The organism is Paenibacillus sp. 01T431 (assembly GCF_056398625.1).
Genome location: NZ_JBFTPT010000011.1, coordinates 115343 through 230685 on the forward strand (window position 1 = coordinate 115343; position 115343 = coordinate 230685).

General features: G+C 45.1%; 94 protein-coding genes (2 of these 94 running past the window's edge). 20 read left to right on the forward strand and 74 right to left on the reverse strand.

Features of this window, described 5'->3' with window-relative positions; all coding sequences use genetic code 11:
* Positions 1–382: the 5' portion of a cache domain-containing sensor histidine kinase gene (locus AC1DM9_RS20395; RefSeq protein ID WP_441877088.1), read on the reverse strand. It extends 1391 nt beyond the left edge of the window; 382 of the gene's 1773 nt are visible here — the first part of the coding sequence; the start codon lies at positions 380–382; its stop codon lies beyond the left edge, outside the window.
* 156 nt (positions 383–538) lie between these two features.
* On the opposite strand from AC1DM9_RS20395, the gene AC1DM9_RS20400 reads away from it, so the two are divergent.
* Genes AC1DM9_RS20400 through AC1DM9_RS20415 form a run of 4 tightly spaced genes read left to right on the forward strand, consistent with a single transcriptional unit; the run spans position 539 to position 4469 of the window.
* A complete protein-coding gene (locus AC1DM9_RS20400; protein ID WP_076269800.1) occupies positions 539–1198 on the forward strand; it encodes a helix-turn-helix transcriptional regulator in 660 nt (219 codons plus the stop codon).
* A complete protein-coding gene (locus AC1DM9_RS20405; protein ID WP_477581879.1) occupies positions 1195–2334 on the forward strand; it encodes an alanine racemase in 1140 nt (379 codons plus the stop codon). Before AC1DM9_RS20400 ends, AC1DM9_RS20405 begins: the two co-directional genes overlap by 4 nt.
* A gap of 22 nt (positions 2335–2356) precedes the next feature.
* Positions 2357–3961 (forward strand): N-acyl-D-amino-acid deacylase family protein, encoded by a 1605-nt coding sequence (locus AC1DM9_RS20410; protein WP_339207371.1) that lies wholly within the window; start codon positions 2357–2359, stop codon positions 3959–3961.
* A 43-nt stretch (positions 3962–4004) separates the two neighbouring features.
* Positions 4005–4469 (forward strand): RidA family protein, encoded by a 465-nt coding sequence (locus tag AC1DM9_RS20415; protein ID WP_076269751.1) that lies wholly within the window; start codon positions 4005–4007, stop codon positions 4467–4469.
* 102 nt (positions 4470–4571) lie between these two features.
* On the opposite strand, the gene AC1DM9_RS20420 is transcribed toward AC1DM9_RS20415, so the two are convergent.
* The 9 genes from AC1DM9_RS20420 to AC1DM9_RS20460 form a co-directional block, all read right to left on the reverse strand.
* On the reverse strand, positions 4572–4739 hold the full coding sequence (locus AC1DM9_RS20420) for a hypothetical protein (RefSeq protein ID WP_441877098.1): 168 nt from the start codon (positions 4737–4739) through the stop codon (positions 4572–4574).
* Between the two features lie 150 nt (positions 4740–4889).
* Positions 4890–5951 carry an S-layer homology domain-containing protein gene (locus AC1DM9_RS20425; RefSeq protein ID WP_477581882.1) on the reverse strand — a complete coding sequence of 354 codons (1062 nt, stop codon included), beginning with the start codon at positions 5949–5951 and terminating at the stop codon, positions 4890–4892.
* Positions 5952–6063: 112 nt separating this feature from the next.
* Complete coding sequence (locus AC1DM9_RS20430; RefSeq protein ID WP_477551168.1) at positions 6064–7176, reverse strand: putative 2-aminoethylphosphonate ABC transporter substrate-binding protein; 1113 nt, start codon at positions 7174–7176, stop codon at positions 6064–6066.
* A 209-nt stretch (positions 7177–7385) separates the two neighbouring features.
* On the reverse strand, positions 7386–8171 hold the full coding sequence (locus AC1DM9_RS20435; protein WP_076269749.1) for a DeoR/GlpR family DNA-binding transcription regulator: 786 nt from the start codon (positions 8169–8171) through the stop codon (positions 7386–7388).
* 55 nt (positions 8172–8226) lie between these two features.
* Positions 8227–9414 (reverse strand): saccharopine dehydrogenase family protein, encoded by a 1188-nt coding sequence (locus AC1DM9_RS20440; RefSeq protein WP_477581884.1) that lies wholly within the window; start codon positions 9412–9414, stop codon positions 8227–8229.
* Between the two features lie 13 nt (positions 9415–9427).
* The gene (gene phnW, locus AC1DM9_RS20445) at positions 9428–10570 is read right to left on the reverse strand and encodes a 2-aminoethylphosphonate--pyruvate transaminase (protein WP_477581886.1); all 1143 of its coding nucleotides are present in this window, start codon (positions 10568–10570) and stop codon (positions 9428–9430) included.
* The gene (phnX, locus tag AC1DM9_RS20450) at positions 10567–11364 is read right to left on the reverse strand and encodes a phosphonoacetaldehyde hydrolase (RefSeq protein WP_477512072.1); all 798 of its coding nucleotides are present in this window, start codon (positions 11362–11364) and stop codon (positions 10567–10569) included. Before phnX ends, phnW begins: the two co-directional genes overlap by 4 nt.
* 63 nt (positions 11365–11427) lie before the next feature.
* Positions 11428–13164 (reverse strand): putative 2-aminoethylphosphonate ABC transporter permease subunit, encoded by a 1737-nt coding sequence (locus AC1DM9_RS20455; RefSeq protein ID WP_441959478.1) that lies wholly within the window; start codon positions 13162–13164, stop codon positions 11428–11430.
* A 3-nt stretch (positions 13165–13167) separates the two neighbouring features.
* On the reverse strand, positions 13168–14235 hold the full coding sequence (locus tag AC1DM9_RS20460) for an ABC transporter ATP-binding protein (protein WP_477581889.1): 1068 nt from the start codon (positions 14233–14235) through the stop codon (positions 13168–13170).
* Between the two features lie 260 nt (positions 14236–14495).
* On the opposite strand from AC1DM9_RS20460, the gene AC1DM9_RS20465 reads away from it, so the two are divergent.
* A complete protein-coding gene (locus AC1DM9_RS20465) occupies positions 14496–15281 on the forward strand; it encodes an HAD family hydrolase (protein ID WP_477581891.1) in 786 nt (261 codons plus the stop codon).
* A 297-nt stretch (positions 15282–15578) separates the two neighbouring features.
* A complete protein-coding gene (locus AC1DM9_RS20470) occupies positions 15579–18824 on the forward strand; it encodes a LamG-like jellyroll fold domain-containing protein (protein ID WP_477581893.1) in 3246 nt (1081 codons plus the stop codon).
* Between the two features lie 137 nt (positions 18825–18961).
* Here AC1DM9_RS20470 and AC1DM9_RS20475 read toward each other — a convergent pair whose 3' ends face one another.
* Positions 18962–19123, reverse strand: a complete 162-nt coding sequence (locus AC1DM9_RS20475) for a sporulation protein YjcZ (protein WP_179089868.1) — start codon at positions 19121–19123, stop codon at positions 18962–18964.
* 178 nt (positions 19124–19301) lie between these two features.
* Between AC1DM9_RS20475 and AC1DM9_RS20480 the strand changes: the two genes are divergently transcribed.
* The gene (locus AC1DM9_RS20480; RefSeq protein ID WP_076269741.1) at positions 19302–19679 is read left to right on the forward strand and encodes a PH domain-containing protein; all 378 of its coding nucleotides are present in this window, start codon (positions 19302–19304) and stop codon (positions 19677–19679) included.
* A 40-nt stretch (positions 19680–19719) separates the two neighbouring features.
* On the opposite strand, the gene AC1DM9_RS20485 is transcribed toward AC1DM9_RS20480, so the two are convergent.
* The 20 genes from AC1DM9_RS20485 to AC1DM9_RS20580 all read right to left on the reverse strand — a co-directional run bounded on the left by AC1DM9_RS20485 (position 19720) and on the right by AC1DM9_RS20580 (position 35027).
* Positions 19720–20406 (reverse strand): peptidoglycan recognition protein family protein, encoded by a 687-nt coding sequence (locus tag AC1DM9_RS20485; protein WP_477581895.1) that lies wholly within the window; start codon positions 20404–20406, stop codon positions 19720–19722.
* Entirely contained in the window at positions 20399–20944 is a 546-nt protein-coding gene (locus AC1DM9_RS20490) for a phage holin family protein (RefSeq protein ID WP_477581897.1), read from the reverse strand. Before AC1DM9_RS20490 ends, AC1DM9_RS20485 begins: the two co-directional genes overlap by 8 nt.
* Positions 20945–21459: 515 nt before the next feature.
* The gene (locus tag AC1DM9_RS20495) at positions 21460–21618 is read right to left on the reverse strand and encodes a CD1375 family protein (RefSeq protein WP_477581899.1); all 159 of its coding nucleotides are present in this window, start codon (positions 21616–21618) and stop codon (positions 21460–21462) included.
* A 60-nt stretch (positions 21619–21678) separates the two neighbouring features.
* On the reverse strand, positions 21679–22086 hold the full coding sequence (locus AC1DM9_RS20500) for a hypothetical protein (protein ID WP_475446782.1): 408 nt from the start codon (positions 22084–22086) through the stop codon (positions 21679–21681).
* Positions 22087–22104: 18 nt separating this feature from the next.
* Complete coding sequence (locus AC1DM9_RS20505; protein WP_477581901.1) at positions 22105–23493, reverse strand: hypothetical protein; 1389 nt, start codon at positions 23491–23493, stop codon at positions 22105–22107.
* A 4-nt stretch (positions 23494–23497) separates the two neighbouring features.
* On the reverse strand, positions 23498–24115 hold the full coding sequence (locus AC1DM9_RS20510; RefSeq protein WP_477581903.1) for a putative phage tail protein: 618 nt from the start codon (positions 24113–24115) through the stop codon (positions 23498–23500).
* Positions 24116–24118: 3 nt separating this feature from the next.
* Positions 24119–24613, reverse strand: a complete 495-nt coding sequence (locus AC1DM9_RS20515) for a tail fiber protein (protein ID WP_477510236.1) — start codon at positions 24611–24613, stop codon at positions 24119–24121.
* 12 nt (positions 24614–24625) lie between these two features.
* Positions 24626–25648, reverse strand: a complete 1023-nt coding sequence (locus AC1DM9_RS20520) for a DUF2793 domain-containing protein (protein WP_477581905.1) — start codon at positions 25646–25648, stop codon at positions 24626–24628.
* A complete protein-coding gene (locus AC1DM9_RS20525) occupies positions 25649–26062 on the reverse strand; it encodes a phosphoglucomutase (protein ID WP_477581907.1) in 414 nt (137 codons plus the stop codon).
* 3 nt (positions 26063–26065) lie between these two features.
* Positions 26066–27103, reverse strand: coding sequence for a baseplate J/gp47 family protein (locus tag AC1DM9_RS20530; RefSeq protein ID WP_477551161.1), 1038 nt, complete (start codon positions 27101–27103; stop codon positions 26066–26068).
* Complete coding sequence (locus tag AC1DM9_RS20535) at positions 27096–27497, reverse strand: DUF2634 domain-containing protein (RefSeq protein ID WP_477551160.1); 402 nt, start codon at positions 27495–27497, stop codon at positions 27096–27098. The genes AC1DM9_RS20530 and AC1DM9_RS20535 overlap by 8 nt, the downstream gene beginning before the upstream one ends.
* Positions 27494–27796: a DUF2577 domain-containing protein gene (locus AC1DM9_RS20540; protein ID WP_477510241.1), complete on the reverse strand. Its 303-nt coding sequence runs from the start codon at positions 27794–27796 to the stop codon at positions 27494–27496. The genes AC1DM9_RS20535 and AC1DM9_RS20540 overlap by 4 nt, the downstream gene beginning before the upstream one ends.
* Complete coding sequence (locus AC1DM9_RS20545; protein WP_477510242.1) at positions 27796–28764, reverse strand: XkdQ/YqbQ family protein; 969 nt, start codon at positions 28762–28764, stop codon at positions 27796–27798. The genes AC1DM9_RS20540 and AC1DM9_RS20545 overlap by 1 nt, the downstream gene beginning before the upstream one ends.
* Positions 28765–28768: 4 nt before the next feature.
* A complete protein-coding gene (locus AC1DM9_RS20550; protein ID WP_477510243.1) occupies positions 28769–29434 on the reverse strand; it encodes a LysM peptidoglycan-binding domain-containing protein in 666 nt (221 codons plus the stop codon).
* Entirely contained in the window at positions 29431–31575 is a 2145-nt protein-coding gene (locus tag AC1DM9_RS20555; protein ID WP_477551159.1) for a hypothetical protein, read from the reverse strand. The genes AC1DM9_RS20550 and AC1DM9_RS20555 overlap by 4 nt, the downstream gene beginning before the upstream one ends.
* Before the next feature lie 229 nt (positions 31576–31804).
* Entirely contained in the window at positions 31805–32227 is a 423-nt protein-coding gene (locus AC1DM9_RS20560) for a phage tail assembly chaperone (protein WP_076269726.1), read from the reverse strand.
* Between the two features lie 32 nt (positions 32228–32259).
* A complete protein-coding gene (locus AC1DM9_RS20565) occupies positions 32260–32718 on the reverse strand; it encodes a phage tail tube protein (protein ID WP_076269725.1) in 459 nt (152 codons plus the stop codon).
* 1 nt (position 32719) lies between these two features.
* Positions 32720–34036 (reverse strand): phage tail sheath family protein, encoded by a 1317-nt coding sequence (locus AC1DM9_RS20570; RefSeq protein ID WP_477581909.1) that lies wholly within the window; start codon positions 34034–34036, stop codon positions 32720–32722.
* Positions 34037–34039: 3 nt separating this feature from the next.
* A complete protein-coding gene (locus tag AC1DM9_RS20575) occupies positions 34040–34228 on the reverse strand; it encodes a hypothetical protein (RefSeq protein WP_477581911.1) in 189 nt (62 codons plus the stop codon).
* A gap of 178 nt (positions 34229–34406) precedes the next feature.
* Entirely contained in the window at positions 34407–35027 is a 621-nt protein-coding gene (locus tag AC1DM9_RS20580; protein ID WP_477581913.1) for an ECF-type sigma factor, read from the reverse strand.
* 256 nt (positions 35028–35283) lie between these two features.
* Here AC1DM9_RS20580 and AC1DM9_RS20585 point away from each other — a divergent pair, with 256 nt between their 5' ends.
* Both AC1DM9_RS20585 and AC1DM9_RS20590 read left to right on the forward strand, forming a co-directional pair.
* Entirely contained in the window at positions 35284–35709 is a 426-nt protein-coding gene (locus AC1DM9_RS20585) for a helix-turn-helix domain-containing protein (protein ID WP_076269721.1), read from the forward strand.
* An 8-nt stretch (positions 35710–35717) separates the two neighbouring features.
* Positions 35718–36128: an ImmA/IrrE family metallo-endopeptidase gene (locus AC1DM9_RS20590; protein ID WP_339207322.1), complete on the forward strand. Its 411-nt coding sequence runs from the start codon at positions 35718–35720 to the stop codon at positions 36126–36128.
* Positions 36129–36485: 357 nt separating this feature from the next.
* Here AC1DM9_RS20590 and AC1DM9_RS20595 read toward each other — a convergent pair whose 3' ends face one another.
* From AC1DM9_RS20595 to AC1DM9_RS20640, 10 genes are all read right to left on the reverse strand, one after another.
* Positions 36486–37718, reverse strand: coding sequence for an aminopeptidase (locus AC1DM9_RS20595; protein ID WP_477581916.1), 1233 nt, complete (start codon positions 37716–37718; stop codon positions 36486–36488).
* Positions 37719–37933: 215 nt separating this feature from the next.
* A complete protein-coding gene (locus tag AC1DM9_RS20600; RefSeq protein WP_076269718.1) occupies positions 37934–38173 on the reverse strand; it encodes a YolD-like family protein in 240 nt (79 codons plus the stop codon).
* 252 nt (positions 38174–38425) lie between these two features.
* Positions 38426–41164 (reverse strand): alpha-mannosidase, encoded by a 2739-nt coding sequence (locus AC1DM9_RS20605; protein ID WP_477582061.1) that lies wholly within the window; start codon positions 41162–41164, stop codon positions 38426–38428.
* A gap of 20 nt (positions 41165–41184) precedes the next feature.
* Positions 41185–44316, reverse strand: a complete 3132-nt coding sequence (locus AC1DM9_RS20610; RefSeq protein WP_477581918.1) for a beta-galactosidase — start codon at positions 44314–44316, stop codon at positions 41185–41187.
* The gene (locus AC1DM9_RS20615; protein ID WP_477581920.1) at positions 44313–45632 is read right to left on the reverse strand and encodes a glycoside hydrolase family 125 protein; all 1320 of its coding nucleotides are present in this window, start codon (positions 45630–45632) and stop codon (positions 44313–44315) included. Before AC1DM9_RS20615 ends, AC1DM9_RS20610 begins: the two co-directional genes overlap by 4 nt.
* 32 nt (positions 45633–45664) lie before the next feature.
* On the reverse strand, positions 45665–46579 hold the full coding sequence (locus AC1DM9_RS20620) for a carbohydrate ABC transporter permease (protein ID WP_076269714.1): 915 nt from the start codon (positions 46577–46579) through the stop codon (positions 45665–45667).
* Positions 46580–46629: 50 nt separating this feature from the next.
* Positions 46630–47568 (reverse strand): ABC transporter permease, encoded by a 939-nt coding sequence (locus AC1DM9_RS20625; RefSeq protein WP_179089866.1) that lies wholly within the window; start codon positions 47566–47568, stop codon positions 46630–46632.
* A gap of 80 nt (positions 47569–47648) precedes the next feature.
* Positions 47649–49115 carry an ABC transporter substrate-binding protein gene (locus AC1DM9_RS20630; protein WP_076269713.1) on the reverse strand — a complete coding sequence of 489 codons (1467 nt, stop codon included), beginning with the start codon at positions 49113–49115 and terminating at the stop codon, positions 47649–47651.
* Between the two features lie 195 nt (positions 49116–49310).
* Complete coding sequence (locus tag AC1DM9_RS20635; protein WP_477581922.1) at positions 49311–50831, reverse strand: response regulator; 1521 nt, start codon at positions 50829–50831, stop codon at positions 49311–49313.
* Positions 50824–52743, reverse strand: coding sequence for a sensor histidine kinase (locus tag AC1DM9_RS20640; protein WP_477581924.1), 1920 nt, complete (start codon positions 52741–52743; stop codon positions 50824–50826). The genes AC1DM9_RS20635 and AC1DM9_RS20640 overlap by 8 nt, the downstream gene beginning before the upstream one ends.
* Before the next feature lie 106 nt (positions 52744–52849).
* On the opposite strand from AC1DM9_RS20640, the gene AC1DM9_RS20645 reads away from it, so the two are divergent.
* From AC1DM9_RS20645 to AC1DM9_RS20660, 4 genes are all read left to right on the forward strand, one after another.
* Positions 52850–53092: a hypothetical protein gene (locus AC1DM9_RS20645; protein ID WP_339207313.1), complete on the forward strand. Its 243-nt coding sequence runs from the start codon at positions 52850–52852 to the stop codon at positions 53090–53092.
* A gap of 150 nt (positions 53093–53242) precedes the next feature.
* The gene (locus tag AC1DM9_RS20650; RefSeq protein ID WP_441877200.1) at positions 53243–53551 is read left to right on the forward strand and encodes a hypothetical protein; all 309 of its coding nucleotides are present in this window, start codon (positions 53243–53245) and stop codon (positions 53549–53551) included.
* A 144-nt stretch (positions 53552–53695) separates the two neighbouring features.
* Complete coding sequence (gene ku / locus AC1DM9_RS20655) at positions 53696–54529, forward strand: non-homologous end joining protein Ku (RefSeq protein WP_441877203.1); 834 nt, start codon at positions 53696–53698, stop codon at positions 54527–54529.
* Complete coding sequence (locus AC1DM9_RS20660; RefSeq protein ID WP_475446736.1) at positions 54529–55434, forward strand: ATP-dependent DNA ligase; 906 nt, start codon at positions 54529–54531, stop codon at positions 55432–55434. Before ku ends, AC1DM9_RS20660 begins: the two co-directional genes overlap by 1 nt.
* A 276-nt stretch (positions 55435–55710) precedes the next feature.
* Here the strand turns inward: AC1DM9_RS20660 and AC1DM9_RS20665 are convergent, their stop codons facing one another.
* Genes AC1DM9_RS20665 through AC1DM9_RS20690 form a run of 6 tightly spaced genes read right to left on the reverse strand, consistent with a single transcriptional unit; the run spans position 55711 to position 64080 of the window.
* Positions 55711–56748, reverse strand: a complete 1038-nt coding sequence (locus tag AC1DM9_RS20665; protein ID WP_441877209.1) for a glycoside hydrolase family 18 protein — start codon at positions 56746–56748, stop codon at positions 55711–55713.
* Positions 56748–59393, reverse strand: coding sequence for a transglutaminase-like domain-containing protein (locus AC1DM9_RS20670; protein WP_477551152.1), 2646 nt, complete (start codon positions 59391–59393; stop codon positions 56748–56750). Before AC1DM9_RS20670 ends, AC1DM9_RS20665 begins: the two co-directional genes overlap by 1 nt.
* Before the next feature lie 6 nt (positions 59394–59399).
* On the reverse strand, positions 59400–60425 hold the full coding sequence (locus AC1DM9_RS20675; protein ID WP_441877214.1) for a carbohydrate-binding family 9-like protein: 1026 nt from the start codon (positions 60423–60425) through the stop codon (positions 59400–59402).
* Positions 60426–60476: 51 nt separating this feature from the next.
* Positions 60477–61355, reverse strand: coding sequence for a sugar phosphate isomerase/epimerase family protein (locus AC1DM9_RS20680; protein ID WP_477551151.1), 879 nt, complete (start codon positions 61353–61355; stop codon positions 60477–60479).
* Between the two features lie 33 nt (positions 61356–61388).
* Entirely contained in the window at positions 61389–62675 is a 1287-nt protein-coding gene (locus AC1DM9_RS20685; protein WP_477551150.1) for an alpha-L-fucosidase, read from the reverse strand.
* A gap of 19 nt (positions 62676–62694) precedes the next feature.
* Positions 62695–64080 carry an alpha-L-fucosidase gene (locus AC1DM9_RS20690; RefSeq protein ID WP_477581926.1) on the reverse strand — a complete coding sequence of 462 codons (1386 nt, stop codon included), beginning with the start codon at positions 64078–64080 and terminating at the stop codon, positions 62695–62697.
* A gap of 135 nt (positions 64081–64215) precedes the next feature.
* On the opposite strand from AC1DM9_RS20690, the gene AC1DM9_RS20695 reads away from it, so the two are divergent.
* On the forward strand, positions 64216–66516 hold the full coding sequence (locus AC1DM9_RS20695) for a helix-turn-helix domain-containing protein (protein ID WP_477581927.1): 2301 nt from the start codon (positions 64216–64218) through the stop codon (positions 66514–66516).
* A gap of 84 nt (positions 66517–66600) precedes the next feature.
* Here AC1DM9_RS20695 and AC1DM9_RS20700 read toward each other — a convergent pair whose 3' ends face one another.
* The 13 genes from AC1DM9_RS20700 to AC1DM9_RS20760 all read right to left on the reverse strand — a co-directional run bounded on the left by AC1DM9_RS20700 (position 66601) and on the right by AC1DM9_RS20760 (position 86266).
* On the reverse strand, positions 66601–68214 hold the full coding sequence (locus tag AC1DM9_RS20700; RefSeq protein WP_477510260.1) for an extracellular solute-binding protein: 1614 nt from the start codon (positions 68212–68214) through the stop codon (positions 66601–66603).
* 41 nt (positions 68215–68255) lie between these two features.
* Positions 68256–69164, reverse strand: coding sequence for a carbohydrate ABC transporter permease (locus AC1DM9_RS20705; RefSeq protein WP_477510261.1), 909 nt, complete (start codon positions 69162–69164; stop codon positions 68256–68258).
* 18 nt (positions 69165–69182) lie between these two features.
* The gene (locus AC1DM9_RS20710) at positions 69183–70127 is read right to left on the reverse strand and encodes an ABC transporter permease (RefSeq protein ID WP_256710988.1); all 945 of its coding nucleotides are present in this window, start codon (positions 70125–70127) and stop codon (positions 69183–69185) included.
* 485 nt (positions 70128–70612) lie between these two features.
* Positions 70613–72043: a glycosyltransferase family 2 protein gene (locus AC1DM9_RS20715; protein WP_477581930.1), complete on the reverse strand. Its 1431-nt coding sequence runs from the start codon at positions 72041–72043 to the stop codon at positions 70613–70615.
* A gap of 36 nt (positions 72044–72079) precedes the next feature.
* Positions 72080–73123, reverse strand: a complete 1044-nt coding sequence (locus tag AC1DM9_RS20720) for a HEAT repeat domain-containing protein (RefSeq protein ID WP_477581932.1) — start codon at positions 73121–73123, stop codon at positions 72080–72082.
* Positions 73120–76278 carry a hypothetical protein gene (locus AC1DM9_RS20725; RefSeq protein WP_477581934.1) on the reverse strand — a complete coding sequence of 1053 codons (3159 nt, stop codon included), beginning with the start codon at positions 76276–76278 and terminating at the stop codon, positions 73120–73122. The genes AC1DM9_RS20720 and AC1DM9_RS20725 overlap by 4 nt, the downstream gene beginning before the upstream one ends.
* A gap of 25 nt (positions 76279–76303) precedes the next feature.
* Positions 76304–78496 (reverse strand): family 2 glycosyl transferase, encoded by a 2193-nt coding sequence (locus AC1DM9_RS20730; protein ID WP_477581936.1) that lies wholly within the window; start codon positions 78494–78496, stop codon positions 76304–76306.
* Positions 78497–78689: 193 nt separating this feature from the next.
* Positions 78690–79805, reverse strand: coding sequence for a glycoside hydrolase family 88 protein (locus AC1DM9_RS20735; protein WP_477581937.1), 1116 nt, complete (start codon positions 79803–79805; stop codon positions 78690–78692).
* Positions 79798–81402, reverse strand: coding sequence for a type 2 periplasmic-binding domain-containing protein (locus tag AC1DM9_RS20740; protein WP_477581939.1), 1605 nt, complete (start codon positions 81400–81402; stop codon positions 79798–79800). Before AC1DM9_RS20740 ends, AC1DM9_RS20735 begins: the two co-directional genes overlap by 8 nt.
* A gap of 117 nt (positions 81403–81519) precedes the next feature.
* On the reverse strand, positions 81520–82389 hold the full coding sequence (locus tag AC1DM9_RS20745; protein WP_441910687.1) for a carbohydrate ABC transporter permease: 870 nt from the start codon (positions 82387–82389) through the stop codon (positions 81520–81522).
* Positions 82390–82402: 13 nt separating this feature from the next.
* Complete coding sequence (locus tag AC1DM9_RS20750; RefSeq protein WP_477551207.1) at positions 82403–83323, reverse strand: ABC transporter permease; 921 nt, start codon at positions 83321–83323, stop codon at positions 82403–82405.
* A 129-nt stretch (positions 83324–83452) separates the two neighbouring features.
* The gene (locus AC1DM9_RS20755; RefSeq protein WP_477581941.1) at positions 83453–85246 is read right to left on the reverse strand and encodes a cache domain-containing sensor histidine kinase; all 1794 of its coding nucleotides are present in this window, start codon (positions 85244–85246) and stop codon (positions 83453–83455) included.
* Positions 85247–86266 (reverse strand): response regulator transcription factor, encoded by a 1020-nt coding sequence (locus tag AC1DM9_RS20760; protein WP_477581943.1) that lies wholly within the window; start codon positions 86264–86266, stop codon positions 85247–85249.
* Between the two features lie 249 nt (positions 86267–86515).
* Here AC1DM9_RS20760 and AC1DM9_RS20765 point away from each other — a divergent pair, with 249 nt between their 5' ends.
* Entirely contained in the window at positions 86516–88648 is a 2133-nt protein-coding gene (locus AC1DM9_RS20765) for a heavy metal translocating P-type ATPase (protein ID WP_477581945.1), read from the forward strand.
* A gap of 60 nt (positions 88649–88708) precedes the next feature.
* Here the strand turns inward: AC1DM9_RS20765 and AC1DM9_RS20770 are convergent, their stop codons facing one another.
* From AC1DM9_RS20770 to AC1DM9_RS20780, 3 genes are read right to left on the reverse strand one after another with little or no spacing between them, the layout of a single operon-like run.
* Entirely contained in the window at positions 88709–88891 is a 183-nt protein-coding gene (locus tag AC1DM9_RS20770) for a twin-arginine translocase TatA/TatE family subunit (protein WP_477581947.1), read from the reverse strand.
* Positions 88892–88917: 26 nt separating this feature from the next.
* Positions 88918–90117, reverse strand: a complete 1200-nt coding sequence (locus AC1DM9_RS20775; RefSeq protein ID WP_475446715.1) for a ZIP family metal transporter — start codon at positions 90115–90117, stop codon at positions 88918–88920.
* Positions 90118–90135: 18 nt separating this feature from the next.
* Positions 90136–91179, reverse strand: a complete 1044-nt coding sequence (locus tag AC1DM9_RS20780) for a multicopper oxidase domain-containing protein (protein ID WP_477581950.1) — start codon at positions 91177–91179, stop codon at positions 90136–90138.
* Positions 91180–91547: 368 nt separating this feature from the next.
* Here AC1DM9_RS20780 and AC1DM9_RS20785 point away from each other — a divergent pair, with 368 nt between their 5' ends.
* Entirely contained in the window at positions 91548–92273 is a 726-nt protein-coding gene (locus AC1DM9_RS20785; RefSeq protein ID WP_477581952.1) for a hypothetical protein, read from the forward strand.
* A gap of 14 nt (positions 92274–92287) precedes the next feature.
* Here AC1DM9_RS20785 and AC1DM9_RS20790 read toward each other — a convergent pair whose 3' ends face one another.
* Both AC1DM9_RS20790 and AC1DM9_RS20795 read right to left on the reverse strand, forming a co-directional pair.
* Positions 92288–94606: a glycoside hydrolase gene (locus AC1DM9_RS20790; RefSeq protein ID WP_477581954.1), complete on the reverse strand. Its 2319-nt coding sequence runs from the start codon at positions 94604–94606 to the stop codon at positions 92288–92290.
* An 86-nt stretch (positions 94607–94692) separates the two neighbouring features.
* A complete protein-coding gene (locus tag AC1DM9_RS20795; protein ID WP_477581956.1) occupies positions 94693–96105 on the reverse strand; it encodes an aminotransferase-like domain-containing protein in 1413 nt (470 codons plus the stop codon).
* Between the two features lie 151 nt (positions 96106–96256).
* Between AC1DM9_RS20795 and AC1DM9_RS20800 the strand changes: the two genes are divergently transcribed.
* Complete coding sequence (locus tag AC1DM9_RS20800) at positions 96257–97162, forward strand: DMT family transporter (protein WP_477581958.1); 906 nt, start codon at positions 96257–96259, stop codon at positions 97160–97162.
* Positions 97163–97271: 109 nt separating this feature from the next.
* On the opposite strand, the gene AC1DM9_RS20805 is transcribed toward AC1DM9_RS20800, so the two are convergent.
* The 3 genes from AC1DM9_RS20805 to AC1DM9_RS20815 all read right to left on the reverse strand — a co-directional run bounded on the left by AC1DM9_RS20805 (position 97272) and on the right by AC1DM9_RS20815 (position 101404).
* Positions 97272–98726 (reverse strand): DHA2 family efflux MFS transporter permease subunit, encoded by a 1455-nt coding sequence (locus AC1DM9_RS20805; protein WP_477582063.1) that lies wholly within the window; start codon positions 98724–98726, stop codon positions 97272–97274.
* Positions 98727–98990: 264 nt separating this feature from the next.
* Positions 98991–100076, reverse strand: coding sequence for a ribosome small subunit-dependent GTPase A (gene rsgA / locus AC1DM9_RS20810; protein WP_477581960.1), 1086 nt, complete (start codon positions 100074–100076; stop codon positions 98991–98993).
* 329 nt (positions 100077–100405) lie between these two features.
* Positions 100406–101404, reverse strand: coding sequence for a glycoside hydrolase family 53 protein (locus AC1DM9_RS20815; protein ID WP_477582065.1), 999 nt, complete (start codon positions 101402–101404; stop codon positions 100406–100408).
* Positions 101405–101761: 357 nt separating this feature from the next.
* Between AC1DM9_RS20815 and AC1DM9_RS20820 the strand changes: the two genes are divergently transcribed.
* Positions 101762–102157, forward strand: a complete 396-nt coding sequence (locus tag AC1DM9_RS20820; RefSeq protein WP_477581962.1) for a hypothetical protein — start codon at positions 101762–101764, stop codon at positions 102155–102157.
* A gap of 477 nt (positions 102158–102634) precedes the next feature.
* Here AC1DM9_RS20820 and AC1DM9_RS20825 read toward each other — a convergent pair whose 3' ends face one another.
* The 6 genes from AC1DM9_RS20825 to AC1DM9_RS20850 all read right to left on the reverse strand — a co-directional run bounded on the left by AC1DM9_RS20825 (position 102635) and on the right by AC1DM9_RS20850 (position 113590).
* Positions 102635–109156 carry an endo-1,4-beta-xylanase gene (locus AC1DM9_RS20825; protein ID WP_477581964.1) on the reverse strand — a complete coding sequence of 2174 codons (6522 nt, stop codon included), beginning with the start codon at positions 109154–109156 and terminating at the stop codon, positions 102635–102637.
* Positions 109157–110438: 1282 nt separating this feature from the next.
* A complete protein-coding gene (locus AC1DM9_RS20830) occupies positions 110439–111632 on the reverse strand; it encodes a winged helix-turn-helix domain-containing protein (RefSeq protein ID WP_477551670.1) in 1194 nt (397 codons plus the stop codon).
* Positions 111629–111826, reverse strand: coding sequence for a hypothetical protein (locus AC1DM9_RS20835; protein ID WP_076269681.1), 198 nt, complete (start codon positions 111824–111826; stop codon positions 111629–111631). Before AC1DM9_RS20835 ends, AC1DM9_RS20830 begins: the two co-directional genes overlap by 4 nt.
* A gap of 490 nt (positions 111827–112316) precedes the next feature.
* On the reverse strand, positions 112317–112763 hold the full coding sequence (locus AC1DM9_RS20840; RefSeq protein WP_144376824.1) for a cupin domain-containing protein: 447 nt from the start codon (positions 112761–112763) through the stop codon (positions 112317–112319).
* 49 nt (positions 112764–112812) lie between these two features.
* A complete protein-coding gene (locus AC1DM9_RS20845) occupies positions 112813–113256 on the reverse strand; it encodes an SRPBCC family protein (RefSeq protein ID WP_076269679.1) in 444 nt (147 codons plus the stop codon).
* Positions 113249–113590 (reverse strand): ArsR/SmtB family transcription factor, encoded by a 342-nt coding sequence (locus AC1DM9_RS20850; protein ID WP_208629897.1) that lies wholly within the window; start codon positions 113588–113590, stop codon positions 113249–113251. Before AC1DM9_RS20850 ends, AC1DM9_RS20845 begins: the two co-directional genes overlap by 8 nt.
* A 510-nt stretch (positions 113591–114100) precedes the next feature.
* On the opposite strand from AC1DM9_RS20850, the gene AC1DM9_RS20855 reads away from it, so the two are divergent.
* A complete protein-coding gene (locus AC1DM9_RS20855) occupies positions 114101–115078 on the forward strand; it encodes a tRNA dihydrouridine synthase (protein WP_430057220.1) in 978 nt (325 codons plus the stop codon).
* Between the two features lie 262 nt (positions 115079–115340).
* On the forward strand, positions 115341–115343 hold the beginning of the coding sequence (locus AC1DM9_RS20860; protein WP_477581967.1) for a GNAT family N-acetyltransferase. The gene runs 1206 nt beyond the window's last position; only the first 3 of its 1209 coding nucleotides appear in the window; it begins with the start codon at positions 115341–115343; its stop codon lies beyond the right edge, outside the window.

Below are 115343 nucleotides of genomic sequence, written 5' to 3' on the forward strand. Positions count from 1 at the left end.
TCGTTGTATTTGAAACGGGATGGGACTGGCTTTGCGGATAAATCGTGATGTCCGAAATATACGATTTGGAGAACACCAGATTAGATAGAAACTCAATCATTTGCGTTTGTTTAACCGCATTTTCTCCTGAACTGCTCAAATATTGCTGTACATCCTTTTGCCCAATCAAAAATAATGACATATTCTCGATATCTTGAACGATAAATTCGAGATTCGTACCCGTCTGACGCAATAGGCTCTTGCCCGATTGCTTTGCCTTCTCTTCCGTAGCTGTCGCTGCCATGTTGTAGGCAAATAAGCCCAGTGCGAGCAGCGGAATGAGAACCGATAGCAGCAGCAAAAAGGATAACTTACGCTTTAATGAGCTACTAATCCAGCGCATCTCTCATCCCCACTCTCCTTTTCTCGTAGCAATAAAAAGTTTAAAAACATCCTATCACACTTTTTTTTAGGTTAACAGATTTTTTGTTTGATTTTTCGAGTAAGTCGTAGTACCATGTGGGCAATGAGGCTTTAAGAAAGTGGAGAGTGAATGCAAGTGGAATCAATATCTCAAGAATTACTATTTTTGACGGAGATGGCCAAAGGTATAACCGCGCAGTTTGGAGACAATTGCGAGGTCGTTGTGCATGACTGGTCAAAGCCCGTAGACAGCACCATTGTTGTCATCGAGAACGGCCACGTCACCGGAAGAAATGTAGGAGATCCCGGCACGAATCTTGGACTGGAAATTATGAGAGGCACCTCCGAGGGTGATAACCGCCATAATTATGTTACCCAGACGAAGGATGGACGTATTCTCCGTTCGACCTCCATGTATGTAAAAAATAACGCTGGCACCATCATTGGAGCGCTCTGCATCAACTTCGACATTACCGATCTGATGGTTGCTGAGAAAACGCTTCAATCGCTGACAGCGAGCGGACTACAGCCAGTTCGGGAATCGTTTGTCAGCAACGTGAACGACCTGCTCGATACGCTCATACAGGAAGCGCAGGTCACGATTGGCAAGCCGCCAGCTGCCATGACCAAAGAAGATAAAATTAAAATCATTCAATTGCTTGATCAAAAGGGTGCTTTTCTCATTAAAAAGTCAGGCGAGAAGGTTTGCAGCTATTTGAGCATTTCAAAATTTACGTTATACAGCTATTTGGAGGAATCCAAAGGCGTAGATAGCGATGAAGGAGCAAGCGAATGAGCGAGATAATGAACGTACGCAAAGATGAGGAAGCCTTGCTTAAGCTAGAGACACCATGCGTTGTCATCGATAGTGATGCTGTCGATAACAACATTGCTGCAATGGCAGAAGCTATCGCGAAACGCGGCGTAAAGCTTCGTCCCCATGCCAAAACACATAAGCTGCCGGAAATGGCATCAAGGCAGCTCGCAGCTGGTGCCATCGGCATCACCGTAGCCAAAATTTCCGAAGCAGAGGTCATGGCAAGCGGCGGCATTCGAGATATTTTTGTCGCTTATCCGTTAGTGGCCAAATCCAAGCTTGAGCGTGCAGCTCGGCTCAGTCTATCCGGCGTTCGTTTAATTATCGGAGTCGATAGCTTAGAGGGTGCGAAGCGCATATCTGAGACAGCCGTGCGTGAAGGCTCAGTGCTGGAAGTACGCCTTGAACTGGAAACGGGACTTCGCCGTACAGGAGTTGCGATCGACAAAGCCGTGGAGCTTGCGAAGCAAATCAATGATCTTGATGGCATAAAGCTTAGCGGTATTTTCACCTATCGAGGGGCTATGGTCGGCGGAGCATCGACGCTCGATTTGCAAGCAGCCGGCCATGAAGAGGGTCGCTTGATGGTTGAGGCTGCTGCAGCTCTACGGAGCGCAGGCATCGCCATTGAGGATGTAAGTGTAGGCTCTTCGCCTACGGCGCTGTTCGCTGCAGAAGTTGACGGCATCACTGAAGTTCGTCCCGGAACTTACATTTATCAAGACCGGATGCAGGCAGCTTTCGGAACATGTGCGCTTGAGGATTGTGCCGGCGTGGTGCTTGCTACTATTGTCAGCAGGCCCTATGAAGATTTAATCATCATTGACGGCGGCAGCAAAACATTCGCAACGGACGTACAACCGGGCAATTCACCTTTATTCCTTAAAGGCTTCGGCCATATCATCGGAGATCCTGAAGCGATTTTGGAGCGAATGAATGAGGAGCATGGCATGATTCGTGTACAGCCGGATTCCTCCTATCAGGTTGGCGACTTGGTGCGTATCATCCCCAATCATATTTGCAGCACCGTTAATTTGCACAGCTTTGTCTACATCAAGGATTCCACTGGGCAGCTTCACAAAACGACTGTAGCGGCTCGCGGAATGCTCGAATAACGAGAAGGAGGAGGCTTATAACATGCTCGATCTTATTTTGAAAAACGGAAAAATCGTCGATGGCAGCGGCAATCCCTGGTATGGCGGCGATGTTGGAGTCAAAGATGGCATCATTGTTTCTATCGGCCAAATTGATCAAGAGGCAAGCCAAATTATTGATGTGGGACGCAAAGTGATTTCTCCTGGCTTCATCGATGGGCATTGCCACTCGGATCTGATGATTATTGATCATCCTTACAGTGAAATCAAGCTGCAGCAAGGGGTAACAACTGAGGTTGTCGGCAACTGCGGCCTCGCCCCTGCTCCATTTATTCGGAGTAAAGGCGCACTGCTGCAGTCGTATGTGCAGCCCGTACTCGGGAGCACAAGCTGGGAGTGGCCGTGGGAAACGGTTGGTCAATATATGGATTTTGTCAGCAAATCCAATCCTTCGGAACACATCGCCACCTATGTAGCACACGGTGCACTGCGTATCGCAGTCATGGGCTTCGAGAACCGTCCTGCGACGAAAGACGAAATCGAGCGGATGAAGACATTGCTTGAAGAAGGGCTGCGAGCAGGCGCAATCGGATTATCAATTGGTTTGTTGTATGCACCTGGCAGCTATACTTCACGCGAAGAGCTGGTTGAGCTTTGCAGCGTTTTGCCTAAATACAACGGTCTGCTTTCCACACATATTCGCGGTGAGGGCAATAACTTGCTGCCATCCGTTGCAGAGGTCATATGGATCGCTGAACGTGTCGGCATCTCGCTGCATATCAGTCATTTGAAAGCAGCAGGCCGCGCCAATTGGGGTAAAGCGCTTGATGCGCTGGAGCTTGTAGAAGCGGCAAGAGCACGTGGTATGGACGTCACAGTTGACGTTTATCCCTACGCGGCAGGCTCCACCACCTTAACAACCGTCCTCCCTCCTTGGGTACTAGAGGGCGGCATTCACGCAACACTTGAAGCGTTCCGCGATAAGGCGCTGCGCCTGCGGATCAAAGAAGAGCTAAGCCGCGAGCAGGACACTTGGGATAATCTTGTATGTTCAACTGGCTGGTCCAGCATCATTATTTCTTCGATTCAGACCGAAGCGAACAAGGCGCTCGAAGGCAAATCAATCGCCGAGGTTGCCGAGCTTCGAGGAGAACATCCCGTCGATTGCATGATGGATCTTCTGCTTGAGGAGAATGGTCAAATCGCGATTGTCTACTTCCATATGTCCGACGACGATGTGAAGCAGGTCATCGGTTATGAGAAATCATTGATTGCATCCGACAGCTTGAACTGCGAGATCGGCAAGCCTCATCCGCGCACGTACGGCACCTTTCCACGCGTTTTTGCCAAATATGTGCGTGAAGATAAGGTACTGTCGCTTGAGCAAGCGGTTCGCAAGCTAACCTCATTTCCCGTACAGCGCTTTAAACTTGGCAAAAGAGGACTGCTTGTGCCAGGATATGCTGCTGACATCACGGTATTCGACCCAGCTGTCATTCAAGACACAGCAACGTTCGAGGACCCGCGTCAATATCCGTCCGGCATCTCGCATGTTATCGTTGCCGGCCAGCTCACGCTTTCACATGGTGAACACACGCATAAGCGCGAAGGTAATCTTATTCGCGCGCAGCACTGCTGCACGCATTAGTTAACCCGCAATACACAATTGATAAACAAGGAGCTGTTTTATAATGTCTATTATTGAAAAACGTCTTGCTGAGCTAGGAATTGTTTTGCCTGAAACGACTAAACCTAAGTTCTCCTACATTCCGGTCAACCAAACGGGCAATCTCATCTATACTTCCGGCTTCGACTGCCGTATCGATGGTGTTCTCATGTATGAAGGTAAAATCGGCTCTGATCTAACGATCGAGCAAGGACAAGAAGCAGCGCGCCAAGTCGTTATCAACCTGCTTGCGGCGATGAAAGCTCACCTAGGCGACCTTGACCGTGTCGTAAAAATCGTAAAAATTCTTGGTTTCATCAACAGCGCTCCCGGTTTCGGCGATCAGCCTTATGTGCTGAACGGCGCATCGGATCTGCTCATTGAAGTATTCGGAGAAAATGGACGCCATGCAAGGTCCGCGATCGGTACAAGCGATCTTCCATTCCATACGCCAGTTGAAATCGAACTCATTGCAGAGGTTCGAGAATAGCATAAACAGGCAAAACCCCCAAGGCTCAGGCACTTGGGGGTTTAATACTATTTCAATTAGTGGAAAACGCATTGATTCCGATTTACAAGCAAGCTTTGTTGACTACCAGCATACAGCGCGGGAAATAATAACAAGCAAAATGAAAAGTACCAATATAATACCGATACCAGTTCCCCAGCCGCCAACTCCAGCTCCACAATTGCTAACACCTGCAACTGGATAAGAAGGTCCGCAATTTCCTGCGCCAACCCCTGCTACTCCATAGCCCATTTGTTCATCTCCTTTTTACTAAGGTACAGTATCCTATGATTTTTAGTAAAAAGGGTATAGGCTATTTCGTAAAATGTGCTCCTGCTCATTTTTTATGCCCGCCCACACTTTCTTGCAATGACTAAACGCCTCTGCTCTGGGTGAACAAGTCTATTTATTCTGGCTATCGATGAGCGTCAAAATAAACGTCAATGCTTCTGCACGAGTAGCCTTTGCCTGCGGTTCAAAGCGATTGCCGCTTCTCCCCTTAAGCAGATTGCGAGAAACAGCAGCCGCTACAGCCGGCTTAGCCCAAGCTGGTATTTGCGAGGCATCCGCAAAACGAATTGACGGGTTCTCGTCGAGCGGAAAACCAGATGTACGCATCGTCATTGCCACCATTTCCGCTCTTGTAATATGGCGGTTTGGCCGGAAAGTACCATCGTCATAACCGCTAATTACCTCAGCATTCACAGCCTCCGCTATGAACGCCTCTGCCCAAGCTGGAAATTGTCCCTTGTCTTTAAAATTAACTTCCTTCGCTTGCTTAGCATTCAACTCGAATGCACGGCCGATCATAGCAACAAATTGCGAACGCGTTACCCAGCCATTAGGTTGAAAAGCACCGTTCTCAAAGCCTGTTACGATGCCAAGCGAAGCCGCTCTTGTAATATTTGCCTCAGCCCAGTGGCCTTTGATGTCACTGAAGGATACTAGCGTCGAAGAGCTTAAGAGCAAAGCCAGCTTCGCCGCATTTTTCAGCTGAACCGCCTTGACCTGACTATCGACCAGCTTTGCTTCTACCAGCTCAACGTTCGCCTTTCCACTCGCAACTCCCTCAAAAGTAAACGTGGCAATAGCTGCCGATCCGCTCACTCCGCTATCCTTCCCAATCTTCGTATGAGCGAATGTTATAACCCCATCCTTATCAATCGGTGAAATGGGCATTCCTTTCCACGCTGCTGTTGCCTGTTTGAATTTAAGTTTTGCTGTGTTGTACTTCAGTTTAATCTCGAAGCCATATAAATCATTTAATTGCTCCCCTTTTACAACGACCTCAACTGGTTGTCCGACTGCCGCATTTTTCGGATTGACGGTAAGCGACAACGTTGCAGCCGCAGCATGTGCAGAAGGCAGCAAGGCTGAGCGGCCAACGCCCGTTAGCGTAGAGACGCCAGAAAACAACGTCATCACTATTAACAAAATTGCTATTTTTTTCACTCTCAACAACATGTCCATTCTCCTTCCAAATCGTGTTTTTCGTTATGTTCAATAGGGAGCGTGCTAGTGAAAAGGCTGACAGCAGCTTAACTAGCGCTTGTCAGCCTTTTTCTTTATACAACTATTATGATTTCGGCTCGCTCTTGCTGTCGTAGCGGTTGCTCCACTCTTTTAAAATAGTATCTCTTTGTTTAGCCGCTTCTTGCAGATCGTATTTGATTAATTGCTCAATCGGGTTTTTAGTATAACCTTCTGGAATGACGCTAGTGTCACTCTTCACAGCTACGATCGGATAGTTTTTGCTATATTCAGCCATTGCATCGTCTGTAATTGCCCAGTCCAAAAACGTCTGTGCTGCTTTTTTCATTTTCGATTTCTTAATCATTGCATTTGCCTCAACATCCCAGCCTGAGCCTTCTGCCGGGAACACTACTTCAACGGGAGATCCGCCGCTTTTTTCTTTAATACCGCGGTATCCGAAGGAGATCCCGATTGGATATTCGCCAGTACCAGCCATTTTTGCCGGCTTCGAACCTGAGTGCGTGTAGATGCCAATGTTCTCATGCAGTTTGTCCAAGTATTCCCATGCTTTATCTGCTCCAAGCAGCTGCGCCAAGCCCGATACCGTAAGGAAACCCGTACCAGATGATGCAGGGTTAGGCATCGTGATTAGACCCTTATATTCTGGCTTGAGCAGATCCTCGTAAGTTTTCGGTACGGCCAAACCTTTTTTCTCCAGCTCAACCGTATTAGCAATAAAAGCAGTCTCCCATGCATCAATGCCTACCCAATGCTCCGGACTTCTAGTATCTTTAAACTCAGCAAGAATCCGATCTACGCCAGCAGGAGAATAAGGCTCCAGCATGCTGTTTTGATCCAGTACTAGCAAGCTTGTTGCTGCAACGCCCCACACGACATCCGCTTGCGGATTATCCTTTTCAGCAAGCAGCTTAGCCGTAATGATACCTGTTGAATCACGAACAATATTCAATTTGATGTCGGGGTATTTTTCATAAAAAGTTTTCAAATACTCTTTAATAAGATCATCCTCAAGCGCAGTGTATACGGTAAGCTCTTTGCTATCCGTATCAAGCGACGATTCTGTTGATTCTGTTGCTTCTGAAGTATTGCCCATTTTGTTATTTCCTTTATTGCTCGATCCTCCGTTACCTCCGCAAGCGGATAAAACCGTAACAATAACTATCATGCTCACAAGCAGAAACCAGCTTCTTTTCATTTTTTTCTCTCCCTTTGTTTGTTCTTCTTCTCTATTACTACTATATGCTTGTTTGTTTAACGCACTGTAAAATACAAGTAAATAAATTGTTTTGTTTTTGATTTCCACTAATTATATGTGTTTTTACTTTGAGTAATTTGCATTTGGTTGGTATAAAAAAAAGAACCTCCAAGTCCTATTAGACTCGAAGATTCCTTTGCCATAAACAGCTATTCTGCTACAATCCAGTGCACATCCTGATCATCAAGCTTGGAACGCCAAGCCTGCGGAGGCGCCACATCGCTAATAATCATATCAATCTCTTTAAAATCGGCAATCTTATAAAAATGGTTCGTCCCAATCTTCGTATAATCAGCTAACACGATCGTTTGCTTGGCTTGTTTCATGAAAGTTCTAGCCAACACGCCGCGCTCATCCTCATAGCTTGTTACACCGCTATCAATCTGTAGGCCGTCAGCAACGATAAAAGCCTTGTCCACATTAAAATTGGACATAAACTCCATCGCAAGCGTACCGGATGTCCGGTAATGCTTCGGGTTAATGCGACCGCCAATAAGCACGATTTCACCATCAAATATATTGCGATTTTTGTAGCCAATCAACAAGTTTAAGGTATAAACAGATGTAACAAGAACGGTAAGTTGTTTTTTGTAAGCAAGTGAATCGATCATTTGCAGCGTGGTTGTTCCATCGTCGATGACAACAACGTCTTTATCCTGAATGAGAGAGGAGGCAGCTCGTCCGATCCTTCTTTTCTCTTCAGCCTGCTGCACCTCGCGCCGAACATAAGCGGGCTCTTCCCGCTCCACATTAATCTTAACGGCGCCGCCGTAAACTCGCTTGAGCTTAAGCTCATCCTCCAGCTCCTCCAAATAGCGGCGGATCGTTTCCGATGATACATCAAGCGCCTGCACAAGCTCCGGCGTTCGAACCTTTCCTTTTAGCTGCAGCATATTAATGATGATCTGCTTCCGCTCTTCTCCGGCTAGCGACATCTCTATTTCCCCTTCGTCTTCAGCTTAGTCTACTGTTTTGATTATTAATCGTATTCTAGCCTACTTCAACTAAACTCTCAATCTTTTCATGAATGAGAATGCCGCGCTTGCTTAGCTGCTCAAATATAATGCTCGGTTCAAAAGCTTCTTCCGGTGTTATGATTCCTGTTTGATCTTTGCATAACGTCTGACCGCTCGCAATAAGATCGGTCGCTATGGCAAGTGGAATGCCGACGTTTCTAGTGTACGCACGGAGTTTCTCCCAGCCCTCTACTGAACCATCCGATGCAGGATGTGTATGGGTAAGTGTATGTTTGCAAGCTTCGCCAGTCTGTGCCGATATCCCCGTTACTTCAATATGAAGAGAATAACCGTATAATTCCGTTTCGTGGCCTTCCTGCGATTCGAATAAGTATTGCCCAATCGCATCCATAATGCCAATTTCCTGACCTGCAATGTTTATACGATCGTTGCGCATAAACCCATAGTCATATAACGCACGGACGAGTCTCATATTTTGCTGAGGCCATGTACCGCGTACTTCAATTAACTGAACATCCTTGCTCTCAAGCGCTTTTGCCAGCGTTCGTGTCTCTGCGTGCGGAATAATGTATTGAATCGATTTGCCGTAAGGCTCTGGCAGCTCAATTTCACGTGGACGAGCAAACGGCTCCACCTGAATGAATTGCCCCTTTTCATAAACTACGCGTCCCGGCAGCTTCGGATCATACTCATAAACCGTCGTTTCCGCTATCGATTTGGAGAATGCAATCGGCCGGTATGAGCCATGACTAACCCGTACCTCATGCACTTCCTTCAACTGATTAGCAGCATGCATCGCCATCATTTGCGTTACACCGGGCGTCATCCCGAAGCCAGGCAAACACATTTTTCCGTTGCGGACAAATACATCGTGGCTTGCATCTTCTTCGCCAAAGCCGTTCAAATTAATGCCGTGGCAGCCAGCCTCTGCAATACATGCCGTCGACAAGCCGTTTAATGTAATTGTAGTTCCATCCATTACAATATCGTAGCCGCGAAGCTGTTCTACCGTTGCCGCATGATCATGCACATTCACTCTGACTGCATTGACTCGTTTATCGTTCAGTGAGGCAGCAAGCTGCTGCGCCGCTTCCAGATTGAAATCACCGATCGTAATGACCTCAAATGAGGAGTACTGAACAAGGTCCAGCACCGCTTCCATACAAATTCGACCTGCACCGCCAAGACAAAATACTTTCATCGTCTTCACTCTCCTACTGTTCCTTGTCAAAGGATGAATAAATGCTTTTGATCACATGAACCAATCGTTCCATATCTGCTGGATTAACATCACCGATGCTGCCAATTCGGAAAGTCGGCTCCGAGGTCAGCTTCCCTGGATACAGAACAAAACCTTCCTTCTTCAAGCTTCCGTAAAATGATTCAAATGAAAAGTTAGCGCTTGGGTAACGAAATGCTGTAATAATAGGAGATTGCCACTCACGAGGCAGCAGCGCACTGAAACCAGCAGCCTCCATTCCCTCAGTTATTACTTGTTGATTGCTGCTGTATCGAGCTTCACGAGCCGCGATTCCGCCTTCAAGCTCCAGCTCCTTCAGCGCCTGATCGAATGCGCGAACGACATGTGTCGGCGAGGTATAACGCCATTTGCTATTCGAGCGCTCCATCATGTCCCATTGGTCATACAAATCAAGCGATAAAGAGCGCGCATGGCCCTTGCATTTGGCAATGGCATCACGGCGGGCAACTACAAAACCAAAACCCGGTACCCCTTGGATACATTTGTTGCTGCTGCTAATGAGGAAATCAATGCCCAGCTCATCTATGTCCATAGCTACACCGCCAAAGCTGCTCATAGCGTCAACAATAAACGTGATATTATGGCGCTTAACAACTTGAGATATTTCATTCAAAGGGTTAAGGATGCCTGTTGTCGTTTCGCAATGTACGATGGCAACATGTGTAATCTGCGGATCATCCTGAAGTGCTTTCTCGATGACTTCCGGATTGATAGGGCTGCGCTCGTCAAAACGGATTGGCGTAACTGAAATACCAAGCACGTCGGCAATTTGAACCATTCGCTCGCCATAAGCTCCATTCACGGCAATAGCCAATTTTCCGCCTTGCTTCGGCATCGCCGTGCCTATTGTGGCTTCCACGCTAAACGTCCCGCTGCCCTGCATCAATATAGAAGTATAGTCTTCTGCCGCCGCTTGTACAGCAAGCTTCACGAGCCGCTCTCTTATTGAAGATACCAGCTGATTGTATTGATCATCCCACGTACACCAATCCTTCATCATCGCTTCCTTCACGGTTCGAGTCGTCGTTAGCGGTCCTGGCGTAAGAAGTAGATATGGATTTTCTGTTAGCAATAATGCATCATTATGTGATTTCATGGACGATCCCCCGCTTGTAGTCTTTCGTTGATGTGTGAAATAACGCCATCCAGCTCGCCAATCTCACGAATGATAAAGTGTGCTCCCGCTTGCATCAAGCGATCCGAGACTTCAACAAACAGCTTCTCCTTCTCGCCCTCAGACAGGGCTTCCGTTTCCGCTTGTGTCAAACCCACTTCATTCCCGCCGAAAATAACGCCTACTGACCATACGCCTGCATGACGGCCTTCTCTCATATCCGCTTCGGTATCGCCGCATTTGACAATATGGCTCATCGGATACGTACCGAGCAGTTCCGCATTGCGGAAAATCATCCATGGATGCGGGCGGCCTTCGGCTGCTTCATCTGGCGTTACTGTACTATCTGGCGAATATCCTTGCTTCGCAGCTTCCGGCGCAATAATGTCCATCATGGGACGCGTATATCCTGTCGTCGTTCCAATCTTGATGCCCTGCTCACGCAGTCTCTCAATAAGTGCTAGCGCTCCGGGCACTGGTGTTGCATATTGATGAAGAATGGAGAACAACATCGGTTCAAACTTTTCATACATTTCATCAATATCATTTTCATTTGGCATGCTGCCAAACTTCGCTTGCCATGCAGCAGACACATCAGGATCGGAGCAAATATCGCGCAAATGATCCTTTTTCATGCGACCCATCGGCTTCCGAATCGCTTTGAACGACGCCTCAATGCCTCTTTCTTCGAATAAGCGGCGAAACGCTTCAACCGGTGCAAAGCTTCCATAATCAACCACTGTACCTGCCCAATCCAATATGACTGTTTTAATCATGAGTAAAAACCTCCATCGTATAATGTGTATTTGTTTTTTTGAAAAATTGTTTTTGGCATCGCCTTATCGCTTCTGCCAAGCTGACATTTTGCGTCTCAGCCTTGCGGTGCCCGCTTCATACAGAAAGCGAACGACAACATTGAGGAGCACAACGAGCACTGACATCGCTGCCGCTGCTGCCGTATCGCCCGCATCGTCCATACTGACGATGGAAACCGAGGCAATTCGCAAGTCCGACGCATACAGAAAGACCAGTGCAGATACCGTCACCATTGCATTTACGAAAAAGTAAACTGCCATTTCTAATATGGCCGGCAAGGACAATGGCACCGTAATGCGCGAAAATGTTCGCAGCTTCGAGACATTCATGGACTCCGAGACGTTGTCGAACTCCTTGTCCAGCATTTTTAAAGTTGCGGTTGCCGTCATGAATGGAACGGAGTAAAAATGTACAACATTAGCCAAAACAAGAATGATCATCGTTCCATAAATAAAGTGAAACGGGTTGGCCGGATGATTAAAGAAATAAATAAAAGATAATCCGATGACCAGCCCTGGAAGCGCCAGTGGCAAAATCGACAAGAAATAAGCAGCTTGCCGAATCGGACGATAGACACGTCCATTTTCGATCAAATAAGCAAACAAGAACGTAATGATCGTTCCGATTACCGCTGTCCAAGCTGCCATCTCAATGCTGTTCCAGAACGGATCGAAGCCACCTGCCGCTGCATTGGAGAAGTCGAAGTTGCTCCACGTTAGTGACATGTCATACGGCCACTTCTTCACGACCGAAGCAAGCAGAACAGCTCCCATTAACAGCAAAATCATAGCTGATAAAACAATCGCATACGTATATGCCCAAACATTGCGCAGCCGATTGTTCTTCACGGAATAAGGAACAGACTTTGATGTGACGTACGCCTGCTGCTTCCGCGTGACGATTCGATCCACGATAAACGCGAGAATGGCGGGAATGGTCAGCACGATGCCGACTACAGCTCCCATAGACATATTTTGCTGGCCGACAACCTGTTTAAAAATATCAGTGGCCAGCACGTTATACTGTCCGCCTACGACCTTCGGTGCGCCAAAATCGGTGAAGCTGAGCGTAAAACAAATGACGACTGCGCTGAGCAGCGCATATTTTACAGACGGCAGCGTTACGGTAAACATTTTTCGCAAGCTGCTCGCGCCCATCGACTCGGCTGCCTCATATAAGCGATAATCGCTGACGGCAAGCCCCGCGCACAAAATAAGAAACGCCTGCGGAAACGTATAGATGACCTCAGAAATGATGATGCCTACTTTTCCATAGAGCGGAATTCGCCATTCGAACGGCAGCAGTCCGAACAGCCCCGTAGAGATGAGACCTTGATGACCAAATAAATAAGTAAGCGCGAGCCCGTGCATCATGGTTGGTGCGAATAAGGGCAGCATGGCAAGAGCTTTGAAGAAGGACTTGCCTTTAATATTTGTGCGAGTCAATACGAATGCCAGCCCAAAGGCAAGCGGCACAGCAATCGCGGTTGTAGCTGTGGATACGGTAATCGTGTTCAGCATCGATTGAATGAGTGATCTTGACTGCAGATACGATGAAAAATGAGTGAAGCCAACCAGATTTCCATCTGAATCCATGAACGCCTGCTTAAACATCGCGAACAGCGGCAGGACAATAACAGTAATAAGTGTGAGCAGGACTAGGACTAGCAGGAGCTTAATAACGCCATTGCTCTCACGTAACTTTTGATTGCTTTTTCTCACCCACTGCGAGGGCAGAGCTTGATCTATTTTCCCTTTCATTCTCTACCTCCCCACGTTCCCAGCGATTGCCGCAGGATAATGAAGCATACGCTCTTGCGGCATTTGAAGATGAAACAGCTTATTGCGCGACCATTCAAATCGATTAGCTATTTGCGCGGATATATCTACCGTTACGCTTATGTCCGAGTGATTCCCGTGTTCATTCGCAAGCTGCAAGCTTACACGATAGAATGCGCCACGAAACTCCACATGCTGAACAAATCCGCTAATTCCGCTATCATTAGATAGGCCGCCCGTATGCTTTTCCTCATCAATCTGGATATGTTCCGGCCTTATAGCTAACAAATCATTTGGGCTTGCCCCCATCCATCTTTCTGTTCCTACAGGGAAGAAATTAATAGCCCCAATGAAATCAGCGACAAAAGGCGTATTCGGCTTGTCATATACCTCCTGCGGCGTACCTATTTGGACAACCCGTCCTTGATCCATGACGACAATCTGATCCGCCATCGTCAGCGCTTCCTCTTGGTCATGCGTAACCATAACCGTCGTAATGCCAAGCCGCTCTTGCAGCTCGCATAGCTGTTCGCGCAGCTTCTCCCGCACCTTCGCATCAAGCGCAGAAAGCGGCTCATCCAGCAATAAAATATCAGGCGATAAGGCGATTGCTCTTGCGAGCGCCACCCGCTGCTGCTGGCCTCCGGAGAGCTGTGCTGGATACCGATCCCTCACTTCAGTCAGTCCAATGAGCTCCAGCATCTCCCGCACGCGTTCTTCAATCTGACGCTTCGGCTGTTTCCCTTTGAGACCATAGCCAATGTTGTCGCTCACACTTAGATTTGGAAATAGCGCATACGATTGAAAAACGATGCCAAAGTTGCGTTTGGATGTATGCTGCGTCGTAATATCATTTCCATCAAGGATAACGGTGCCGGCATCAGTCTGCTCAAGACCCGCAATAATACGCAGCAATGTCGTCTTGCCGCAGCCGCTTGGGCCGAGCAGACATGTGAATTTCCCTTTCGGAATATGAACGCTGACATCATGGAGTGCTTGAAAGCTGCCAAATGCCTTGCGAATACCATTAATCGCTAATCCTTCATTTTTCATTCTCATTCTCCTTGTGTTCTCGTAATAATCGTTCAAGAACGGTATTATGAAGTTAAAGCATTTGCATTGTTGATCTATTAGCAGTTTAAAATAGATTTGTTAAGTGAGTGTCAAACACRAGTAAAGATTGTGTGTTTAATTGCTTTTATTATGGTTTTAAGTTGTTTTAAAGATCCGAATGCTGTATTTTATGTGCAACAACCTTTTTTTCATTTCTTTAGCAAAGACAACAAACTAAAAAAAGGACGGGTTCAACACTTATGACAACGATTATTTTCGACTTAGACAACACGCTGATTTGGGATGAGAAAAGTACAGACGAGGCACTCGATGCAACATGCGAAGCAGCCGAGCAAGCATTGGGTTTAAAAATAGGACTTTTAAATCAATCTATCATTCAATCTGCTCATTCTGTTTTTCGTGAATTGGAATGTTACGCTTACTTAACGAATATCGAAGTAACTGCAATGGAAGCGATGTGGGCTCGGTTTGATGATGGAGAAGCAGCAGAGCTGCAATTAATGAAAGAGGCAGCACCTGCTTTCCGTAAAAACGTTTGGGAGAGAGGACTACTAGAGCTCGGCATCCACGATGAAGACCTTGCAGTCAAGCTTGCTGAACAGTTTCCAGCCGAGCGGCGCAAGCGCCCCTTTGTATATGAAGAAACATTTGAGGTGCTCGAAGCATTATCTGCAAAATACCCGCTTATGCTGCTGACCAATGGTACACCTGATTTACAGAAAGAGAAGCTCTACGGCATCAACGGATTATCCGATTATTTTCCCCATATCGTTATTTCGGGAGAGGTCGGCTGCGGCAAGCCGGCTCCGCAAATTTTCGAGCACACTATGAATCTCGCGGGGCTAAAACCAGAGCAATGTCTAATGGTAGGAGATAATTTGTTTACCGACATTTTGGGGGCTAGCCGAACCGGTATAGCAAGCGCCTGGCTAAATAGATCGAGACAGCAGCTGCCAGAAGGTGCCGCACGTCCAACTTTTGAAATTCAATCCTTGAGAGATATTGAAGCGCTGCTTCCTCTATAAGTTGTTCTTACTACTATAAAAAGAGGCTCCACCTTGTCGTTTCGACGAGGTGGAGCCTCTTTTTAGTAATTTCTTCATATTGCGATTACACCTGTTTAACAACACAACCTTATGATAAAGAAGAATCAAAAACACACAAAAACAATTAATCACATTATTTAATGACATTATTTGTTTTGTTTTTAATCTATGTGTGGGAAGGATGTTGGATTATGGCCCATATGCCATAAAAGTAATTCTACTGTCCCCTAATCGATTTCACGAGACACCTATTCAAAAAATTGGAGGTTATTATTCATGAATAAGACGATAAAAAAAGCATTTGTATCCACGCTTGCTGCCGTTACATTAATTACCGCATCAGGGGGATTTGTACCGCTCAGCCAAACCGCTTTTGCAGCTGTTGTGAATGCCGACCTGCATGCAAAATTCAGCTTTGAGAACAATGCCGCTGATAGTTCCACAAACAATCTCTCGGCTGACATCGTCGGCACTCCTACTTACGTTCCCGGAAGAATCGGACAAGCCCTTTCTTTAAGTTCAACTAGCGCCAATAAACAATACGTAAATCTAGGCAAGCCATCACAGCTCCAATTCGGAGTCGATAAAAGCTTCAGCTTCTCCTTCTGGGTAAAGTCCTCCGGCGTAGATTCCGATCCTTCCATTTTATCCAACAAAGACTGGAACAGCGGAGCTAATGTTGGCTACAACCTTTCTCTTCAATCCGATAAAAGGCTAAGATGGAATTTCAACACGGCAGGCGGAACACGCATAGATGCTGATATACCAAACGTCGCTAATGGGAGCTGGCACCATATCGTCATCTCGCATGACCGTACCGTCGGACGCGTAGATTTTTATAAAGATGGCGTGCCTGTTGCAGTCTCTACTTCGAACGGGACCAAATTCAATAATATAGCAAGTGCAATTAGTATTGCTGGCCGCACAGGAACGATCGATTCTGGTCTTTCCACAATGCTCGGCAATGATGGCACTGGCAAATATTCTGCAGCTTTGGAAGCGCAGCTCGATGAGGTTCTCATTTTGAATCGTGCGATCACCCCTGAAGAGGTTACAGAAATTTTCAATAGTGCTCCGCCTATTGTAGTCAGCGATAAATTCAATGGCACGCTAAAATTCGTAGGTGCAACAGCCACAGCTCCTGGCACAGAATTTAGGCAGATGCTCGACCTGCGCACCCCTTCCATGACAACCGCGATCGACAGCGCGAGCGTAGAAATTGCCTATGACAGCAGCAAATTCACATTCTCGCGTGCAACGAAAGCAACGAAAGTAGACACTTCAACACCAGGCATCGTTAAGCTGGAGCTCCCAGCTGGAAGTGTATATAACAAAACCAACCCTTTAGAATTCGCGTCATCTACACTGTCTGATGTTTACTTTTTTGCGAAGGATGCAAGTGGACAAGGCACGATTCAAGTGACCTCTGCTGAGTTTTTCGTAGGCGGTAATAAATATGTGAAGGAAACGTTGAACACGCCTGCGCAAACTGTTCAGATTAATACAAAAGCATCTGAGGATATTAACAAAGACAGTCATATTACGATTGGTGATGTTGCCTTGGCTCAAGGGAAGTCCGTTCAAGAACTAACCAATATTGCTGATAAAGTAAAATATATGCCTTACAAACGAGTTGTCGTTATCGGCATTGACGGTGCCGGCATGTCGGTATCAAAGGATGCGCCGTACTGGGAAACGCCAAACTCTGTGAAGGAAAAGGTAGGCGACCGATTAAATCTGCCTGCACTGCGCGGTATTATCGAGAAAGGTGCTGCTAGTTATTCCGTCACAACCACGCTGCCTACCGTTTCATCTCCTAACTGGGGTGCCATGTTAAATGGTGTGGATTACAGCAAGCATCAAATTGACAATACGATTAGCGCAAATAATACCTATAGTGAAACATCGCCTTACCCGTCCGTCTTCAAAAAATTGCGTGAACAATTCCCGGAGACTAAGCTTGCTGCCTTTACAACTTGGTCCAACATCATTAATGGACATATTGAACCGTCCCTTGGTGCCGAAGGATATTCTGCGGGCGATAAAGCAAACGTAAATGCTTTTGCAAAATATGCGGCAGACGGCAGAGCATACGATGCCTCCCTTATTTTCTTCCAATTGGATGATGTGGACGGTGTCGGACACTCGCTCGGTTTCTATACAAAGGATTATTACGCAAAGCTTATGGAAACAGATAATCTCGTAAAAACAATCTATGACTCATTAAGCAGCAAAAACCTGCTGGACGATACGCTTATTCTAATGACAGCCGATCATGGCGGCGGCACAGAAAACGCAGATCATACGCTCGGCAGCGCTACTGCTCATGGACAAGATTCGCCGCTTGCCAAAACGGTATTTATCGCAGCAAACGGAAGAACAATTGCAACCGATGTAGGCAAGGAGAAGCTTTTGCAAGGAGGAACAACGAAGGATATTGCTGCAACGATATTAGCTGCACTGGAGGTCGATTCGCCGATTGGCGATTCCAAGACGATTGACGGCATGTTCGTCCCTCAGAAGGATCAGAACAAACCAGATGCTCCGAATCTCCAGTTAACGAAAATTGTTGACACCACTTCTAAACAATTAAAAGGTTATGAGTTCGCCGTTAGTCATCTGAACACAGATGCTAAAGCCTTGGATATCGAATTAGAGACTGGCGATCTGACTGTCCAATCGATTAAGCCGCTTCAAGCTGGCGTTACCGTATTACGAAATGAAAGTGCCAATGGAAAAACAAGAATCGTCCTCGCAGCAGATTCCGCCATCTCGCCGGATCAGCCTATTGTACGGTTAGTAACGCAATCCCAAAATAACGGTGCATCTGCGGTGCTTCATCAAGCGATGATCGCAAGTGGACAAGGAACAGAGTCATTGCCTAATTTCACCGCTTCCGTTAAAGAAGAAGAGACAGAAACATCCGGTCCAACTGCTGTATTGGAAGGAAAGACGTCTGTCGTATCCGGTTCAACCTTTACGATTAAGCTAGGCTTGAATGATGTTTCGGACAACGTCTATGCACAAGATATCTCATTTAACTATGACCCGAATGCATTTGAATATGTAGCTAGCCGTTCACTTCTTGAAAAGGTTCAAATTGTGAATACCATCCATGATGAGAAAGGCAAAATCCGACTCATTCTTGCTAGCGAAGGGGTAGAAAACGCGGTTACCGGCAGTAAACAGGTTGTGGAGCTTTCTTTTAAAGCAAAAGAAACACAAACGGCTATTACCGGTAAAGTGACTGCGGATTCAATCTTAATTTCAAATGGCGAAACTGAAGTTAATGCTGCTCCATTCACCTTGAATATCCAAGTAACGCCAAAAGAAACGACAAACCCTGCCGATCAAAACCAAGATGGCAAAGTCAGCATTTCGGATTTGGCCCTCATCGTTATTCATTACAGCAAACGCGAAGGCTCAGCGGATTGGGAACAAATTAAACAAGCTGACGTTAACAAAGACGGTGTCATCGATCTATTAGATCTTATTCTCGTCGCTCGCTCCATAGTAGAATAATAATATCATTAGCAACTTGTCCCATATGATAAACTATAACATCCCCATGGCTCAGGGCTATGGGGATGTTATTATACTTTCATTTAGTTAGAAAGCGTTTGGAAAGCCTTGCGTTTACGCTTTGGCTTAATTATTGCTTACAGCCAAGAACGAGAAATGATGACAAGAAGGATAAAAAGGACAAGAATAAATCCAATACTTGAGAATCCGCCACCGCCGCAGCCTACGCCTACTCCTGCAACTGGGTAAGGTGCGCAGTTTCCAGGACCTACATTAGCACCTGCTACTCCATAGCTCATTTGTTCATCTCCTTTTTGTTAACTTACACAGTATCCTATGATTCTGGGGCAAAAGTGTATGGGCTTTTGCAGGAAATGAGCAGATGCCTAAAAAAGCCATCTATTATTGCTTGTCTGCGCATAAAGTAAACGAAGGAACTTTTTTAGGTACATATGGAATTAGAGGGATGGTGTTAAAATGGGTTTTTTGGACGCATTAATGGGGAACGCCTCTGAAGTAAATCCTGACGAGGCGCAAAGGGAATTTGGCAACTTGCTCAGTAGATCGGAGAATGTAGAAAGAGCGTACAAGCTGATTCGCGACATGTTTATTTTTACGAACAAACGCCTCATCATCATTGATAAACAAGGAATAACCGGCAAAAAAATCGATTTCCATTCTTATCCTTACAAAAGCATTACTCATTTCAGCATCGAAACAGCCGGAAACTATGATCTGGATGCTGAGCTGAAGATTTGGATATCAGGAAGCGTCGCGCCCATCCAAAAAACATTCAATAAAAACCTGAACATCTACGATCTCCAGAAGGTTTTGGCTGAATATGTCTTAAAATAAATGATGAACCCCGCAGACCGTAGAGGTCGGCGGGGTTCATTTATTTTCGCGAGAGTATCATTGTATTCAGCCATGCCAGCTCCGAGAGCGTTAACGTACCTTGCTCCGCTTTCTCCCTCCATTTGGTGTCTTGTAGAAGCTTTTGATCCGTAAATTGTCCGAGGGTGTTAATTAAAAGCCTTTGTTCTGCTTCTGATAGATTCAGATCTGACTTTCGATTGTCGGTTGGCCGTTTCATTTTCTCCAGTACCTTCTTTTTGAAATGGTCCCAGCCTGTCCACTTGCCATTATCGTACATCAATCTTGGACAAATCTTCCCGCTCCAATCGTAATGGCGACGCAGGCGATCGATTCCCCAGCCGTACTGCTTCAGTAGCTTTGCTGCTAATTCGCAAGTATTGGATAGTGTTTTTTCATAGTCTCCACTCTCGCAAATCTCAATGCTTATCGATGTTCGATTCCCGCTTGCAGCCCCGCTCCCGTCACCCGCATGCCACGCATTCTCATTCAGCGGCAAACACTCAATGACCTCGTGCTCGTCCACAACAAGATGATAGGATGCGGTGCGATTATTAGTCGGGTTCGTGAGCCACGCCCTTTCGTTTCTCGCTGAGCTGGTAGGGTTGCCTGTGTTGTGAATGGTAATAGATTGCGGAAGAAGTAAATGGCCTGGGCGGCGATTGTTGGGGGTGGATGGGGGGATGTGGTTGATTGTATAATTAGCCATTGTTGGACTTCCTTTTATTCGTAGTAGATTCGTTATCGGTAGATAGATCAGTATGATCAGAATTGTTAATAGTATCTGGGCTGCTGCCTCGCTTTGTCGCTCGCTCTACCTTCGCTTTCAGCTCACTATCAATATGCTCGATGACCGATTTAGGAATCCACTTCTCCCAGCCCGCTCTGTAGGCGTTAGCGGTCAAAGACTGCCATGTGTGATAAATAATGCCTAGTGTAATGGCGTAAAAGAACAGCCCCGGCATGCTGAGCATAGAGTCCAGCAGCTTGGCTAGGACGGGTAATGCTAAAAGAAAAAGGGTACGAAGTACCCCAAACATCCCATACTCGGAGGAGTATGTCTTGTCTTTATGTGAAGCGGCAATGCCTGTTATCCAATCCAGCATGATAACTGCTATTAGAAGCGCAATTGGAATTAATCGACCTCCTCCATAGATAGAATCAATCACAGGGGCAAAAAAAGCGCCCACCGCGGCTGCGGTGAGCTTTCCTTCTGATAGATATTGGGATAGGATTTGTTTGTACATGGGAAGCTCCTTTCTGGTTGATAGTTATTTTTATATATTTTCTTATTTAATAAAATTACAGTATTGAAGACCTTTAGCTGCCGATTGCAGTATAGTTGTACAAGTCAATTTCATTTTCGATACAGTAGCGCAGATTTGCAACCAGTCCGCCTCTTCTAATACACCTTGACGTCAGATGTTGTCAGAAGTAACGTATCGACTACATTTTGATCCGTATCCATATTATCTCTAAATTATCCCCCTATTATCACTATCTCTGTGTAAACAAAAAGCCCCGCCTAAGCGGAGCCATGTTCATACTTAAAGCAACTTACCGTCTGTGTCAAACCCTAAAGAGAACAAATCAACTTCAACGTCACTGCGAATAGCCAGTGAATTGTACCCCGAAAGGCTCCAACACCTTACCGCCCCAACGTGCAAGGTTTTTTACAAGCGCTAGCGGCAACCTATGCACAGCTATCTTTATGCCTTTACCTTTATTGTCGGCTGCATGCCATTGGGTGAAACCTGTATCATTACACCGCTGTTTGTAGTGGTTGACCCTCAATCCCTAATCCTAGAGCTTCAAGGGTAGCTTTTACATTGGGCTGTATTACAGCTGGTACCTGTGCAAATGTACGTTTGCCAACAATGATAAGTGAAACGGATACGTCGATTAGTGCTTGCGAAAACATAGAATCGCCTCCTCTCGCGAAATAAAAAAGGAGCCATAGCAACATGTTAAAAATCATGCTCTAAGCTCCTTGCTGGACTGCTACCATTGCAAATAGATCAAATACGGCTTCCATTAGCATAAGATTGTCGGCTTTAATTTGGTCCTTTTCTAACTTGAGTTCTGCAATTTCCTGTTCTAGTGTTGCTCGCTTTTCTTCCTCAACAGGATTATGCGGTGTCCAAACAATTTTTTTCGTCTCTGCATTAATGGAAGTTGGATTACCGCGTGAAAATTCCTGTGAATGTTCTCCGTATGAAAGCTGAATATGTGAGTAACTATCAACTGTCCGTTCTGATAGAGCGGTGTATACCTCACGATCCTCTTCAATGGTGAGTTGCTTTATTCCTTCACCCATCATTTCGTTCGTGACGAGAAACACATTACCTGACGTGTTATCGTAATAAATGCGTTTACCAAATGATTGCATCGTTGTTTCCTCCTTTTTTTACGCTTCAATGAGAATATATTTATACTCAGTGGTTCCGTAGGGAACTGGCATCGTTAAGCGTCCATTGTTAACCATATCACCGCCAACACTACGATAGTAAGACGGGGTATGAGTGCCGTTATTGCCGTATGCAAACATGAATATGTCAGCAAAACTAATATCCTCATTAGATAAGCCAAGGAATGGCGTATCAATAGACATGATGGAGCATGAAGAAAGCATATCATTATTTTTAGTTGAGCAAATCGCCCTCCCAACAACGAAACCGTGTCCATTTAAGTCTAAATACGTACGATTATCTGTTCCGCTTGTTCGAAAAGAACGCTGAAATGCAAGGGTATTAGAAGAGGAATTAACAGTACCAACTACCATACGCTTTCCACTTGAAGCAGTACCCACTATACCGAACATATTCACGCCAGCTTTGATATTCCCTGAGGTGAAATCGGGTTCATATAACTTAATCCATGAATCGCCTGTATAAGCCGTTGTGCCAAGTGGATCGTGTGGTCTTACAAATAACGCTTGTCCATCCCATGGAGAGACTTCAAATGGAGTGTGATGCCCGGGAGCGCCAGCATTACCATTCAAAGCGGTGCGTAATGGCAACGTACCTGTACGCTTCACTCCACCTTGATAAAACGTTTTGCCCGTAATAACCTCGCCAACAGGTGCGTTCGCATCCTTACTAATGTTGCTTATCTTAGTTGCTAACTGTGCATGTGTGTCGCTTCCTGAAGCTGCCTGACCCATGCCAGTAATGGCAGCCGCGATAGCTGTTTTCCCATTACTGGCAGACGTAAAAAGCTCGTTAATTGCTGCTACTGTAGTACCCTTTGCAGTAGTTAGTAAGGCAGCCCGATCCCCAACTTCATTATTTACAAACGCAGTACTCGCTTTCGCATTCCAAGTCGCTTTCTCAGCATCCGATGCGAAGCGGTTACTTGCGTCTTGCACAATGATGCTCGCGGGGTGCGTGGCAGGATGCGTATAGTTATTCGCCCCAGCAGCAATCCCATCCAGCTTCACCTTATCGGCCGCAGACTGAAGACCAGCTGCGGAAGTGGTAGCTGCAGCCGTGCTCGCCTTAGCATTCCAAGCCGTTTTCTCAGCGTCAGTCACAAATCGATTGCTCGCATCCTGAGTAATAACAGAGGCAGGGTGATTAGCCGGATGCACATATGCATTAGCCCCAGCAGCAACGCCTGCCAGCTTCGTCTTCTCCGCTGTCGTATAGTCCTCTGTAGATAGCTGCTTCCCAGCTACTTTATCTACTTTGTTGCTAACCGCAGTATCCAAAATATCCGCATTCCCATTCAAATCCGCAATATCGACAACATCTGTTCCTTCCGGTTTTTTCAATCCTAAATTCCCTGTCGTTTGCATATTTTCACACTCCCTCGTAAACTCTTAATTCACTCCATGTCTTGTTTCGCGCCTGATTCCAAGTCATCGTTCCTATCTGATTCCACACTGTATAGGTGTATTTCAAAGAAAAAGCTAAATGAGCGGGCTTAATATCCTCTAGCATTTGAATAAATCCAGCCATATTGGGCGGAATCCCCTTCGTCCCGACAAATACAACCTCGAAACGGCTCTCTGCCGGATATTCAACTACATTCACCTCACCGCCAGAGAAAGCAATAGCTGTTTGAATAATTTTAACTTTAGTCGTCGTACCAGCTCCGCGCAGCTTGGCAAAAATACTCTCGCGTCTTCGAGCATCCGGCATAGAGGAGTCGCTTTTCAGTCCAAGCACATTTTCCCAGCGCGTCAGTCCCCATGTAGCCGAATGTACAAAATATTGGTCAAATGCTGTTTCTATCGCCTCAGCTTGCTCCCCAAGTTCACCGCCAAGCTTTGATTGAATAGCTAACATTTCTACGATTTCATAATAATAGGGAGGCAAATATTTCATGAGATCTATTTCCGTATGGAGAGTCTCCTCCCCGTCGCCCCTATCTTCCCCATACGTCTGTTCGCCAAATAAAGCTAGACTATAGGACAATACCTACACCCCCTTTAGCTGATTCCAGGTTACTCCCGGTCCAAGCTTTCCGCTGGCTAGATCATAAGCGAGTTTCACCGCATTGGCCGTCGCCGCTTGTACAACACTCGTGCTGTTAACCGCATTGTTTAATTGAACAACACCAGCAGCAGTTACCGACGCAGCAGGCAATCTGGCCACGGCAACGGTACCAGAGGTAATATCTGCAGCCGCGTGAGCATGCGCAGCCGGGGCAAAACTTACAGGTTTGCCGCTAATACCAGCCCAAGGCGCGCTGTCCGCTGCTTCCGCACTATCGATCTTTCCGTTGTTGTTCGTATCGTAAATGCTTTTCAGCATGTCGCCCGTCGCCTGCGCTGCAGCAAGCACAATATTCCCGCCTGCTGTACCGATGTACAGCTTCTGGGTATCTGTGCAGTACCCTAGTTCACCGACTTCAAGCAGCCCAATGCTCGTTTCCAAACCTCGCCTCAATTGAATGAGTACTTTTCTTGGCATCTGCTCGCCTCCTTAGAACGTACCGCCATCAATGACGGCAACCCTTAAGCGATTTCCGTTCGCAGCATCATAAACGATGCTGTCTGCATCAATATTTGCTTCTATGCCTGTCGCATTAACGAGCACGCCTTTGCCAGCTTTTGCGCTAACTGCTGCACCTGCAACCGCAATCCCGTTCCCCGCTCCAACGCTAAGGGTGACGGTATCGGCCTGCCCTCCGCCTGTAAGTCCGCTGCCAGCTGTAATCGTCTGAAGCGCACCGCCAGTTCGCACCCATGCGGTACCGTTCCAGCTAAAAATCTTCTGCTCATCATCGATGTAGCATGTCCATCCTACTTGCGGCGTATATAAATCCCAAGCTGTACCGTTCCACTCGGCAATTTTGTTGACTTGTGAAGCCCACACGCCCGTTGCGCCTGCAGGAATCATGTAACGATCCGCTAAGACTGGCGAAGCTGGCGGGGTCACTAAGTCCTTATCCTTAACTGAAGCTTGCGGCTCGATGTTATGCTTTGCCAGCTCAATTTCATTTCTAATCTTTTGCGCTGACCACAAATCGGTTATAGCCAAGCCCGCATCATTAATAAGCCTGTGCTTGGTTGGATCGTCCAGATGCGTCTTGATCTCAGCAGCTGTTTTCACGTTCACACCATCGGACACCTTGTTTACATTGCCGCTGGTAACGTTAGCTTTTAGTACCTTTGCATAGGTTGCACCTTCTGAAATGTCATCCAGCGTTCCCGTCAAATCGGTAACCTTCTGCGCATTGATTCTTCTCCATGCGGTTCCATCATCAGCATACAAATAACCATTGTTTGTACCGCTGCTCACGTAATACAACCTACCCATGGCTGCTGCGGCTGGTCTAGCTGCTTCTGTGCCGGATAACGCGCGACCTACCATGCTATTTGTTGTCCCATCACCGACATAAACTTCCTTCGTATCTGTGCAAAATCCCATTTCGCCAGCCAATAAAGCACCGAATGCAGATAGCTCTGCTTTTGTTCCACGCTTGATCTGAATCGTCTGTGACATTTAATTCCTCCTCAAAAATGATCCGCCATCGATACTTCCGCTTTTCTTGTATCTTTCCACTTCTAATTGTGTTGCAGAAATACTAACCTGCAAATCATTAATATCTGCTGCTTCCACCCGATCGCCGGGCGTCTCGTAGGTAACAAAGACAGCTTCAGCTTGAGCAAAAAGCTTAATTCGGAGCCTCCAAGGCGTCTCAGCCGGTACAGTTAGAAAATAATTCTGTATCTTCTCACCCGATAAGCCGGGTCCTGTATAGACCTGAATGCTTTCCTTGCGTATGTCGTCATGTGCAAGTTCTCCCTCAAATACCCCTCCAAGAACGGCAAGCTGCTCTTCTATAACGTACAGCTCGCTGCCTTCCTTTTTGTTCAGCTTCACCGTAAATTGATCTACCTCCGCAGGATATCGCATAGGCTACACCTCCAATTCAACAAGCCCCGCAATAGGTACTTCATCAATTTCAAGTCCGATATTATCGCTTCCGCCATTCAGTAAAAGTCGATCGTAGTCTAAGACCCCGGGTACTCCTAAGAGCAAAGTACCGAGCTTAGCGATACTCACATAATTAATGCGGAACGCCGTTTCATCTAAATAAGCAGTGAGTGCTTTAGCAAAAGCCGCGCTCACAAGTTGAATCGTATATCCTACTGCAAGTGTAACCTTAGCCTTGATGCGAATAGGCACACTCGAAGCCGAAACGATTGAAACCTCTGCACCGATTGGCCTGTTCTCATTGATAAAATCAAGCACCGCATGCTGCAGCACCTCGCTCGCTGGCTGCTTATCCGAATTGACGATAACAACCTTCACGGTCCCCGGACCATCCCATAAGGGCATCACTCTTGCACCGCCAACACCGGGAACCGACAACGCCCATCTCATATAATCGGATACATTGCCGCTCGTCCCTGGATTTTGAACCTCGGCAAAGAAACGGCTGCGCAGCTGTGTATCCGACTCCTCGTCCTCACCGGGCACCAGCACATCGACTAGCTCTGCACGAGCAAGCGAGCTAATATAATCGATAGGCAGCATATCGCCAAACTGTTGATTGCCAGCTGCTCCCTCTGTTTCACTTTCAAGAACAAAAGAGCCCACTTTCAATCTCTCTCTTACGATGTAATTAACCGATTCTGCCGAAAAACGACTTCCAATCGTCACGTCCATTGCCGCTCCGCTGGAGCCATAAAATTTACCGAGCCGCTTCGCTCTCGTAGCCGCTTGCCTATTGACGCCAAAATCTGCTGTACGCCTAGACAAATATTCCCCGCTCGATGTATCTGCAAAAGCTAAATCAATATTGACGTCCAGCTGAGCATACAGCTCAGAAAGCTCTGCAGCCGCCGGAGCCAGCGCATCATAAATAATGCTGCCTTCCCGCTTATCTACATTCCCTTGTACACGATCCAGCATTCGCTGGAGCAAATAGCTAAAGGTCATGTTTTCATACATTTTGGCTTACCTCCTCTCCAAAGCTTCCAAACTCCGTTACGACAGTAAACTGGACAACGATAGCTTCATCTTTAACGTCGTACTGAAAATCAATGACATCACTCACCCGCTCATCTTGCAAAAGCGCCTCTTGAATGCTGCGTTTTAGCTCTGATTGAACATAAGATGGCGATCCTCCAAGTAAACTTTCCAGCTCAGTACCATAATTGGTGCTGTAGCAAAAATAGCGGTACCGCTCTGTTTGCAATATTTTAAATACAGCCTGCTTTACCGCTTCTAACCCGTCAGTCCTGCCTACGATCCGTTTGCTTCCTAAATCAAGCTTATAGGTCTTGCTCGTTTCGAGCTCCTCTACTGTCGTGACCTCCGCAACATTTGCTCCCTGTGGAATCATGGCTTAGCCACCTTATCGAGTACTACAAATTGTTGACCGCCTTGTACGCGGAGCATTAACACCGCATCTCCCGCTTCCAAGCCTGTTCGGATGACCAGCTTTTCAGATGTTTGCAGCTCAATTTCATACTTAACGAGGCTTTCCGGTATAATTAAAAAATCCTCTGATAAAGTAAAACGTTGATCGACGTTTACTTCCAGAGGATTGATTTGAATGACTTTTCCTACCATGACGGCTAGCGGATTCCCTGCAGCGTAGGCTGCGGCTCCCGCTTTCTTGATCGACTCCAATAATGCCATTAAATCACCCTCAATTCCAGCTTCATCGTATGCGAATCCGCTTCGAATTTATGCGAGCATTCATCTACGAGAAAATAGTGGTGAATGCCGAGCTCATCAATCACTACGGGTACATAACATCCCGCTCTAACTCGCAAATCACCAATGGCATCAATACTGATGCTCTTTTGCTCACGATTTTTCAGCTTCATCAGCTGATTAAGCTGTTCATTTATTTGTGCCACATTCATTTTCTCATCCGCCTGCTGATAAAGCAGAAGCCGTCCCCATTTCGCGATTGAAGCGTCATCCTTCTTGGGATGATGCTTACGTATGCCTGCTTCTTTATTATCCTCAAAAATAATAATGTGGTTATAGGTATCGCCGTCAATCGATCGCTTCATTCCATAATCAAACATAAGGCTGTAATCGCCAATTACAAAATCAACCTTCATCTCCTCCACATTGCGCAAGGAAAGCTTTCCGAAATCATCCAAAAGTATAAAATTTCCTCCTGAATGAATGAGTGTTAGATCAAGTGCCTTACAAATAATATCAAGCAGCTTTTTATTATCCTCCAGCATGGATGGAATTTTGTACTTGGTATCCACGAGCACGCCTGTCTCCAAGCCAAAATCATCGGCAATTTTCTTTACAATTTGAGAGGCGGTAACCCCTTGAAATTTATAAAAATAATTGCTTAATAAATAGCGAATCTGATCATAGGCTTTTATCGAGATTCTCTCATCCATACCGGTACTCACTTCAAATACATATCCGTAAAATACATTGATATTATCTTTGAGGACACGAATGACATCGCCATTGTTCACCTCAAATGAAGCACTTTGAAATGGACTTCCTTTAAGCACCGTCATATCCAAACTAGACGCCGCTCCAATTCGTTTCGTCTTGTAGGTCAGCGAAGGAACAAGACTCGTAATATTCCACACTTTACCATTGCGGTTATCAATTAATATTTCCAGCATATTATCACCTCGGCAGCTTTAGCGTCATCCCGATGGGCAGCTTTTTGAGCTGTGCATCCTTAATACCGTTCAGCTTCTGAATTTCCCGCCAACGCTCTTCTTTGTGAAGCTGAACGCGAGCTACTTTAATAAGCGTATCCCCGGCAACCAGCTTATAGGTGCTTGGAGCTTGCTTATCCGATGGCCGTGAGTTAGGCTTCACGCTTGCCGCTCCCTTTTTAATCACTACGGGCCTAGCACCATAAAAAGCAAATTCTTTCAGTGAAATACTGTACTCAATATCCCCAGAGCCCGCCGCTTCCTTCCATTCGAATTTTTCAATGCTCATCGCCAAATTAATATCGAAGGTTGCCCCGGTATAAACAAAACGGATCGGCCACTTTTTCTCCATCCAATCGAGGATAACCATGACATAAAAAGCAGGGTCTATCCATGTTTTGCTGACGACAAACGGATAGTTCGTCTTTGGGAAAAAGCTTTCAAAGGAGATCGTCGTGAGCTTCGAGCTTTGAATGAGATTGATTTCGCCTAAACCGGACACCTCGTAGGTCTTGCCCCCAGCACCATCATTAATTTTAATTTCTGGAGGATTGACCGGGAGCTGGAAGCCCTGCTTTTGATCATTGTAGCTAAGCCAGATTTCATAATCATAATGCGCATTTGAAATCATCTGTTGTACACCCCTTCCGCAGATGAGGCAATTTCATCGTTCAATGAACGCTCGATACGCCCGATAATCGTATCGATATCATAGCCATTGTTAATATCACCAGTTTGCACGCTGACCGTAGGCTGCAGCGACACGAAGTTCTGAATGTTCTTCATCTCCGCAAGCTCCCGCATCGTCTTCAAATCCTCGCTGGAAATCTCGACGCTATCGTTGATTTTACCAACCTCGCCGACTCGGTCGATGTTAGAAGCTGTCCCACCATTAGGTATTGCAAACGCTGTAGAATCCTTAGATGCGGTCATTTTATCTTTGTCCCCGGCCATTTTCGTTAAATTATCTAGACCAATGGATTTCTTAATAAAATCCACATCAAAGTTTTCTGTAAAATCTCCTACTGCATTAAAAGTGTTTTTAATACCATCCTGAATACCCGCCTTAAACTTGCTGCTGTCTACACTGTCAAGTTGTAGTTTGACACCTACTTCAATCCCAACAAATTTTCCGATAGTGCCAACAACCTGATCAACACCTTCTAAAAATAGGTTGATTATCTCAATGAACCCGTTAATAAAACCTGTCCATAAATCGATATAAAACCCAACAGCTTTTGCCATCACATCTCCTAGCGTACGAAAAACATCTGCAACAAAGTCTCGAACTGGTTTTAAAGCAACTATTAGGCCTAGGAAAGCAACGATTAAACCAACGACCAATCCAATAATTACAGATATCGGATTAGCCCACATAGCTGCTGATAATCCGAGCTGCACTACTGTGGCTACCATAACTATGAATCTATAGGCCGTCATTAATCCACTATAAATAGCTGTTGCAATAGAAACTGCTTTAAGTACCGCATTATACGCCCAAAAGGCTGCAACTATCCCTAGCACAATTGGACCTACAACTGGTAGTGAAGCAACTAACAAATCCCCTAAACCACCAGCAATTTGCATGACAACAATCAACCCTTGGGCAAGTGCTGCCAATCCAATACTCACTGCCTCGAAGAAGATCAGAAACCCTTCTGATTTAAATGCAGCATTTAACTGCTGTAACATTGGAACGAGTAAAGTTATTGCTCCTGTTCCCGCACCCGCGAATGCGGCGTTAATATTTTGGCTTAATATTTCTGCTTGCTTAGCGGGACTCGAAAGCATTCTATTAATTGCCTCTTCACCCATTGCCGATTGTTCTAGAATTTCATCAAATGCTGCGATGAAACCATCCATTTTTTCTGGGGATGCTGAAGTCTTTAAATCCATTGAATCAATGGTGGATTGTTTTACATTAAACTGTTTTGTTAATGTACTCGTGTCTCCCATATATGCTGATTTCACGGCATTAGCAGCATATTCTGTCCCTCTTCCTCCAGGATCAAGTGCGGCCATACGAAGCGATAGTTCAGATAATTTATCAAGCTGATCATGATTTTCAGTCATAGATCTCATTGACATTACACCTCGGACTGCTCCTCCTTGATCCATGCCATAATTTACAGCATTACTTTTAATACTTGCAAAAAGAGCTTCAACTTCCGCACCATTTCCCATTTTATTAGTAATAATGCTTTTGATCACATCTTCATTTAATGCTCCCTCAATGGACATTTGCAAGATCGTTTTAAAAGGTTTGTCGTATAAACTATTCAACTGTCCTGTTAGTCTACCGAGTATATCTTTCCCTGCATTAGCCAAGGAACTGCCTGTTCCAGCTGAAACTTGCGGGCTAGACGGAGCTGTCGCAGAAAATTTAGAAGCATCATTCGTTTTTCCTTCAATCGAAGACATTCTAGCCAACATCATACTCATGAATGCTGGCTTTTCACTTCCTAATGTATTAGATTTAGGTTCATTTTGGATTTGTATAACTGTACGAATTTTATTAGATAAGCTATCTAGATGTTTTTCAAGATCTTGAAACCTATCTATATTGCTAGTTAGTATTGAATTCATGCTAGTAAAAGCGGAATTCACTTTTAATACTTGCTCTCTAGTTCTGTTGATTGCTTTTGTGGAGTTAACACTTTTATTCAATTGTTTGTCGAATTTATTAAGTGTCAGCAACGATTTCTTCAAGTAATTGGTCATGCTATTAATAACTTTTATAGAGCTATTAACGGTCATTAAATTACTCGCCATCCTTCCACCCCCTTCACACGGGCAAAAGCGCTCCCTCATGGGAGCGCGGCCCGTCCTTATTTTCGTTTTGCTTTGGCGCGCTGTTTCTTCTCGTTCTCGATACGAACGTCGATCATGGCATAGATCGCCGCTTTCTCCCGCCGAGTCATGGTCATGAGCTCATGCGGAAGTATACGAAGCTCGTGGAGGGCGTAATAAGCGTAATTCGCTTCTCCGTCGCCCTCTTTTATTAGTTTTTTACTTCATCTGCCAAATCGTTTAGGCTTTGGTTAAAGCCGTTGATTTCCTGCACTCGTTGTACGAGTGAGGCATATTCGCCAGGGAGAAGCATTTTGCGCAAAAGGTTCTCCGCACCGATGATGCCGTACGATTTTTGCAAATCTGCATCCTTTAGGTTCGGGAATTGAATGCTGCTGACGACAAGCTTAGCCAAATACTCGTCTGTATTGGTTTCTGGAGTGAATGCGCCATTTTTCCCCTTGACCTTGCGGGTAGATGACTTGCGGCACTCCTCGTTCTCCGCTTCCGTCATGCTGCGCAGCTCCCAAGCGACAGCCTGTCCTTCTGCATCCTTAAACCGATCCGATACGATAAACGGCTGCGTTGACTCCACAGCCGCATTTTGTGCAAAAAATACACTTAAATCACTCATTGTCTCTTGCCTCCATCATATTTAATTTCGCCTTAAGAAAGAGCTGAAAATTGCTCCGCAATATCCAATCCTTCAAAAGTGAATTCCAGCTCTTCTTCAAGAGCTTCGCTTTCCGTATCCAGCTTACCGATAATGACCTTATTTAGATTCACCTTATGAAGGAAAACCGTCTGCTTGCCCGTAGCCGAGGACGGATCTTCATTAATAATGGAAATATCAAAATAAGCATCCACGCCGGTATTCACATAATCCAGCATCATCTGGCGGAATTTTGACGTTACATAATAGATGGTCATCGTACCTGTACCCGACCATCCCGTCGCTTTATGCTGCAAACCGCGGTGGCCAAGCGTCTTGATCTCAGCCTTTTGCTTCTCAATGCTTGCCTCCAGCGTCTTGATATAAAACATCTCTTCCTGCAAACCATTAATAATGGTATAAGCCCGTCCTTCGCGGCCCGAAATCGTATCTCCTGCGTTCAAAAATGCCATATTACTTCACCGTCACTTTCATATATACTTTTTCTACGCTATCAACCGGTTGGATATGAGCCTCGATAATAATGCTGTCCGTATCGACACCAGCTGCAACCGATAAATCGGCTTGGGCATCAAAGTTTTGAATAGCATTGAGCGACTGAAGATTGTTCAAATATTTCAAGCACTCGTTGCGGAACAGGCTTCTGCCATCTGCGTTATTATCAACTTTTCCAATATAAAACGACTCGAAAATATGTTTAAAATCGTTCGCAATGCCGTCCAGTACACGAATGACTCGGTTTTTGGAGAAGGCTTTGCCTTTCTCTGGCGAATAGCCAGTGAACGTATTAATATCCTGCTCAACAATGACTCTGCCGCCGCTTACCGTGAACAGAAACTCACCAGCTTGCAGCGCCTCCACCGTTTGCGAATTCGTATAACGAATGTCCGCATCAGCAGCCTCCTCATAGGCTTCATAGGTCAGCGATTTATTCATAGGCGCTCCGGCAGTTGCCGCAGCAACCCAAACCGTTGCCTTCTGTGCGTCAAGAACCGTTCCATCCAGCAGCTTGACGCCATTTTTGACACTGATGACCCCTTCAGAATCAGCTGACGGATAATTCGCCAGCACGACCTGAATTTTGCGGCCTTCTTCCTCGCGCAGACGGCGGGCAAAAGCAGCATATACCGATTTTAAGGACAAGTCGGCGGATACTAGCGCTATGGTATTAAAATCCTTCAGCTCAATTTGCGCCAAATAGTCGGTATGGTCTTGATTCGTTACGGTACCATTGGAGCCGCCAACAAGCGGAACGCCTGCTGCTAACGTCAATGCTCCTGTACCGCCGAAGCTTACAAAGGCATTCGATTTCAGCTCTGCGATATTCGCTGCTGTTTGTGAGTCAACTGCCTCTTTAGCAACAAAAGTGATGACATCAAATCGTGCTTCATCGTCAACATTTTGTTTGACCGCAACGGTGATGTCATTGCCTCGAACACCGCCGAATTTGGCTGTAAGCGTTAGGCTGCCAGCGACAGCCGTCGCTTTTGTTCCTTCGTTTAGTCGGTATAAGAGCAGCGTTTTTGCTTTCTTGAATGCTTCGCGCACCAGCAATAGCTCAGGCGCACTTAGATCATAACCAAGCAAGCTTCGCAGATCATCGCCAGCGTTGATCGCAATAACGGCCTTCGACTGCCCCCAGTTAAGGTTTAGCGGTACGGACACCGTTCCGCGCTCTCCCATGCTGCCTACCGTTTTCTTCTCGCCAACCAGGTTAATGTAAACGCCGGGGCGCACCTTATTTTGTGATGTATAAGTTCCTCCTGCCATGTTCTACATGACCTCCTTTTTCAAATAGGCTGTTATCATCGATAACGCTTGTTCGTGAGTATACGTTTCTTGCTCCAACAGCACGGCGGATAGTATATCCTTCTCGGAAGGCGTATACCGTCTAGCCGACTTTAGCTGCTCCTTGCTGAACCTTGGTTCCAGCTCAGCTTCCTGCAATCTGCTTTTGTTCATTTTGTTCTGCCTCCGCCCTCTTACGATTTGCACCATTTCACCCACCCGCGCTCACATCTGAGCCACCTCCTCATCTGGATAAAACAAAAGGGACGCTCGGTGTCGTCCACCGCTCGTCCCCGTTTATGATCTTTGGTACAATATCATAATATCACGGTTATTTGAGCGAAAACGGACATTAGGCGGACAGAAAGCGGACAACTTCTTGAAGCGCCTTTTGCTTCCATCTTCGGAACGTGCGATCAACGATACCCAGCTCCGAAGCAACAAACTCTGTAGGCTTTCCTTCTATATAACGAAGCTTCAGCAGCCGAGCGTAATCGGGCGCATATGCTTCTAACGCTTCAAGCGCTTGATCGATAGATTGCAGCTGCTTCTCTATATCCTGAAGCTCGCTTATTTTATCGATGACGCCCATATAACCTTCAAAGCCGCCCGAGCCTTCTCGCGCTTCAAGCACCTTCTCAATCTTTTTCTCCAGCTCTCGCAGCAGCTTTTCATCCGCTGGACTTGCTGTAGCACGGCTTTTCTTTACTTCGTTTAGCTGCGCTTTCGTTCCAATAGGATATTTCGACAGATTCGCATGCGCCGCTGCTTCGATACGCTGATCCTGCTCATCCAAGTACATATAGGAAGGCAGCTTGCGCAGCTGCCGATGAAGCTCCTGCAAATGATCATCCTCAGATACTGCACTTAGCCGCATGCCCGGTCCTACCGAGGTACCCTCCAGCTGTTTCTTTCTCGCTTTTAGCCGTTTATACGCATGTAATTGATCAATCACCTGTTGTTCTGCATTCATTCAAATAACCTCCCCTAGGTTTTAATGAATATTGAGTATTTAAAATACCACTCACAACAAAAAAAAATAGCGACTTCTCCGGTATTGACAATACTCCTAATCAAAAATATACTTACTTTTAAGTAGTTAAAATAGCGATTATGATCTACTGATACATTTCTTTAAGTGTTCGTCTGATGAATCTCATTGTATTTGGTATTTTAATTACCGTCAAGTATTTAAAATACCGAATATTCAAAAACGGAGGGTATTTATAATGTCATTGGGTGCACGAATTAAACAACTGAGGGTTGAGCGCGGATTAACGCAGCAGGATGTCGCCGCAAAGCTCGAGATGGGCCGCTCTAACTTTGGTCATATCGAGAATGATCGGGTAACACCAACAAGTGAAGATTTGCAAAAAATGGCGGATATCTTACTGACAACAACCGATTATTTGCTTGGCCGCGATGCAGCCTCGGCAACTATACCTGAGTGGGCTACGTATAAAGATAAGCGTGACTTTAAAAAGCTGCTTGAGGAAGACGGGGAAATTATGTTTGACGGCGTGCCGCTTAGTGCTACCGATCGTCAGCGCGTCATGGATGTGCTTACAGGGTTGTTCTGGGAAGCTAAGCATATGAATAAGCACAAAAAAAAGACCGAGCCGACTAACGATGCTCCTGATGATGCCAAAGGGTAGGTGTTGCTATGGATAAAATGATTTTGAAGCTCATTCGAAAATACAAGACTAACGATCCATTCATCATCGCTGAGGGCCTTGGCATTCATATCCGTTACGCCGACCTCGGAGAAGGCACGCGTGGTCTCTATTTCAAAAAACTGCGCCGCCGGTTTATTGTCATTCACGATTCGCTTCCGGATAATTGGCGCCGCTTCGTATGCGCGCATGAGCTCGGGCATGACCGCTTGCATCCTGGCTTCAACCGTTTTTGGCTGGATGAGCAATCGTTTTTTAATGTTGGAAAATATGAGAGACAAGCTAGCAAGTTTGCCGTAAGGCTGCTGACAGCAGGCGATTCTCCTGCTCCCAGCGAGACGCTTGAAGAGCTGCTAAGAAGAAATGGCGTGCCTACGGAAATGCAGAAGTTTTATTTTTAATTAGCTGTATTCTGCTTCATTCAATGAATGTGCTGCTGTGCAAATTCACACTTACAGGAAAAGCTCCCGCTAATCCAGCTGAAATTGGCGTATTTACCGCGTTTAACTGGAAATACTCCTGTTAATATCGTGAATACAGCCTTAAGTACTTGCGATTGGCTGAATTAGCTGGAGAAATTCCTGTTAACGGGCATTAAATGAGCAAAGCTGATTATTTAACAGGAGTTTTTCCCTTTACTTCGAGTACAAATCACATACGAACTCCCAGCTGCACCAATAAACACAAAAAGCTCCTATACCACAGCCAATGCTGCGGAATAGGAGCCTTTTTACATAGACGTCATGAAATCAAAACAATTAAATCGCCCAATTGCCGTTGCGGAAGATAGGCTCGCGAGTGCCATCCTGCGTCACACCGTCAATATTCATATCAGCCGAGCCGATCATGAAGTCTTCATGCGTAAGGCTTCTGTTTGCACCATGAGCGAGAAGCTCCTCAGGTGACATTTTTGTACCGCCTTGGATATTGACCGGGTACGCTTGACCCAGTGCAAGATGACAGGACGCGTTCTCATCATACAGTGTATTGAAAAACGTCACATTGGAGTTCGAAATCGGTGAATCATGCGGCACTAGCGCTACTTCACCGAGATGTCTTGCCCCTTCATCCGTGTTCAGCAAATTAGTGAGCGCCTCATATCCCTGCTCAGCGGAATGATCGACTACTTTGCCATCCTTAAAGGTCAAACTGAAGCCATTAATGACTTGACCGTTGTAATTCAAAGGCTTGGTGCTGCGAACCGTTCCGTTCACACCATCCTTATTTGGCATAGTGAATACTTCTTCCGTTGGCATATTCGGATTAAAATAAACGCCCTTTGCATTTGCTTTGGAGCCGCCTAACCAAATATGTCCATCCGGCAGGTCTATCGTCAGATTCGTGTCTGGCGCTTCATATTGAAGCTGTTTGTAGCGCTTGCCATTCAGCAGCTCAACCATCTGAAGCAGCTTGGCATTATGCGCTTTCCACGCTTGAACAGGATCTTCCAAGCCTATCCGGGTAGCATCAACAATGCGTTCCCAAAGCTTCTGCACCGCTTCTTCTTGTGAGAGATTCGGGAATACTTTAGCTGCCCATTCCGGAGTAGCATAGGATACAAGCGACCAAGCATTCGTATGATTCATTAGTGAACCGCGATAGCCGCTAAGCGCAGTTGAAGCTGTTTTTGATGCTGTTGCAACGCGCTTCGCATCTACATCGTTAAGCAAGTCTGGGTTCGGAGAGTAAATCGTAATAAATGCCGCCCCATTTTCCACAAACTCTTCCCAAGCTTTGGCACGCCACATCGGATACTCCGAGAAAGCCTCTTCAGGAGCCTGCTTGTATTTGATGCGGGAAAGCTCCTCATCGTTATATTCCACATGGACATTTTTTGCGCCTACTTTATAAGCCTCAGATGCAATAAGCCGTACGAGTGGAGCTGCTGTAATTGGTGCCATGACAACAACCGTTTGTCCCTGCTGCACGTTGACGCCAACCTTAACGACCAGCTCTGCGTAATTTTCTAATTGTTGCGGTGTTGGATACATGTATGTAAATCCTCCTTCATAATCAGTTCATTTGTTGCATCGTCCATAACCTTCTTCTATTATAATCCTCCAAGGACAATTGCTCAAATGATGCAGGCTCGAACATATCCATCTAGGCAATATTCCAGCTTAAAAAAAGGCCCCCAACGCTCAACGAATGAACGAGGGAAACCTTTTATAGAAAGCTCATATGTTATTGCTGCCCGGTTATGATATTAATAAGGGCTTTCCACCTTCATAATATCCATGAAAGGAACCTTTGTTACGCTGCCCATGTATTCCACATGAACCTTTTTTGTTCTTGAATCGAGCACCGTAATGACGCCTCTTACTTGCTCTGCAGCCCATATCGTAAGAAGCAGCTCTGTGCCTTCTTGCTTTGCTTCAACCAGCCGCTCGCCCAGCTCTTCCAGCTCAAATTCATCTCTAGTAGGCCTTTTTGGTCCTTTTGCCACCTTGTTCCCCTCCTGCTAGGTATGTACCCGTATTTTCAATAAAAAAGGGCCCCTCCGCTCGAGGAGACCCTGTTCCTATCGATCTAAGTTACGCGAATATATCTATTATAGCATGCCGCAACTTTCTCTGTTAGCGATATTGCGAGAGTTTCAGCAACAATTATTGGAATGCGAGATCATAGCCTGAACCTCTCTATTGAATAAAAAGAAGCCCTCCGTATGGCAGTCCATAGCAGAGGGCTTCGTTACTATTTATGAATGCTTAATCCCAATGGTCAAAATCTCACAAGGACCAACCGATACTTCAAGCAGCGATTGTCCATCTACAGCAAGATTTTCGACTTCATGCTCAAGCACATTACTTTTATAAGCTTGTTCAAGTGACACAGCTGCTGCTTCTGACAGCTTAAGCGCCGTTTCAGAAGGCTTCATATTATACCATCTAAGCATGAAATCGCCAGATTGCTCATTCACCTTCATGGAGGAGAATGCTAGTCCATTGCCGTCCCAAGCGAATAAAGCGCCGTTTGGAGCAAGCTTGCCGGCATGAACGCCTGTCTGACTAACGGTCCACGGCACTTGGAACTGATATGCCGCTGCATATGCGCCGGATGCAACTCCGTCGCCGTTATGCGGAAGGATCGTCAAGCTGAAGCTTTGCTCACCCAAGCATTGTGCTTCTGGTGTAGGGAATACGCCCCAATCTCCAAGCTCAGCAACTGCACGAAGCAATGTAATCGCAATGGTATTACGTCCATCGCGCAATACTTCGTATTCATTCAGGCCAAGGTTGGCAACCGTCAAACCAGCTTGCTCGCCGCTCACATCGACAAACGCCTGTTGATGCTGTGCGTTGCTAGGATTGATCCACTCTGCTGCTGGCTCGTTATCACGCGTTGCAACCTCAAAGATGGAGTCCGCTTGATGAACCGCTGTTTCCAAATCTGTTGGGAACAATACGCGAACCCGGTGATCCTTCGCTTGGTTGTTGAAGGAGGATTTCCATTCTACCCCTTCGCCTTTGCGGCTTATTGCAATTTCAGTCCGGATTGTAAGTGGAACTGTCGTTTCTGTACGTTGTGACTTCCGCTCAGGGAAATAAACAGCCTCTTGTTTCTCAACTTCGAAGTATGGTTCTGCTGAAGCAGGAACTGCCCATTCATGAACGATCTCGAATGCCGCACGGTATGCCGTATTCTCGATTAGACGAATGCTTGCAGGTACACCCTTCGTTGTCAACGTTTGCTCGCCGGTTGGCTGCTTGTACATGTATTCGTTGCCGATATCGCCTGTATTCTCATACACGCCAAGCTCGCGATAGATTTGACCGCTGCGTTTATCGGTCAAGTTAAACGATCCGTCCTGCGCGATATCAATTCGAAGCCATTCGTTCTCAAGCGCATGCTCGCAAGCAACAAGCGATTGTGATGGCTGCAATTCTGCTTTCGCATTCCGAACATAGCCATAAGCTGCCAAGCCTAGCGCAGCAACTTCCGCTGGTTCGAATGTCAGCTTCACTTTGCGGCTCATATATGGCTGACGGAACTTGTCATCTGGCAGATCATAACCGAATTGAAGTCCCATATCAGAAGCTGTATGCGCAATGGCTGCGCCGCTTCGATCAACAAGCGTTCTGCCCGTTACATCGACAGCATACATTTTCTTGTTCATCTCATCCAGCGACAAACCATCACGGAAGTAAATGCGAGCGATGTCCAGCTCAACCTCTACCACTCCGCTGCGATCCCAGCCCGTTGTATTGTACACGACAAACGGCACTGCATCTTCGCCATATTGTTCAAATATGGAAGTGTCAACCGCATCGGCAATTATCACTTTGCTATCGTCAATTATCGCTTCTGCAATATGACGGCTCTTATCGAAGCGAGTCACCATCTCACGGTGAACCTCGTCCACGCTGCAGCCGCAAATGCTGTCATGCGGATGGTTCTGCATCAGTGTTTTCCAAGCGTAAGTAAACAAGTGATGCGGGTATTCGTGACCAAGTGAATAAGCAAGCGCAGCAAGCGGCTCCGCTACCTTCTCCAGCATGGCTTGACCAAGCTGATTCATTTGCTTCAAGTAAACCCGTGCGGAAGCTGTATTCACAAGCGTTGACCAGCCGTCTGTACGTTGGCTGCGAAGCTCGCCTTTCACGACAGACAGCTCGCGTGTAAGTGAAGCATTCACTGACGCCAAATAATCTTGGAAATTCGAATGAATGAATTCTGTATCAGGGAAAAGCTCTCTTGCTGTTTTCAGCGCAGCAGACAGATCCTGCTGAATCGGCTGATGGTCGCATCCGTTCATGAACAGCAATTGGCCTGTAGCAGCATACTTCTCTGCCTCAGCCAGCTTGCGCTCCCAATATTCCTTGGCGCTTGCTTCATCTGTAGGCACTTCCATGCCGTTGCAGTACCAGTTGGCGAACAATACGCCCAGCACTTGCGAACCGTCTGGCCCTTCCCAAATCAGCTCAGAGAAGGATGATTCATAATCGGAATCTGCTACTGTATTGTTAAAGCCCGTTGGCTTCACGCCTCTGCCAAATACCGCATTATCGATACCGGCTTGACGCAAAATTTGCGGGGCTTGACCGATATTTCCGAACGTATCTGGAAAATACCCAACTTTGGCAATCGTTCCATAACGGCTCGCATCCTGATGCCCGATTTGCAAATTGCGAAGATTCGCTTCACTGCTCGTCAGGAAGGCATCTTGCAAAATATACCAAGGCCCGATCGGAATACGGCCTTCTTTAATATAACGTTCTAGGCGCTCACGATTCTCGGGGCGAACCTGCAAATAATCTTCCAAAATGATCGTTTGGCCATCCAAATAAAAGCTTTTGAAGTCCGGATCCGTATCAAGTGTATGAAGCAGCGTATCCATTAATTTTACTAGCAATACATGGTGCTTCTCATATGGCAAATACCATTCCCGATCCCAGTGGGTATGCGAGATGATATGGGCTGTTCGTTTGTCTTTCATCACTAGAACACCTCTTCTTGTTAATCGTTGTTTGCAGGAATTACGTTCACATTCACCTGATCAGGTCGGTAAACGGACAGCAGCTGACCGTTTTTATCCACTGCAAAGAGTACAGACCGCTCCTTCTCCAGCGTAAAAGCGTAGGAAACGCCGGTTACAGGGTCTTTCACCTCAATATCAACATCCAAGCTGAACTCGGATACGAATGTGAATAACGCGCCGTCTTGGAAGGACAGTTTACGACCATAAACGCCTGGCAGTTGCCCGCCTTTAATCCAATCCAGCTCCACGCTGCAGCCTGCATAGGTGAGCGCAAACTCATAAATGGCTGAGATCGGCTCAATGCGATCATTCAGCTCTACTGGCAGCGGACACCAAAGGATGTTTCCTTTGCCGTGCGATAGCTCGATAAGCTGATCGACTTCAGCTGCAGACGTTCCTTTTTGCGCTTCCTTCCATACCTGAGCAATTCTCCGATTGCCATAAGAAACAGGCAGCAAACGATCACCGATGCGAAGCAGTTCTTCGCGGCGTACGTTGACAAGCTCTCTTGATCCAAACAACTCAGCATGACGATCGACTTGACGCCAGTATGCATCAAGGCTTGTTGGACCCGTCAGCAGCAAAGTTGCTCCTGTACGTTCAACGTAGCTAAGCAGCTGGTTCATTGCAGCATCTTCAATATTATGGGCACTTGGTACAATAACAAGCTTAACCGGATTTGCTTCCAGCTCGTCCAGGTGATATTCCGAAGCGCCGCGGAATGGCTTGTTCAGCTCATAGGCCAGCACTCGCGTTGCTTTAGTTGTTGCATCAAACGCCAGCTTGCGATTGGAGAAATCATTGGAATAAGGGAAAACAACTGCGGTATCCTCAAGCTCCCGCCCTCTGAACAAATCTCTGATTTCACGCATGAAGCGTCCGAAATCATACGATACATTTGCCTCAGGTTTCTCCGTGCCATCTGCACGAAGTGCGCCAATGTGCGATTCATTCGCATTGTCCATATAGAAATTCGTATTCCAAATCCACTGCACCGCGCCTGCGCCACCTGTTGCAAAAGCATAGGCATATTTGCGCTCAAGAATATCGCGTAGTTCTGCTTCCGAACGTTTCGCGCGTCCTTCTGGTGTTTCCACGTACATAATGCCCGTTTCCTGCACCAAATTCGGCTTGTCTGCCGTCTTAGCAAAAATACTGTCCCAAACCAAATGATCATTCAACCACCAGGAATGCACGGTTGTATAATCGACAGCCTCGCCATAGAAGAATGGTGAAGGTCTCTGCGCGCCAAGCGCTTCATCCTGTCCGACCGTAACCATATGATCTGGGCATTCTTCTTTAATGGCCTGGTACAGCTCCTGTGCCCAGCGATTGTGCATATCCATGGAGAACAATACATAATCAAGCCAGCGCGTACCATTCTTGCCTTGATGCATATCTTGAACGTCAAAGTTGATTTCCTCTGGCTCAGGCACTTTCACCGCTTCAAAGCTCGGCAGCTGCTCTGGCGTCATATTCCATAGCTTCTGCAGCTTCTCCACAGATTCGTGGCGTTCCTTAAGCCAAGCTGCATAGGCCGCCTGCTCGAATGGATCGCGTGCTGATCTTGGTCCATCAGAAAAAATACGAGGAGGATCAAACATTGACGGCTCGTTAATTAAATCCCAATCAACATGCTTCGATTGTTTGTGACGCGAAATGATCGAGCGGATAAACCGTTTTTGTGCTTCTAAACTCCGCGGATCGAGATAAGGATTTTGGCCTTCCCAAGTTTCCGGAGTGAATGAGAAGAAAGTAAAGGTTACCTGCAAGTCATGGCGTTTGGCTGTAAGCAGAAACGCATCAATGGAGCGAAGCGCCTCTTCTGATGCATGGCCATCAACCTGCATTATATTGCGATAAGCCGTCCATATGCCGGTTCTAATCCAGTTGATGCCTGCTTTGCGCATCTGAGCCATATCACGATCCCAAACCGATGCGTTTGGCAAAAATAAAAACTTGCGCGCAACATCCGATGTCATGTAGGTCATGCCGACAACCGGCATCGGTCTGCCGTCTTTTACGAAATAATCGCGTTCGCTCGTAACCGGAGTTCCCTCTGCAAGCAGCTCAGCATCAAAACCCCAGAAGCCTTGGCGAAGAATACGTACTTCTCCATCCGTTGACTCCGCGATACAATCCACTTTATAGTAACCGCTAACGATTGCTAGAGGAACGGGAATACGAACGATAAGCTGTTTGCTCGCTGCATCCGCATTGATGCTGCTCGTCCACCGCTCATCTGGCTTGCTTTCATGCTGGATCGTAATCGAAAAGTTCCAGCTTGCAGCTGGCAAATCTGTCGCAGAAGCAGAACGGCTAAGCTTCTGTACTTGCAGCGTCAGCATCGCACGCTCATCCAGCTCGAAGGACGCATAATTAGGTTTCAGCCACAGCTCTGTTACGCCTGCTGAGCAGAATTCCGACCAGCGGCGAAGCTCGTCAGCTCCTCCGCTTTGCCAGAATAGTTCCGTTAACGGCTGATTTACGAACAACCAGCGCGCGCCTGCGAACATTCCCTTTGTGTTCTCCCATAGTACGACAGGTGCTGCAACTTCTCTTCCTTCAGCTGAAACACCCTTTAAAAGCGGGTACAATTGTGCGTCCATCGGTCCAGCAGAACCCATCTGATGCGGCAAATCACTCGTTTTGGTTACATGCGGCACTAGATTCCAAGTGCTTGAAACCTCAAACATGGACTCTTTGCCTTGCAGCAGCGGAAGATCTTCCATTGCACGCAATTTGATAATCGGTGCTGCATCTACAGGCAAAGCCTCATGAATATGAAGCTCGCGGAGATAGGCGGTTTGCTCAGATTCTGGCTCCCAAACGCCAGCTTCGTTTTTTGAAACTGGTTTTTTGAATGGAACGCCGCCGATGCTGATTAAACCTCCACCGCGCTTTAAGTAGGCTAAAATTTCAGACCATGCTTGCTTAGGGAAATACGGTGCATGCATATTTATAAAGCTTCCGCCATCTGCAGCAGCGAGTGCCGTTCCAAGATTATTCGCGCGAACGACGCCGCCGATTTGCAGAAGCTGTCCTTCCGCATCCGAGCTTATGCGAGAATCGATTGGAAACGATGGATCATAGAAAATAATCATGCTCATAGAATCTCATCCTTCATCGCTTGATAGACAAGCTGTGAGAAAAGACTGTTCGACCAAGCGAACCATTTGCGCGTGAACACTGTTGGATCATCCGCATGGAAACCTTCGTGCATGTAGCCTGTGTCCGCGTCAGTCGCTTCCAGCATCGCAATCAATTCTAGCTTTTCTTCGCTGCTAGTAGCTGTAATGCCTTGCATCGACAATGCCATATGCCAGATGTAGCCTGGAGGCGTATGCGGACTGCCGATACCTTTTGCTGCCGTTCCTTCATAATAGAAAGGATTATGTTTGCTTAGAGCAAATTTTCTCGTATTCACATAAATCGGGTCTTCTGCATCCACATAACCAAGGTAAGGGATCGAGATCAAGCCCGGAGTTCCTGCATCATCCATCAGGCAATAGTTGCCGAAACCATCCGTTTCATAAGCATAAATAGGTCCGAATTCCGGATGCTGATAAATACCGTAAAGCTGAATGCCATGGTTGACATCCTCTTCTAGCTTTTTTAGTTCCTTAAGGAAATCCATGTCACGGAATACCCATTCCGCTATTTCCTCCATTTGACGAAGCGTAACAACCGCAAACATGTTATCCGGGATGTTGTAATGGAAGTCACATGCATCATCGCTTGGACGGAACCCTGACCAAATCATACCCGTATAGTTTACAGGCATGCCTAGACCAGAATTGCGAAGTGAATCAGTTGGAATGCCATTATCACGAGTAAAACGGTACGGCGATTGTTCAAAATGGCGCTGCTCTGTCTTCCAAAGCTCTACGATGCGGCGCATCGCAGCTTTGAAGCCGGAATCGAAAATATCCGTCAGCTCCGTTTCTTTCCAGTAAGCATGTGCGAGGCGCATGGAGAAACAAATAGAGTCAAGCTCGAACTTGCGCTCCCATACCCATGGAGACATATCCGTTTCATCCGTAGTATTCCAGTGCCAATCATTAGCGGACTCATTGAACGCATTCGCATAAGGGTCGATTTGAATATAGGAAATATGGCGTTTAATCAAACCACTAAGAATTCTTTGCAAATCTTTATCATGTTTTGCGAATGGAACGTAGTGCATCACTTGCTCGACGGAATCACGAAGCCACATCGCAGGGATATCGCCCGTGATTACAAATGTCGTACCATCGTCCATCAGCTTTGTCGTTGTTTCCAGCGTATTCGGAAAGCAATTTTTGAACAATTGAAGCAGCTTCGGGCGATGTGCCAGCTTCTGCTCCGCTTCCTTCAGCACGTCTTGAATCGCCTGCGGCAGCGTTAGCTCAGGCATCGGAATTTTCGGTAATCTAAATTGCTCCATCGTATTTGCTCCTTTAGAAATATGATTCGTAATTATTCCTTAACGGCACCAACCGTCAAGCCTTGAATGAAATATCTTTGGAAGAAAGGATAAGCGAATACGATTGGGCCTGTTGCCAGCACCACCATCGCCATACGCGAAGTATCCTGCGGCATCGACTGCAGCAAACCGGTGCTGAGCGATGCATTTTGCGAGTTTTGCATAATGAATTGCATACTATTCTCGATCCGCATCAGCATCGACTGAAGCGGCACTAAATTCGGCGTGTTAATGTACAGCAAGGCGTTAAACCAATCATTCCAATAGCCTAGTGTACTGAACAAAGCGATGGTTGCAAGCCCTGGAAGCGACAAAGGCAGCACCAGCTTGAAGAAGGTTCCAAACTCTCCCGCACCATCGATTTTGCCTGATTCTATAATAGCATCTGGCACCATGGTCGAGAAGAATGTCCTTAGGATCATAATGTAGAAAGCGTTGACCGCAAGCGGTAAAATAAGCGCCCAAATGGAGTCTTTAAGTCCAAGCAGCTGTGTAACAACAATATAAGACGGCACGAGACCACCGTTAAATAGCATCGTAAAAAAGGCGAAAAATGCGAAGAAACCGCGATATTTAAAGCTTTTGCGTGAGATTGCGTAAGCGAAAAGCGCTGTACATACAACACCAATGACAGTACCAATAACGGTAACAGCTATCGTTACCCCATAAGAGCGAAGCAGTTGATCCCCCGCTTTAAATAAATAGCTGTAAGCCTCAAAGCTCCATTTTTCAGGAAAAAGCGAATAGCCGTTTTTAGCTAGCGTCGCCTCATCCGTAAACGAAATGATGGTGACGAATAGAAAAGGAAATACACATAACAATGCAAAAATACCAGCCACGGAATGGAATCCTATATTCCAAATGGGCGTCAACCTATGAAAGTCGCGGGTTTTCGTTTGAGCGGACATAGCGGTTTTCCTCCCTGCGCAATGCTTGTTCAAGCAGTAAAGCCTTTAGACTAGAACAAAGCATTGTCTTTGTTGAATTTACGAACAATTCCGTTCGATGTAATAACGAGTACAAATCCAATGATCGACTGATACAAGCCTGCTGCTGTACTCATACCGATTTCACCAGTTGATTTCAATCCGCGATACACATAAGTATCGATAACATTCGTTACGCTGTAGAGTGTTCCAGAGTCCCTTGGCACTTGATAGAACAGCCCGAAATCCGCATAAAAGATTTTACCGATTGCAAGCAGCGTCAATATTGTAATGAGCGGTGTAAGCATCGGGATCGTAATGCTGCGAATTTGCTGCCATTTATTTGCGCCATCGATCATTGCCGCTTCATAAAGGGATTTATCAATACCCATGATGGCTGCCAAATAGATGACACTGTTGTAGCCGACTGATTTCCAAAGAAATACGACGACGATAATAATCGGCCAATAGGTTGGATCAGAGTACCAGTTTATCGGATCGATGCCGAACCAGTTGAACACTTGGTTCACAACGCCTTTATCCAAGCTCAGGAAGCTGAATACGAAATAACCGACGATTACCCATGATAAGAAGTATGGAAGAAACATACCTGTTTGATATACTTTTGCTAATTTCTTGTTCGTAATCTCAGCCAGCATAATCGCCATTGCAACGGCAATGACTAGACCAAGCACGATAAAGAAGATGTTATAAACGACGGTATTGCGTGTAATGATGTAAGCATCATTGGTACTGAATAGAAATTTAAAGTTTTGCAGGCCTACCCACTTGCTCTCGATAATGCTGGCAAGAAATCCATCCCGGCTGTATCTGTACTCCTTAAACGCAATAACCATACCGGCCATCGGCAAGTAAGAGAAGAAGATGAACCAGATTGTTGCTGGCAGCACCATAATCAACATCGCTTTATTTTTATTAATATCTTTAAAAAACCGTCCTATGGCTCCCACGTGATCACCTCTCAGTTGTCAGATTAATGAGCAAAGGTATGAAACGAATGCCGTGCATTCGCTTCATACCTCCCGCATGTTTACTTGTTCGCCGCTTTCCATTCGTCAAGCTGACGTTGTGCTTCAGCCATGATTTTATCAAGTCCAGCTGCTTTAAATTTCTCATTTGCACGTTTGATGTAAGTCTCAGGATCAACTGTTCCTGTCATAAGCGGTGCCCAGAACTCTTCTCTTACGTTTTGTACGGAAGCAATTTCAGTCGTTACTTTCGACGGATCGAAGTTGAAGCCAAGAAGAGGTGCTGGTGTTCCTGCATCGTTAAACTTCTTGAACTCTTCCCACTTGTTCGTAGGATCTGTTGTATTCAAGTACGTAAGCATTACGTTGCCGAGTGAGAATGTTGGCATGTCATAGTTTTTTGACTCATCAAGGTTTTCCATAACATTGTCGCCTGTTTTCTTGTAGTGAACGTTTTCGATACCGGAATCAATCATGTTGCGAAGCACAGGATCTGTGTTCAGCAAGTTTAGGAATTCCATTGCTTTTTCCGGATATTTCGAGTTAGCCGAAATAGCTTGCATCGAGCCCATAACTGACCAGTTGTAAATAAGCGCTTTGCTTGCTGGAGTTGAAACTACTGGGTAGCCATAGCTTGCAGACCATAGGTTGTCAGCGAAAGGCTGAGTTGTCGCACGGTCTGAGAACCATTTGCCAGTCGTTTGAACATCTGTCATCGAATCCATTGTTGCTGCTTCAGTTGGAATGTAGCCAGCTTTATAATATTTGTGCATTGTAGTCAACGCTTGTTTCATTTCTGGTGTATCTAGAACGTTAACCAATTTGTAATCCTTTGTATCGAGGGAAACAGCCATTGGAAGCTTCTCGATTACATAGTCATAAGGTACGTAAGGCATTTGGTTTTTATCAACCGCGAAAGGATATACGCCTTGTTCGTTTTCTTTGATCGTTTTGAGCAATGGCTCAAGGCTCTCAAGTGTGTTCACTTTTGAAATATCGATTTTGTACTTGTCTACATACTGCTTGTTAAAGCGCCATACTTCTTGTGCTGGCAGCTCTTTGTTAGCAGGGATACCATAGTTGTGGCCATCAATTTTGGAACCTTCAAGGAAGGCAGGATCAAGTGTATCGACGATGCCTTGACCGTGCGATTTCAACAAATCATCGATTTGCATGAATGCGCCTTTTCTTGCGTTCTGCACGTAGTCAAACGCCCATGAAGACGTAAACATTATGTCTACTGCTTCACCTGAAGCCGTCATAACTTGCAGCTTCTGTGAGTAGTCGCCCCAGTCGATCATGCTCATTTTAACCGTAACACCAATTTTTTCTGCTGTATATTTGCTTACTTCCTGCATAACCTTGTCCACATCTTTTTGAGGCGTACCAATTGTGTACCAGAGCAGTTCTACTGGTTTCTCGGCAGTGCCTTCACCTTCGTTTTTGCTTCCGCCGCACGCGCTAAGCACGATTGACATGACCAGCATCAGCGCAAGCGCCGGCATAAATCTCTTTTTGTTTCTAATCATTGTAAGTCCTCCCTATGTCTAGTTACGAAGCACAATTCAATTGCGTAAGCATACGCTTACTTTATTGCTCTGACCTTAATTCGCGATGCGTTTTAGGGCTAACTTAAAAATAACGGATGTAACGGTTTTCAAATAGGGAACAAATTAAAGGTATGGTGTACAAATTAAAGAAAGAAAGGACAACTCCATCTTGCATTAGAGTAGTCCTTTGTAATCAGTCGGCGAAATGCCAACATATTTCTTAAATTGCTTGTAAAAATATCCAGTTTCCCAGTAGCCGACCTGAAGCGCAATTTCCTGCACCTTCAGATTCGTCTCCTTCAACATTTCCTTAGCCTTGCCTATTCGATATTTGTTTATGTACTCGGTAAAGGTTTCATTTGTCTCTTTCTGAAACAGATGTCCGAGATAAACAGGATGGATGTTGTATTGCTGGCTGAGCGATTTGAGCGACAGCGCCTGTGCATAGTTCTCATGCACATATCCAAGCAGCAGCTGAATGATCGGGCTTTTCACGTCGCGCATAAGCGAATCCACCGTCAAGGTAGCTGCTTCTTTGACGACGGAGGAGAGCCCTTCAATCGTCTCGGCTTGCATGATTTGCGTGAAACCTGCTTTGAACAGCTCAGGCTGATCTGCCTGCTTAATTTCTTTGAGCTCCATTTTGAACCGTATCATCATCTCAATGGCCATACTTTGAATATATTCCGGCGTGACGCCGTCCAGCGTCTGATAATGCTCAAATTCAGCATCGATTGCCGCATGAAGCTGCTCTAGTTCCTTCGCCTTAATCAGCTTCGAGAATAAGGACCAATTCAGCGGCTGCGACGTTACATTCTCAATGCTGTTCTTCTCCGATAACAAGCTATAGTCCAAAATAGCCGGCTCGTCGGACAATAAGAAATATTCCTGCGCTTTCTTCGCATGCGCGTAGCTTTGCGGCGCACCCTCGCCTACCGCCTCCACACTGCCAAGCGAAATACGCATCGGGCTCGGAGCGAACCGCTTCTGCATATTTTCAAGCATGCTCATCGCCTTTTCCTTACCCAGCTCCTTGTCCTCCAGCATAAACACGATAACCAAGTCGCCATCAATGTCCACAAACGGCAGCATCGACGGGTCTTCCATGGCAAGCCGCTGTACGGCTTCATAGGACGGCTCGAACTGACTTTCCGTTCGAATAATCGCAGTCACAAGATAAGGAGCATCCAGCCGGATTTCAAGCATATCGGTACGTTCGATCAGCTCATTTGGCGCAATGCGTCCAGTCAGCCACCGATACAATATATTATCCTTAAGAATGCGAATATCATAATCACTAAATAATCGATCTGGTCTTGTTGTGTTCAATTTGTCGATTGTATTAGCCAGCGTCTCCTGCAGCTCGTCAATATTGATCGGTTTAAGCAAATAATTTTCCACACCAAGCTTGAGCCCTGACTTGATATAGTCAAATTCGTTGAAGCCGCTCAAAATAATGACCTTCAAATCCGGCCGGAATTGTCTTGCTTCACGAATCAAAGTTAAGCCGTCCATCACAGGCATTGAAATATCCGTAAGCAAAATATCAGCCGATGACTCCTTTAACGCTTCAAGCGCATCCTGGCCATTTTCCGCTGAACCGACGATTTCAAGGCCAAACGCCGCCCAATCGATAATATCGTACAAGCCTTCTATAATAAACGGCTCGTCATCTACAAGAAATACTCTATACATGCTGCGCCTCCTCTAGCACTGGGAATTCAATCGTTACGATCGTTCCGACGCCTGGCGTGCTGTTAATTTCAACACCATATTCCGTTCCGTACAGCAGCTTCAGTCTTTCATGCACACTGCGAAGACCAAAGGAATCGCCGCTTTCCTCCAGCATGTCCATCGACTCACGAATGGACTCGAGTCGCCCAGGCGCTATACCTCTGCCATTATCCTCGACTTGAATTTGTATGCGATCCTCTATCTGCCGAACATTTATTTTCACTTGGTTATCCGGCCTGCGCGCTTCTAGACCATGTACAACGTAATTTTCAATGATCGGCTGCAGCGCCATTCGCATTATATTTTTGCTTGCCAAGCTCTGATCGCAATGAATTTCGTAAGAAAGCTTATCCTTATAACGAATCCGAAACAGCTCCAAATAGAGGCGCGAAGTTTCTAGCTCATCCTTGAGCGTGTTTTCACCTTTGGGCTGAACGAAGCTTTTGAATAACACCGATAAGCTGTATATCATTTCGCCTACGTCCTTCGCTCCTTGCGATACGGCCCGCATCCGAATCACTTCGAGCGTATTGTACAAAAAGTGCGGATTCACTCTAGCCTGCAGAGCAGCAAGCTCTGTATGCTTTTGTTTAATCTCCGCTTTATAGACGCGGTCGATATGCTTTGTCAGCTCGCCGAGCATATCGTTAAAGCTTCTGGAAATTTGCCCAAGCTCGTCCTCTTTCTCGTCTTGGATGCGTGCGGACAAGTCGCCGTTCTCCACTTTGCGCATAAATCGTATTATTTTATTCGTTCGTTTCGCGAAATTGATAACAACCAAGGTCGGAACTAGCAGCACCATAATGATACAAATGATACTAATCAATGTAATCGTGTGCTTCAAGCCTTGATAGGCAGCAGCTACCTCCGCCTTTGGCGCTACACCAACTACGGTATAACCCGCTTCGGTTTGCGTGAACATCTTGACATAAGATTCCTGCTCAAGCATCACAGTGTCATTCAAGGAATCAATTTTATCGATATAAGGGTACCGTTTACCATAAAAGTTGTCTGAGGAATCGAAGAGCACTTCCCCTGTTGGTCCGAGGACAAGAATGTAGCCCTTTAATTGCTCTTTATAGCTCTCAAGTGCTTTTTGAATCCGTTCTGAGTTGAAATAAACGAGCAGCTGCCCTAGGTTTTTCAACGTATTTTTGTCCGTAATGGGGACACGTATCGCGAATAGCTTTGGATCCTGCTGTCCAATTGCCGTTCGTACCCATGCATTCGGCAGCGTTACTTTACTTGCTTCCATCGCCATGGCATCCGGGATATAGGAATGCGCGGCATTCGTAGATATTAACTTCGTTACATGCCCCTGCTTGTATGCGTACAAAAACTGCTTTTCCGAGCTGTATAGCAGCAGGTTCTCGATATCGGCATCATTTTCAACCTTATTTTCAAAATAATCCAGCCCCTTCGGCATGTCGATATTAATAGAAGAGGCATATTGATCCAATTGATAATTGATGTAATCCTCGAACGGATTTTGAAGAAAGTAAGTAAGATGAAGAGATAAGGCTTCATTCCGATACACATCAAGCATAATGGACTCCACCGATTCAAATTTACGAGCCATGTAGCTATTCACGCTATCGATCGCTTTTTTCTGATTTTCAAGCTCATTGCGTACAATCGATTCTGACATGACATTAAACATAAAATACGAAAAGGTTACGATCGTCACTGTTGTGATCAATGCAAACAACAAAATCATTTTCATGAAAAGATTATTTTTGACATAGTTGCGGTACAAGCTTTTTGCCTTCAAAATAAGCTCCTTTCCCGTGAATGATCGTTGCTCTATAGGTTGATCGGAGTTCACGATATGGGGTACAAGGTTTAATAATACTTCAGTATGATTTGCTGGCACAAGTATGCTCCTTAATAATCGGCAATTGAAGGGTACGGTTGAATGGCGCCTCGGAAGGGGCGTATAATGTAAAGGTGAGAGAATCCGCAAGATTGGAGATGAGAGCATGACAATTGGTAAAATGCTTCGAAATGTTTCCGTCGGACTGATATTCGGCATACTGGCCATTGGATTACTGCCGTTTCTGGTCATCTTTAACTGGGCGGAGATGCTCAATCTTGTCGAACTCGAAACCTCGCCATTATTTATGCTTCTTGGACGATTTATTAGACCGACCGTTCGCAAGAAAAGCATGAACAGCGTGAACAGCATGGACAGTCAGGAACACAAACAAGAGCTCAATCAATAAATAAGCAGCAGCCTAAACCGTTTGCATGAACGGAGACCCGGGAGAGCACCTTATTTTGGTGGCATTCTTCCGGGTCTTTCTTTCTCGCTTAAACGAGCGATTTATAGTAAAATGGGGCGATGCAACACTATACGATTATGAGGTGCCCTTATGTCCATTAGCTTCACAACATCCATTATCAGCCGCTTAAAAAGAGAAATCGCTGACATGCAACAGCAAACCAGCAACGATAAAAGCAAAAAAGAGAAAGCTCTCTCTAAAATAAAACAACTGCAAAAAAACATCAAAATGAGCTCTTCCCCCACCGACCTTAGCAGCAAGATGACTCAAATTACGAAATTAAACGAAGAGGTAGCCAGAATTGATGCTTCGCAGGCTGCTTTAACTAAACAATTAGCTGCAAAAAATGCAGAGCTTCGGCAGCAGCTTGCCAAAAACGAGCAAAAAAGCGAAAAATAGCTTTAGCATAGAGACCTTTCACAAGTTCAAATGAGCTTGCGAAGGGTCTTTTTGTTATCGGCTTGATATGGTGAGATTGTCCATTCCTCGTATACTTTAACCAAACGCGCGCATCCTATGGAAAAAAAGCAGGGCGGGGATTGTATGCATACAGTTTGGAAAGGTGCGATTAGCTTTGGATTGGTTCATGTGCCTGTTAAAATGTTTACAGCAACAGAAGATAAGGATATTCATTTCCGCCAAATACATAAGGTTTGTGGCATGCCTATTTCCTATGTGAAGACTTGTCCTCACTGCGATGAAGCCGTTAAACCAGAGGATATCGCTAAAGGTTTTGAATACGAGAAGGACAAGTTTGTCCTCTTTAATGAAGAGGAGCTTGAAGCGCTAAAGCCTGAATCTGCACGGGTTATTCAAATTCTCGACTTTGTCGATTTAACGGATATCGATCCTCTCTATTATCAAAAAGCATATTACCTCTCCCCCGACATGTCAGGGGCTGGAGCTTATACGCTGCTGCTTGAAGCAATCAAGCAAACAGGTAAAATCGGCATCGCCAAAATATCGATCCGCAGCAAAAGCAGCTTGGCGGCGATTCGCGTTGTCGGAAACTGCTTATGCATGGAGACAATGCATTATCCAGATGAAATTCGGCCGCTAGCAGAAGTGCCTAACCTGCCTGGGCTTTCTAATGTCAATGAAAAGGAACTGCAAATGGCCAAACAGCTCATTGAGCAGCTGTCTGAACCGTTTCATCCTGAAAAATATACCGATGATTACCGGGCTGCCATGCTTGAAGCTATTCAGCATAAAATGGCGGGCGAAAGCGTTGATATGGTTTCGGCTCCGGCTGTTGGTCGGACAAATGTCATTGACTTAATGGCAGCGCTTCAAGCTTCCCTCGAAGCGGCCAAAACACCACCTGCTGCTCCAAAGAAAAGGAAGAGCACCACTAGAAAAACGAAGGATGCCGGATAATGAACACGATGTCTTTGCTTCCTCTGCCGAAGGTGCCCATGGCGCCAGTTACTTCACCCGATATCCCTACTGGCTCGGAGTGGGGATATCAAATCAAATGGGATGGCGTTCGCACGCTCGCTCGATTAGATGGCAGCGGCGGTGTTGAACTATTTTCCAAACGAGTAGAGCCGAGAAATACCACTTTCCCTGAAATTGTAGCTCTCTTGTCGCCGCTGCGTGTTGGGCCTTGCATCCTTGATGGTGAAATCGTCTATTTTGACGGTACTCGTCCAAACTTTCAGCGCAGCCGCCTAGGTGTACAGAAAAGGTCAGGCAATGATGATCTCTTATTCGTCATGTTTGATATGCTCAATGATAACGGTGAAGATTTGCGCAGCTTTCCCTTCCGTGATCGTTACAGCAGGCTTGCTGCCAAGTTTCCTGAAAAATCGCCGCGCCTGTTCGTCACCGACTTGTTTGATGATGGTCAGTCCTTATGGGAATGGCTTATCGAGCGGGAGTGGGAAGGGCTCATATCGAAGCGTCTGGATAGTCCTTACAGCGAGGGCAAAGGCCATAAAGATTGGTTCAAGAAACGGAAGGAAGTACGAATCGTCGCGGACGTTGTTGGGGTGAAATTAAGGGATGGCCTCGTGTCGAGCCTCGTGCTGCAATATGAGAATAAATATATTGGGCATGTGTCGGGGCTCGACAACGCGTCCAAAAAACTGCTGCTCCAGTTCATGCATGACCACCCGGGAGATTGCCCCTTCCCGTCGCTTTCGCAAGGCATGAAGAAATCCGACGTAGTCTGGCTTGCCGTACATTTCCCATGCAGGGTGACCGCACTCGAGTTTACGGATACGGGCCTGCTTCGCCAGCCGAAACTGCTAGGTTTCGGTGCGGGAGACGGCGAGGTTTAGCGCTGATGAGAAGTTTGATCGGACGATTAAAGAGGAGGTTGCCCCACAAGATCATACTACTTGCGGGACAACCTCCTCTTACACTTTACCTCCCACAACCCGCCAAATACCCCACTATTCGCTGATTGAGTAAAAATAGCGCTAGAATCTAGACCTATTTTCAACAAACATGAGCTTTTCGCGGAAATAGGTCTAGAAAGTAGGCTTATTTTGAAAAACTGACTTCCTCTTGTGCTTCAGAGCCGCACCGTACCGCAAAGCAACTTCCCAATGCAGCTACTCCTTAAGTCCTTCATATATCGCGTGGAGCAAACGGTGCGTTTCATCGCAGCTGTATTCCCAGAACATTACGCCGCCAAGCTCACTCGCTTTCACATACTCACATTTATGATGCAGCGATTGTTCGTCGTCATAGGAGATAAAGCTGCTTCCGTCGTAGAGGTATGGCGCCTTCGCTTCGTCGTCCCAATATCGAACATAATTGTTTTTATTGATGTATTCCGCAGCAAGCTTGGTGAAATCTGGTCCATATCCGCCTGTGCTGCCCGCCATTTGATGAAGCCCATTCGCACGATTAGGAACGTTATGCCAAACCCGAGTATAAAACGCCGCGCCAATAACGATCTTTTCCTTCGGCACGCCTGCTCGGATGAACAAGTTAACGGATGCATCCGTACTGATGCGGAATAAATCCCCGGTTGGAGTATACAGATTCGTATGATGCCCCGTTAAAATTTGAAATCCACCGCGCATATCATAGGTCATCAGCTGAACAAAATCCAAGTATTGCTGGACTTGATCCATTTCCGTACCGTCTACGTAATATTGGTCCGCGCCTGCCGCAATCGTAAGCAAATAATGTTTTCCGTCACTTGCGCCCTTCTCGTCCAAAGCTTCGCGGATGGTTTTGAGCAGCAGAGTAAAATTGGTCTTATCATCTGGACTCGACGCTATGCCCGCTTCACCATAACAAGGATATTCCCAGTCGAGATCGACTCCATCGAATGGAAAGTTGGTTAATACACGAACCGCCGAATCTGCGAAGCGGCTCCTCCCTTCAGCGGTAGATGCAGCTTCAGAAAACCCGCCTGCGCTCCATCCGCCGACAGACAATAGAATAGTCAGCTCTGGATGCTCGTGTTTAATCTTGCGAAGAACATCAATATTTTTCAAATGCTCTGTAATAATTTCATCATTGCGCACATGGCCAAATGCCACATTCAAATGGGTAAGCTTCGTTAAATCTTCCCGCGTCATATCTGGAAGCTTCGAATCTGATGCATAACCCGCCACAATATATTTTCGACTTGCCATTACGTATCACTCCGTTTCGTTGGCTGCTGCCATATGCTAGTGAGAATCTGCAATGCTTCTTTTCCCGTACCGATCTTATATCCTGATGCTGTATAACGAATTTGATCTTGGTTATCCAGTACGAGCAGATGCGGGAAACCCGCTTCGCTAGCTGGCGGCACTGCTATAAAGTCCGGCAAAGACGCATAAGTGGAATCACGAACAAACACGGTACGCGAAGGCAATCCCTTATAACGAGAAGGATCAAAAGATGCCGTCCATTCGGAATCACCTACGACAAGCACAATCGGCGCTCCAAGCTCGGTCAAAGGCTCAGCAAGCTCGCTAAGTTCACGGAATAAATGTTTGGTAGGCTCACGTTCTGGCTCCAGCCAAGCAACAATCGCCCCATTCATACCGATAAGCTCACCAATCGATTGGTCTGAACCATCGAGCATCGTAAACGTATCGTTTCTGTTCAGCGTCCCGAGTACTGGAATACCTTGCTTCGCACTTCGGAAAGTCAACGGAATATCCATTTGTTCTCCTGCACGCAGCTCAAAATAGGAAAAGCGAACGCATGCGGTACCATCCTTTAACCGAATACCTGTGGTCAATCGATAGCTGCCTTGCGCAAGCTCGAACGGCTCATCATATACATCTGATTTACCATTAGGGTAGACCAACGTTTTATATATGCCGTTCTCCAGCCGGGCGAACGTGAAGTTCTCAGAGTATGAAGCTGCCGGAGCTTCATCGGATGACTTGTTATCTTTAAGAAGCCGCAGCTTGCCGTTTTCCTTCTGCTCCAATTGCTGCATCGCTCGATTTGCAAATAACGCATCCTGCCAGCCACCGTTAGCCATCGCCATGTATTGCGGCTTCTGCTCACTCGGATGCAAGCGTGCTGGAATGCCTATGCTGCGGCAGATCGCCACAAACATAATATCGAGAGAAGCCTGATCCCCTTTCTTGATCTTAAAGGTACCAACTGGGTTGCCTCTGCCCTTCAGATTAGGAAGGTCCTCCCACAACGACCACTCTGAATCCAGATGGCGTATAAGCTCAGCAGTATTTTGCCGGAACGATACCACTTGGGCTTCAGTAAACACCTCTTGGAAAAAATGCTTATAAGGTACGATCATTTCATATAACACTCGCGGACAAAGGATATACCGCAAGAAGATGTCTTCGGGAAGCTCGCCGCGCTGCGACAGAGAACCGATGAGATGATCGTCAAGCTCCTTGCGGAACGAATCGGAAAGATCTTTCTCGTTCAAGCTCTCCAGCAGCTTAAGCGGCCATTCTCCAAATTCAGCGGAGCGTTCCTGCAAGAAGGCTGCGATCTCGCGGCTATTTCCCCGTGCCTTACGCAGCACATCCCACACCCGCTCCTGCGGAAGACCAGCAGCCGCGGCAATATCCGACGCCTGCGCTTCGCTTAGAAATGTTTGTTCATAGCTGCTGCGGATGTTCGTGCCTTCTTCCAGGCGGCTATTATGCCGCTGAACCTTCTCCTCGGAAAGCAAATCGAGAGCTTTACCATTACGTTCAGGAGGTGGAACCATATCAAAGTCAGTTATCACTTCGGGCTGCTGCACTTGATCCAGAACGATATCGAAGCGCACACGATCACTAACTGTAATCTTCTTTTCTCCCCACTTGCCATCCATCACAGCACGAATCAACAGATCTCCGTAGCCTGTCTTAAACGCAGCCTCACCCAGCTCGTTTGTCTTCAGCTCAGCAATCGGATAAAATTCAGCCATATTGTAGAGCTCGAAATAAACATTCGCGCCGCTGACCGGTTGGTTCAGCTCATCCTTCACAGCGACAGTGATGCTTCGAGTAGGCGCATAACCTTCAAGCAAATTAATTTCTGTAAACCAATTATCCGCAAGCGTAATATCCTCAGGGCCCGGGTAATTTGCGAATACCCGAGTATTGATCAGCATTGCCCGCCGGGCTGGAGGAGTGAACCAGCCTTGATCAAGGCGAGCTTCCGGCTCACAGGCGCCGATATAGTGCCACTGCCCGTCAGCCCAAGCTTCTACCCAAGCATGGTTATCGTCACAATGTGCCCAGCGCGGGGTGTACACTTGGCGAGCAGGAATGCCAATGCTCCGAAGCGCTGCAACAGCAAGTGTCGATTCCTCACCACACCGGCCTCGAGCATTTCGAATCATCGTAAGCGGCGAGATCGTCCGCAGATCGCTGCCAATGTAGTTCGCCTTCTCATGGCACCAGTAGTTCGTCTCCAGAATCGCATCTTCCATCGACAAATGCGCGGTACGCTCCGCCAGTTCACTGTACAAGATACCGCGTGAATCCTCGATGTTCTCCGTGTTCACACGGTAGGGCAACACAAAATGCAGGAAGAGATGATCCGGCACCCGTTTCCCCCAAGGCACTTTTCCCCGAATGTCCAGCGTCTGCCGCACATGGCTTAGAAATAACGTACCGTCATAATCAGCCATATCGTTTACAGGCATATAGGCGTACAAATATTTGAGCGCCCATGTCTCTTCATCCGTCAGCGGCTGCTGAAATATATCGAACAGCTCATGCTCTCTCGCCTTAGCTAGCAGCTGCTTCTCACGAAACTTGCGTTCAATCAGCTCCATCGACGCTTGCTCTAATGAAAATACAGAGGTTTGCAATGTCATGCGTACTCACTCCTTCCATAGCTTTCCGTCTTGCCTAATGCAGAAGCTCGACTTCCCATCGCTAGACAGCGTTGTGATTTGGAACATGGAGCGGGTCGTCTCAATGACAGGCGTTATGCTCCACTGCTCCCCGCCATGCATCAACGATCCCGCATCCGCAGTAAATTCACCGTGACTTGCGAAGTAATTGCGCTCACGATAATAGAGCTTGCGCAGCTCCCACTTTATGCGTTCATCCGGCGGCTGTTCGAACGAATCCGGGCCATCTTCCCCTGCAAACATGACATAACCCCATAGCTCAGGATAATGCATATTAATAAGTCCCATCGGAGACCATACCCAGTTGTCCTCTGGATAGGATTTGCCCGTATCCGGATTGATGATCTTGCGGTATTCGCCATCCTTCACTTCAACGCGCCATTCAACGCGGGAGAAATTGACGCGCCAAAACTCGCCATTTACTGGCGCTCTGCCTTCAGGCGCGCATTCGCGCAAGCTTTTCCAAGGCATCGCTACCTCAATGCTCCACTTCCGATTCGCTGCTTCCGGCCGATTCAGCTCGCCGTCAATATGTACGGCTGTCTGAAGCCCGTTAATGTCCCAGCCGTTAATCGGCGGACCACCGTCGCGGTATGGCTTAACCAGCAGCAGGTCCCACACGGTATTCAGCGCGTTAATTTCAAACTCATAATAATTGTGGCTGTCGCCATCGGGATCAATAAATATTTCAAAATCATTATCATAAAAAATGACCGAATCCCGCTCCGTCAACGTCGCCCAAATCTCGTCTTCAATCAATTCTGCCGCAAAATAGAAATAGTCGTCATCCCACAGCATTTTCACGCGGGTCTGCTTCGCAGGTTTGGGCCGAAGATCGCCTTCAATATCTACAAAATCATCCGTCCAGTCCGCTGCTGCCCAGAACGGCTTATCTACTCGCCCGTCAAGAATTAGCGGCTCCGCCGCGCGGCGACATACATAATGTTTGGGTGCATATTCGATGTTCGGTTCCTGCAATCCGCTTAAATTCATGTTATCCCTCCGTTTGAATTGCTATGAATCTATGAAAACGATGAAGCTCGCTTAAAGTACACATTCATGCCAGAAGCGGCGCAGGTTGTCCATCGCAATGCGGGAGGCGGATTTGCACTCTTCCATGCCTTCGAATTCGATCGTCATATAACCATCGTAACCCGATTCCTTAATAAGCTTGACGATTTTACGGATCTCAATATCCCCTTGACCTACAATCGCCCCGCGCAGGTAGTTGCCGTTCGAGGTCAAAAACCAATCACCGTCACCCGGATGCTGATCATATGGACGGAAGTAGAAATCTTTGAAATGGATAAGTGATGCATAAGGCAAGTTTTTCTTAACGCCGATGATCGAATTCTCATCTACGCACATAAAGTTGCCAATATCGAGAGTCGTCTTGAAATTCGGCCGGTTTACCGCATGAAGAACACGTTGAACCCGGTCGCTGGACTGTACGCTGAAGCCATGATTCTCTATCGTCGTTGTAATGCCGTATTGCGCGGCATAGTCCGCGATGAGCTGGCTGCCCTTCACCATGAGATGCAGGTTCTCCTCGAACCACTGAATCGTCATCTTCTCCGGTGGAATGGTGAAGGCGGTTACATCATGCCGCATATGATTCATGCCGAGTCGATGCACAAGATCAACATGCAGCTTGACCCGCGTGACTTCCTCTTCAAACAATTGCTCCGTATCCTGCACGAAGTTCGCCGGCATCGAATAGTTGGAGAGGGCAATGCCAACCTCCTTTGCTTTCTCACGTACAGCATCCGCCAGCTCAGGGTTGTCAACGAGCGTATAGCCATATGGAACAATCTCCATATGCTCGCCGCCGTTACCCGCTATCCAAGAGATGGCATCAAGAATGCTCATCTCTCCCGATTTTATGGCGCTTAGCAAGCTGTAAGAACTTAATCCAATTTTCATCGTTTCTTCCTCCTAAGTAGACAGATCACTTGATTAGTTATGCGTTACAACTGCGCCTGAACCACCATACATATCAAGCTCCTCATCAAATTCCAGCTTAAGCACGGTCACTTGATTGTGAGTGTCTTCCGCTGTCAGATGAATCCATGTCGTCCCCGGAATATTGAACCACGGCACCCCGCCATGAATTTCATGCGTAAGCTCTTTGCCGGAATGCAGCACCGTAATCTTTTTGACCTTGTTGCATAATCCCTTTAGGCATACATTCTCTTTCGGATCATCATACACAAACAGATACAGTGACTTTTTATCTTTGGATATGGTGCTGCCGCCCAAATAATAGCGGGTCATAATGCCTTCATCCGTCCCAAACACCGCTTCTTCGTGCGTTCGAATCCATTCGCCTAATCCCAGCAAAATATCCTCTTGCCGTTTATCTACCGTTCCATCCTCCATCGGCCCGATATCAAGCAGCATGTTGCCGCCTAGGGTAATGCAATCACAGAACATTCGAATGATTTGATTTAATGATTTATATTTATCGTCCGTCGGCACATACCCCCACGAACTATTAATGGTTGTGCAAAACTCCCAAGGCCCCTCCGGCCGCGTTATCGGAATCCCTTGCTCCGGCGTCTTGTAATCCCCGTAACCTTGCAGGCGTGAGTTGATAATAATGTCTGGGTTAAACGATTGCAGATATTGCTTGAATTCGGGCAAATTCCACTGCTCAGCGCTGCGTTCCCAATCGCCGTCGAACCAAAGAAGATCAACCTTCCCATAGTTCGTTAAAACTTCCCGCAGCTGATCATTGTTAAACTTTAGAAAAGCATTCCACTTTTCTTCATCCTGAACACCATCTATCGGGCTCGAAAATTTATTAACCTTAGACAAGTCATCCGGCACCTTGCCGCCTTCAAACACAGATGGATAATCGGGATGCGACCAGTCGATAAGTGAATAATACATCCCAAGTCGAATCCCTCTTTTCGTGACGGCTTCCGCATATTCCTTGATCAGATCCCGCTTTGCCGGCGTTTTCTTCACAACGCTAAGGTCACTGTACTGTGTATCAAACAATGCTACGCCATCGTGGTGCTTGGTCGTAAGCACTGCGTACTTCGCTCCCGATTGCTCAATTAAATCAGCCCATTTGTCCGCATCGAACTTCGAAGCCGTAAAGCCGTCCAATTGTTTCATATAATCGTCATAGCTCATTCTTCCGTTATAGAACGACCATGACTCCGATACACCATCTACTGCATAAATACCATAATGTATAAAAATACCTAGCTTAGCTTCCTTAAACCATTGCTGCATAGCAGACTACCCCTCTCGATTAACGAATCCGAAACACATGCGCGATTGGTGCTTGTTCTGAGCATTCATTCACTGGCAAACGGACAATAATGCCGTTTTCTGCTTGGCTGTACTGCAAATGGTCTTGTCCACCTACGAGATCAATCTGGCTGAAAGACTTCTGTATAGGGAGGTATAATTCCTCTTTCACAGCTTCTTTTTCATCCTTGTACAAATAAAAGGCATAAACCGTATCTCCTTTTCTCGTAAAGTGGCAATTGTCAGCAGAAAAAGGCTCACAAATTCGTGTTCCATAGATTGCCTCACCATAAACCTTCAACCAATCGCCCATCCCTTTGATACGGCTAATGGCTGTAGTCGATAACCTGCCGTCAGGCTGCGGACCAACATTCAATGCCAGGTTTCCGCCTTTCGCAACGATTTCAACGAGCAGATGGATCAGCTGTCGAACCGTCTTGTACTTGTCCTCATAACGGAAGGAGAATGAGGTGCCCATCGTAATACAGCTCTCCCACGGCACATTAAGCGGACGTTCAGGCAATGTCTGCTCTGGTGTTATGACATTTTCATAAGGGCCGCCGATGGTACGATCAGCCGAGAGCAGCCAAGGCTGAATTTCCCGCGCCTTCTCAACCACCTCGCCTAATCGGATGTTTTGATCGCGGTAATCGTTAACCCATCCTGCATCGAGCCATAACATATCGATGCGGCCATATTTCGTCATCAACTCCATAATTTGCGCATGGGTGAACTGCACGAATTGCTCCCACAAATGTGGATATTGCTTCGGGTCATAGGAAGGCCCGCGCGCGGTAAACGACCCACGCTCCATGCCTGGCGCCCAGTAATATGGCGTATGCCAATCTGCCTTCGAGAAGTATGCTGATATAGCTAAGCCCTTTGCGCGGAAAGCATCAAACAGCTGCTTGCAAATATCGGCGTACTTATGCGAATGGAAAGGACAATCAGGGCTCGTAATCCGGTAATCCGTCGTATGGGTATCCCACATGCAGAAGCCATCATGATGCTTGGTTGTAAAATTTAAATACTTAAAGCCATTCTCCGCAGCAAGATTTGCCCATAGCTCAGGCTGAAAGCGAAGCGGGTTAAAGGTTTTGTTTAGCCCAAAATACTGCCGCTTCAATTCCTCTGCGTCTACATTCCAATCGATGCCATCGCGTGACCATTCCTCATCCTTGTCACTAAGCGCCCATGATTCAACTACACCTAACTGTGAATAAGGCCCCCAGTGCATCATAAGGCCCAGCTTCTGATCCTTGAACCACTCCAGCCGCTCCTGCAGAAGCGGGTCCTCTGGCTTTACCCATTGCTCTTCACTGCTGTAATTGTGGACACCTTGCTCAACAACTTGCTCTATTTCGTCTGTCGTCTTTATTTCGCTCATGGTTACCTCCAAGTATAGTAGGACTTTCGTAAGCTTTACGTTCATTGCCTTCTTCTGCTCTATGTCCAAATTGTAAATTTGTTGCTATGATTAGTAGCGACGAAAAGGATTGATCGATCATAGGGGGCAGACGATATGAAACGAAACTACTTCAAATCCAAACTGTTTTTAAAATACATCTGGTCCTACTTGTTTATTTTGCTTATCCCATTAGTACTTATGACGATATTTATCTATCAAAACGCAGTAACCAATCTACGTACTGAAATTGAGCAATCTCGCCTCGGCCAGCTCACGCAAGCCAAAGTTATTGTTGACGGGCGGATGAAAGAGCTAAGTGAAATTGCTTCACGCGTCTCGTATGACAAGAGGCTGACTCCGTTTCGGGTTCACGATTCTTATTACAGCGGTGAAGCGATACAAGCACTGGATCAATACAAAGCGACCAGCTCTATCATTAGCGAGATGTTCTTGTATTTTCACAAGGATGCAAATATTTATTCCGCGAAGGGTCTATCGAGCATGGATGTATTCGCAAACACCTTTACCTTTCACAATTGGAGCAAAGACACTATTTTTCAAGATTTGAATACGGTTAAATATCCTACGATGCGTCCAGCTGACACCGTAGTCCTAAGCGCTAATTTGCAGGATTCGATGCTCGCTTATCTTGTTCCCATTACGCCGTACAACCCTAATCCACATGGAACGATTATGTATCTAATTAAAGAATCAGAGCTTACGAGTTTAATTGATTCGATTCTAGGCAATTATCAAGGCTTGACTTATATTTTGGACAACAAAGGTCAAATTCTAGTAGACAATCGCCAGGGCGAAGCCTTAACGAATGCAGAGGCGCAGTCTCTATATCGTCTCGCGCCAGGCATTCACGATAAAACCTTAAATGGCAAGCCGCATTCCATCGTATCCGTAAAATCGGAAAATAATGGCTGGACTTATGTCACCGTCATGCCAAGTTCCCAGTTTCTCAGCAGCGTAGTGCATGTCCGCAGCTTCATCGTCATGCTGTTCCTCATCGTTGTGGTCGTTGGAGCGGCGATTGCCCTCGTGCTTGCTAGAATGCAATACCTGCCGATCTCTACGCTTGTAGAGTTCGCAAATTCCAAATCCAAGCCGAAGCATTCCGCTGATCAATCAACCGAAAACGGGAACGAGCTTGATCGAATCCGAACAGCGCTGCAGCAATACAGCTCGCGAGTTGATCTTCAAGAGCCATACGCTCGCAATCACTTTTTGTCCATGCTGCTGAAATATGGGAATGCGCAAAGTCTTTCACCAGAGCTGCAAGAGGCCTTCGATCTTCATTTCGACCAATCTCATCACTTTGTTATGGTGATTGGCTGGGATGAAATCGAAGATACGCAAGAGGAACGACAGGAGCGGCAAGAAATGATAGAACTGCTCTCCCAAATCGAATTCCCGGAGCTGGCTGCTCATGCCTATGGCGTAGAGCTCCCTCAGCTGGATCAGCTTGCACTCATTATTAGCTTTAATAGGGATCAAGCCGAGCAGGAATTGGTTCCTGTGCGCCACATTGCTGAAGCGGTGCTCTACACGATACTAGAGACGTTTGATGTTACGCCTACGATTGGCGTTGGAACCTGCTATTCAAGCCCTGACCAGCTGAATCAGTCCTTTATTGAAGCTTGCTCAGCTTTTGAACTGCAAGCGACAAGCGGTCATGGCACGATCACTTATTTCGAGAAGCTGCAAGATACACCGGATCATACCTTCTGGATACCGAATAATTCGCTGCTCAAGCTTTCTCAAAGCTTGAAGCAAGGAAGCTATGATGTAGCTGCGCAAATGATCAGCCCATCGATCCGCAGCCTGCAATCATCCGAGCTGTCTGCCCTGCTCAAACGCTGCATATGCTTTGACATTTTGAATACGATGCTAAAAACCGCATCCGAGCTTGGCATTCAAAATGTGATTCAAGACATGGCTCCTAATATGATTTACAGCCATTCCTTGGATGAAATCGAGACTGGCTTTCTGAATCTCGCCTCCCGAATCTGCAATCAAGTGGAGCGCAACAATCAGAAGGAGGAGCAATCACAGATTGATCGGATCGTTTCCTATATCGATGAGCATTTTAGAGACCATACGCTCAGCCTAGAAACGATTGCATATGAGTATGCCATTTCGCCATCACATGTGAGCCGTTCATTTAAGGAAAAGATGGGCCTTAACTTCATCCAATACATTTGGCAAAAAAGAATGGAAGAGGTAATGCATCATCTGAAAACGACAAACGCACCGCTAAAGGACATCATTATTCAAGTCGGCTATTTGGATACGCCTAACTTTATTCGCAAGTTTAAGAAAGAAACCGGCTATACGCCTGGTCAATATCGCAAGCAATTCTGGGAGAACGAACAGGCGCAATTGCTTTCTGATTCAGATGATGAATAATAAACAAAACCCGGTCAGCATTTCGCATGACCGGGTTTTTGCTGTTTCTGGGTTCATGCTCTTGTTCGTTTATTTATCTGTCAATTATCTGTCGTATGCGCTTTGGTAAAGCTCAGCAATCCGATTTCCGCCCATTTTTTTAATTTGCTCTAAATACTTGTCCCAATTGGAGAGCGGCTCCTGGCCCGTTACGAACTTCGCTTCCATCTGTGTAACGTAAGTGTTCAGATCAGATAACAAAGCAGAAGCCTCAGTTTGCTCTTCATTTGTCAAATAAACGTTAGGGTAAGGCGGTTTTGCGATTGGCGTAAGCTTCTCTGCATTTTGCTTATCGATCCATAGATCGAATTCGCTACGAAGGCCTACGGCAACATCGCTTGAGTTCATACCCGGCGTTAGAATACCATAGTTTGGTGTCATCGTTCCGCGGTATTCTTCACGGTCGATGCCGCCTGGAACAGGAAGCCATTCCTTTTCATGCGTTTCCTTGTTTTTATATTTCCACAGAAGGTTCTCAGGACCTTGATTGAACAAGGTAGCGCCTTCATAGCTGTATAGGTAATCTACCCAACGCATAGTTGCCTCTGGAGCCGGATTGCTGCTTGTGATGGCGAAGGTACCATTCGCTGAAATACCAGGGTGCTTGCCATAGACAGGAGAATCAGCAATTTCACTTTTCACTGGCGTCATCAACGGGTTGTCTTCGCTTGGTTCGCCGCCTAGCGTAAAGTAAGGGTAATAGTCGTTGAACAAAGCAATTTGATTGTTTTTCCCTTTTGCTTTCTTCTGTTCACCTGTTTGCGAGAAGGTCTCGTGGTCCAGCAATTCCTCTTTCCATAGACGGTTGAGGAACGTTAAATATCCTTTGTAACCCTCTTCTTGTGGCGTGTAATGTACTTTGCCATCCTTATCGGCATAAACGACCTCATCATAAATGCCCCAGAAACCGAGGAAGTACATGCGCAAATCGTTCAGTTTGTCGGATGTGAGCGGAATTTCATCCTGCTTACCGTTTCCATTCGGGTCTTCAGTCTTAACACGCTTCAGATAGGCGTACAGCTCTTCTGTCGTCTTAGGCTCTGTTGCCCCAAGAGTTTTCAAGAACTTGCCGTTGTACCACATCGGACCGCGGTACCAGACTGCTGCTAAGTCAACGTTCGGCAGCGCATAAATATGTCCATCTGGCGTGGTGAACGACTTGCGGATGTCCGGATTATCATCAAAGATCTTTTTAATATTTGGCGCGTAGCCTTCATCAATATATTTTTCAAGAGGAATAAGAACACCTTGAGTTCCGTAAGTGACTTGTTCTGCAGGTTTCAGATCCGCTGCATAGAACATATCCGGCAAATCTCCGCTTGCAAATACTAGATTTTTCTTGGTCGCAAAGCTGTCGATCGGGGCGTTCTGGTATTCCAGCTTAATGCCTGTCAGTTTCTCCATCTCTTGTAGTACAGGCATTTTGTTCCAGTCAGCAACGCCAACGTCCTGTGACATCATCTTCAAGGTAATCGGTTTACTGACAACCGGAAACCCTTCTTTGTTAACCCCGTCAGCCGTATTGGACGCGGACGTTTTGGAACCTGTATTGCTGCTATTCGTTTTCTCCTCATTGTTCGGCGAACCACATGCCGCTAATACGGAAGCAAGCAGCGTAATGCTGAGTAACAAAGATGATGCTTTTTTTAGCTTTTTCATCCTAAACCCTCTCCCTTTTTTAAAATTATTTATGAGCAAAATCAGCCCTTAACGGAACCAATCATGACACCTTGCACAAAGTAACGCTGAAGAAATGGATAAACGGCGATAATCGGTGCTGTCGCAACGATAATAACAGCATATTTGACCAGCGCAGCGATTTCAGCTTTGTTATTAAGAGCTGATGCTGATGAAGCATCAATTACGCCCCCGCCCTGAGCCGACATTTCCTGCAAAACAAGAATTTGCCGCAACACAAGCTGTAAAGGATATTTTGCGGCATCATTCAAATAGATAAGTGCCGAGAAGTAGCTGTTCCAGTTGCCAACACCATAGAACAAAGCCATAACGGCAATGATTGGCATTGACAGCGGCAAAATGATTTTGACGAACAGCCGCAGGTTGGTGCACCCGTCAATTTGGGCAGCCTCTTGCAGTTCTTTTGGTATAGAGGATTGAAAAAACGTGCGCGCTACAATGATGTTCCAGATTGAAGCGGCCGAAGGAATGACGATCGCCCATATCGTATTCACCATTCCGAGTTCCTTGATGAGCAAGTAACTTGGTACGAGCCCTCCTCCAAAAAACATCGTGACGAGGAACATCCCCATAAAAAAGTTTCGTCCCATAAAGTCTTTGCGGCTTAGAGCGTAGGCAGCAGGCAGCGTAACGAATAAATTGATCGACGTACCTACTACCGTATAAAGAATGGTGTTGCCGTAACCTGTCCATATGCTGGAGTTTTGGAACACCCTCTTATAACCTTCAAACGTAATGCCTTTTGGCCACAGCCACATCTCGCCGGAACCCACCAATTTCGGATCGCTTATCGAAGCGCTAATCATATAAATGACAGGATAGGCGACTACAATAAAAGCGAGAAATACATAAATATAGTTGCATATCAGAAACACTTTATCTCTTCCGGACTCTTTAACGGCGGAAATCATCGGTCATACCCCCTTCTTCTACCACAGGCTGTTTTCGTTGGTGCGTCTTACGATCTGATTGACAAGCACTAAAATAATGGCGTTAATGACGGAATTGAACAGGCCGATCGCCGTCGAGAAGCTATACTGGGCATCGACAAGCCCTGATCGGTATACGAAGGTTGAAATGACATCGGATGCTCCCATGTTAAGCGAGTTTTGGAGCAGCAATATCTTCTCAAATCCAACCCCAAGCAAGCTTCCCATGTTCAGAATTAAAAGAATGGTCATCGTAGGGATAATCGTCGGAATGTTAATATGAAGCACCCGTTGGAAGCGTGAAGCTCCGTCTATAATGGCTGCCTCATGCAGACCCGGGTCTACTCCTGAAAGCGCAGCCAAATATATGATTGTTCCCCATCCTGCGCTTTGCCAAACACCAGAGAATACGTACATCGTCTTAAACCACTTCGGGTCCGTCAAGAAATCTGGAGCATCAAATCCAAGCCACTCAATAAGATGTGTCACTATTCCCGATGAAGGCGACAAGAACGTAATGATCATGCCTGCCATAACAACGACTGAAATGAAATGCGGCGCATAAGTGACGGTCTGAGCCATTTTCTTGAAGGAACCACCCTTCAGCTCATTGAAGGCAAGCGCCAGTATAATCGGTATCGGAAACCCAATAGCGAGTTCATACAGGCTAATACTTAACGTGTTCCATATCAAGTCCCAAAAGTAATAAGAATGAAAAAATCGGACAAAATGGTCGAAACCGACCCAAGGGCTTCCGAAAATCCCTTTCGTTGGTATGAAGTTCTTAAATGCGATTTGTATGCCGTACATCGGACCGTAAGAGAAGATTAGAAAGTAGAAAAATGCGGGTGCAATGAATAAGTACAATTCCCAATTTTGAAGGAGTCTTTTCCACATTCTGCTCTTCTCTTTCGTCGGTTCCGGAAGCATATTTGGTGCGTTCATTGGACTTGCTTCCTGCATAAAATCACTCCTTTCCCGTTTCGTTATAATTGCTTTTGTTTGGTGATTAGCGACAGGAATTTCGGAAATGCTATCGCTTACATTCACAACAATACGGAACATAACAATTCTCGTAAATATGTCATTTCCCGTATCGCATGATAGCGCTTTATATTTATGGAGAAACATCAATTCGCGAACTACTGCGACTATTCAGATAACTTCTCAAATGTGTCATTTTTGTTGATAAATCGCCTATTTATCGGCAACCGCAAGATTTACCAATCGATTTTCGCCCCCCATACAAGCCCAAACCCCCTCAAAGAGTGGTCTATTCAAGAATGACATGTATGCGTTTTCATTATTTCTAAGCCCATTGATCCTTTTTCTTATTGCGGTTGCCTATTTAGAGAATTCCCTATCGTTCAATTGCAAAAAAAAGAGCATCCGCATCTGCACGCAGCTACTCTTCCATTGCCATTTCAGCATCACTTATCGTTATCATTTTTCTCTTTGCTTGAAACAAAATTCTTTCTGTTCATTGCTCCCCATGAATGACGGCCTCTTCTAAAATTAAAAATACCTTCAACACGGAACAAAACAGTAAGCTGACGATAACCTAAGTTCTCCAACACGCCGAACAGCACAAGCAGCAAAGTTTCTTTAAGCGAGCTGTATTTGCGAAATGTAATTTGCTCGAGTAAGATGCTGCCCATTGATAAGGTAGTGCCGAGTAAAAACGCGATAACAAAAAAAGTAATAAAGCTGTCAAACGCAAGCAAGCCAAATAAATAGGCAAGTGGGATAAAGATATAGCCGAGTGCCTCAACAATTGGCCCGATTAATTCGAAGATCCAATAATAAGGCAGTGTCACCATGCCAATCTTGCCGTATTTCGGATTAAAAAGCATTCTTCTATAGCTTATCAGCGTATCAAAAAGACCAATTTGCCATCTTCTTCGCTGGCTTCTTAGATCCTTCATTGATTCTGGAGCTTGAGTCCAGCAAATCGGGTCCGCTAGAAATTGTATTTTGTACTTTCTCTTCTGGTCTTTCATCGCCTTATGAAGTCTAACGATAATATCCATGTCTTCACCGATCGTATTCACTTTGTACCCGCCGCACTCAATAACGACCCTCTTATTAAACGCACCGAATGCACCGGAAATAATGAGTATGGAATTAAGCTTGCTGAAGCTCGTACGGCCAGTCAAGAAAGCTCGGAAATACTCAATAATCTGAAATTTTGCCATATTGCTTTTCGGAATATTCATCTCCATAAGCTTGCCGTCTTTAATGATCGAGCCGTTGGCAATTCTGACGATCCCTCCAACAGCAATCGTTTCGGGATTTTCCACAAATAACATCGTGAGCTTGATAAGGGCATCATTTTCCAAGATGGAATCGGCATCGATGCATGCAAAAATAGGATAGACAGAGACATTAATGCCCGCATTAAGAGCGTCCGCTTTGCCGCCGTTTAATTTATCTACAAATATTAATCGCTCGTATTGATTGCTACGGTAAATGCCAGCTACTTCATTCGTAGGCAAGCTCTGCATAATGGGCTGGTTTACCTTTTTTAAATTGAACTCGTTTATGATCTTTTCTTTTGTGAAATCGGTGGAGCCGTCATTCACAATAATAATCTCATACTCAAAATAATTTAAAGCGAGCAGCGATTTAATATTATCAACTATCGTTTTCTCCTCGTTGTACGCAGGGACAATGATAGAAATCGGAATCATATTTTTTGAATCAATGTATCTTTTATAATCCGAAGCTTTCATTTTTCGTAAATAACTAAACATATCTAGCGAAGCGATCAGCATTTGCCCATTATAAAAGATGTTTATTCCAATCGTATACAGCATACAAAACTCGCTGAAATAAATAATAAACATTCTGAGAATATACATGTTGTTAAAAACCATCCTCGTTTTTCTAAGTTGTCATTAGGAAGTCATTTCGATCACACTAATCACGGCATCCCGAGCAAATTTATCGTCTCCATCGATGATCTTTGAAGCGTAAGCAATACCTCCAGGAATGAGAACAAGTGCACTGGCGGCATGATGTCTTACCCACCACACACTGTCGCCTGTTGTTTTCCCTAAATCCGCTAAACTATTTTTGGTCCCAATCTTCTCAAGGCCCTTGGCAGCAGCAGCTCTAACCTCCCAATCATGATCATCAAGCTTGGTTAGCATAGATGCTTCATAATCCGGATTATTCAGCTCGCTCAGCGCTCTTATCGATGCGATTCTAAGGTTCTTATCCTCACTATTCAAATATTTAATATAATGCTCGCTTAAGCCTGCAATACTGTAATCAGCAACCGCTTTTATTAGAATGCCCTTCATATAGTCATCACTTCTATCAATTGTTTGTCGAAACAGCTCTTCCTTTGAGCCGTCAAAAGCAGAAATAATTTCAATAATAGCTCTATGAGACAAGTTCATATTTTGGGAGTCATAGGTTAGAACATGAACTAGCCGCTCCAAATCACCAAGCTTCGCAAGAGCCAGCATCATATTATAAATCACATCATTATTTTTGCTTGAAATAAGCGTAAGGATAGATGCCGTTGTATCTCTGAGCTGCAATTCCCCTAGATGCCTGCAGGCTAAGGACTGAATATGAACGCTGTTTGATTGCAGTCTTTTGAGCAGAAAAGCTTTCGTTCCCGTTAATTCGTATATGTTCATCAACTGATCATGATGGGTATGGATAAAATCAGCAGCGTGATTAATGACGATATTAATGAACAGCTCTTTTTTTCTAGCACTTTTTCCGACGATTTTGTTCAGTTTTTGCACGATCGTTCGTTTATTTTCAGTGTAAAAGTAGGATGTGTATACCTCTTCCAGCTGCTTCTTCAATTGGCTAGTCGCGGACTCGCTAAAGTAACGAAAAAACCAAATGACGATAATCGATATGAAAAAAAATGAAAATAACGCTGATGAAATGAGCAGCAAATATAATGCTTCTTTTGTCATATATCCTCCTGCGCAAAAAGTTGTTTAAGCATGTCGTAGCTTTTCTTATTGCGAGATACGTATTCGGGTTTCGTCCATGTATTCCATGTAAAGGTTCGGTAGCCGGATGACGTAACGCTTTCGGGAAATTGATAATCGACCTTCTGCGTTTTTTTATCCATAATAACGAGTGAAGCGACTATGCCATCCGTCATTCGAACAGCAACGCCGTCTCTTATGTTCTCGATTGCCCCTTGTTTCTTCTCATCATCTAATACGAGCAAGCTGGATGGGTCAGTAAAGTTCAAGCTCGCCCATGGAATTCTAAGATACAGCGTCTTGCCCTCAAAATAAAAATGGCTGCTGCTGTTGTCAAAGCTGCCTGCATTCAAGGTTGATCCATCCTCATAAGCAGCGGGAACCGTTTTACCTCCGGACGTTTGATATGCTTTTGAGAGCTGCCGCATCATTTTCTCATAAATGCCGTTAGACGATACGGAAGTAAAATAACTGCCTTTGCTCGCATTATATTGCGGAATTACAAGTAATTCGGCTTGCTTCGTATTTTGAATGCTGACATTAAACTCTGCTCCAGACCAGTTTTCATTCACGTCAGGAGCCAGCATATATTCGCCATTTTTTCTGTCAACGGTGTCCAAATAGATCATAATGTTCTTCTGATCAAACTTCGGCAGTTCACTGAATTCGGCTGTTATATAGAAATAAGATTCGTTAGCAGCATAAGAAATGGTGCGCAGAGGATCTGTTCCCCGCAAGGTCATGGCATACTCCGTCGGCGTAGGTGATTCTATCGCTAAAATACCGTATCGCTGAGCAGGATCAATGACATTGTGCCAGAGGCTTCCATGCTCATAAGGGATCATCAGGGAAGAGGTAAACCGGCTGCTTTTTCCCCATTGATCCGCCCATTCGTAAACAATCCCGCCCATACTGCCGCTGTCCTTTATCATATTCATCATCGCAACGATGCCTTCTCCTTGCTCAGCCTCGCTGTTTTGACCGTCCTTATGGCCAGAAGCGGATATTTGCGATGAACCTAGGCTTGTAGACAATCCAAATTCGCTAATAAGTACGGGATACTTTTTTTGAGTGCTCATAAAACGATCCAAATACTGCTTATAACCTGCATAGTCAGTTTTTGCTTCCTTCGTTCCCCCAGCTATAAATGCCGGATGATCGGGAAAGATATTGTACGCGCCAAAAAATCCGCTGATCACTTTGCTAGAAATAACAATATGATTAATATCCACTGAAACCGCGTCATCGAGCGTCTCTGGATTTGATGCAGCATGTTCGAGAATGTCTAGCTCTGGAATGCTGGTAATCGCTGCTGGATGCTGCATGTTGTAATTACTTTGCTCATATTGAAAGATACGATCCGATAGGGAAGCAAGCCACGACTCGGTAGGCGTTGCGTCTAAACCTGATGAAACATAGTTCCCATTATAGTTGTAAGAGGGATGTGCTTGATCCGTTGCCTTTACCTTTTGAGGGGTTAAGCCTGGGTCAACTAAAAAACCAAGGATATAGCCTGACACATCATTCATGTACAGATCGGAGTTCATCCCCTCTTTTGTTTTTAACTTGGCATTCCCATGAACTGCGTTAATGGTATCTTGAATCGCTTGTTTGTAGGCCGCATTGTACTCTTGATTCAGTAAGTCGCCTGATGGCGGCTCACTGCTCGGCGATATATTTTGAAGCAAATACAGCGGTTTATCTTGATGATTCGTATTGTAAATATCAAGCGCTCGATAAAAGCCTGACGGCATCAACGTGTATACTCGTATCGTATTGGCGTTCATTTGACCAATCTTCTCAAGCCACTCTGAATAAATAGCCGTATCCTCCGGGAAGCTTCCTTCAGGAATACCTGGTATTGCTGTGCCAATATTCATCCCTTTTACGAACATGCTCTTCCAAGCTCCGTTTTCATAAACGGAAAATGTATTGTCGACTATTTTGGATACGAGCTGTGTACCATTTGAAGCTGTCTCTGCTTTCGCCTGGAATGTAATGCTTTCATCTAATGGCTTTGTTTCCTTCAACAGCTTGGACATAAGCGGCACATAAAAATGCCAATAAAAATACGAATGATCCCCTTCGCTGTTTACACTAAATATTTTGTATAGCGTAGAAGCACCCCAAAACCGTTTAATCTTCTCCGGTTCCTTATAATCACTAAAATCACCGGCAAAATAATAGGAGCTCTTCTTGCCGGATTTATTTGCAATGATTGCTGGGAATCTAGTATTTAGCCCTAAGACCTTCAATTGCTCCTGACCTGCTTCCGTAGCGTTTAAGTCATACCATGCGATTACCGACTTATCGTCTGCAGGCTCAATGATTTCAAACCAGTTATAGTAATCAATCGTGTCCGTATGATAGCTGCGAGCATGATCCTCAGTCATGAATAGATTGATCGATTGTCCTGTAAAGTCTTTGCCGCGCTCCAATATGATGATTCTATTGTTGCCCGCAATAACGATTCCCGCTCCCGTTAAGCTCCACTTTTTCCCGTATTGCTGCTCATAGGTTGCTCTTATCCAATTCGGTACATCTTCTGCCGACGATAATTCCGAGAAAAACTTGCCTGCCCACCCCTTAAAGCCGACGTTAAAAATAGCTTCAAGCTCCTTGGATACGTTTGGCGCAGTAGGCTCGCCTGCAATATTGTATTCGCCAATAACCGTTGTCCCTTTAGCATAGCTGGTAGCTATTAAACTAACCTCATCCATCGTCAGACCTGAAACCCCTACTGGTTCCACACCATTCACCTTTGAATTGCCAGTGCCGTACGCATCCGAAATATAGATCAGATCTGGCACATTAGCCCGTTTATCAAAAGGAACAGCCGTTAATTTCCCATCAGCGAGGAAATTCCCATAATAATCCTTCGTGGCGTCATACGCTTTATTCGTCGCGGGGTTATTTATGCGCAGATGATCCATAATCCAAAACAACCCGCGCTGCTTGCTGTAATCCAGCTCCCTTATGCCGCTCGTTTCAGATGCTTGAGTCGGAAAGGTTTTATTAATGACAACGACATCAAGGTTTTTGCTTGGTGTAAGCAGCCAAACGATGAAAGGAATCGATAAACCAATTAATAAAGCTATTAAAATGATATAGCGAGCTTTCATATTTCTTTTTTTCATTTGTATTCCTCATTTTATATATGAATTAATTCATCGCTTGAAATCCTTTTTGCAAAATGTAATAGGAAGGCTTCAATCGTTCATGAAATGTCGGCTGCTCCCATTCCTTCCAGCTATATTCCTCCATTGCTATAGGCTGCTGCGCCGTTTCCGGCGTGCTGCCTATCTTGATATGCTGTATGCCAAAGCTCATTCCATCTACCTTCAGCTTTGATATTTTTCCACGAGCATACATATCATCAATGACATATTTATGGGAAGGGTCCATCACATTCAGCAGCTGCCACGGAATTCTCATTTCCACTTTTCCATCTTTATAATAAAAATCACTTAATGAATTAAAATCAGGGTTATCCGGATTGCCTATTCCGTATTGGAGCAGCCCCGTCTCATATCCTGCAAAAGGAACGACCGTGTTCAGCTGCGGAACTACATAGCTTTTATTTAAACTAAGCCTGATGGGGTTAAAAATACCCGTGTTCTTATGATGAAAGGATGGGTTCTTGTCGATGAGGCTCGTTTGAACCGCATATCTAAAATAGTAGTTATCATAATAGGCATCTACTAATACATGTGAGTCCGTTGGTCCATGAATTTTCACTACAAAGTCTGCATCCTTGCTGAATGTGGAGCCAAGCTGTGAGAAGCTTGTGTTCCCTTGTTCCTTTATCGTATCGATCGGTATGATCAACGTATCCTTATTAAAATCATAATTTTCAGCATCAATCATGAGATAGACATATCCCTCATCACTTTTTACGTATAGCTTGGTATGATCGTCAGCATACAGGGGAGTATCATTTGCCCAATCATCGAACGAACCGTCGATATAACGGATGCTTTTGTCGTTGCCAGGATCAAGCGCTAATAAACCAAAATGCTGCTCATTCGTTTGAGCATTAAGCCAGTATGGCCTTGAATCAGGCAAATCCAAATCATTGTTGTTCCATGTTCGCTTAAACCATTCATCCTGCCACGAAAAAACCAATCCCCCTGCTAAACTAGCAGCGTGAATATCCTTCATCATTTTCATCAGCATATCGCCTTGCGTTTGTTCATCTATAAAGCCCTGGTTAAAGCCTGTAATTTTGTTTTCATGCGCCTTGCCGCGTGAGGCTGGAATGCCAAATTCCGAAATAAGAACAGGCATGGAATGGAACTTCTTAATTTCCTCTAAATAAGCCAAATAAGGGTTTGGTTTGCCCTCGGCATCTTTAAAGTGAATATAATCGGTCTGATAGCTAAACGTATCGGGGTAATAGGGGTACACATGATAAGAGGCAAACATGCCGGCTTTATAGCTGTCATGCCATTTAATATGCTCGACGTTTACTTCTACAAGGTCTTCATTTTTATAAGGCTCGTTAGGATGCTTTAGCGGATCTGTCGTTACCCAATTGGAAAAGGCAACCGGGCTTTGCATGTTATAGGTTGTCATTTCATAATCAATCAACTTATCTCCTACTTCAGTGAGAAAGGCCTCAAACGGAGATGCGCCTACGGTATAAAGGTATTTGCCATCATAATGGCTGCGCTTTGCGTTATTTTCATTCGTGCTGACGACAAGCGAAGGCTCCCATTCAATACCAACTATCCATCCGATGACATACTTCGAAACATCCGAGGTATAATTGCCGTCCGCATGGCCTTTATTTACTGGCAAATAATGATTGCCATGCAAAATATTAATCGTATCTTTTACCGTAACATTCATATCATTTAGAATCTTGTCATTGCTGCCAAAAGCATCATCGATTGTTGCTATATCGCTCTCATTAACCCAAACGCCATGAAACACATAAATAGGCTTCTTGCCATTTTTCACTGCATTTTGATTAAAATCAAATAAGGCATTATAAAACTGCGGCCGCTGTATCGTGTACACTCTGATCGTGTTTGCATTCATATCCGAAATATAGCCAAGCCATCTATAGTATTCATCGTATGTAATGGCAACCTCGCCGGGAAAAGCGCCTGGCTTTCCAGCTCCAAGGTTCACACCTTTAATAAATGTTTTCGTCCATTGTCCATTTTCCAAAACATAAAAAGAGTTTCCATCCACCTTGCTTACATACTCCGATGCCATTGGTGATGTGGGGTTGCTATGATCTGTTGCATTTATTTTATTTTTCAAAATAAATATGCTTGAATAGGCTATAGCGATTAAAATAATGATAATAATTGAACCATACATATAGTTCTTACTCGAAATTTTCATTTTAAGCCCCCCGAAAACATTATAAGTATAGATTTGTTTCACTGTCTATTCGGCGGTATACCTCAAATATATCCAATTAAAAATTTAAAAGGCTTGAAATCCAATCATTCTCAATTCGATCATAAAATTTCATAAAAAAGAGGCTGCCCATAAGTTCAATGAACTCATGAGCAGCCTTGTAAACAATGGCTGTTTAAAAGATATGATTTTTCCAACCGTTCAGCTTGGCGACCGCCTCTACAAAATAGTAATCGCCATAGATTAACGAAACATTCACATTCGTACCCGATGGACGATTTCCCGTTGCTTGAAGCAAGATTGCCTCATGATTCGGCAGATCCCATGCAGCATAATTCTCATGAAGGGATATAAGCATACGTTCAGCTGCATCACGGTAAACATTCCCCTCCTCAACTGGCAGCATCGAAGCAAGATCCAAGAGGCCGGATGCTGCACAAGCGCCAGCTGAGCTGTCTCTTGGTTCATCTGCCCTATGTTCCGAAGCTCTAAAATCCCAGTGCGGTACGTAATCAGAAGGCAAGTTAGCTATAAAAAAGTTCGCTACTCGCTGCGAGGCACGCAAATATTTTTCATCGCCCGTATAGCGATAAGTATTCGCCATACCGTAAAGAGCCCATGCTGCTCCGCGGCTCCAAGCGGAATCCGCTCCCGCACCTTGCCCGCCGATTGCCCCGAGTAACTCGCCTGTTTCCGGATCAAAGCTCACAATATGCTTAACCGATCCATCCGCGCGAATGAAATGCTCTACAACCGTGTCGGCATGCGCCCTTGCGATATGCTTAAAGCGTGGATCATTGGTCGTTTGGGCAGCCCAAAACAACAAGGATAAATTCATAGATGAATCAACGATGGACCAGCCAACCTTATCTTGGTTCCAAGCCCGCAGAAATCGACCAGCCATATTGTATCTGCCTGCTAAGAAATTAGCAGCGAACAATCCGCGGCGCAGCCCATCGGCATCGCCAGTCAGCTTATGTTTAATGATTGCTGTCGGTAAAAATTGAAAACCTACATCATGATGAAAATTGTTTTCCTGCATCATTTTAGCTTCCAGCTTCTCGTCCCAGCCCCAGGCCGCGTTCTTATATGCTTCCTTTCCCGTCATATCGTAAAAAATCCACAGCATGCCGGGCCAAAATCCCGAGGTCCACCAATCATGCCTCATATCGTCATAAATGCCGTCGGCCTTTGCAGCATGCGGTGATTTATCTCCGATCTGCTGAAGCATGCTCTCTCCTTTTTGCACAATCATCGCAAACACCTTTGTAAAATCATAAGATTCAAGCATTAGCATCTGGACCTACCACAACGCCTGATTTACTGTTAAAACGATCTGTAGCTTCTTTTATAATTTCATTGCCGCCGCTTGTTTTCCACTCTTCGATAACCTTTGGCCAATCCGCAATACTTTCTTTGCCGTAAATCATTTTGACCATGTGATCAAGGATGAACTTAGACGGCTCGTCAAACTTTGGAGCCAAGTCTGGGAATTGTGTATAGCTGTCTAGGTCGGGATCAAAGAAAACGCCGGCACGTCCCTCGTTAGGCAACAGCTTCTCAAAACCATTCATCATTTCTGCGCCCTTCGTTTCCAGCGGAAGTCTATCCTTATTGAAGGCCCCGTCTTTAACCAGCCATAACCAGTCACGACGTTGTTCAGAATAGCGCTGCTCCTCGTCAGCAGGAACCGTGTAGTTTACTTTGTCGCCCTCTTTCGTATACGTCTCACCCTCATTGCCAAAGGTAAAGAACGTATTCGCATCTGCGCTAACCATGTAATCAAAATAGCTGACAATGGCTTCTGCTTTTGCTTGATCCATCTTCGCGTTCAAATACGATTGTTCAAGCGTCTTGTTGTAAAGCATCATACCGCCTTTGCCGTCTGGACCAGTCGGTGAAGCGATCATCTCAAGCTTTCCGTCAGGCACGGTCTTTGTCAGTTCCCCTTGGTAGATTCCTAGTTGATTGGCATTGGCATTGTAAATGCCTAGATTTCCAGCGTCGCGGCTTTTCGTCCACATCGCACCTGTAATCGTTGCAAAATCTTTGGCCATCAAACCTTCATCGTACATCGCTTTATACATTTCCAGCGCCTTCATCATGTTCTCTGAATCAAAAAATTTCGGAACGATTTGGTCGCCTTGTTTCTCATACATCGTGCTGTAAGGAAGCACATCGTACGCTCCCAATATGAAGTCGGCATATTTGAAGTTTTCACGGAATCCAAACGGTTGTTCAATGCCGAGCTTCTTAAATTCACGAAGCATAGGCAGCAGCTCATCAATCGTTTTTGGCGCCCCAATTCCAGCTTTCTCAAGAAGGTCAGCTCTTACAAATGTTGCACGGCGCGATTGTACGCTTAAGTATTGCGGAATGGAGTAGATTTTTCCTTGATAGGTTACTTCATCCCAAGCTTCTTTCGGAATAGCAGTAAGCAAGTTTTGCCCATGTGATTTGAGAAGATCATCAAGCGGCATGAACAGTCCAGCTTCTACTGCGCCTTTCATATCTTTGCTTGCCGGTGTCATAGACTGATAAGCAGTCAGTACGTCCGGCAATTCACCGCCTGCGAACATAAGTGAAATCTTTTGTTTAAAATCCTTATGCGGAAGCAGCTGGATATTCATATCGGTGTTTGTCCGCTTCTCCAGCTCCAGAACCCACTTGTCTTTATTAATGTCTTCTACCGATTCCACCGCTTTCAAAGCTAACGTGCCTCTTGCGATCGAAAATTTCGTAGGCTCTGCTGGCTTATCCGTCACATCTGTTTCTTTGTCAGGTGCTGGGCTAGTTGTCGATTCTACTTTGTTGTTTGACTCCGAACAAGCTGTGAGCAGACCCGTAAGGAGAATAACACACAGTAAGCTAAGCATTCTTTTTTTCATAAACAGATCCCCTCTCATCAAATTTATAACGCTTTCATTTTCATAGACAAAGCTTATCACGCTCGAAAAATGGTTAATATGTGTTAACTTATGGTGCAATGGTTTTTTTTACGTTGCCTATGATTTTACAGATCCGACCATCATTCCTTTCGTAAAATGCTTTTGCAGGAACGGATATACCATCATAATCGGGATGGTTGCAATGACAACGACAGCCATTTTGATGCCTTCCGGTGAAGACAATAAGGCATCCTCGGCTGGCGCAGAAATGGAGGAGCTGTCCGTAATAATAAATTCTCGCAGCCTTACTTGGAGCGGGTACAACAATCTATCGTTGATATAATAGAGCGCATTCGCATAGCTGTTCCAGTGCGATACCGCATAGAAAATACCGAGCGTCGCCATAACGGGCTTTGACAACGGCAAAATAATGTTCCATAAAATCCGCATCTCGCCACAGCCGTCGATTCGTGATGAATCAATCAGCTCCGTTGGAAGCCCCATAAAGAAAGAGCGCATAACAAACAAATTAAAAGCGCTTATAGCTCCAGGCAGCATCAATGACCATAACGTGTCATGAAGGCCCAGCTCTTTTACGAGCAAATAGTTCGGAATAAGCGGTGCAGTGAAAATCAACGTCAGAAGCACCATAATTAATACAGGCTTGCGGTATACATATTCGGCACGCGACAACGGATAAGCCAGTGTTGCCGTCATCACCAAATTAATCAGTGTCCCTACAACTGTAATGTACACGCTAATGCCAAACGACCGCCAAATGAGCTTTTCCCCAATAACCGCCTTAAAGTTGGTCAGCGTTGGCTCAACCGGCCATAAATAGACTTTGCCCGTGTTAATTGCTGCATTGCTGCTGAGCGATTGCGCTACGACATGAATGATTGGCAAAATCATGCTTAAGCCAAGTACGATAAGAAAAATATAATTGAATACGTTAAACCACCGCTGTCCGGTGCTTATTTTTACCATGGGGGTCTCCTCCTTAATATAAACCTTCACCAGTCATCTTCTTGCTGAGTGTGTTGCCTGTCATAATTAAGACAAGTCCGACCACGGATTTAAATAGACCGATGGCTGTCGTGTAGCTATATTGTCTTTCGAGAAGGCCCACTGTATAAATATACGTGTCCAAAATCTCCCCCTTACCAGCGTTAAGCGTGTTCAGAAATACCGAAACTCTTTCAAATCCAAAATCCATGAAATGGCCGATCTGCAGCAAAAACAAAATGGTAATGGTCGGCATAAGCGCGGGCAAAGTGATGGACAATGTCTGTCTCCAGCGCGTCGCTCCATCCATTTCTGAAGCCTCGTATAAATCTGGATTAATGCTCGTTAGCGCTGCCAAATAAATGATCGTTCCCCAGCCGGCGTCTCTCCATATGCCAGAGGAAACCAGTATCGTTCGGATATACGACTCTTCCCCCATGAAGTAAATCGGATCAAAGCCGATCATCGTAATGATATTGTTTACAAACCCGCTTCGCGGCGATAGAATCTCAATGGCGATGCCACCGATAACGACCCACGATAGAAAATGCGGCATGTAAATGATCGTCTGCAGCGTCCGCTTAAAGAACACCTTGCGAATCTCATTTAGCAGCAAAGCAAGAATTATTGGAATCGGAAACGAAAAGCCTAAGCTGTAAAATGCGAGAATAAGCGTGTTTTTCAATATCCGCAAAAAGTCAGGATACTGAAACATGCGCTGAAAATGGTCAAACCCTACCCATGCGCTTCCCAAATAACCTTTGAAAATATTGTAGTCTTGAAAGGCCATAACCGAACCTAAAAGCGGCACATACTTAAATAATAAGAAATAAAGAATGCCTGGGATGGATAGAAAATATAACGCTTTATACTTATTTAAATAAGCCCACCGCTCCTTTCCAGTCCGAAACAGCATGAGGCCGGGCTCAGATTGTGAAATATTGCTTTTAGCCATCGGAGTCAACTCCTAACATAGTTTGTACGACAATCGTACACTATGGCACAGAGCTCTACGATGGCGCCATCTTTGTCGGTATGGTTTTTTTTACGATTTGGGCATGATCATTCGAATGACCGTTCCGACTGCTAATTCACTCTCTATCTCTAATCCGTATGCGTCGCCAAATACGAGCTGAATGCGGCGGTGGACATTCAGGACGCCGATTCCTCCCTTGCCTTCCTTCACTTCGGTCAGCTTCTTCGTCTCCAAGCGGCTTCGAAGCTGCAGCAGGGTAGATTCGCTCATACCAGAGCCATTATCTTTAACCGACACAACAAAAAAGCTCTCCGTCTCTTCCGTCCGTATTTCGATCCGATGCTTGTCCTCGATGCCTTCAAAAAAAGCATGTTGAAACACATTTTCGATGATGGGCTGAAGGGTAAGCCTGACCATCTTCTTCAGCAAATAATCTGGCGGAATTTCCACATCGATCTCGAACTCCTTGCCGAACCGATGCTTCAGGATCGCCATGTAATTCAACACATGCTTCAGCTCGTTGACGACCGTAATTTCCTCCAAACTCGTTTGGACAGCATAGCGCAGCATATAAGCCATGTTTTTTACAATTTCCGATACCTCATCCGAATCCTGTACAGCGGGGAAGCAAACAATCGTCTCCAGCGTGTTGTACAGAAAATGAGGATTAATTTGCAGTTGGAGCGCTTGCAGCTCTGCTTTCTGCCGCTCAAGCTCCGCTTCACGTTTGGTGCTTTCCGCTGTATAGACCTGCTCGATCAGGTCCGATAATTTATTGACCATAGAATTGTAGCTTACAACTAGCTCGTCCACCTCATCCTGCTTTCCATTTAACGGAATTCGGGTCCAGTCCCCTTTCTCCGCTTGCTTCATGCCGCGTCTAAGCTTTTGAATAGGCGTTGTGATCGAGTAGCTGAACCGATAAGCAATCAGCAGCCCTAATATCAATGTTACAAAGCCGATCCATATAATGTTCGTTCGAATGCCGATGATCGGTTGGCGCAAATCCTTCATCGGAATCGATATTTGCAAATCCCAATTCGTATAGCTGGAATGGCGGGCAATCGTAAACCTCTCTTCCCCGGCTTCCTTGCTTATGAAGGACACAGCCTTTCCTTCTGGCAGTTCACGCTTCGCTTGAGAGGACAGCTTTTGGCCAATCTTGCTAGAATCGGTATGGTAAACAACTTCTCCCTGCCGATCCTCAATATGAAATAAGCCTTGGGGACCTAAATCAATGCCTTTCCAAAGCGTAGATAACTCCGTGCTCTTGATCTCAATGGCGAGAACACCTTTATAATCCATCGACCGAAGTCCTCTTACTTTACGGGCAAGCGTGATAGATTGGCCTTTCTGCACGGAGCTGATGCTATCGTTCAAAATGACGATTTGGCCATTATCTGGAATGTCTGAGAATAGATTTTCTACATATTTTTTGGCAGAGGGGCTTGTAAAGTCGAGGGATGCATTATTGTTCACGCCGACAGAGCGTCCGTCCTTTCCAACGACGTACAAAGCGAGCACCTCAGGGTGACGAATCAATATCGGTTCAAACGCATACGTCTTGATTCTGGATGAGTAAAAATAATTTTCATAATTGAGCTCCGGCGCCACATCCAAATACTCTTTAATATCCAAATTAGTAAGCAGCGACAACGTTGAGTTCTCATAACTCCGAATATATTGTTCCAAATGGTGCGACGTAATGTTGACGACCTGTGCCATGTTCGCCTCCGCCTGATCGCGAAGTCTCTCTGTCGCTCCATAGTAGGTGTACACGCCTAGAACAAATAGAGGTACAAGGATGACGATGATGAAATACATATACAACCGGAAAAATAGTCCCTTTCGCCGCTTCATCATTTATTTAATCCCCAGCTTGCTGCGAAATTCGGTTGGTGTGATGCCCTTCACTTTCCGAAAGGTTTTTGCAAAATGAGAATAGTCCTCGTAGCCGATCTCATGCGCGACATCAACAATTCGGTAATGAGGCTGCGCGAGCAGCTGCTCCGCTGCTTCTATTCGTTTGGTCATTCGGTAGTTCACGAAGGTGACCCCTGTCGTTTTTTTAAAGTACAAACTAAAATAATTAGGCGTTAGGCCAACCAGATTGGCAACCTCTTCTAGCGTTACTTCCTTCGCAATGTTCTTCTCGATATAAGCTCTGACCTCTGTCATTAAATCCTTAAAGCCGCCTCTGCGCAAAGCAAGCTCATCGGTTACAGAGTGGATTTTGTCGCGAAAGCTTTGCTTTCCATCAGTTAAAGTATTTTTCTCTATAGCAGCGGCAGCAATCCCTGTGTACTGATGACCCTTGTCCTGCAATCGATCCAATACCGCTTGAAAGGAATCCTCCAATAGCTCATTTAACTGCTGTGGATGATCTGTTCTTTCTCCGCAATAGCTAAGCCAATCATCCAAACATTTATCCAAATCGGGCAACCGCAGCTGCCAAATATGCTCCGTCATCTCATCGAGCCATTTCTTCGAGTGCGTCGGCGCAACGACACCTTTTTCCATAGCAGGCAATATTTTATCCAGCATTTCATGAATGTCCTTTTTCACAACGGGCTTAAGCATATACTCCTTCACACCGTACGCCATACATTGTTTCGCATATTCAAACTCCGCAAAACCGGAAATAACAACAACTCTAATATAGGGATAGATATCATGAATGCGCTTGCAAAGTTGCAGTCCATCCATCCTTGGCATCCGAATATCCGTAATGATGATATTGGGGGGATACTCAGCAATGAAAGCTAAAGCCTGCTCCCCATTCTCAGCTGTACGGATGCTTGTAAATGGATTGCTGTACGACAGCATCATATTTTTTATGCCATTACGAATGATCATTTCATCGTCCACGATCAATATATGCATATTCATTCCTCCGATTGAAATACTGGCTAGCCGCTTGCCTTTATGATAACAACGTTGGTTTCATACTATTGGAATTACCATTCCTTGTCTACTTGAATTTATGGCGTTCAGATGTGTACGGATTCTAACAAACCGAATGGTGTTTACATGAATTTATAGCGGAATGGAGAAAATACGTTTGACATAAATGTTGGAATTGCATATTATATGAACAAGTATTCATATATTCAACTGGAAGAAGGATGTCTTATGAATGAGTATCGAATAAAGGGACTCTCTTGTGGCGGCTGTGCCCTCCGAATGGAGGAAGAGATTAAACAATTGGAGCATGGCTCGGATGCAAAGCTCAGCTACAACTCAGGAAAATTAACGGTTGATCCGCAAATTTCCATGGCTGCAGTTAAGAAAATTTTAAAGTCAGACAATGCCTATATCGAAGCAAGCTCGGAAGCGAATACGGGACACGATCATAGTTCCCATAGTCATGCTGGACATGATCATGATCACGATCACAGTCATTCCGAAGGCCATTCAAATATGCTCAAATTGCTCATCGTATCGGGCATCATCTATGTTGCCGCATTATTCCTTGATGGTGTGCTCGACAAACAAGCAGTCATTCTATTATATTTGACCGCAACGATTATTAGTGGCTACACCACATTTTTCCGCGGACTTAAAAATTTAATTAAAATGAAGTTTAATATCGATACCTTAATGACTATTGCGTTAATCGGAGCTGTATCCATTGGTGAATGGAAGGAAGCTACTCTCGTTGCCATCTTGTTTGGACTGAATGAGCTGCTTGAAGGTTATGGTATGGAAAAGGCGCGCCGCTCCATGGAAGCTTTATTTCAAGTTGCGCCTAAAGAAGCTTTAAAAGTAGAAAATGGCCAAGAGATTATCGTTCCGATTGCTTCTCTTCAAATCGGCGATCTTGTAAAAATTAAGCCCGGTGAAAAAATCCCTTCGGACGGCATCGTCTCTGAAGGAAAAAGCTCGGTGAATGAATCGGCAATCACAGGTGAATCACTGCCGGTTGAGAAGGAAGCTGGAGAACCCGTTTACGGCGGAAGCATTAACAATGAAGGGCTGCTTCTCGTTCAAATTGATAAAGCATACAAGGATTCCTCCTTGGCAAAAATTCTTCATCTCGTTCAAGAAGCACAGGAGACCAAAACGCCAACGGAGCTTTTCATTAATAAATTCGCTAAATATTATACGCCGCTCATTATGATTGTTGCTGCGCTTGTTGCCCTTATTCCTCCGCTCCTCTTTCAGGGAGACTGGATTACATGGCTTTATCAAGGATTATCCGTATTAATTGTAGGCTGCCCTTGCGCATTAATTCTTTCTTCGCCAATTGCTATTGTATCGGGCATTACAAGAAATGCTCGGAACGGCGTACTCGTCAAAGGCGGCGTATTTCTAGAGCAGCTCGGGAAGATCGACACGCTTGCTTTTGACAAAACAGGTACGTTAACAAAAGGCGAACCGCATGTTGCCAAATTGGAAGCGTATGATGAAGAACGGTTTTTCCAAGCAGCTGGAGCTATCGAGAAATCGTCCTCCCACCCGCTGGCGAAAGCGATTATGAAGGAAATAGCGAGCAGAAATATGACAATACCAGAACCGGATGAAATTCAAACGATATCAGGTCGGGGAATTAAAGCGAAGGTTAACGGCTTTGCATACTGGCTTGGAAATGAAAAAAGCATCGAGCATATTACGATTCCGGATTCTGTCCAAAATCGCATAGAACAATTAAAAAATGACGGTCTTACTCTTGTATTGGTGGCAGACGATCAGCAAGTACTCGGTATGTTTGGCATTTCAGACGAAATTCGCGAGGAAAGCCGGTCTGTAATCGCATCCTTACACAAACTGGGAATTAAGCGTACCATTATGCTTACCGGAGATCATCAGAAGACAGCGGAGAAAGTCGCTTCCGCCGTCGGGGTGTCCGAGTTTTATGGCAACCTTCTGCCGGAAGATAAAGTGAAGAAAATTAAAGAGCTTTCAGCAAGCCACCATGTCGCGATGATAGGTGACGGTATTAATGACGCTCCTGCTCTAGCCTCTGCGCAGCTCGGCATTGCGATGGGCAAAGGAACAGACAGTGCAATTGAAACAGCCGATATCGTCCTCATGCAGGATCATTTGGGCAAGCTGCCCGAAGCCGTTTCCATTGCCAAAAAGGTCAATCGCGTCATCCGCTTTAATATTTGCGTCTCGCTCGGACTGAAAATAATCGCATTATTGCTTACCATTCCCGGCTGGCTCACCTTATGGATTGCCATTCTCTCCGATATGGGAGCGACTATATTTGTTACACTTGTCAGCTTGACCATATTAATTGAACGAAAAAAGCGTGCAGAATAAATTCATACGCAAATAAACAAGAGCCGTTAGCATTATGCTGACGGCTCTTCGCTTGTTTGATCATTCACGCTCCTTCGGCTGATCGGGTTTTTCATCCGGGTCTATCAGTCCTTTTGCCCCTTTTTTGAATTCTGACAGCGTCGTTCCAATCGCCCGCCCAAGCTGAGGCAGCTTGGATGGTCCAAACATCAGCAAACCTAAAATCACAAGCAATACAATTCCTGCAACACCTATATTCGGCATTCTGAACTCCCCATTCCCGTTTGGTTCTAGAAGTTAACTAACAAAGCTGTTACATACATCAGCAATATGCCAAGTGTTAAACCTGAGAAATTGAGCCACGAAACGGCAGGTGCTTCTGCAGCCTTTGCATCCCTAACAATCATTTTAAAAATGACATAAATAACTTGTATAATGGCCCCTGCGCCAATACCGAAGAATAAGGCCGCCAGCGTTTGATTAAATACAAATCCACCGATCCACGTTCCGATAATAGCAGGACCGCCGCCTAAGAGTGCTAATGCGAGGAAAGTCTTGTACGTTGGTTTTGCTTTTAAAAGCGGCGCCGCTATGCCAATCCCTTCAGTAATGTTATGCAGCGTAAACCCAATAATAAGGAAGGATCCAAGCGCAGCCTCACCCGCGGCAAAAGCAGCACCTATCGCAAGCCCTTCACCGAGATTATGGAGACCTATTCCACTCGCGATTTTGAAGGATACCTGCTTGCCAGGATCATTATGCTGGATTGCCTTTTTGGATTTCGTCTGATCAATGGCTATGAGGAATAAGAAGCTTAATGCCGCACCGAACCAGACTAGGCCTGTGCCTTGAAATACGCCGGGTGCTTCCGCACCAAGCTCTAATCCTTCTTGTATGGTATCCACAGCAAGAAAAAATAAAAGTCCAACTGTAAATGCCAATACCGCCTGAATGCCTTTGCTTGAGAAGCGACGCATAAAAGGATACCATAGCAATCCGAGTCCAACTGGAACGACACCGACATAAAAACCTATTAGTGAATATTGCAGAAATCGATTGGTATCGGCAGTTGGCGTTTTCATTGCAGCAGGTACATCCCCTGTAAATATTAGTCCGTTAGAGGTGATAAGCTTAATTTGATGAGGATCTCCCTCCACCCAAGGATAAGGAATATAGATCGTCGAGCTGCCGAATCTCTCAAGCGTAGGACTAGGTGAGTAGGAAGCATTCCAAAAAGAATCATCGACAACAACTTGAGCAACCGTCAGCTCCTTTGGCCCAGAATTAAGTATACGAACTTCAAATCCATCATCCGTCAAAATAATACGTTCAAAATTGAGCACTTCAATCGGGGCCGCTTGCTGTTCTTCTACACCTGTACCCCATGAAGCGATAACAGAAATCAAGCCAGCCAGCAGCAGCAAGGGCATTATGCCAAGCAGCCAGACTGCTTTTTTACCTAGCTTTTTATTTATTATTTCACTTTGCACATCGCACACCCCCTCTACTTAACCGACTTCAAAAAATCCCATCCAGCCGAGCTCCGTAAACTCACTTTGATGAGCATGGAACATATATTTTCCAGGAGCGGGAAACGTAACTTCAATGATGCCTCTCTCCCCTTGGCACTGCATAATCGTATCTGTATATTGCGGCCTCGCATCTGGGTCAGCGCCGGTGGCATAATAGTGAAAAAAATTAGCATGCAAGTGAAAGGAGTTAATCGGATCAAATTCCGTTAAATTACTTAAATAAATACGAACCAGCTCACCCGTTTTCACCTTAATCGGTCTAGATTGGTACGCAAATGCGTAGCCATTGACCGTGTAAACCTCGTTCTCGCCATCTAAGTCCAGATCAAAGCCATTCATGACCATACTTAGCTCTTTTGCAGGTTTCCTTGGTTTCTTAGGATCAATAATGAAGTGACCATATAGGCCCTTGTGAATATGTCTAATCAGCGGAGGAACATGACAGTGATAGGGCTGCAGCCCTGCTGGCTTGGCTTCAAATTCATACACAAATTCACTGCCCGTCGAAATAGGTTCTAAACCATCCATGTGGGTTGGATGAATACCGTGAAAATGTATGGAATGCGGGTGCGCGGACCCGTTCCCGAACTTGACTCGTACGATATCCCCCTCCGTACAACGAAGTGTCGGCCCTGGAATCGTGCCGTTGAATGTCCACCCTGGAAATTTAATGCCCTTCGCTATTTCCACCTCAGCATCCCATGCCTGTATATCGTATTCTCTAATCGTCCTGCCATCTGAAGAAGTACTAACGACCCCATAATCAAAAGCCGTTAATGCTTTTACTGCCGCTTCAAGCCCCGGCGTTGAATCCGTTCCCGGATCATAACCGTGTGCCATCCCTTGTTTCATCTGGTCTTTGAGCGTATGATGCATTTCTTCCTTCCCCATCGCATGAGCAGACCTGCCAAATAATGCACTTGTATTTAAGAAGCTGCCTCCGATCACACCTAGTACGCCGGCAGCTCCGACCTTAAGGATGTTTCGTCTTGAGAACTGCCGATTTGGATCAAATACCATTCGATTCACCTCCATGTTAATATAAGGGTTTAATTTTGCCTCAGTGCAAAATTATTAATAAAAAAAATTTATTTTACTTAAGGACAATTAGTTTACCTCAGGAAACTTTTTTGGTATGAGTAAAATATATGCTAACCTAGGCAGGTTGTAAAGTGTTTTTTATGAAGCTTGTATTTGCTCGGGAGAATACTGCATCAATGAAAAAAAGGCTTCCCTCGAGTTCGATAAACTCACGGGAAACCTCTCTCTCCTATTTCGTAGAAGAATATGAATCACAATAGCCTGCAACATACCAGTAAAAATCTTCGTTTAAAAGTTTAGCTATTATGAAAAGGTGATTATATTAAATAAAATGGAGATAAAACTAGATGAGAAAAAAATTACTGGTACCTCTTCTTCTTCTTTTGATAGTCGCGACAGCCGTGGTATTTATCATAAAAAGTCTTCAAGCTGATCCATTACAAAAGTCCCTTTCCATTGAACAGAAACCATTCGAGAATTCATCTGATACACTCATAGTCAAAGACGAAAATGGAAAAAACTTAAAGCTAAAGATTAACGATATTCCTCCGTATAAGCAATATTTACAATCGCAAGAGGATAGCAAGACCGAAATCGAACGGACCCAATCAGAAGCGCTCACTCTCTCCACTCAAGAACATTTCATATTGTTAAAGTACAGTTGTGGAAATAAGCAGTGTTCAACCATTTTAGTGAAGGAAAGCAACTCCACAATTACAAGTCTCGCTTTGGGTGACGGCATTTTTCAAGACTATCAACTATCTCCGGATAAAACAGAGCTGCTGTTACGATACGGTTATAGCGAAGGCGGAGAAATTGTTCGTCATACGCTGATTGCTGTTGATTTATTAACTATGGAAAAAATACCTTTTGAATCTACAGCATTAACGAACGAATACATGTCTACTCCAATCTGGCCTATACTCGACTATCAATGGATCGAGAAAGATCGGTTTATGATCGAGTCGGCTGATTTAGCATCATCAGATTATGAAGCAGTGAAACACTGGTATACTTCAACTGAAAAGAAAACAAAAATCGTTGAAATCTCTATAAATAAAGCTAAAAATTAGAGCCCATTACTTTTTTATTTCTTTGTGGGCTCTTTCGGTGTATAAATCGTTTTATCATTTCCATCAAGGATTAGCACTGATTTCGCTGGTATGACCTCGCCTTGAAAGTTAAAAGAAGCTTCCGAGAAGTTAGCCACTACTTTCAACGCTTTACCATATTCCGTCATCTGAACAAGTTTGTCCTCTGTTAGAACCTTATAATCCGTCATTTCTTCCTTTATCGCTTTTTTACTAAAGCTTGACCATACCTTAGAATGATTCACGATGGTTTCCTTATGTTTTTCCCACTCGTGTTTATCTAGATGATATAACGGAGGCACATTATAAAGAATTTCATACAGCATTCGATTCGAAATTTCATCTTCTATTTTTAAAGTCCCCCAGCCCCACCAATATGTCGTGATCACTGAATTGTTGTAAACTAACTTATACAATGGGATCGTATAGCTAGTATCCAAAAACAGCTTCTTATACTTGTCCTTTAACGGTATTTGCTTAGCAAATAATTCGGGAACCCCGCCATTGCTCGAATAATATCTTCCTACATAATATTCGCTTTCTTTATTTGTGCTCATATCCTTATCCATCCAAGAGAATGATGGCGTCTCTATTCCATGCGCAAAAGCAACCGTTTGGTTAGCAAAATCGTTGCCACCCTCTGTTCCAACGACCAGCTTCCATTGTTTTTGCAAATACGCCATTCGCTTTATTCTAGCCTGTATATCTTCTTCTTCCGTAGTCACATGCTCTGGCGAATAGTCATCGAAGATTTCTCCAGTACCATCCGTATCTAGAAACCATGAGTTAAAAGCTAAACCTGTATTGAAAATCGATGTTACTCTTTCTTCTACACTAGGCAAGGCAAGCGTTGGGTTGAGCTTTCTGCCTTCTCCTTGGAACCCTACAATTTTTTTCCCATTCTTATCGGTTACCGTTGCATGCTCGTAAAGGGAAGTATCCTTAAACTTAGCCGTCGTCCATTTCTCTTTTCCTGGTTCATGGATTGAATGATACGAGTCATAGGTGCCAATTAAATAACCAAGACTTTCTGTCTCTTTGACAAACGCAGGTTTAATAAACCCTTCCTGCCAATCATCCAAACCAATCCACATATTGTCGAGCCCAGACTGCTTCATATCCTTTATGACATCAATCGTATTGGCATCTGCCCACTTCTCAATGGGATCAACTGCAGCGCCAAGCACGCTTTTTAATAAACGTTTATTCAGGTCAATTAATTCAACAGCGTTCAATTTTTCTATACCGCTGCTTAATAATCGCTGAGTTTCTTCATCTAAGTCAGTAAATATTTTGGAATCATAAAATTCTTTTAGCTGCATGACAGCACTTAAACTTTTTACAATTCGATTTATCGTGTATTTATCTACATAGTCTAAACGATTTAAATCGTCAAAAGCGGATGAAAGCTCTGCTCCATCTTCCACGTTAGTTTTTAATAGCTCCTGAATCCATAATCTCAGTTTTTCGGGAAGATTGCTCCTCAGCTTTGCCCATTGTATATTTTCTTCTGAAATGACCGTTCTGTCCCAAAAATAAGCGTGCGGTGCTCCGTAAAGCTTTTCGATATTGCTATTTTCTTTAGCCTTATCCGCCAAGCTTTTGAATTCACCCTGTTCAATCAAATAATCTTTATACGTTTTTGCGACAGCTGTTGGATTTTTTTTCGTTACATAAATTCTAAATCMATATTCCTTTTGCTTATTAATTACTGGAAAATCATGATGAAAAGTAAACTGGATAGCGTTATCGGTATTAAAAACAATTTCATTGTTATATGCGTTTTTAATAATGTACATCAGCGAGTATTCGCTTTTATCAGCTGCAAAAAATGGCATCGAGAAAGACTCAATGACCTTCATTTCTTGTTCGCTCAAATACTCTTTCCACGTCTGATCATCGCTTGGAATATACTTTCCTTGGTTTAATGGAAGCATATACCCCTCGCCCGTTACGATTGGCCATGCAAAGCTATTTTCCTCCGCCTTGCTGGATTTGATCGTTACATCTACATAGTTCGCTTTTTTTTCAATTTCAACGTCCATTTGTTTCTCTGGATAGGTCCAGCTAATTTGGTCTCCGCTGTTTTTTACATTTGTAACATTCATTTTGTCCAGTGGTTCCGATGCTTTTTCAGTCCTTCCACCCGACTCGACCTCAAGCGCGAAGGTTTCTGGATCTACGTTAAAGCTAAAATCCACATCTTCTATTTGTGCATTTACTTCCCCGCCTCGCGTATTATTGTCGTCCTTGCACCCCGCAAGAACACTTGCTGTGATTGCAGCCAGCATGATGATGGCTATTATTTTTTTCATGTCTCGCACCTCCTGAATCAGACTACATCAGGGGTGTTACGCCAATGTTACAAAAAATATGTTCAGCAACTAAATATTTCTTTCAATCATAAAGTCCGCGATAAAGCCGTTAAGCGCTGCATTCCTTCCCGCAATAATGCCTCACTCGCAAAAGAATAACTAAGCCGTATCCATGATTTCAGCTCGCCTAGCGGGTCAAATATTTCTCCGGGAACGAAGGAAATGGATTGCTCCCTGCTTTTTTTAAGAAGAGCTTCTCCTGATATATGGCTTGGAAGTTTAACCCATAAATTAAGCCCGCCCTGTGGTGCAGTCCATTCCCAGCCTGCTATGGCAAGCTCCTCTTCCATGATCTCTTTATGAACCTGCAGCGCAATACGAAGCTTTTCCACATGCTGCTGCAGCCTCGGTGAGGCGAAATAATGCAAAAATATTTTCTGATTAAGCTGAGGAGTCCCGTTATCCGCAAGCGCCTTCGCTTTGATTAACTGCTCCATGAATGGATATCGGCAGGCTGCAGCACAAATCCGCAGACCCGGCGCAATATATTTGCTGAAGCTGCTAATATAGATGACCCAGCCCTCCGTGTCATAAGCGAATAAGGGAAGCGGGGGCGGCTCAACAAAATACATATCTCGGAATGGATCATCCTCCACGATAAGGCAGCGGTAACGCTCTGCCAATTCCACCAGCAATTTGCGCTGCCATGATGGAACAGTATAACCGGTCGGATTTTGGTGGGTTGGATTCATATAGAACATACGAGGCTTATGCGTGCGCATCAAGGCTTCTACTTCTACTAAGTCATAACCTTCCGGTGTGATCGCAACAGGAATAAGCCGCGCGCCTTGCCTGCGAAAAATATCCATCGCTACGCCGTAGGTCGGTCGCTCAATCAACACCGCATCCATCGGCCCAAGCATAATCTGGGCAATCAAATTTATGGCCTGCTGAGCACCTGATGTGATTAACAATTCCTCCGATGACAGCTGTAATCGATGATGCTCTCTGAAATGCTGGCTCAGCGACTCGCGAAGCTCTTCATCCCCCTGAACGCTGGCATAAGTCCCCATAACCTTAGGATAGAGATCAAATACTTTTTTCACATAGTCCGATAAGAACAAATTCGGCAGCAAATTAGGATCAATCAGCGCTTGAGAGAACTGATACTTAGCTGGAATTCGGTGAATATCAGATAACGAGTTATTCACCGCATAAGAGGTAACGACGGTGCTCTCTTCCAACCCTTCAGAAAAGTCATCGTCCTCCGATACGTAATATCCCGATTTGTCTTTTACATACACTTTGCCGTCCTCAGCCAGCAATCTATAGGCTTTAAATACCGTGAGCCGATGCACATTGATCTCTTCAGCAAGCAATCGTATCGACGGTAATTTTTGATGGGCTTTCCATTCCCCTCGCTCTACACGGTTCAAGATATAATCATACACTTGCCGGAATAACGGATGGGCTTGATGCGCTCCCGATTCTTTTTTCATCTGTTCATAACACCTCTTCGCGGCTACCTATTTCTATTATTGTACACGAAATATTTATCCTTCTGTTCTGTTCCATACAATCTGTTCTGCCTTGCTCCCTATATGATTAACAAAATACAATCTCGATCCGACATCTAAAGGGGAAATGAACATGATTTTTTTGGCTTATGCGCTCGTATGTCTTATATTTGGCACAACCTTTCTGGCAATTAAAATCGGAGTAGACGCCGGTGCTCCCCCTTTCTTCTCGGCAGGGCTTCGCTTTTTTCTGGCTGGCGCTATTCTGTTTCTCTGGATGGTTTGGAAACGCAAGGCTAGCTTCTCCCTGCTGCTGCGCAAAGAGATGCTGTTCACTGGGGCGACTCTGACGTTTGGCACCTTCTCTACGCTGTACTGGGCGGAGCAATATGTATCTTCTGGACTCGCGGCTGTGTTATCGGCTACGGGACCCATCATGATTTTGCTGCTGCAAACGGCTATTCTTCGGCAAAAATCTCCCAAACACTCGCTATACGGCTGCATTATTGGCTGCATCGGCGTGCTGCTGTTAGTTTTGCCCAATCTTTCGGTGGATGTATCACCCTTGTGGATTGTAGGCTGCGGAGCCATACTCATAGGAGAATGCTGCTATGCAACAGGTGCGCTATATTCCAAAAAAGTAATCAACCGCATGTCCGATGTTTCACCGATAGCCATGAACGCGGCACAAATGATGGTTGGCGGAGCGATGATGTTCATTTTATCTGTGTTCACCGAAGAGGTGCACCTTGAATCCTTTGCATCATTTCAGACGGCAGGCTCATTAATTTATCTGATTGTGATTGGTTCCATGGTTGGGCATACCTTATTCTACTGGCTCGTAGCAAAGACGAATCCCGTTTTCCCATCTACATGGCTCTATATCTCTCCTCCGATTGCTGTAGGAGTCGGCGTACTCTTTTATGATGAGACAATCTCATGGATTACACTTCTTGGTATCATTACGATTATTGGTGGAACCGTCCTTGTAAACGCAGGTGCACTCAGCCAGTTAATCGCAAAGCGAAGATTGCGGTAGTAAAGTGTTTTAAAAATTAAAAAAGGCAGCCAATAAGTTCATTGAACTTATTGGCTGCCTTTAATTTATAAAAAGATGTATTTTGTCCAAGCTACTCGAACAAATCTGATTAAGCAGCCTGCTTCTGCTCATCCTCTTGTGGTGCCTTCGTTTTGCGAATGAAGAGACCGATAAGAATTGCGAGGACAGAGAGAATTCCGCCGACGATAAACGCACTGTGAAGACCAGCTACCATTGCAGGTATTCCTTCAGCAGGGTTGGTCGGATCCGGAGATGTAGACATATAATCTCTCATGCCGGAAGACATAATGCTTACGAACAAGGCTACACCAACCGCACCTGCCACTTGCTGCAGCGTGCTCATAACCGCCGTACCATGCGCGTACAATCTGCGCGGCAGCTGATTAAGCCCTGTCGTCTGCGCAGGCATCATCACTAATGAGATACCAATCATCATCAAGATATGTAGGAATACAACATATCCGCTCGTCCATGCTGCATCAATTCCAGAAAACAACCAGATGGATACACTCATCAAGATGAGACCAGGTATAACAAGCACCCTTGGTCCAAATTTGTCAAACAAAATACCGGAGACCGGTGCCATAATACCATTCAAGATACTGCCGGGCATCATAACAAGACCAGCGCTAAGTKCTGTAAGCATCATGACATTTTGCAAAAATAGCGGAAGCATGATCATCGTAGAGAACATAGCCATCATAAGTACAAGCATTAGCACCGTAACGAGCGAAAACATGGGGTAACGGAAAACACGCATATCGAGCATCGGTTCCTTCACCGCAAGTTGACGCCATACAAATGAAATCAAGCTGATTCCGCCTACAATCAGGCACCAGACAACTTTAGGATCTGACCATGAGCCTTCTCCTGCGCTGCTAAAGCCATAGACGATGCCCCCAAAACCGATGGAGGAGAGCAGGATGGAAATAATGTCGACCTTTGGTTTCGTCAATTCACTTACATTTTTCAAATAAATCGCTGCATAGACGATAGAAACGACCGCCAAAGGAATGACCAGATAGAAGAGCCATCTCCAGTTAAGCGAGTCAACGATAAGACCAGATAAAGTAGGCCCAATAGCCGGAGCGGACATCATGACCAGACCGATCAATCCCATTGCGCCGCCCCTCTTCTCTGGAGGGAAAATGATAAGAATCGTATTCATCAATACAGGTATCATTAGTCCTGTGCCCAAAGCTTGCACAACACGTCCAACAAGCAGAAACTCAAATATTGGTGCTGTCGCACATATCACCGTACCCGCAAGGAATAAAATCATTGCTCCGAGAAACATTTGACGTGTGCTAAACCACTGTTGCAAAAGTGCTGTTATAGGGACAAGAATACCGACTACGAGCATATAGGCTGTAGCCAGCCATTGTACAGTCGTTTCCGTGATGCTGAAATATCTCATGAGCTCTGGGAAAGCAATGTTCAGCAAGGTTTCATTCAGAATCGATACAAATGCGCCAATAATGAGTGCGGCAACGATCGGTCCTTTCTTGATTTTGCTCAAATCCAGGTTGGAGTTAACCTCCATAGTAGGGCCGTTCAAGAATACTCCTCCTCCAATTTTCTCTTCTCTTTTCGGACAATTGTCCGCATTACTTACAAAATATACCGAACATTTGTCCTCATTGTCAATAACCTAAATTATGATACTAACGAAATGAACATTCAACTTCTTTGCTTCATGAATTCCGTCGAATATTTCAAAACTTCACAGCTTGATCCCTCAAGTTAGCATCTATGCTGAAGGCATAAAAAAAAGAGCCCTAATCTTTCAAAGGCTCTGTCGCATGACTTATCTTTTTACTTTTCTTTGTTTCATATCTGTGCTAATCTTTTTCCATTTTGCTTTTTCAGAGGCTGCCAATCGCGCATCTTCCTTACGTGCTAGATACGCCAGCTCACGTTGGAGTTTGAGATAGCTTTCAAAACGAGCCTGCTCCAAAGATCCATCAGCTATTGCCTTTCGGACAGAACAGCCGGGCTCTTGCTCATGCTTGCAGTCATTGAATCTGCAAGTATTTGCAATTGAATCTACGTCATCAAATGCACCACGGAACCCCTCATCGGCCTCCCATAGCTGCAGCTCCCTCATACCAGGTGTATCAATCATCAGTGCTCCACTCGGTAATTGAACAAGCTCGCGATGCGTCGTCGTATGACGACCTCGGTCATCCCCGCCACGCACATCATTGACTCGTTGCAGATCAACACCGCTCAATTTGTTAATCAGTGTAGACTTACCTACACCCGAAGAACCTATCAGCGCAATCGTGTTGCCTATACCCAAATATGGTGCGAGCTGATCTAGCCCTTCTCCCTGCGAGGCACTGACCACATGAATAGGGACAGCAATCGCAATTGATTCTACCTCTGCGATGCGCGCCTCCAAATCGTCGCATAAATCTGCTTTGCTCAGCACGATGACCGGCGCAGCGCCGCTTTCCCATGCGAGGATCAAGTAACGTTCCATCCTGCGTATATTAAAGTCATTATTTAAGGCATTCACTAAAAAAACAGTATCAACGTTAGCGGCTACAATCTGCTCTTCTACCGTGTCTCCAGCCACTTTACGGGAAAATTTGCTCTTTCGTGGCAGCAGCGCATGAATCGAAGCTTTCTGTTCCTCCAGCCTCGGTTTTATAACTACCCAGTCACCGACTGCTGGAAAATCCTCTCGACCTGTTGCTTCAAAACGCAGCTTACCCGTTACCTCGCCCATGAGCTCGCCATGCTCACTCAATAGACGGTACATGTTTTTATGCTCCAATATGATTCGCCCGGCACTATACCCTTGTTTGGCATAAGCGGCAAAATGATTAGAAAAATACTCATTCCAACCTAATGATTGTAATACCATATTCGTTGTTTGTTGATTCACTGCGGATTCCCCCTGTAATTGGTTATTCATATGGCTAACGCCAAAACCAGTCACAGTTGAATCCTCATTTGGGAAACGAAATTATTGTTCGCTTGAAAGGAGGATTCCTGTGACCCCGACTGCCGCACCTTCAATAATAGTTAATTTCTCCATTTTCATCTCTCCCCTCAAGCCAGCTTAGCTAGCTTGCAACTAAATTTCTCCATTATTGTAGCATGAAAACGAAACATTGCGAAATAACGAAAACATAATGTTTCTTTCTCTCCGTCTATAGCTATAAAAAAACGACCTATCACCAGTTCTAATGAACGAGGGATAGGTCGTACTCATTAATTCAAAAAGCCGTCAAGCGCAATCGTTGGTTTGCCGTCCGCCTGCCAAGCTCCCTTATTATAACCTCCGTTATAACCAGGGGTCGCTTCCGGTTCCCAATAAAACACGCCAAGCCCTTTTCCACCTGCAATATTGCGTATTTTTGTCTTTATATCAGCGACAAAGCTTTTGGCAGCGGCAGGCTGGTTATAATCCATACCAATTTCGGTAATCATAACCGGCTTGCCATAGCGCGAAATCATATTGTTGGAGTTGCTGACCGTTTGCGTGACCTTAGTCGACCAATCTGCACTGGTAGGATAAAGAGACATCCCGATAATATCGAAGGTCGCTCCGCTCGCGATCAGTCCGCCGATATTCCAGACAAATAAACTGTTGTCATAGCCGTTGGACAAGTGGACAATCGTTTTCGTAGCTGAACTAATGGACTTGACCGCATTGTTGCCCGTGTTGATCAGCCAAGCGTAGTTTTGCATGTTTAAGGAAGCTTTCCCGTCATTCCAGAGCATGCCATCGTTCGTTTCGTTGCCGATTTGCACCCAATCGGGCGTGACCCCTTTGCTTTGCATAGCTGTCATAACCTCGCGCGTATGATTCCAAACCGCATCCATCAGTTGCTGGAACGAATAGCTTGCCCAAGCAGCAGGCTTAGTCTGTTTTCCGGGGTCCGCCCACGAATCGCTGTAGTGCAATGTAAGCATGACACTCATCCCGGCATCCTTCGCCCGCTTCGCCAAGGTTGCAGCACGATCCTTATTCATATACCCGTTGCCATAGTTCGAAGAAGGATTGACGAATACTCGAATACGTACGGAGTTGATTTGGTAATCCTGCTTCAAAATTTGAATAATGTCCCTAGTTACGCCGTTTTTGTCCTTCCACGTATACCCTTGCGCCTCCATGCCGGCTACCCAGCTAATGTCCGCACCTTTCGCAAATGCAGGTGCTGCGCTGATCTGCGGCACAGATCCCCCATTCACCCCAAAAATAGTCATTAACAAGGCGACAACAAGCGTCAAACTGTAAAACCTTCGTTTCATACATTCTCCTCCTTCACCTGAATGTTGAAGCATAGAAATTTAATGTATGCGCTTTCAATGTTGTGTTCTTATTATAGAGGCTGCCAAGCTTTGGCAAACAGGATACAATTGCAACATTCATTATGTTATTGAAGTCAATCACAAAAATGATTAGACTAATTTTAATAACGGAAGCGGGAGGAAAGTAATGTGGAGGATTCATTATTGAAAAAAAACGGCCTATATTCCTTACCTCTGCACCAAGAATCTAAACTGAAGTGGTCGCTCCACATTCTATATAGCTTTATAATAGTCTTGTTTATTAGCTTCATCATGATACCCGGAGATGGTCAAGAAAAAATCATAGTAAACATTATGTTTCTAGCGTTCGCCATTTTTATCGGATATATATGGCTTGCTATGGCTTTATTTAACAAACCTTATTTAAAAATCACCAATGAATCTCTCGAATACAAATGGTTATTCGGACGCAAAGTTATCCTAATGAACGATATATACAGAGTAGAGTGCTTTTCCGAAAATGGAGTTAATAAACTTGGAATCTGGGCTAGCGAGCAAGGAAGTCGTTCATTTTGGGAAATTACAAACCGAATTTTTGGCAGGGACTATTCAGTAAGTATCGTTATGTCCAATTTTCAAAATATTGATTTTGAAAAGTTACGTTTAACTATACTTTCAAAAATCAATAGTGCGCATAACCTTCCATGATCATTTCTCTAACGAACTGTATAGTGCTTATTATGTTGAAAACTGATTTGTTTTTAATTTAACGAATCTGATTAATGTTATATCACGAGTTACAGGGTTTCATGAGCTACTTTGCTCGAAATAACGATTCTGGGGTTCGTTACAATTTTAATTCATTATAAATGGTACAAATAAGATCTGCTGGGTTCGTAAGCTATAGGTTTGATAAGGGGAGGACAACTTTCTGTCTAAACAGCATCAAAAAAATAGGAGCTGCTCCAATCGTAGATAAATCTACTTTTGGCACAGCTCCTATTTTCACTTTATTTGAGACAGTCAATTCGTCACAAACTGAGTTCATCCTCAACCTTTTTAAGCACCCTATGATGTCCTAAAAGCGATTCAACTCTTAAGATATTTACTTTTCAATTCAAGTAATGCGCCCTGCAGACCATATATTCTACAGGGCGCTCTACTTGTTTCATTACTAATTAGATATTACAGAGACTTTATTAACAATTGATACAGGATGACTACCGCTTGGGCGCGAGTAGCCGTTCCTTTTGGATCGAACTTGTCATTGCCGACACCATTGATGATGCCAGCTTTATGCATAGCTTCCACCGCTTCTTTAGCGTAGCTTGCAATAGCTAGTTCGTCATTGAAGGCTGCTGCCGCTTTCTCATCATTCATCGTGATTCCTGCTTTCTGAATCGCTCGATATGCCATTGCAGCCATCTCTTGACGAGTAATCTTGTTGTTAATACCGAAAGAACCATCAGTCAGACCGGACACGATACCAAGCTGCTGAGCCGTAGCAACCGAGTCGTAATACCACGCACCTTGCTTAACATCTGAGAATGTACTTGTTGCGTTCGGTTGTTTCAGGTCAAGCGTTAGCATTAACATTTGGATGAATTCAGCTCGTGTAACTGAATGGCCTGGCGCGAACGAATCCTTTGTCACACCGTTTACGATTCCGCGTGCAGCCAATCCATCAATACTGTCACTCGCCCATGCGATTGCTTTAGAATCGCTGAATTTAACTGGACTAGCGATGGCAGCATATTTGCTAAAATGCTTCGCATTAAATTCCACCGTGCCAGTATCCTTGCTATAACGGCCATTCTTGATGATTTCAAGTTTGCCATCATCCGACAAGTAATAGATCACGATTTGATCCGTGCTCTCTCCAGGCTTCAGCGTGTAAGGTATTTCAACCTTCACCTGCTTGCCTTGACCGAAATCAGCAATCTTCTGACCGTCAACACTTAAGTTGAAGTCATAGACCGTATTCGAACCTACTAAAGTGCGTGCTGCTTCTGGCAGCGTGCTGTTATCCACCTTGGCAACACTCAATTCAATACTGATTTTGCCGGCGGCACCTTCGAATAACGATACAGGCAACTGTACAGATGCGAGCCCGAAAGAAATCTCAATACGTTTAATGCCTGCTTCTTTGGCTTCATTCACTTGATCAACTGGTATGGATACTGTAATCAGTTTGGCATTCTCGGTACCAAGAACGAATAGCTTCATCGTTCCAGCCTTCGCTTCAGGCAACGCCTTCTTCACATCATCGGCTTTGACTAGAGCTTTAGCGTTACCGCTCGAATCCACTTCTGCCATCACTTCACCAGGTTTAACAGGAGTTTGATCCGTCGGTGATGTTGGCGTGGTATTCGGGTTAGTGCTATTGCTATTAGTCGTTGCTTGCGTTACTTCGGATAGTACGGATTCTCCAGCATCATTGACAGCTGCAACCTTGTAGTAATAAGTAGTTGATGCCGACAAGCCACTATTTTGGAACTTGCTTTCAGTAATCAGCTGCATGTTGACTTTGCTGTAACTGCCATCAACAGAAGCGGAACGATAAACGTTGTATCCCGTTGCGTTCTCCGAAGCTGTCCAGCTGACCTCAATCTCGCTGCTGCTCTTCGCTTTCGCAGAGACACCAGTCGGTGCAGCAGGGCTTGGATCAAGGTTCAGATAACCTTCTGGATTGATAACCGCATAGTATGCCGGCTTGGCTGCCAACGCCTTATCAAAGAGCAGAGGGCTTCCCGAAGCACGCCAGCTCTGGGAATCCGCCTTGCCCCAGAAGGTAACGCGTTCGATGCTGCTCGCATACTTCTTGAAAATAACGAATAGCTTCGCATATAGCTCAGCCTGTAAAGTCTCCTCTTCCTTCGTGAGCGTGCCAGTTGACGGGATATCCAGCTCGGTGATGCTAACCTTCACGCCTGCTTGAACAAAACGAGCAATACTTGCTTCCACGGTCTCTGTATTCAAGCTCTGGATCCAGTAATGCGCCTGCATGCCGATGCCTTCCACTAGCAAACGTCCAGGCTCTTTATTGCGATCGTCCGTTTTCCACTTCTCGTTAAGGTCTTCGGCCATCAGCGCCATACCTTCCCGTTTCCAAGGCTCATTCTCGTTATAGTCGTTGTAATACAAAGTAGCACCCGGATCAGCCAAACGCGCGAACACAAACGCATCGTAGATATAGTCTGCGCCGCTTTCTCCCTTGCTTTTATCAGCGCCGTTCTCATAAGCCATGTACCAAGGGGAATCCTTACGCAGAACCGTTTTCCAGTCCGTAGGAATGCCCGATCCGCCGTTAAAAGCCTCGTTTACGACATCCCAAGATACAACTTTGTCCTTGTAGTGTCCAGCAACATTGCTGATATACTGTTCCATGTTCGCCTTGGCTTCTGCACGAGCAAGTGGTTTGTTTCCTTCGCCCGTAGTCAGCCAAAGAGCCGACTGGGAATGCCAGACGAGCGTATGACCATGAACCTTGATATTGTTCGCCTGAGCCCAGTTCACTAGAATGTCGGCATTACCGTAGTTGTACACGCCATTAGCAGAGCTTAAATACTGCGGCTTCATATCATTCTCAGGCGTCATGACGTTGTAATGATGCTTATACATGGCCGTATTCTCGGCATCAGTCGTCTGACTAGGACTCATGACGTTACCGATTAGGAAATAATCCTTATAGGTATCTGCGATTGAAGATAATGTCAGATCCCACTTAGGAATCTCCTTCAGATCGCCAACTTGGCTGATCACAATCTGGTCAATGTACCACACATCAGCATGAGCAGCTGCATCGTTAGTAAGTAAACGGAAATCGATTGATTCCAACGGTCTCTCCATTAACGGCGTTAGAACGTTTACCTCTTTCCATTGACCGATCGGCAGATTGCCTGGATTACTTGGAAGTTTGTTTGCGCTATTGGCGTAATCCTGATTAAGTACCAGTCCAGGGCCAGTAAGCATACCTTTGCCTTCGTTACCGACAGCTGGGGCATAGAACCATGCCGAGATATTATAAACTCCTCCGGCAGGAAGCGGCTCAGCAAGAGTCAGCCGAACAGCGTTGTCTGCGCTGGTATAGCTTGTATCAGGTACATGTGTAACCTTAAAAGCGCTATCGTCGCTCTTCCCAGCACCAGTTTCATTGATCCACTCAATCTTTGAGGATGCAGCTGACGTAAAGAGGCTTCCTTGCTCCGCTTTATTGTCGAAGTCGAAACGCAACAACTCCTTGGTCTCTGGTTCCTCCACTGGCGCAGGCGGGCTTATGAGTTGCAGCTTTACCTCATCTAAATAGAAGGTGAAATCTGTCATTTGTGCGTCGTTGTGAAATACAATAGCGCTAACAGACTTATGGTCTGCGGGTACAGTGAATTCCAATGCTACATCCGCCCACTGGCCAGCTGCCAGATTTACCTTGGTTTTCCCAACGGTGCCGTAAGTATCGTTGTTTCCGCTATCTTTGGTTTCTACACGTACGCCCAATGTGGCGTCCTTCGCACTAAGCGCCTTGGCTGTCAGCTTATACTTGCCGCCTGGCAACATCGGCATCGTAGGCAAGGTATTGCGGAGGGAAACCCCGCTGTAGTTGTTCGCAGCAGTCGGAGCGACGCTCAGACTGCTGGTACCTGCGGCAGCGTATTCCTGTGTCCGACTAACTGTCGCATCACCGTTTTGTTGAAGCGTGTTGCCGCTTTCAAAACCCTCATAGTAAATGACATCCGAATTCGGCATGAGGGTGAATGAATGGTGTATAGGAGCAGCGATCATATTGCCAGCGGCATCTATCAGACGCATGATGTATATGTTGCAAACTTCACCTTTATTTTTTGTGACACTGTTAAATGTCACTTCGACTGATTTGTTATCCTCAGCCCACTTAAGCGTAAAGTCGTCTGAGAAATCAAAGCCGATGCCAAAATCTCCTTTGTTCATAGGCTCATCAAATGTAATCTTGAGCGTATCACTGGCAGTCAGATCCACCATGTCATTCAAACTGAAAGCAATTTCAGCATTAAATTCAGTCGTCGTCGCCGTGAGTAAAGGACGGTTTCCGTCGTCCTTCAGACTGTTCGGATATGGCGGCCAGTTCGGCTGAGGACCAGTCTTCTGAACGGCTGCTGATGCGTTCCAGCTGACCGTTTCCTGATTGTTCGCCAGCTTAGATTTGTCGATCGAGATCTCAAACGTGCTGCCTGGCATAGCCTCCATCTGCAACTTTTTCAGTGTGATGACATTAAAAGCATTATTCAGTATGCGGTTATTCTCATTAGGGTTCGTCGTCACGCCGTAATTGATAATCCAAGCCTGTTCAGTATCCTCCTGCAAAGATTGTGTCAGCTTATTGCCATCGGCGTAGACTTCTACCAGATCCTTATTGATTTTGCTGGTAAAGCCATACATTACAGCCGCACCATTATCATTTCTAGCGGTGCCGTGGCGCAGTCCTGTTGCTAAGTCGATGCCTTGGAAATATACAGTCTTGCTGTCCTTAGCAGTACCAACGGTCGTAATTTCATAACGCCCAATCTTAACTTGCTCATCCGTTAGATTAAACACCGCTGTGCCGTTGACAACATCGGCTGTCCACGTGTCCTTCGTCGGCTTGTTATTTCCGTCAAGTATCGTTAGTTTAACCTTCGCATCGTCAGAGTGAACCTTGATTGTCGCAGGAATGCCTTCGGTGACAATCTCATTTTCGGTCCACAGCGTGTACTTGCCTGGGCGGGACCAACGGATGTAGGAGCTGTCGACATCGTATGGAGTAATCGTCATGTCAGAGATTTTGTCGTAAGTCCCGATTCCATAGCTTGGCGGGTCGCTTTTTGGGTAGAGATCCTTAACTTCCAGCGGCTTATTACTGAATGCCTTGTCCATAATAGCAATCATAAACGGCACGTCTCTGTCCTGGATGGCGTGAGCGCCGTCGCGCACACGTACAGCAATATTGTCACTGTCTAGAAACTCATAGACTTCATTAGCCGCACTCATCGCCATCACAGAGGAAGGTGGAGTCGTCCAATCAAAGTTATTATCTGCGACAAATGCGATAAGCGGTCTCGGTGCCATTAGTGCCTCAACGGCATGTGAATCGAAGGGCATATATTCCATATCCGTCTGTTGGTGGAATCCAGCCGCTGTTCCAAGACCCATCCAGAATGATTCGCCAGAGTACTGGATGCTATTGAGTCCTTTCTGGTTCCTGCGATAAATCCGGTCGAACGGTGCGTTGTAGTTAAATAATTTGCCTTCAGCGGTGTAACGGAAGCTGGATACACCAGACTGTCCGCTATCTACGGGCGCTGCCGCACCGACACGTTCGTCCATGGCTGCCGACATTAGAGCATATTTACCGTTTATAGAAACGCCTGTTGTAATGGATTTATATGGGTTGATATTCCATTGATTTATACCGTCGTTAGCTTCGGCGCTAATCTCCATTGCGTCAATGATTCGGGAGACAGTCCATGCCGCCGTCATTATCGAACCCGTATTGAAATCATACTCGTAGGGGTTAAATGGGTATAGCTTATAGTAGTCTCCGTTTCTGCTAGCTCCCCAGTTAGAGACACTAATTACAGCGTAGCCGTTTTGGATCGCCATGGCTGACTGGCCGAAACCAAAGGCGATGATAACTGGCCAGCCTCCCTCAGGCGCTGTGCCCGTAGGTACGGTGACATTGCCAAGACTCGCAGTCACGGTTCTGTCGTTGTCTTTTATAGTGACATTGATTTGGTTAGTCTGGGCATTCACTGTGATGGCGCTCTTAGTCGTCGGGTACTTTCTGCCATAATAGTAGTACTGAATCAGGTCTTTGAGTTCTTGCCTGCGTTCGAACCAATCTTCGTCGGTTTCAACTCGGCCCGTTGTGCCGCTAGTGGGATCTAGAAACTTAAATAGATCGTTAAGTCCCGGTGACTTGGGCAAAGAGGTAATATCCTGTGGGAAAATATCGCGGGGCGGTGTAGGTTGTAAAGCCGTCTTATCGACCTTTGCGTTAATAATCACATTCTTCTGATCGGCTTCTATCCCAATTTTATCGATCTGGACACCGAGCGTACCCATTCTAGTAATGCTGCTGAGTGCAAGTTCGTATACATTTTCGCTTACTTTCGTCAAAGATCCCTTCTCCGCTAATGAGGAAGCGTAGTTAGATACTGCGGCGGGGGTGCCAGCGCTGAGAATGATATCATCTGCCGAAAGATTTGATACAGCTGCATTGAAGGTCAGTCTTATGGCGGTGCTGTTCCTCACAAACGCTGTGCCGCCAACATTTACCACGTTAAAGGTGATCGGGTTTCTATGGATATCAACACTCTTTTCCAAGTCGTCCACACCGTCCTTCGTAATCTTAAGATTGACGGTGCCTTCATTAGTAACCCCGCTAATTCCGAGATTATATTGAGTGCCGTTAGACTCGTCCACCACAGTCAACGTTCCTTTGGTTACACTAGCGGTACCATCTGAGATGGTAATGTCGCTCTCCACTAATTCCCGTACTGGTTCTTCAAAGACCAGTGTAATTACATTTGATGTCGTACGATTCTCCTCGCCATTCGCCGCTGCGGTGTAGTTAATTTTTATGATTTCATTATTATTAGGCATATTCTCATCAGCAAACACTAAATTCATATCAACTAAGGTAAGTGACATAATTACAACTAGAAACAATGAAATAAAGCGCTTACAATATCTCATGCTTTAGTCTCCTTCAACTTTTAACTTTTTCCGCAATAAATCTTACCTCCATTTGCGATAGACCTACTCAGCCGTATATTGTAGTGGTGGTAACGAGACCCGTTACTTTACTGGTCGGCTTTGTTCGGTTTCCTTGGTTACAATCACCTCCTTCATATCCTTTCATTTCAAGCGATTGGATACTGGTACATGACCTTCATTTGGTAAAAGTGACAGCCTCGCACACAAAACGATAATATTACGTAAAAAAGCGTAAATGATATGACTAGTATGACTAGTATGTTTTAATACTATCTCACAACATTTAGTAGCGTCAAGAAATTTGTAAACATGAAGCTCAGAATATCTTACTATGATGATCTCCATATAACGCAGGACAGAAAAAACGCTCAAGCTGTTTCTTCATTTTGCTCCAGGACATGTAATCCTCCTATGTTCTATATCATAAAGTCATCTCTGACATTTATGGGGGATAGGGCACATTTTCTAAAGTGTCCACGACTTCGAACGATTAAGACAGTAGCTCCACATGTTATGATTTCAACAGTTCTTTATTTCGGGTAATCTGTTAAAAACAGATACATCTATATGAGTCTTGAATGGAGGGCTCCCGCTCTTAAATGTATTTCTCAAATAATGAGCAAGTACTTTTCTAATTAGCGAATGGTTGAATATCGGAGAATGTTAGTGGAATGGATTGAAGAATGATTTTTTTCGGGAATGTTATTCGGGTCACTTAACTTTAAAAACACTTATATCGAATATATATTTCAATTCATTAAATCCTATAAGCTATAAGCTAACAAAGAACGGTACTACTTTTTCAATCACAGCACTAAAGCATGTAAAACAAAAAAGATTAACGACGAGATTACCAATTCTACGAGAAGCTCCAATCAATTGGATAACAAAATAAGGACGTAAAAATATATTTACGTCCCCAACTACCCTATTCACTGACCCGAAATTTTTATAAATTAAGGAACAAACAACTTCTACATGCCCGCATGCGGGAACATATAGATCTACATTTCCAGTTCCAACCAAGCCACATACTCAACATGTAAGGACTGCTGAGCGTTGCACAATTTCCCAGATATAAAACCGCCAAGCGGTCAGCATAACTTTACATGAATGACCATCAAGCGAGCCGTTCGAGAATTTCTAACGTACCTGCAAAACGATAATATAACTTAATTGTGCTATCCTTTTACACCACAATCTTCTCAACTTCGTATTACGCGGAAACTCGTCGGCAAATGGTACCAGGGAACTGAAAATATCAGTTCAAAGACTCTGTCGAAATCGTCTTGCATCCGTTGAATAATGCGAAATTTTGGAAACAATTATTTAAGGCTGTTCGCAATTGCTTTGTTGGCTTTATGCCGTTCTCGTACCATATATTTTTAACAACAAGCGTCCCGGCTTTTCGCTCCGCGATTACCTCGGCTCGTCCGATGAGGCTTTCTCCGTATAATAGAGGCAGCACATAATAGCCGAATTTCCGTTTGATTGCAGGCGTATAAATCTCCCAAGTGTAATCGAACCCAAATAATTCTTTGATCAGTTTTCTGTCCCATATGAAATTATCTAGTGGGGCAATCAGCTCGCAGCGCAATTTCGGCGTCGGATTTTGCAGGACGGCTGCAATAAGCGGTAAATCCTCCGCACAGCAGTACAGTGTATCCTTCATTTGTTCCACGGCAACAGCAACAATGCGAGCTTCGTGCAACAGCTGGCGGAAAACCTCGTTGCGCTGCTCCGCTTTCAATCCCCATATGTTCAGCCAGGCATCGGATGCGCGATTCCATAAAAGGCCAACAGCTCCGATTCGACGCAGTACCCGCCACTTATGATGCTCAAGCTCGCCCTTCAACGGCTCCGGCGCATTCAGCAGATTTGGCTGTATGTACTTACCGGCGATATCGTAATATTTACGCGTTCCTTTTTTGTGATGGATAATCAAATCGCCTGTCGAGTACATCTGCTCCAGAACCGACCGGGATGAATTGTTTCCGCTGCTCCAGTGGATGACCGATTGCCAAGTGAAATTTCCTTTCAATTTTAGATCATTCGAACTTAGCACACCGTGATTTTGGATGTGAGCCAGAACTTGTTGTACCAACGCTTCCATTTCGGGATAGCGCTTAGCATGTTGTCTTGCAGCCTGCCTGTACCGCTCAAAGTACGGCCAGTTCTCGACAGGGATAATAGCCAAATTTTTGTCGGGATAATCTACCAAGAATCTATCTTTATACAGTAACTCGTCGAGCATGTTCTTGGTAAATCCTCTGATACGCGACTGCAACACCAGTTCGGCGTTTTTTCCGCAAACATCGATGGGATCGTATTGAATACAACCGACCTGCCGCACAAAATCCAATACTCCCTGCTTTCCAGCAAATTGATATTCGCCCAACAGCCCGTGCTTCAATAACAGAAACTGCCGTGCCTGGCGGTTCGTCATTTGAATCATGTACGCATCAGCTCCTTATCGAAACAAACGGAAGCTGCTTGCACCTGATGATGGATGGCGAGGTTGCTTATCTCAATAAAGTTACTATTTGCTTGTTGCCATAATGCTGGTATCCATTGGGGAGCTTCATCAGCAATCCCCTTTCCTAATTTTCCAATCACCGAAAATTGCTCTTTTTCAACAATTTCAACCACGTCTGTTCCCCCGATCTGTTAGAACACTAACAAAAACAAACATACGTTCCCGTAATATCTTATCATTGTCTTGAGCATAAAAACAAGAGATAATGAACTGCTGCCCGTGTCCTACGTGTAAGCAATCATTAAAGCAATGTAATTGAGCGAATCTGTTACATCTCATTTATTATTTCAGAATTATCAATATTAGACACTCCACATGTGTGGAGTCAGTGGCTCACTTCTCAACTGTCTTTTGATTATTATATTTCTGAATCTACCATATGTATTTACCTCTTTACGTGTATGCGATACACAACCACAAATATGTAGTTTATATAATTCTATTGAATTCTTGTAGACAACTCGTCTACGACATTTCAGGATATTCAGCTTGTAAAATTCTTTCGTCTACAATCCGTCTACAATATTAGGGTATAACAAAGCCCCGTCCTAGTGCGGGCGGGGCTTTCATGGTGAAGATCCACAATTCGCTGGAGTGTGATGCTTAGGTTGTTTTGAGAGATTGCATGATCCATTCGACAGGTTGTTCCAGGATTACTCCGTCTGTCTCCACCCATTGGGTAAGGCTATTCTCTTTGGCTTGAATAACGATAAAATACATATCTTCCGAAGCGGATGTATTCTGCAACGCCCTCACTCCGTCAGGAGCAATTCGAACGGAGGTTCCTTCGAACACATCAAATTCGTTTCCGTCCACTTGAAATTGACCTTGTCCTTTAAGAAAGATGTAGAGTTCCTCATTTTCTTTGTGTTTGTGATAGAAAGGGACTTCCGCCTTTGGGGGCAGATTATTGAGTGAAACTTCCATGCTCGTAAGTTGTAAGGATTCTTTTAGAAAGATTTTCCCTTTTAGCATTCCTTCCGTGACGTTTCCAAAATTCGAAAATGTACCTGCATGGTTAACCGAGTAATTCGCTTGATTCGGCTCCAATTTGCTCACCTCACTTTAGATCTAATTGTTTCAGTAACAGAATGATAAACTAAAAGGCTGGCAGGATGTTGCCTGTTTCGAGCAAGCTCTTTAAATTGTTGAGAATGACAGGCCAGCCATTATTAAATCCTTCCATCTTGCCTTCATCTTTGCGAATATCCTTCTCTAATAAATCCTCGTGGCGTAGCGTCAGTTTTACAGTAGAGTTCAAGGGTGATAATTCATAACTAACCTTAGAGAATCGCTCTCCTTCAACGTCTCTGATGCTCCAGGTAACTGTGAGTAGACGATACGGCTCACATACAAGAACTTCACCATGATGATCAACCTTATCTTTATCCATCAATTTAAAGCTGGAGCCAACTTGCCAATCTGAAAAGATTTCACGACCGAAAAAATACTGCTTGGTGAATTCACTGTTAGTTAGGGCTTGCCAAAGCTTCTCGGGCGTAGTTGCGATGTAAGTCGTATAAACGAATGAAGTCTTATTCATGGTTAGAATCCTCCTCTAAGGCTTGCTTTAGTGTGTTTAATGCCTCAATCCGGTGACTCTCAAACTTGCCGATCCAGCGTTGATAAATTTCCCCGATAGGTATCGGATTAAGATAATGCAGCTTTTCACGGCCTTGCCAAACGACAGTAACAAGGTTTGCTTCTTCCAGCAGCTGAAGGTGCTTCGTAACAGCTTGACGAGTCATAGTCATTTGTTTACAAAGTTCTCCTAAGGATTGTCCGTTATTAGCGAACAAGAAGTCGAGTAACTCTCTGCGAGTTCCATCGGCAAGTGCTTTAAATACTTTGTCCATGCCCTTATTATATGCAACCATTTAATTGCATGTCAAGCTTCACAGTAAAATTGCTCAGCTCCCTTTTTTGCATGTCCAGTCAAATACTTAATCACTACCGACACACAGCACTCAACGTACATGGTATGCGGGAACAGGTCGACAGGTTGCACGGTTTGAAGCGTATAGCCGAATACGAATGGCAGCAAGTAGCTTCAACTTTCTGGGATAGAAACCTATATCACTCTCACGCCAACTTACAACTATTCCAATGCCTTATTCATCTATATGGTCAATTTCCGGGACTAGCGTTTGTTCTCTTATATTAGTCAAATCATTATAGCGAGAATGGTGCAGATCGAAGATGTACTTCATACAAATGCAACAACATCAATTTTGATGTGTGATAGGTGACCGTTACCAAATATATGTCTGTCGCTCATACAATCGATTCTGTGCATCAAACGAAAAAAAATGATATTATGTATGTTGGGTAAAAGACTTTACTACGGCTTTTATTGATTTTTATATATTGCAACAAGAGGAGATATTATGAGTAACGAACACAACTTTTGGCTTGATTTACCAAAGCCGTTTTTTATATTAGCACCAATGGAAGATGTCACAGATGTTGTATTTCGTCACGTCGTTAGTACAGCTGCGAAACCCGACGTATTTTTCACAGAATTCACAAGTACAGATAGTTATTGTAACCCTGCAGGAAGAGCCAGTACTCGTGGCCGGTTAACGTTCACAGAAGATGAGCAGCCAATCGTCGCTCATATTTGGGGCAATAAACCTGCATTTTTTGAACAGATGAGTATTGATATGAAAAAACTAGGCTTTCGYGGTATCGATTTAAACATGGGATGCCCCGTCCAAAACGTCGCATCCAATGGAAAGGGTTCTGGATTAATACAACATCCTGAACTTGCAGCCGAAATTATTCAAGCAGCAAAAGCAGGCGGATTGCCGGTTAGTGTTAAAACAAGATTGGGATACTTTGAAATTGACGAGTGGCGCGATTGGTTAGGGCATATATTGAAACAAGATATTGCGAATCTTTCCATTCACCTTCGTACAAAAAAAGAGATGAGTAAAGTAGAGGCGCACTGGGAGCTCATTCCTGAAATAAAAAAATTACGCGATGAAATTGCACCAAATACGTTGTTAACCATTAATGGAGATATTCCTGACCGCGCAACTGGTTTAAAATTGGTAGAACAATACGGCGTTGATGGTGTCATGATTGGCCGCGGCATTTTCACCAATCCGTTTGCTTTTGAAAAAGAACCTAAAGAACATAGCGCGAAGGATTTTCTCAACTTACTGCTTTTACAGCTAGATCTTCACGATAAATATTCAAAAGAAAACGAACCACGTCCATTTAAACCACTTCTTCGCTTTTTCAAAATCTATGTTCGTGGATTTAGAGGCGCAAGCGAACTAAGAACTCAATTGATGGATACGACGTCAACAGATGAAGTACGTCGTTTAGTAATACCTTTTTTAGACCAAGAATTAGAATAAGGTATTTATCAAAAAAATGAGAGACCTCCCAAAAGTTCAATGAACTCTTGAAGGGTCTCTCATTTTTATACGATGTGGCCACAGAGACTTCTCAGCCAGATTACCGCATGGAGCGTTGTCATATGATGTTCACGCTCTTTTATTGACGAAAATTATTTTCAATATTAATATTTTTATTAAGATAATAATTTCTAATACAATTAGCCCCTTTTTTCAATCTATTTAATTTAACCTAACATTGCGAAGCAGGAGGAAATAAAAGATG

Excerpts from the sequence above, each read along its gene's own strand:
- AC1DM9_RS20405 (WP_477581879.1), top strand. The coding sequence starts at position 1,195 with ATGAGCGAGATAATGAACGTACGCAAAGATGAGGAAGCCTTGCTTAAG.
- AC1DM9_RS20410 (WP_339207371.1), top strand. The coding sequence starts at position 2,357 with ATGCTCGATCTTATTTTGAAAAACGGAAAAATCGTCGATGGCAGCGGC.
- AC1DM9_RS20415 (WP_076269751.1), top strand. The coding sequence starts at position 4,005 with ATGTCTATTATTGAAAAACGTCTTGCTGAGCTAGGAATTGTTTTGCCT.
- AC1DM9_RS20420 (WP_441877098.1), bottom strand. The coding sequence starts at position 4,739 with ATGGGCTATGGAGTAGCAGGGGTTGGCGCAGGAAATTGCGGACCTTCT.
- AC1DM9_RS20425 (WP_477581882.1), bottom strand. The coding sequence starts at position 5,951 with ATGTTGTTGAGAGTGAAAAAAATAGCAATTTTGTTAATAGTGATGACG.
- AC1DM9_RS20430 (WP_477551168.1), bottom strand. The coding sequence starts at position 7,176 with ATGAAAAGAAGCTGGTTTCTGCTTGTGAGCATGATAGTTATTGTTACG.
- AC1DM9_RS20435 (WP_076269749.1), bottom strand. The coding sequence starts at position 8,171 with ATGTCGCTAGCCGGAGAAGAGCGGAAGCAGATCATCATTAATATGCTG.
- AC1DM9_RS20440 (WP_477581884.1), bottom strand. The coding sequence starts at position 9,414 with ATGAAAGTATTTTGTCTTGGCGGTGCAGGTCGAATTTGTATGGAAGCG.
- phnW (WP_477581886.1), bottom strand. The coding sequence starts at position 10,570 with ATGAAATCACATAATGATGCATTATTGCTAACAGAAAATCCATATCTA.
- phnX (WP_477512072.1), bottom strand. The coding sequence starts at position 11,364 with ATGATTAAAACAGTCATATTGGATTGGGCAGGTACAGTGGTTGATTAT.
- AC1DM9_RS20455 (WP_441959478.1), bottom strand. The coding sequence starts at position 13,164 with ATGAAAGGGAAAATAGATCAAGCTCTGCCCTCGCAGTGGGTGAGAAAA.
- AC1DM9_RS20460 (WP_477581889.1), bottom strand. The coding sequence starts at position 14,235 with ATGAAAAATGAAGGATTAGCGATTAATGGTATTCGCAAGGCATTTGGC.
- AC1DM9_RS20465 (WP_477581891.1), top strand. The coding sequence starts at position 14,496 with ATGACAACGATTATTTTCGACTTAGACAACACGCTGATTTGGGATGAG.
- AC1DM9_RS20470 (WP_477581893.1), top strand. The coding sequence starts at position 15,579 with ATGAATAAGACGATAAAAAAAGCATTTGTATCCACGCTTGCTGCCGTT.
- AC1DM9_RS20475 (WP_179089868.1), bottom strand. The coding sequence starts at position 19,123 with ATGAGCTATGGAGTAGCAGGTGCTAATGTAGGTCCTGGAAACTGCGCA.
- AC1DM9_RS20480 (WP_076269741.1), top strand. The coding sequence starts at position 19,302 with ATGGGTTTTTTGGACGCATTAATGGGGAACGCCTCTGAAGTAAATCCT.
- AC1DM9_RS20485 (WP_477581895.1), bottom strand. The coding sequence starts at position 20,406 with ATGGCTAATTATACAATCAACCACATCCCCCCATCCACCCCCAACAAT.
- AC1DM9_RS20490 (WP_477581897.1), bottom strand. The coding sequence starts at position 20,944 with ATGTACAAACAAATCCTATCCCAATATCTATCAGAAGGAAAGCTCACC.
- AC1DM9_RS20495 (WP_477581899.1), bottom strand. The coding sequence starts at position 21,618 with ATGTTTTCGCAAGCACTAATCGACGTATCCGTTTCACTTATCATTGTT.
- AC1DM9_RS20500 (WP_475446782.1), bottom strand. The coding sequence starts at position 22,086 with ATGCAATCATTTGGTAAACGCATTTATTACGATAACACGTCAGGTAAT.
- AC1DM9_RS20505 (WP_477581901.1), bottom strand. The coding sequence starts at position 23,493 with ATGCAAACGACAGGGAATTTAGGATTGAAAAAACCGGAAGGAACAGAT.
- AC1DM9_RS20515 (WP_477510236.1), bottom strand. The coding sequence starts at position 24,613 with ATGCCAAGAAAAGTACTCATTCAATTGAGGCGAGGTTTGGAAACGAGC.
- AC1DM9_RS20520 (WP_477581905.1), bottom strand. The coding sequence starts at position 25,648 with ATGTCACAGACGATTCAGATCAAGCGTGGAACAAAAGCAGAGCTATCT.
- AC1DM9_RS20525 (WP_477581907.1), bottom strand. The coding sequence starts at position 26,062 with ATGCGATATCCTGCGGAGGTAGATCAATTTACGGTGAAGCTGAACAAA.
- AC1DM9_RS20530 (WP_477551161.1), bottom strand. The coding sequence starts at position 27,103 with ATGTATGAAAACATGACCTTTAGCTATTTGCTCCAGCGAATGCTGGAT.
- AC1DM9_RS20535 (WP_477551160.1), bottom strand. The coding sequence starts at position 27,497 with ATGATTCCACAGGGAGCAAATGTTGCGGAGGTCACGACAGTAGAGGAG.
- AC1DM9_RS20540 (WP_477510241.1), bottom strand. The coding sequence starts at position 27,796 with ATGGCATTATTGGAGTCGATCAAGAAAGCGGGAGCCGCAGCCTACGCT.
- AC1DM9_RS20545 (WP_477510242.1), bottom strand. The coding sequence starts at position 28,764 with ATGCTGGAAATATTAATTGATAACCGCAATGGTAAAGTGTGGAATATT.
- AC1DM9_RS20550 (WP_477510243.1), bottom strand. The coding sequence starts at position 29,434 with ATGATTTCAAATGCGCATTATGATTATGAAATCTGGCTTAGCTACAAT.
- AC1DM9_RS20555 (WP_477551159.1), bottom strand. The coding sequence starts at position 31,575 with ATGGCGAGTAATTTAATGACCGTTAATAGCTCTATAAAAGTTATTAAT.
- AC1DM9_RS20560 (WP_076269726.1), bottom strand. The coding sequence starts at position 32,227 with ATGAGTGATTTAAGTGTATTTTTTGCACAAAATGCGGCTGTGGAGTCA.
- AC1DM9_RS20565 (WP_076269725.1), bottom strand. The coding sequence starts at position 32,718 with ATGGCATTTTTGAACGCAGGAGATACGATTTCGGGCCGCGAAGGACGG.
- AC1DM9_RS20570 (WP_477581909.1), bottom strand. The coding sequence starts at position 34,036 with ATGGCAGGAGGAACTTATACATCACAAAATAAGGTGCGCCCCGGCGTT.
- AC1DM9_RS20575 (WP_477581911.1), bottom strand. The coding sequence starts at position 34,228 with ATGAACAAAAGCAGATTGCAGGAAGCTGAGCTGGAACCAAGGTTCAGC.
- AC1DM9_RS20580 (WP_477581913.1), bottom strand. The coding sequence starts at position 35,027 with ATGAATGCAGAACAACAGGTGATTGATCAATTACATGCGTATAAACGG.
- AC1DM9_RS20585 (WP_076269721.1), top strand. The coding sequence starts at position 35,284 with ATGTCATTGGGTGCACGAATTAAACAACTGAGGGTTGAGCGCGGATTA.
- AC1DM9_RS20590 (WP_339207322.1), top strand. The coding sequence starts at position 35,718 with ATGGATAAAATGATTTTGAAGCTCATTCGAAAATACAAGACTAACGAT.
- AC1DM9_RS20595 (WP_477581916.1), bottom strand. The coding sequence starts at position 37,718 with ATGTATCCAACACCGCAACAATTAGAAAATTACGCAGAGCTGGTCGTT.
- AC1DM9_RS20605 (WP_477582061.1), bottom strand. The coding sequence starts at position 41,164 with ATGAAAGACAAACGAACAGCCCATATCATCTCGCATACCCACTGGGAT.
- AC1DM9_RS20610 (WP_477581918.1), bottom strand. The coding sequence starts at position 44,316 with ATGAGCATGATTATTTTCTATGATCCATCGTTTCCAATCGATTCTCGC.
- AC1DM9_RS20615 (WP_477581920.1), bottom strand. The coding sequence starts at position 45,632 with ATGGAGCAATTTAGATTACCGAAAATTCCGATGCCTGAGCTAACGCTG.
- AC1DM9_RS20620 (WP_076269714.1), bottom strand. The coding sequence starts at position 46,579 with ATGTCCGCTCAAACGAAAACCCGCGACTTTCATAGGTTGACGCCCATT.
- AC1DM9_RS20630 (WP_076269713.1), bottom strand. The coding sequence starts at position 49,115 with ATGATTAGAAACAAAAAGAGATTTATGCCGGCGCTTGCGCTGATGCTG.
- AC1DM9_RS20635 (WP_477581922.1), bottom strand. The coding sequence starts at position 50,831 with ATGTATAGAGTATTTCTTGTAGATGACGAGCCGTTTATTATAGAAGGC.
- AC1DM9_RS20645 (WP_339207313.1), top strand. The coding sequence starts at position 52,850 with ATGACAATTGGTAAAATGCTTCGAAATGTTTCCGTCGGACTGATATTC.
- AC1DM9_RS20650 (WP_441877200.1), top strand. The coding sequence starts at position 53,243 with ATGTCCATTAGCTTCACAACATCCATTATCAGCCGCTTAAAAAGAGAA.
- ku (WP_441877203.1), top strand. The coding sequence starts at position 53,696 with ATGCATACAGTTTGGAAAGGTGCGATTAGCTTTGGATTGGTTCATGTG.
- AC1DM9_RS20660 (WP_475446736.1), top strand. The coding sequence starts at position 54,529 with ATGAACACGATGTCTTTGCTTCCTCTGCCGAAGGTGCCCATGGCGCCA.
- AC1DM9_RS20665 (WP_441877209.1), bottom strand. The coding sequence starts at position 56,748 with ATGGCAAGTCGAAAATATATTGTGGCGGGTTATGCATCAGATTCGAAG.
- AC1DM9_RS20670 (WP_477551152.1), bottom strand. The coding sequence starts at position 59,393 with ATGACATTGCAAACCTCTGTATTTTCATTAGAGCAAGCGTCGATGGAG.
- AC1DM9_RS20675 (WP_441877214.1), bottom strand. The coding sequence starts at position 60,425 with ATGAATTTAAGCGGATTGCAGGAACCGAACATCGAATATGCACCCAAA.
- AC1DM9_RS20680 (WP_477551151.1), bottom strand. The coding sequence starts at position 61,355 with ATGAAAATTGGATTAAGTTCTTACAGCTTGCTAAGCGCCATAAAATCG.
- AC1DM9_RS20685 (WP_477551150.1), bottom strand. The coding sequence starts at position 62,675 with ATGCAGCAATGGTTTAAGGAAGCTAAGCTAGGTATTTTTATACATTAT.
- AC1DM9_RS20690 (WP_477581926.1), bottom strand. The coding sequence starts at position 64,080 with ATGAGCGAAATAAAGACGACAGACGAAATAGAGCAAGTTGTTGAGCAA.
- AC1DM9_RS20695 (WP_477581927.1), top strand. The coding sequence starts at position 64,216 with ATGAAACGAAACTACTTCAAATCCAAACTGTTTTTAAAATACATCTGG.
- AC1DM9_RS20700 (WP_477510260.1), bottom strand. The coding sequence starts at position 68,214 with ATGAAAAAGCTAAAAAAAGCATCATCTTTGTTACTCAGCATTACGCTG.
- AC1DM9_RS20705 (WP_477510261.1), bottom strand. The coding sequence starts at position 69,164 with ATGATTTCCGCCGTTAAAGAGTCCGGAAGAGATAAAGTGTTTCTGATA.
- AC1DM9_RS20710 (WP_256710988.1), bottom strand. The coding sequence starts at position 70,127 with ATGAACGCACCAAATATGCTTCCGGAACCGACGAAAGAGAAGAGCAGA.
- AC1DM9_RS20715 (WP_477581930.1), bottom strand. The coding sequence starts at position 72,043 with ATGTATATTCTCAGAATGTTTATTATTTATTTCAGCGAGTTTTGTATG.
- AC1DM9_RS20720 (WP_477581932.1), bottom strand. The coding sequence starts at position 73,123 with ATGACAAAAGAAGCATTATATTTGCTGCTCATTTCATCAGCGTTATTT.
- AC1DM9_RS20725 (WP_477581934.1), bottom strand. The coding sequence starts at position 76,278 with ATGAAAAAAAGAAATATGAAAGCTCGCTATATCATTTTAATAGCTTTA.
- AC1DM9_RS20730 (WP_477581936.1), bottom strand. The coding sequence starts at position 78,496 with ATGAAAATTTCGAGTAAGAACTATATGTATGGTTCAATTATTATCATT.
- AC1DM9_RS20735 (WP_477581937.1), bottom strand. The coding sequence starts at position 79,805 with ATGCTTGAATCTTATGATTTTACAAAGGTGTTTGCGATGATTGTGCAA.
- AC1DM9_RS20740 (WP_477581939.1), bottom strand. The coding sequence starts at position 81,402 with ATGAAAAAAAGAATGCTTAGCTTACTGTGTGTTATTCTCCTTACGGGT.
- AC1DM9_RS20745 (WP_441910687.1), bottom strand. The coding sequence starts at position 82,389 with ATGGTAAAAATAAGCACCGGACAGCGGTGGTTTAACGTATTCAATTAT.
- AC1DM9_RS20750 (WP_477551207.1), bottom strand. The coding sequence starts at position 83,323 with ATGCTGTTTCGGACTGGAAAGGAGCGGTGGGCTTATTTAAATAAGTAT.
- AC1DM9_RS20755 (WP_477581941.1), bottom strand. The coding sequence starts at position 85,246 with ATGATGAAGCGGCGAAAGGGACTATTTTTCCGGTTGTATATGTATTTC.
- AC1DM9_RS20760 (WP_477581943.1), bottom strand. The coding sequence starts at position 86,266 with ATGCATATATTGATCGTGGACGATGAAATGATCATTCGTAATGGCATA.
- AC1DM9_RS20765 (WP_477581945.1), top strand. The coding sequence starts at position 86,516 with ATGAATGAGTATCGAATAAAGGGACTCTCTTGTGGCGGCTGTGCCCTC.
- AC1DM9_RS20770 (WP_477581947.1), bottom strand. The coding sequence starts at position 88,891 with ATGCCGAATATAGGTGTTGCAGGAATTGTATTGCTTGTGATTTTAGGT.
- AC1DM9_RS20780 (WP_477581950.1), bottom strand. The coding sequence starts at position 91,179 with ATGGTATTTGATCCAAATCGGCAGTTCTCAAGACGAAACATCCTTAAG.
- AC1DM9_RS20785 (WP_477581952.1), top strand. The coding sequence starts at position 91,548 with ATGAGAAAAAAATTACTGGTACCTCTTCTTCTTCTTTTGATAGTCGCG.
- AC1DM9_RS20795 (WP_477581956.1), bottom strand. The coding sequence starts at position 96,105 with ATGAAAAAAGAATCGGGAGCGCATCAAGCCCATCCGTTATTCCGGCAA.
- AC1DM9_RS20800 (WP_477581958.1), top strand. The coding sequence starts at position 96,257 with ATGATTTTTTTGGCTTATGCGCTCGTATGTCTTATATTTGGCACAACC.
- AC1DM9_RS20815 (WP_477582065.1), bottom strand. The coding sequence starts at position 101,404 with ATGACTATTTTTGGGGTGAATGGGGGATCTGTGCCGCAGATCAGCGCA.
- AC1DM9_RS20820 (WP_477581962.1), top strand. The coding sequence starts at position 101,762 with ATGATACCCGGAGATGGTCAAGAAAAAATCATAGTAAACATTATGTTT.
- AC1DM9_RS20825 (WP_477581964.1), bottom strand. The coding sequence starts at position 109,156 with ATGAGATATTGTAAGCGCTTTATTTCATTGTTTCTAGTTGTAATTATG.
- AC1DM9_RS20830 (WP_477551670.1), bottom strand. The coding sequence starts at position 111,632 with ATGATTCAAATGACGAACCGCCAGGCACGGCAGTTTCTGTTATTGAAG.
- AC1DM9_RS20845 (WP_076269679.1), bottom strand. The coding sequence starts at position 113,256 with ATGAATAAGACTTCATTCGTTTATACGACTTACATCGCAACTACGCCC.
- AC1DM9_RS20850 (WP_208629897.1), bottom strand. The coding sequence starts at position 113,590 with ATGGTTGCATATAATAAGGGCATGGACAAAGTATTTAAAGCACTTGCC.